Source organism: Pseudomonas sp. GW821-FHT07B01, from assembly GCF_059419065.1.
This window is the reverse complement of the sequence record NZ_JBWKRA010000003.1, coordinates 115,344-222,097: the sequence shown is the minus strand read 5'-3', so window position 1 is coordinate 222,097 and position 106,754 is coordinate 115,344. Positions and strand designations below refer to the sequence as shown.

Here is a 106,754-nt window from a genome sequence, read left to right as displayed (position 1 = left end):
CTGACTTCGATGACCCGCTGATTGGCGAGGCGCTGGCCGGCAGTCGGGTTCCAGTGGTGGCGGTGGGCGGGTCTTATGAGGATGTGGGCAAGTACCCGAAGGGCATTCCCTATGTGGCCACCGATAACCATGCCCTGATGAAGCTGGCCTACGAGCATCTGGTGGAGGCGGGGTTGACGCGGTTTGCCTGTTTCAGCCTGCCCGAAGCCCAGGCCAATCGGTGGGCCCAGGAGCGTGAGAAAGCTTTTCGCCGCTTGATGCAGCGCGATGGCTTGCAGGTAGAGGTGTATCGCGGCCTGGGCACCAGTGCGCCGTTGTGGGACAGCGCGGTGGAGCAGCAGATTGCCTGGCTGCACAGCCTGCCCAAGCCTATCGGCATTATCGCGGTGACCGATGCCCGTGCTCGGCAATTGCTGCAAGCCTGCCTGACGGCGGGTATTGCGGTGCCGGAGGAGGTGGCGTTGATCGGCATCGACAACGACCCGCTGACCCGCACCCTCACGCGGGTGCCGCTCAGTTCGGTGATCCAGGGCACGGAGACCATGGGCCGTACCGCTGCGGCATTGTTGCATCAGATGCTGCACGGCAAACCCTGCACGGGCACGCAGGTGCTGGTGCCGCCGGACGCCATCAACGTGCAGGCCTCCAGCCTGCATCAACCCCTGGGCAACCCTTACGTGATGCAGGCCTTGTTGTTTATCCGCCAGTACGCCTGCCAGGGTATCAAGACCGATCAGGTCGCGGCTTATGTCGGTGTTTCCCGCTCGTCCCTGGAAGCGCATTTTCGCAAGGCGCGTGGCTGCAGCGTGCATGATGAGATTTTGCGCTTCAAACTCGCCGCTGCCGCCAAAGGTTTGGAAAACCACAGCCTTGCTATCGCCGACATTGCCGCACGCTGCGGCTTCACCTCTGCGCAGTACCTGCATACGGTGTTTCGCCGCGAATTTGGCTGTACGCCGCGTCAGTATCAACAGGGCGCGAGCTAGAACACCGCTTTGACTTGCAAACCCAGCACCAGCGCATTGTCGATGCTCTCACCGGAAAACGCCCCCGGCTCGATGATGTATTGCACATCCGGGCGCAAGGTCAGCCAAGGCGTGGCCTGGTAGCCATAACTGAGTTCGATCAATTGTTCGGCGCTGTCGATTGAGGGGTAGGACGCCCCGGCATTGAACGCAGCCAACTCTTGCACATCACGGCTGCGCGGGTTCGGCACCGCGCGGCCATAGCCCAGGGCGAAGGTATCGCGCGGGCGACCTTCGAACGGCTTGTACAGCACCACGCCTGCGCCATACCACTTGGTGAACGGCGAGGCCGCTTGGCTGGCGGCAGAGTACTGGCCGAAGGCGTGCAGGCTACGGCCTTGGGATGATTGTGAGGCCCACACAGTCTGGTCGATCAAGAGGTAGTGACCGCCGCGCCCGCTGACGTCCTTGTTGCTGCCAATGCGTTTTACATCGGAACTGTCGTAGTAATACCCGAGCTTGTATTCCCCGGGCAGTGCGCCCGCATGCTTGTAGATAAGCTCGATGGGCACCACGGTGCCGGTGGTGTGCTTGGGTCCCAGGTGCCAGGCACGGCTGGAATTGCCGTTGCTGGACGGGTCGACATTGAAGGCCGCCACGCGCAGTTGCCAGTTGGGCGAAAAGTCGTACTTCACCCGGGCACCGAGGTGCGCATTCGGGTAGTTGGCCCAGCCACTGCCGCCGGACATGTTCAGCGGATGCCCGCAGAACCCGGCGTTCATGAAGTTGCACAGGATGCCGCTGTCCAGGCCACCGAGATCATTGCCCATGGCCATATAGCCCAGCTTGAGGTTCAGCGCCGGGGTGAACAGCGTGCGCTCGTAGCTCAGCTCGGTGAGGCGCGTGTAGAGGCCGCCGTAGTTTTCCTGGATCGGCAGGCGGTTGCCCACCAGGTCCTCGGAGGCGCTGTTGCCGCGTCGGTCGTTGATGGTCAGCTGGATGCGGTCGCCGTTGGTGAAACCGTAGAGCTTGCCCAGGTCGAATTGCACGCCGAGTTTGATGTTTTGCGAGTAGCGCGCCGAACGATGCTGGCCGCCGTGGGCGTTGTAGGCGGTCTCGCCGCTGTAGTCACCGGTAAAGCGCACACCTTGCGCGTCGAGTTCGCGGCGCAGGCCGTCCCAGTCGCCGGTCAGGGTGGTGTCGTCGGCTTGAACGGGCAGGGCGGCCGCAAAGGCCAGGCCCAGCGCCAGGCGCCAGGCGGTATGAGGAGTAGGGGTCATGAGGGATCTTTCCAAACACAAAGCGCGGTGCCGGAGCACCGCGCGAACAAAGGGCGGTTACGGCAGGGCGTAGGCGATCACGTAGTCGCCACGGTCGGTGGACTGGCGTGCGCCGCCGGCGGTGACGACGATGTATTGCTTGCCGGTTTTCGGCGACACGTAGGTCATCGGCCCACCCTGGCTGCCGACGGGCAGGCGGGCTTTCCAGATTTCATCGCCATTGCCGCTGTTGAAGGCGCGCAGGTAGAAGTCCTGGGTGCCGGCAATAAAGATCAGGCCGCCTTGGGTGGACAGCGTACCGCCCAGGGTCGGCAGGCCTACCTTGATTGGCAGGTGCATGCGGATACCCAGGGGGCCGGTGTCTTCAACGGTGCCCACCGGTACTTGCCAGGCGACCTTTTGCGTCTTCATGTCGATGGCGGTCAAGGTGCCGAATGGCGGTGCCTGGCACGGAATGCCGGCCACCGACAGGAAGCGGTTTTTGTTCACCGCGTACGGCGTGCCCTTGAGCGGCACGGCGCCCATGCCGGTGTTCAGCGCTTCCCCACCGGAAGAGGTCTGGGCCTTGTTCTGCGAGGGTACCATCTGGATCCACAGGCCCAGGCGCATGTCGTTGACGAAGATAAAACCGTGCACCGGGTCGGTGGAGATGCTGCCCCAGTTCATGCCGCCCAGGGAACCGGGGAAGCTCAGGGATTTATCGGTGCCCGGCGCGGTGTACAGGCCGTCGTAGCGCATGCCCTTGAAGTCGATGCGGCACAACAACTGGTCATACGGCGTCGCGCCCCACATGTCCGACTCGGTGAGGGTTTGCGCGCCGATCTGCGGCATGCCCACGGATTTCGGCTGGGTCAGGGAATACGGCTCGTTGGGAATGTTCGCGGCTTTGACCGGCACTTCCTGCACGTCTGTCAGCGGCTTGCCGGTGGCGCGGTCGAGCACATAGATCTGCCCGGCCTTGGTGCCGATGACCACGGCCGGTACAGCCTTGTCGCTGCCGGGCGGGGTGAAGTCGATCAGGCTGGGCTGCATTGGCAGGTCGAAGTCCCAGAGGTCGTTGTGAACCGTCTGGTAGACCCACTTCTCGGCGCCGGTGGAGGCGTCGAGTGCCAGCACCGAAGCGCCGTATTTGTGGTTGAGCTGGGTGCGCTCCACACCGTAGATATCGGTGGACGAGCTGCCCATCGGCAGGAAGACCGTGTTCATCAGCGGGTCGTAAGACATCGGCGCCCAACTGTTCGGGGTGCTGCGCACGTAGGTGGCGTCGCCCGTCGGGGCCTGCTTGTCTTCAGGGTTGCCTGGGTCGAACGCCCAGCGCATTTGACCCGTGATCACGTCAAAGCCACGGATCACGCCACCGGGCATATCGGTCTGCACGTTGTCTGCCACGCGACCGCCGACTACGACGGTGGTACCGGCCATCAGCGGCGCCGAGGACAGTTGGTAGTAGCTGTCCGGCACATTGCCGAGGCCGGCCTTGAGGTCCACCTGACCGTGGGTGCCGAAGTCTTCGCAGAACTTGCCGTTGTCGGCGTCTACGGCGATCAGGCGTGCATCAATGGTGTTGGTCAGCAGGCGACGCTGGCACTGCGCACCGGCGGGCACGCTGGCGGCCAGGACCGGCGAGCTGTCGGGCTGGGTCGGCTGGGCAATCGGCGCGCTGGCGTCGAAATACGCCATGCCCCGGCAACGCTGCCACACTGCCGATTTGGCGTTGACTTCGTTTTTCCACAGTTCTTTGCCGGTGTCGGCATCCAGCGGGATCAGGTTGTTGTGCGGGGTGCAGATAAACACTTTGTTGCCGATCTGCAGGGGCGTCAGTTGGTCCTCGGCACCGTTGCCGTCGCTGATGGCCACGTCGCCGGTGTGGTAGGTCCAGGCGACCTTGAGCTTGTCGATGTTGTCGCGGTTGATCTGGTCCAGCGCGGCGAAACGGCTGCCACCTTCGGTATTACCGTAGTGGGCCCAATCTTTCTGCGCATCGGCCGCAGCCACCGGGGTGACGCCCGGGCCTGCACCGGTGGGCGCAACGCTTGGGTGCGCGACAAACATATTGCCCGCCGCCACCGCCACGCCCAGCGCCAATACGGCGGCGACGCCATAGGCACCCCGCGCCGATTTGCCGGCCAGCAACGGATACACCAGCGCGACCACCACGCCAATCACCGCAAACATGAACAGTCGCGAGAACAGCGGCCAGTATTCCACGCCCACGTCGGCCACCGCCCACACGGCAGTAGCCACTAGAAACGCGGCGAACAACCAGGCGCCGGCAGGCTTGCAGCGGGCAATCAACAGCCCGGAGATGGCCATGGCCACGCCGCCGAGCAGGAAGTACCAGGAGCCTCCCAGGCTGACCAGTTTGGCGCCGCCGACGGCAAGCGCAAGGCCGAGCAGGGCGATGACGACGCCCAGGCCCAGGAGTAAGAATCTAGAGACGCCAGCGGCGCGCGATGCTCGTTTCATGTCGAATGGACTCGAGTGAGAGAGGGCAAAGACGCGATTTTAGCAAGATAAGTAACCGGTTAGTACATTTGAGTCCTGCAATAGACTGTTGCAGGTACTGCGATGATGGGCAGGGCCGCGTCTGAGGCGGCATAGATGGACCCGGCGACGCGTACCCTGTGGCGAGGGAGCTTGCTCCCGCTGGGGCGCGAAGCGGCCCCGCTCTTAATTTAAAAGACTGGGACTGCTACGCAGTCCAGCGGGAGCAAGCTCCCTCGCCACGGTACAGCGCTGCCTTTATTGGGCGGGCATCAGAACTTGAAGCGCCCCACCAGCCCATTGAGCTGGCCGGAAATATCAGTCAGCCGCCCTGAACCGGTCTGCGCCGAATGCGCAAAGCCTTCCACCAACTGCGCGTCAGCGTGGATCTGCGCGATATGCCGGTTGATCTCTTCGGCCACCTGGTGCTGCTCTTCGGCGGCGGTGGCGATCTGAGTGTTCTGGTCGCGAATCGAATCCACCGAGCCGCGGATCTTGTCAAAGCTGTCACGGGCCTGCTGGATGCGCTCCACGCTGGTGTTGGACACCAGCAAGCTGCCTTGCATCTGCTGGGTGACTTCCTGGGTGCGGCGGGCGAGGTTGCCCAGCAGGCTGTCGATTTCGCCGGTGGAGTCGGCGGTGCGACGCGCCAGTGCACGCACTTCATCGGCGACCACCGCAAAGCCGCGGCCCTGGTCGCCAGCGCGGGCAGCTTCGATCGCGGCGTTGAGCGCCAGCAGGTTGGTCTGTTCGGCAATCGAACGGATGGTATCGAGGATGGTGTTGATGTTCTGGCTGTCTTGCTCGAGCAACTGCATGGTCTGTGTGGATTTTTGCAGGTCTTCGCTGAGCTTGAGCACGCTGCCGGTGGCTTCGCCGATGTGCTGCTGGCCGGTGTGCACGTCGCGATAGCCCTCATCGGCACTCGTGGCGGCGGCGCTGCATGAACGCGCGACTTCGTTGGCGGTGGCAACCATCTCGTTGAACGCAGTGCTCACCAGTTCCACGGCTTCGCGCTGGCGGCCGGCGGCCTGGTTCATATTGTTGGCCACGGCGCTGGTGTCGGCGGCGGCGGTTTGCAGGTCTGAGGAGGCGTTGCCGATGCGCTGCACCAATTGCGCGATCATGCTCAGGAACTGGTTGAACCAGCCGGCCAGGCTGGCGGTTTCGTCCTTGCCTTGCACTTTGAGCTGGCGCGTGAGGTCGCCTTCACCTTCGGCGATTTCCTGCAGGCCGTCGGCCACACCGCGAATCGGACGCACGATCACACGGGCGAAACTGGCACCGACGATTGCGAACACCACGGCCAGTACGGCGGCGATCGCAGCGATCAACCACGTCAGGCGGGTGGCGCCCGCCATCACTTCGTCACGCTTGATCAGGCCGATAAAGCGCCAGCCCAAGTCTTTGGAACTGACCACGTTAGCCATGTAGGCCACGCCATCGATGCTCACTTCGGTCACGCCATCGCCGTGCTTGGCCAGTTCGGCGTAGTTCGCGCCCAGGCCCGCCAGGGGCTTGAAGTTGTGCGTGGCATCGCTGGGGTCCACCAGCACGTTGCCGTCGGCTTCCACCAGCATCAGGTAGCCGCTGTCGCCCAGCTTGATGGTGCGCACCAGCTCGGTGAGTTGCTTGAGCGACACGTCAAGGCCAACCACCCCAAGGACGTTACCCGTGGCATCCGCGACGGTGCGCACGGTGCCGATCAGCACCACATCGTCCGGGGCCCAGTAGTAGGCGCCTGTGCGCACGGTCTTGCCTGGCGCTGCGATGGCGGCCTGGTACCAGGGGCGGGTGCGCGGGTCGTATTGCGTCAGTTTGGCGTCGTCCGGCCAACTGGCGTAGCCGCCATCGCTCAGTCCCAGGGACAGGTAGGCGGTGCTGGGGTGGCTTTTGGCGAACTGATCAAAAATCGCCAGCAGCTCTGTGTTGGTCGGCGTCAGCGGAATTTGCGCCGCATCGGCGCCGGCGTAGTTCTTGAGGTGCTTGGCCGCGATCACGCGCGGGTCCTTGGCGACGAAGTCGACATTCTGGCTGATGCCATCGAAAAACTGCTGCATGCCATTGTCGATCTGGCGGATCTCGCGGCCGCTGCTGTCGAGGAAGTTGGCCAGCGCACCCTCGCGCAGGTTCAGCACCACGATAATGGCGACCAGGATGACCGGCACGCACGCGATGGCCGCAAACGCCCATGTCAGCTTCTGCTTGATATTCATGACTTCACCCGCGGGTATTTATAGTTTTGGCAAGGGGAGAAAAATTTGGTGCTGCGTGTCGCAGGCGTTTTTGTGAGAGGCGAGGCCATGCGTACCCTCGGTATATCGGCCGAGGGAGTTGGCACTTGAGCAGGGGGAATCAGGCGATCGGGTCACCGACCAGGGCATCGCGGCGCATCGACTGCAGGTTCTTCTCGATGGTTTCGCAGATGCTTTCCATCTGGATCTGGTGTTCGCTGGAATTGAACGGGCTTTGCAGGTCGGTGCCGATGCGTTCGATGGCCAGCAGCATGAAGCCCACGACCGTGGAGGCCAACGGCGTGAACCAACCGAGCGATTCCACCAGGCCCACCGGCACGATCAGGCAGAATAACGAAATGAATAGCCGCGGGAAGTACACGTAAGGGTAGGGCAGTGGCGTGTTGGCAATCCGCTCCATGCCGCCCTGGGCGTTGGAGAGGTCCACCAGGGTCGACTCCAACCGCGCCAGGCGGATGCTGTCCAGGCGCCCGGCCTGGTATTCGCGCGCCAGCAACGAGGCCGAGCCGGTGAGGATGTCATTGGCGAAGTTATTGGTGGCGCCGTTGCGGGCAAATTCTTCGGCGGGGATAAAGGCGCGCACTTCCTCCGGGCACGGCTGGCCCTTGAGGTGCGCAGCCAGGCAATTGACGTAAGCCACGTGACGGCGCAACAGCGTCGACTTCACCGGGTTCACCTCACCGGGGGCGTCATCGAGCAGGGTCAGTACTTGTCGGGCAAAACTGCGCGAGTTGTTGACCATCGCACCCCACAGCGTGCGTGCTTCCCACCAGCGGTTATAGGCGCTGCTGTTGCGAAAACTGATCAGCACCACCAGTGCCGAGCCGAGCAAGGTCAGGGGCATCAGCGGCAAATTGATCTTGGCGGTGAGAAACAGCATGAAATCCACCGTCACCGCCACATCCCACAACAACAGCCAGAACAACGCCCAGCCCACATAGCCCATGGTCTTGATGATCAGGCGGTATTTCTTCAGAAGGGCAGCTTTCAAACGAGAACCTCGCGGCGGGCGGTTGGCAACAATCCCCTGTTACGACGCCGTCGAGGAAGGAAGGTTCGCAGTGTGCTGAATCGATTAGTCCTCTAACCGCCAGGCGGAGAGAATGTAACCAAAGGTTGCGCGTAAGTGTGTGCCACGGGGCATTTGACGGTGGAACAACTTTGGTACTGATGACGTCTTGTCCGGCAATCGCTGTACATTGCGTTCGAGGCAAAAAGCCATTAATGGCAGGAATTTTGAAGTGATTTGTTTTGGGGCCGGGCTGCAGGGATTTCGTAGCTGAGATCAGTGGCATCAAGTTGGATGATCAGGGCTCTTTCATGCGTGTCAGTTCGTTGAAGTTGGCTATGTGTAATACCGCGCAAGCGCTCGAACGTCATAAGGATTTTGAATCGTGCATGAGAGCGCATTACCACGTGCTGCTCGTGCCCTATTCGAGACGACCGTTTTTCTACAAGAGTGCCCTTAAATACAGCCGCTTGATGGTGTCGTTTGCATTATTGAGCCAATACTTTTCCACACCGCTGCCGTTGTTGGCAGAAGTTAAAGCCTTGTGCGTAACGCGCAAATATTGTTCGAAAAACAGCCTGGAATCGATTTTTTTGCTATTCCGGGCTCTGGGTTTCATGGAGGTTGCGCCGCACCCCGAAGACAGTCGCTTCAGGGTGTATGCACCCTCGGATGAAGCCTGCCGCGAAGCGCGGTTGATGCTCACCGCCCTCACGGAGTCGTTGGCGCTGCTCTACCCCGAACGGGAAGTGTTCCGGCAGATGCGTGACTTGGATGACCGTGAGTTCCTGGCGCTCTATTTCAAGGGTTTTGCCATGATTCTCGCGGCCGAGTTGACGGTGGATGTCTTGCTGCCCGAATGTTATTGGCTGGTGAAACGCGATGCCGGCCATCTGTTGATGCTGGCGATCTACAACGATGCCTTTGCCCCTGAGAACGACCGCGCCACCTTCCGGTCGTCTTCCTACCTGGCCTTGGCCAAGCAACTTTCCGTGTCCAAGACCCACATTATCCGTATGGTGCAGGAGGGGGTCGAAAAGGGTTATTTCAAAGCCCACTCCAAAACCCGGCTGGAAGTTCTGCCACCCTTTGCCAGCCTGGTAAAGCGGTTCATGGCCTTTTCATTTGCGATGGGCCTGCATGCTATTGAGATGGGAGCGTAAGGATGCCTGCTAACTTGAAGTTGCGGCCCAGAATGCGCAGTTTGTTGTCACCTGCGGTGACCCAAGCCGAATGGGTCGGGATTATTGCCTGGGTCGGCATGCTCCTGATTCCTGCGGCCCTGAAGTTGGATTTTTATATGTTGGCCGTCACGATGGGCCTGCTGATTGTTTGCCGGGTACATGCCACCACCACGAACTTTCTGCTCTGGCGAGTGCTGGGAGTCACCTATATGGTGTTGTTGTCCGTCGGCTTCGCTTATCTGATTCATATGCACGCAGAGTTGCGTATCTATGGCTTGCCGTTGGCGGTGACCCTGGTGGTGGGCAGTGCGATCTTGTTTATCAGTGTCCAGGATTATCTGGCCGATGCGCTATTGATCTGGCTGATCCTGTGGCCACCCATGCAGGCGGATATATACGCTGGCACCGAGGTGTATTTGCTGCTGTTCTGCGCGGCGTCGGTGTCCATCGGGTTTATCTTGAGTTATTCCTACTTGAAGAACCTGCGTTCGGTATTGCTGGTGGAAAGCGAGTTTCGCGCTTTGGCCGAGACCGACTACCTGACGTCCATTCTCAACCGGCGCGCTTTTATGCAGAGCTTCGAGAAGTTGCTCGGTGGGGAGCAGGGCGGCTACTTCATCATGTTGGATATCGACAGTTTCAAAGAAAAAAACGACCTGTATGGCCACGACGTGGGGGACAAGATTCTGCGCGCCATGGCCCTGTGCCTGAAAAACGCCAAAGGCAGCCACAGCTTTGGACGGATCGGCGGGGAAGAGTTCGGCGTGTTACTGCAGGGCGACGATGTGGAGGTGGCCTGTGATTATGCCCTGGACTTGTTGCAGGCGATCCGCAGCAGCGTGCCTGCGCCCCACCATTACACCTGCAGCGCGGGGATGGCGCGTTTTTCGCCAGGCGACGAGTTGTCGGCCGTACTCAAGATGGCGGACAAGAACCTGTACGGCGCCAAGCGCAATGGCAAGGACTGTGTGCACCTGGACGGCGCGCTGTTAAAGGCGGTCTTGTCCTGAGGCTTGGCGTCTAGTGCATAGGTATCTACACAACTTCGAGGCGACGCTGGACCTGTGGCGAGGGAGCTTGCTCCCGTGACGGCCTGACAGCCGATGCCAATCTACCCTGACACCCTGCGATCAACCTGTGGGAGCGGGCTTGCTCGCGAAGACGGCCTCACAGTCGACACCGTTATACCGAGTACATATCCATTCCTCCGGTAACGGCCACCTAGGGTTCCGCCCTGACGGCGGCTCACTTTTGAAAAGCGCAAAAGTAAGCAAAACGCTCATGCCCCACCACTCGGCACCTCGCTTGGGCTCGGTGTGCCCGTAATCCGCCAGTGATTTGGGGGGCCGCCGCCACGCGCCATCCATGGCGCGGGGCGGCTAAACCGGCATCCCTGCCGGTTTACCCCCCAAATCCCTGTCGAATTCCGGCCAGCGTGGTTTAACGGGGCGCCTAAGATCAAAAGCAGATCAAGAGCGACTCGCTTCGCATCGTGCTTACCGTCTGCTGTTACAACCCACAAAGTTGTGTAGATACCTATGGTCATCGCAGGCAAGCCAGCTCCCACATGTAGACCGCGGGGTGTCAGGTAGATTGGCGCCGGCTGGCAGGCCGTCACGGGAGCAAGCTCCCTCGCCACAGGCCCGGCGTCGCGTCGAAGTTATGCGCCTAGCGCTGTGACAACACGCTCGCCAGCAACCCAGGGAAGCGGCTTTCCAGCTCGTCACGGCGCAACGAGTTCATATGGGTGGTGCCCACATTGCGGGTGTGCACCAGGCCGGCATCGCGCAATACCCGGAAGTGATGGGACATGCTGGACTTGGGCCGCCCCCCGTCCAGTTCGCCACAGGTGGCCTCTGGCACGTTGGCCAGGTAGCGCACGATGTCCAGGCGCACGGGGTCGCTCAAGGCGTACAGCACACGCTCAAGCGTCAATTCTTGCGGGGTAGGGTGTTTGAAGGCTCGCATGGGGCGGATGATAACAGGGGGGTAGCGTTCAATACCATAGTTCGATTACCATCGAACTATCGAATCACCCACCCCTTCCTGGAGTTCTCAATGTCGGCTTTGTTCGAACCGTTCAAACTCAAAGATGTGACCTTGCGCAATCGCATTGCTATCCCCCCGATGTGCCAATACATGGCCGACGACGGCATGGTCAACGACTGGCACCACGTCCACCTGGCCGGCATGGCCCGTGGCGGTGCCGGCCTGCTGGTGGTCGAGGCCACCGCGGTCGCCCCTGAAGGACGCATCACCCCAGGCTGCGCCGGGATCTGGAGCGACGCCCACGCCCAGGCATTCGTGCCCATGGTCAAAGCCATCAAGGCCGCAGGTTCGGTGCCGGGCATCCAGATCGCCCACGCCGGTCGCAAAGCCAGTGCCAATCGCCCCTGGGAAGGTGATGACCACATCCCGGCCTCTGATGCCCGTAGCTGGGAAACCATCGCCCCCTCTGCCATCGCGTTCGGTGCCAACCTGCCCAACGTACCGCGTGCCATGACCCTGGAAGACATCGCCCGCGTGCAGCAGGACTTCGTCGACGCCGCCCGCCGCGCTCGCGATGCCGGCTTTGAATGGATCGAACTGCACTTCGCCCACGGGTACCTGGGTCAGAGCTTTTTCTCCGAGCATTCCAACCAGCGTACCGATGCCTACGGTGGCAGCTTCGACAACCGCAGCCGCTTCCTCCTCGAAACCCTGGCTGCGGTGCGTGAAGTCTGGCCGGAAAACCTGCCGCTCACCGCCCGGTTCGGCGTGATCGAATACGACGGCCGTGATGAGCAGACCCTCACCGAGTCCATTGAACTGGCGCGCCGTTTCAAGGACGGTGGCCTGGACCTGCTGAGCGTCAGCGTCGGCTTTACCATTCCTGACACCAACATCCCATGGGGCCCGGCCTTCATGGGCCCGATTGCTGAGCGGGTACGCCGTGAAGCCGGTATTCCGGTGACCTCGGCCTGGGGCTTCGGCACACCGCAACTGGCCCAAGGCGCTTTGCAGGCCGGGCACCTGGACCTGGTTTCGGTAGGGCGTGCGCATCTGGCCGACCCGCATTGGGCCTACTTTGCTGCCAAGGAGCTGGGCGTGGACAAGTCCTCCTGGACCTTGCCGGCGCCTTACGCGCATTGGCTGGAACGCTATCGCTGAGGTACGCCTGCGCGTTGCATGAGCCACTCGATTGAGTGGCTTTTTTTCGCCTGTCGCTTTTGGCGACCTACGCGGTGAAAAATAACAAATGAGAATCGATGTCAAACGAGAATCCGCTGATATATGATGCGCCGCGAATTCTTGGCAGGTTTGCCGTCCCATCTGGCTCATTCACTAGGTTCTACACCCATGCGTCGTACTCTGATTTCCATCTGTGTGCTCCAGGCGTTTTCCCCCTTCGCGTGGGCAGAGCAGGCACCTGCCGAGAACGCCAGTATCGAGCTGCAAGCGACCAATGTCACCGCCACCGCTGACCTTGAGTCGGCCCAAGGCCCCGTGCAGGGCTACCACGCCACACGTTCAGCCAGTGCGACGCGCACCGACACCGCCATTCATGAAACTCCACAGTCCATCAGCGTAGTGTCCAAGGACGTGGTCGAAGACCTCGGTGCAACGCGCCTGCAGGATGCCCTCGATTACGCGGGCGGCGTGGGCCGCGCCAACAATTTCGGCGGCCAGGGCCTGACCACCTTTACCGTGCGCGGCTTCACCACCGGTGAGTTCTACCGCAACGGTTTCCCGATCAACCGCGGTTACCCGAACATGCCGGACGCCAACACCATCGAGCGTCTGGAAGTGCTGCGCGGCCCCGCGACCATGCTCTACGGCCGTGGCGACCCAGGCGGTACCTTCAACGTGGTGTCCAAGCAGCCGCTGGCTGAACGCACCGTCACCCTGGGCAGCCAGCTCAATGACCAGGGCATGAAGCGCGGCACCCTGGATGCCTCCGGCCCGCTGGACGAGGAAGGCCGCCTGGCCTATCGCCTGAACGTGGTGGGCGAGGGCGGCGACACCTTCCGCGATCACGTCGAGACGGAACGCTACGGCGTGACGCCGGTGATCACCTGGCAGGCCACCGATGACACCAAGGTGACCTTCGAAGGCGATTTCATGCGCAACAACCACCCGCTGGACCGCGGCCTGACGCGCTTCCCCAACCAGCGCGGCGCGCCCTCGCGTGATACGTTCTGGGGCGACAAGGACGCCGGCAAGCTGCACAACGACAACAACATGGCGCAGTTGCGTTTCGAGCATGCACTGAGCGACAACTGGACCCTGGGCGGCGGTTTCCAGTGGTTGGACGGCAGTTTGAAAGGCAATGCCATCGAAGCCAACGGGCCGGGCAGCCTGGGCGCTGATGGCCGCACCCTGCAACGCAACTTCAACTACCGCAAGCTGGAATGGACCGACAAGGACTATCAGCTCAACTTGACCGGGCACTTCTCCACCGGCGGGTTCGATCACACCTTGCTCACCGGTATCGAGTACGAGGACTACGACTACAAGTCGATTATCCAGCGTTCCAGCGCCGCGGCGGGTACCTATCCCATTGACATCTTTGACCCGGTGTACGGTCAACCCCGTCCGGCACTGACCCGTACGCCGACCCACGACAAAGAAAACCTCAAGACCTACGCCGCTTTTGTACAGGACCAGGTTGCTCTCACTGAACGTCTGAAAGTACTGGCCGGTGCCCGCTTCGAGCGTTTCGAGCATGATTACCAGAACTATGTAGGTAAAAGCTGGCAGGCCGCCGACAACGCCGTCACCCCACGCGTGGGTGTGATCTACGACCTCACCGACACCGTCGCGGTCTATGCCGATGCTGCGCGTTCGTTCAAGCCCAACACTGGCGCCAGCCGCGAAGGCGGTGGTTTTGCACCGGAGAAAGGCAAGTCCTACGAGATGGGTATCAAGTGGGAGGCGCTGGACCGGCAGTTGAGCGTGGATGCGGCGATCTATCAGATCGAGAAGAAGAACGTGCTGACCACCGATCCCGTGGACAATACCTTCAGTGTCGCGGCCGGCCAGGTGCGCAGTCGGGGCTTCGACCTCAATGTGGCAGGCAACCTCACGCCCGAATGGCGCGTGATCGGCGGCTACGCGTACGTAGATGCGGAAGTTACCCGTGATAACACGTTGCGCTCCGGCACGCGCTTGATGAACATCCCGCGCAACAGTTTCAGCCTGCTCAACGTCTACGAGTTCCAGGACGGCGCGCTCAAAGGCCTGGGCCTGGGCGCCGGCGGCAAGTACGTCGACCAACGCGCCGGCCAGACCGCCAATACGGCATTCTCCATGGACGCCTATACCGTGGTCGCCCTGCTCGGTTACTACAAGGTCAATGAGCGTGTGCGCTTGAACCTCGATGTGAAGAACCTGTTCAACCGCGAATATGAAGAAGGCGCGTTCGGCAATATCTACGCCTACCCCGGCGCACCGCGTACCGTGCAGGTGGGCATCGCCTACACCCTGTGATGAACAGCTGCGGTACCACGCAGGGCCTGTGGCGAGGGAGCTTGCTCCCGCCACGGCGCCTATCTACCTGACGCCCCGCGTTCCAATTGTGGGAGCTGGCTTGCCTGCGAAGACGGCCTGCCAGCCGACACATTTCTACCTGACACGTCGCGTTCCAACTGTGGGAGCTGGCTTGCCTGCGATGACGGCCTGCCAGCCGACACATTTCTACCTGACACGCCGCGTTCCAACTGTGGGAGCTGGCTTGCCTGCGATGACGGCCTGACAGCCGACACTTCTCTACCTGACACCCCACATTTGGAATGCGGCGCGTCAGGTGGATATGCGTCGGCTGGCAGGCCGTCGCGGGAGCAAGCTCCCTCGCCACAGGGGCCTGCATCAGCTTCCCTGTCAGGTTTGACAGTAGACACTGGCGGGCGATCGAGGGATGTTTGCTCGTAACGTGCCAGCGCAGCGGTCGGCGCTCATTGCTTTTCGAAGCCACGCTTAATAGGGATATTAAAAATGGAACGGGAACTGATCGAGAAAGCTGAAGACCTGATCAAAAAGACCAACGATGCCGAGCGTCTGTTCACCCGATACGCCACCAAGTGCCACACGTCAGCCTTGCAAAAATATGCCAAGGAGATCAGCGAAACCTCCTATACCTATCTGCTGGCCGAGCTGGCCGAAAGTTCGCTGAGTTCGGAAATTCTAGGCCGTCCAGGCGCCAATATCAGCCTGATCAGGATCGAGATAGAGGAGGTCATGCTCGAAGCCGATGTGATCAAGAAATTGAAGCGGGCCGAAACCCATTACCTGGAAACCCTGGAATCGGTGCGCAAGTTCGAAGACCTTAAACGCTTCGAGAAAATGCAGGACACGTCCGATATCGTCCGCTCGATAAAACTCGGCGTGTCACGTTTCAATATCCTGTTTGTCATCTTGCTGATCGGTGGGTTGACCTGGGCGGCGATCAATCTGCCTAAAGAAGCCTTGGCGTTGATTTCCGCTGCGATCGGCGGCGCCATCACTCACTTGTTGTCCGAGCGCCAGGCCGTGCTGGCGCTGAAAAAAGAGGGCGATAACACCTGCCCAAGGGCCAACAATAACAGTCAGGAATGACGCGGGCTCACAACGGCGTCAACACGTTCATCACCGTATCCAGCGCCACTCGGGTGTCGTCCAGTTGCACCAGCGACGCATGCCGCGCACCCAGGGCATCGCGGTTCTGGATCGCCGTGAGGATCGCCTTGTGCCGAGGCAGACTCAGGCCCTGGATATCCGGGCGGCGGTTGGTGATGTTGATCGACTCGCGCAACGGCAGCGAGAGCATGTTGCACATATAGGCGAGCAGGTCGTTGCGGGTGGCGTCGGCAATCGCGCGGTGGAAGTCCAGGTCGGCCTGTAACAGGTCCTCGTGGGTCTTGGCGGTTTCCATGCCTTGGTAGGCTTGTTCGATGGTGGCGATGTCTTCATCGGTGGCGGTGGTCGCGGCCATGGCGGCGATTTCCGGTTCGAGAATGCGGCGCACCCCGGCCAGGGTGTTGAAGAACTCGCTGTGGGGCGTGGACTGCATCAACCAGGACAGCACGTCCGGGTCGAGCAGGTGCCATTTCAAGCGTGGCCGTACCACCGCGCCCACCCGTGGCTTGGAGTACACCAGGCCCTTGGCGCTGAGCACCCGCGTGGCTTCGCGCAATACCGAGCGGCTGACCTGGTATTCCTCGCACAGCGTGGCTTCCATGGGCAAGCGTTCTTCAGGCTTGAAGCGACCGGAAACGATGTGCATGCCCAAGTCCTGAACGATCTGGGCATGCTGGCTCTTGCGCGGCTTGGGCGGCTGGTGATCCATAACGACGGGGAGGCTCTGGCTTAGATTCGCCGCATCATAGCATCCCAATTAGTGGGAATGCCGTGGGACTTCTGCCCCGCGACAGCCCACCAGGAAGTCAAAGTCACAGCCTTGGTCGGCCTGCAACACATGGTCGATGTACAGCTGGCGATAGCCGCCGACAATGAGGTTCTGCGCGGGGGGCAGGTCGGCCATGCGCGCTGCCAGCTCGGCATCTGGAATGTCCAGGTGCAGGCGGCCATTGGCGCAATCGAGTTCGATCCAGTCACCTTCCTTCACTGTCGCCAACGGCCCGCCGGCGGCGGCTTCCGGTGCCACGTGCAACACCACGGTGCCGTAGGCGGTGCCGCTCATGCGCGCATCGGAAATGCGCACCATGTCCGTCACACCCTGGGCCAGCAGCTTGGCAGGCAGGCCCATGTTGCCGACTTCGGCCATGCCGGGGTAACCCTTGGGGCCGCAGTTTTTCATGACCAAAATCGAGTTGGCATCCACGTCCAGCTCCGGGTCGTTGATGCGTGCCTTGTACATGTCGAAGTTCTCGAACACCACGGCGCGGCCACGGTGTTGCATCAGTTCGGGGCTCGCTGCCGAAGGCTTGAGCACCGCGCCCAGGGGCGCGAGGTTGCCACGCAGCACGCAGATGCCGCCGTCGGCGCGGATCGGGTTGTCCAGGGTGCGGATCACTTCGTCCTGGCCGTAGATCGGCGAATCCTGGGTGTTCTCGCCCAGGGACTTGCCGTTGACCGTCAAGGCGTTCGGGTGGGGGATCAGATTGGCCTCACCCAGGCGACGCAGCACCGCGGGCAGCCCGCCGGCGTAGTAGAACTCTTCCATCAGAAAGCGTCCGGAGGGCTGCAGGTCGACGATGGTCGGCATACCGCGGCCGATGCGGGTCCAGTCATCCAGGTCGAGTTCGACGCCGATGCGCCCAGCGATGGCTTTCAAGTGGATCACGGCGTTGGTCGAGCCGCCGATGGCCGCGTTCACGCGGATAGCGTTTTCAAACGCCTCCTTGGTGAGGATTTTCGACAGTTTCAAGTCTTCACGCACCATCTCCACGGCGCGCATGCCCGACATGTGCGCCAGTACATAGCGGCGCGCATCCACGGCCGGAATCGCCGCGTTGTGGGGCAGGGAAGTGCCCAGCGCCTCGGCCATGCAGGCCATGGTCGAGGCCGTGCCCATGGTGTTGCAGGTGCCCGCCGAACGCGACATGCCGCCCTCGGCCGCGAGGAAATCATCCAGGGTGATGGTGCCGGCCTTGACCTGTTCGCTGAGCTGCCACACCACCGTCCCCGAGCCGATGTCCTGGCCCTTGTGCTTGCCGTTGAGCATCGGCCCGCCAGTGACCACGATGGCCGGCACATCACAACTGGCGGCGCCCATCAGCAGCGCGGGGGTGGTCTTGTCGCAGCCGGTGAGCAGTACCACGCCATCAATCGGATTACCGCGAATCGCTTCTTCCACATCCATGCTCGCCAGGTTGCGAGTGAGCATGGCGGTAGGGCGCAGGTTGGATTCGCCATTGGAAAACACCGGGAACTCCACCGGGAAGCCTCCGGCCTCGATCACGCCACGCTTGACGTGTTCGGCTATCTGACGGAAGTGCGCGTTGCACGGGGTCAGCTCCGACCAGGTGTTACAGATGCCGATGATCGGCTTGCCATGGAACTGATGGTCGGCAATGCCTTGGTTCTTCATCCAGCTGCGGTACATGAAGCCGTTCTTGTCGGCAGTACCGAACCACTGGGCAGAGCGTAGGCCGGGCTTTTTGTCAGGCATGATCGATTCTCTTATTGTATGACTATATGTTCTATGCGTGCTTAAACATAAGCGCAAAATCGCCGCTTTGGAAGTGTTGTTTTGTAAATAGTCATACTATATAGTCGGTCTTAACTGAGGTATGGCCCTGGCGGATTTCGCCAGAGGCGTCCCCCGAGCTTCTATAAAAACAACAATCGGAGATCGACCCCATGAGCCAGGAACTGCGGCTTATTCGGCGCATCACGCTGAAACTGATTCCCTTCCTGATCCTGCTGTACCTGATCGCCTACGTGGACCGTTCCGCCGTAGGGTTCGCCAAGCTGCACATGGGCGCTGACGTGGGCATCGGCGACGCCGCCTATGGCCTCGGTGCCGGGTTGTTCTTCATTGGCTATTTCCTGTTCGAGATTCCCAGCAACCTGATGCTCGACCGCTTCGGCGCGCGGCGCTGGTTTGCGCGCATCATGATCACCTGGGGCGCCATCACCATCGGCATGGCGTTCGTGCAAGGGCCGCACAGCTTCTATGTGATGCGCTTTTTGCTGGGCGCGGCGGAGGCGGGGTTCTTTCCCGGCGTGCTGTACTACATCACCCAATGGTTCCCGGTGCGCCACCGCGGCAAGATCCTCGGGCTGTTCATCCTCTCCCAACCGATTGCAATGATGATCACAGGTCCAGTGTCCGGCGGTCTGCTCGGCATGGACGGCATTCTCGGCCTGCATGGCTGGCAGTGGCTGTTTATCGTGATCGGTACCCCGGCGATCCTGCTGACCTGGCCGGTGCTGCGTTACCTGCCGGACGGCCCCCAGAAGGTCAACTGGATGAGCGAGGAAGAAAAAGCCTGGCTCACCGGCGAGCTGCACAAAGACCTGCAAGCCTACGGCCAGACACGCCATGGCAACCCCTTGCATGCGCTCAAGGACAAGCGCGTGTTGTTGCTGGCGCTGTTCTACCTGCCGGTGACCCTGAGCATCTACGGCCTCGGCCTGTGGCTGCCGACCCTGATCAAGCAGTTTGGCGGCAGCGACCTTACCACCGGCTTCATCTCCGCCGTGCCCTATATCTTCGGCATCATCGGCCTGTTGATCATCCCGCGCAGTTCCGACCGTTTGAACGACCGTTACGGCCATCTCGCCGTGCTCTATGTGCTGGGCGCCATCGGCCTGTTCTGCAGCGCCTGGCTCACGGTGCCAGTGCTGCAAATGGCCGCGCTGTGCCTGGCGGCGTTTGCAATGTTTTCCTGCACCGCCGTGTTCTGGACCCTGCCGGGGCGCTTCTTTGCCGGCGCCAGTGCGGCGGCCGGTATTGCCTTGATCAACTCGGTGGGCAACCTCGGCGGCTATATCGGCCCGTTCGTGATCGGTGCGCTCAAGGAGTACACCGGCAACCTGGCCTCAGGCTTGTATTTCTTATCCGGTGTGATGGTGTTCGGGTTGCTGCTGACCCTCGTGGTCTACCGCTTGTTGGAACGCAAGCACGTGCTGCCCGTCGACCAATTCGCTGCCAGCGCCCGTGGCGCCACACGCACTTAAATCCAGGAGAACCTGCATGCGTTTAGTTCAGTTCGAGTTGAGCAACGGTGAGCGCCGCGTCGGCGTGGTAGAAGGCAACCAGGTACGCGAAGTGCGCGGCGCCCACAGCGTGCGTGAACTCGCGCTGGCCGCCATCGAAGCCGGCGGCAAGTTGCATCAACAGGTAGAAGCCCTCGGCCTGGGCGCCAGCCATGACTACACCGCTTTGTTGGCGGACCACAAAATCCTGCCCCCGCTGGACCACCCGGACCCGGCCCACATGCTGATCAGCGGCACCGGCCTCACCCACCTGGGCAGTGCTTCGGCCCGCGACAAGATGCACCAGCAGGCCGGTGACGACAGCGCGATGACCGACACCATGCGCATCTTCAAATGGGGCGTGGAGGGCGGCAAACCAGGCGCCGGCCAGGCCGGTGTGCAACCGGAGTGGTTCTACAAAGGCGATGGCAGCATCGTCGTGCGCCCGGGCCAGGCGTTCCCGGTGCCGCCGTTCGCCGAAGACGCCGGCGAAGAACCGGAAATCGGCGGCCTCTATGTGGTCGGGCATGACCGTAAACCCTATCGCCTGGGCTTTGCGGTGGGCAACGAGTTCTCCGACCATGTGATGGAGCGCAAGAACTACCTGTACCTGGCCCATTCCAAGCTGCGCAGTTGCAGCTATGGCCCGGAGTTGCGCGTGGGTGAACTGCCCGAGCATCTGGCGGGCACCAGCCGCATCCTGCGCAACGGCGAGGTCATCTGGCAGAACGAATTCCTCAGTGGCGAGGCCAATATGTGCCACAGCCTGGAAAACCTCGAATACCACCACTTCAAATACAGCCAGTTCCTCAAGCCGGGTGATGTGCACATTCACTTCTTCGGCACCGCCACCTTGTCATTCGCCGACGGTATACGTACCCAGCCGGGCGATGTGTTCGAGATCAGCCAGGCTGAATTCGGCGCGCCGTTGATCAACGGTATCGGCAGCAGCGATGCGGCATTTGAACCCGGCCAAGTCACCCCCCTTTAAGGAGATCAACATGACCCCGTTCCTCGGCCACAACTACATCGGCGGCCAGCGCAGCGCCAACGGCAGCATCAAGCTGCAAAGCATCGACGCCACCACCGGCGAAGCCTTGCCCCAGGATTTCTACCGGGCCACCGCCCAGGAAGTCGACGCCGCCGCCCAGGCCGCGGCCCAGGCGTACCCGGCCTATCGCGCCTTGAGCGCCGCACGACGTGCGCAGTTTCTGGATGCGGTGGCCGATGAGCTGGACGCCTTGGGCGATGACTTCGTCGAACTGGTCTGCCGCGAAACCGCCTTGCCGGTCGCACGCATCAAAGGCGAACGCGGGCGCACCAGCGGCCAGATGCGTTTGTTCGCCACCGTGCTGCGCCGTGGTGACTTCTACGGCGCGCGTATCGACAAGGCCCTGCCAGAGCGCCAGCCGCTGCCGCGCCCAGACCTGCGCCAATACCGCATCGGCCTCGGCCCGGTGGCGGTCTTTGGTGCCAGTAACTTCCCCCTGGCATTCTCCACAGCCGGCGGCGACACCGCTGCCGCGTTGGCCGCCGGTTGCCCGGTGGTGTTCAAGGCCCACAGCGGCCACATGGCGACCGCCGAGCGCGTGGCCGATGCGATCATTCGCGCCGCCGAGGCCACCGAGATGCCGGCCGGCGTGTTCAATATGATCTTTGGCGGCGGCGTCGGTGAGGCGCTGGTCAAGCATCCGGCGATCCAGGCGGTAGGCTTTACCGGCTCGCTCAAAGGCGGCCGCGCCCTCTGCGACATGGCCGCGGCGCGCCCGCAACCGATCCCGGTGTTTGCCGAAATGTCGAGCATTAACCCGGTGATCGTGCTGCCCCAGGCGCTGCACGCCCGCGCCGAGAGCATCGCCCGCGACCTGACCGCCTCGGTGGTGCAAGGCTGCGGCCAGTTCTGCACCAACCCAGGCCTGGTGATCGGTATCGCTTCGCCTGCGTTCACCGCGTTCACTCAGCAGGTCGCGCAATTGATCGGCGAGCAACCGGCGCAAACCATGCTGAATGCCGGCACCCTGGGCAGCTACGGCAAGGGCCTGGAAAAACTCCGGTCTCACCCGGGCATCCAGCATCTGGCGGGCAGTGCGCAATCGGGCAACCAGGCGCAACCGCAACTGTTCAAGGCGGATGTACGTCTGTTGATTGACGGCGACGAAGTGCTGCAAGAGGAAGTGTTCGGCCCCACCACGGTGTTCGTCGAAGTGGCCGATCAGGCCCAACTCAGCGCCGCCCTGCAGGGGCTGCACGGGCAATTGACCGCCACGCTAATCGGCGAACCGACCGACCTGCACCAGTTCGCCGAACTCACGCCGCTGCTGGAACAGAAAGTCGGGCGCATCCTGCTCAACGGTTACCCCACTGGCGTGGAGGTGTGCGATTCCATGGTTCACGGCGGGCCGTACCCGGCGACTTCCGACGCCCGTGGCACCTCGGTCGGCACGCTGGCCATCGACCGTTTCCTGCGCCCGGTGTGCTTCCAGAACTACCCTGATAGCCTGCTGCCCGACGCGTTGAAAAACGCTAACCCCTTGCGTATTCAGCGCCTGGTAAATGGCACGCCATCGCGCGAATCGCTGTAACTGATCAGGAGGCTTCATGTCGTTGAGCGCAGTCACCCCGCACCGTGCCCGGTTGGGCGAAGGGCCGTTCTGGGATGTACCGACCCAGGCCCTGTATTGGGTGGATATCGCCGCCCGCCAGGCGCTGCGTCTGATGGGTGGGCAGTTGCAGGTGTGGCAATTGCCTGAGCACGTCTCGGCGTTCATCCCCTGTCAACGCGGTGATGCGCTGGTGACCTTGAGCAGCGGCGTATATCGCCTGGACCTGGCCACCGAAGCCTTGACCCTGCTGTGCGTAGTCGACCCGCAAACGGGCAACCGCGGCAATGAAGCACGCTGCGATGCCCAGGGCCGGCTGTGGTTGGGCACCATGCAGAACAACATCGGCGAGCAGGGCGAAGACCTGCCGATTACCCGGCGTTCCGGTGGTTTGTTTCGGATTGATGCGGATGCGCGGGTCACGCCGTTGCTGACTGGGCTGGGCATTCCCAACACCTTGCTCTGGAACGAGGCGGGCAGCCAGGTGCATTTCGGCGACAGCATGGACGGTACGCTCTATCAGCATTCGATCCAGGCTGACGGCCAACTCGGTGCCGCCCAGGCCTGGTTCGGGCCGCACACACGCGGCGGGCCGGATGGCTCGGCCATGGACGCCGACGGCTACATCTGGAATGCGCGCTGGGACGGCAGTTGCCTGCTGCGTCTGACGCCTTCAGGTGAGGTGGATCGCATCATCGAACTGCCGGTCAGCCGTCCCACCAGTTGCGTGTTCGGTGGGCCCGAGCTCACCACGCTGTACATCACCAGCGCGGCGAGTCCCTTGGATCACCCCCTTGATGGTGCGGTATTGGCCATTGAGGTCGACGTGCCAGGCAAGCCCTGTCACCGCTTCGCCGGATAAACCAAACGCGCTGTTGTGGCGAGGGAGCTTGCTCCCGTTCGACAGCGCAGCTGGAGCCGGCTTTTTTTGGGGGGGCGCTGCGCACCCCAGCGGGAGCAAGCTCCCTCGCCACAACAGTACCCGTACACAAAACGAACATTGAAAAAAACAACAACAAGGAGTCACCCCTATGAATCGTCGTCGTGGTTTGCGTTCCCTGTGCTGCGCCGCTGTGGCGGTCTCGGCCATGAGCTTGAGCGGCCTGTTGCTGGCCGCTGAAGAAGTGAAAATCGGTTTTCTGGTCAAGCAGGCCGAAGAGCCGTGGTTCCAGACGGAGTGGGCGTTTGCGGAAAAAGCCGCCCAGGACAAAGGCTTCAAACTCATCAAGATCGCGGTGCCGGACGGCGAGAAAACCCTCTCGGCCATCGACAGCCTGGCCGCCAACGGCGCCAAAGGCTTCGTGATCTGCCCGCCGGACGTGTCCCTGGGCCCGGCCATCGTTGCCAAGGCCAAGGTCAACGGTTTGAAAGTGATGGCCGTGGATGATCGCTTTGTCGATGCCAAGGGCAACTTCATGGAAGACGTGCCGTACCTGGGCATGGCCGCGTTTGAAGTCGGCCAGAAGCAAGGCGCCGCCATGGCCGCCGAAGCGAAAAAACGCGGTTGGGACTGGAAGGACACCTACGCGGTGATCAATACCTTCAACGAACTCGACACCGGCAAGAAGCGCACCGACGGCTCGATCAAGTCGCTGGAGGAAGCTGGCGTTCCTAAAGATCACATCCTCACAGCCCCGCTGAAAACCCTCGACGTGCCAGGCAGCATGGACGCCACCAACTCGGCACTGGTCAAGCTGCCGGGTAGCGCGAAGAACCTGATCATCGGCGGCATGAACGACAACACCGTGCTCGGCGGCGTGCGCGCCACCGAAAGTGCTGGTTTCGCCGCAGCCAACGTGATCGGTATCGGCATCAATGGCACCGACGCCATCGGCGAATTGAAGAAAGCCAACAGCGGCTTCTTCGGCTCAATGCTGCCCAGCCCGCACATTGAAGGCTACAAAACCGCTGAGATGATGTACGAGTGGGTCACCCAGGGCACCGAGCCGCCGAAGTACACGGCCATGGACGAAGTGACGCTGATCACCCGTGAAAACTTCCAGGCGGAACTGACCAAGATCGGGCTGTGGAAATGACCGCTGCGGCCCTGCGGTTTGACGGCATCGGCAAGACCTTTCCCGGGGTCAAGGCGCTGGACGGCATTTGCTTCACCGCCCACCCCGGGCAGGTGCACGCGCTGATGGGCGAGAACGGCGCAGGCAAGTCGACCCTGCTGAAGATCCTCGGCGGCGCCTACATTCCATCCAGCGGCACGGTGCAGATCGGCGCGCAGACCATGGCCTTCAAATGCGCCGCCGACAGCATCGCCAGCGGTGTGGCGGTGATTCACCAAGAGCTGCACCTGGTGCCGGAAATGAGCGTGGCCGAGAACCTGTTCCTCGGGCATTTGCCCACGCGCTTTGGCGTGGTCAACCGGAGCCTGCTGCGTAAGCAGGCCCTGGCGTGTCTCAAGGGGCTGGCCGATGAAATCGACCCCGACGAGAAACTCGGGCGCCTGTCCCTGGGCCAGCGCCAACTGGTGGAAATCGCCAAGGCGCTGTCTCGCGGCGCCAACGTGATCGCCTTTGATGAACCCACCAGCAGTTTATCGGCGCGGGAAATCGACCGCTTGATGGCGATCATCACGCGCCTGCGCGACGAGGGCAAAGTGGTGCTCTACGTGTCGCACCGTATGGAAGAAGTGTTCCGTATCTGTGACGCAGTGACGGTGTTCAAGGACGGTCGCTACGTGCGCACCTTCGAGGACATGAGCACGCTGACCCACGACCAGTTGGTGACCTGCATGGTCGGTCGCGATATCCAGGACATCTACGATTACCGCCCGCGCGAGCAAGGCGAAGTGGCGCTCAAGGTGGACGGCTTGCTCGGCCCGGGCCTGCGTGAGCCGATCAGTTTCCAGGTGCGCAAGGGCGAGATCCTGGGCCTGTTCGGGCTGGTGGGCGCGGGGCGTACCGAGCTGTTTCGCTTGCTCAGTGGGTTAGAGCGCGCCAGTGCCGGCAGCCTGGAACTGTGCGGGCAAGCGCTGCAACTGCGCTCACCCCGGGACGCCATCGCCGCCGGGGTATTGCTGTGTCCGGAGGATCGCAAGAAAGAGGGCATCATCCCGCTGGGCAGCGTCGCTGAAAACATCAACATCAGCGCGCGTGGCGCCCATTCCACCTTTGGCTGGCTGTTGCGCGAAGGCTGGGAAAAAGGCAACGCCGACCGACAGATCCAGGCGATGCGGGTCAAAACGCCGAACGCGGCGCAGAAGATCCTGTACCTGTCCGGCGGTAATCAGCAGAAAGCCATTCTTGGCCGCTGGCTGTCGATGCCGATGAAGGTGTTGCTGCTGGACGAACCCACTCGCGGTATCGACATCGGCGCCAAGTCGGAGATCTACCAGATCATCCATAACCTGGCGGCCAGTGGCATTGCGGTGATCGTGGTGTCCAGCGACCTGATGGAGGTGATGGGCATCTCTGACCGCATCCTGGTGCTGTGCGAAGGCGCCCTGCGCGGCGAACAACTGCGCGAGCACGCGACTGAATCCAACCTGCTGCAACTGGCCTTGCCACGCGGCCTGGCGAACTGAGAGACGACCATGACCATTCAAAACAACGCGTTGCCCTCGGCACGCAAACCCCTCGATATGCGTGCATTGCTCGATAACTGGGCGATGCTCTTGGCGGCGGTGGGCATCTTCGTACTGTGCGCGCTGCTGATCGATAACTTCCTCTCTCCGCTCAACATGCGCGGCTTGGGCCTGGCGATTTCGACTGTCGGTATTGCCGCGTGCACCATGCTGTTCTGCCTGGCCTCGGGGCACTTCGACCTGTCGGTAGGCTCGGTGATCGCCTGCGCCGGGGTAGTTGCGGCGATTGTAATGCGCGATACCGACAGCGTGATGCTGGGCATTGGTGCAGCGCTGCTGATGGGCCTGATGGTGGGGCTGATCAACGGCATCGTGATCGCCAAGCTGCGGGTCAACGCCTTGATCACTACCCTGGCGACCATGCAGATCGTGCGCGGCCTGGCTTACATCTTTGCCGACGGCAAGGCGGTAGGCGTGTCCCAAGAGCAATTTTTCGTGTTCGGCAACGGCCAATTGTTGGGTGTGCCGGTGCCGATCCTGATCACCATTGTCTGCTTCCTGTTCTTCGGCTGGCTGCTCAACTACACCACCTATGGGCGCAACACCATGGCCATCGGCGGTAACCCGGAGGCGGCGCTGCTGGCGGGCGTGAACGTTGACCGCACCAAGATCCTGATCTTCGCCATCCATGGCCTGATCGGCGCCTTGGCCGGGGTGATCCTGGCTTCGCGCATGACCTCTGGCCAACCGATGATCGGCCAGGGTTTCGAGCTGACGGTGATCTCGGCCTGCGTGCTGGGTGGGGTGTCGCTGAGCGGCGGCATCGGCATGATCCGCCATGTGATCGCCGGGGTGTTGATTCTGGCGATCATCGAGAATGCGATGAACCTGAAGAACATCGATACCTTTTACCAGTATGTGATCCGCGGTTCGATCCTGCTGTTGGCCGTGGTCATCGACCGCATGAAACAACGCTGAACCCAGGCGCTGTGAAAAACCAATGTGGGAGCTGGCTTGCCAGCGATAGCGTTGGTTCAGGCAATAATTGAGTAGCCTGTGCCACCGCCATCGCAGGCAAGCCAGCTCCCACAATTTAATCAGCGGTGAACTTGAAAATAGTGTGTTGGGTGTAAATCTGCCCTGGATTCAAACGCGTTGAGGCAAAGCTCGGCTGGTTAGGCGCATCCGGAAAATGCTGGGTCTCCAAGGTAAACCCACTCCAGTGCTGGTACGTCTTGCCGCCTTTGCCCTTCACCGAACCGTCCAGGAAGTTGCTGGTATAGAACTGCACGCCAGGCTCTGTGGTGTAGAGCTGCAAACGTCGGCCTGATTCAGGATCATGCACCTCGGCGGCCAGTTGCTTGACGTCCCCTTTGGTATCCAGCGCCCAGTTGAAGTCGAAGCCACCTTGTTTGGGCTCGGCGAATTTGAGCTGCGGATGGTCGTCCTTGATGTGCTGGCCGATGGCGGTAGGCTTCAGGAAGTCCATGGGCGTGCCCTTGACCGGCGCCAGTTCGCCGGTGGGAATCAAGGTGGCATTCACCGGTGTGTAGTGGCTGGCGTGCAAGGTGGCGACCTGCTTGAGAATGTCGCCGTTGCCCGCGCCGGCCAGGTTGAAGTAGCTGTGGTTGGTGAGGTTGAGCACCGTCGGTTTGTCGGTGGTGGCGGTGTAGTCGATGTGCAGTTCGTTGTGGTCGTTGAGGCGGTAGGTGACCTCGGTTTTCAAGTTGCCCGGAAAGCCCATTTCCCCATCTTTGGACAGGTAGGTGAGGGTGACGCCCACCGAGTCTTTGTCCTTGACCGATTTGGCTTGCCACACCTGCTTGTCGAAGCCCTGGGCGCCGCCATGCAATGAGTTTGGGCCGTCGTTGAGCGGTACCTGGTAGCGTTTGCCGTCGAGTTCGAAGGCGCCGCCGGCCAGTCGATTGCCGAAGCGGCCAATGGTCGCGCCGAAAAACGCGGTACCGCCTTGATAGCCTTGCACGTCATCGAAGCCCAGCACCACGTCGTCGAGCTTGCCGTGTTTGTCTGGCACTTTTAGCGACTGCAGCACGCCGCCGTAGGTGATCACCGTGGCTTGCATGCCATGGCTGTTGCGCAACACGTACTGTTCGACGGCGGTGCCATCGTTGGTTTTGCCGAAGGGTTTGTGTTCGCTGCTAAGGCCGGCGGCGTGCGCGCCACCGCTGGCGATCAGCATGGACAGCGCGAGGCCGGACAGCAGGTATCGAGGGTGCTTCATGGTCGAACTTCCTTTTGTTGTTTTGCTGGAATAGTTCTACTAATTTGAGATATTTTGTCGATATGACAGCAGATTTATAGCCTTTAACGTCGTTCTTGCAAAATAAAATAAGACTAATTAAGCGGAGCACTGATTGTTATGACTACCCAGCAAGCGATTTATCCCGACCTCAAGGACAAAACCGTGCTGGTTTCCGGCGGCGCTTCGGGGATTGGCGAGTTCATGGTGCGGGCCTTCGCCGCGCAGGGTGCCAAGGTGGCGTTTGTGGACCGTGCACAGAGCCAGGGTGAACGCTTGGCGGCGCTGCTCAACTCCAAAGGGCACAGTGTCGAGTTCGAGTGCTGCGATATCACCGACGAGATCGGCTACCGTGCGGCGATCGGGCGCTTCGAGCATTCCCTGGGGCCGATCACGGTACTGGTCAACAACGCAGCGAACGATGTGCGCCACAGCCTGGAAGAAATCGACTCGCACATGTTCGATCAACTGATTGCGGTCAACCTCAAGCACGCCTTCTTTGCCGCCAAGGCGGTGGTGCCCATGATGAAGGAGGCCGGTAGCGGCTCGATCATCAACCTGGGCTCGGTGGGCTGGATGATGGCCTCGGCCGGCTACCCCGTATACGCCGCCAGCAAGGCCGCCGCCCACGGCATGACCCGAGCCCTGGCGCGTGAGCTGGGGCCCAACCGTATTCGCGTCAACACCTTGGTGCCGGGTTGGGTGATGACCGAAAAACAACTGGCCATGTGGGTCGACGACGCCGCCAAGGAGCTCATCGCCCGCAGCCAGTGCCTGCCCGGCAGCGTGATGCCGGAACACATCGCCAACATGGCGCTGTTTTTGGCCTCGGATGCCTCGGCGATGTGCTCGGCGCAGAACTTTATCGTCGACGGCGGTTGGGTATAAAACGCGATTTTCAGAATGATGCACATCGAGTGTGGGAGCGAGCAAGCCCGCTCCCACAGTTAAATTGTGGTGCTTACTCGATGGGGTAACGCTTGAACGCCGGGTGCTGCTCCAGGCGTTCAGCATGGCGCTTGAGGTTGGGGAACGCGTCGGCCTTCACCACCGAGGCCACGGTGAACTGGCTGAACGACCAGGCGACCGCTGCGGTAATCGACGCCTGGGTCAGCGCTTCATTGCCTGCCAGCTGCTTGTCCAGCAACGCATAAGCCGCCAGCAGTTGCCCCGTAACGCGCTCAAGCCACGGCGCATGCAATTTTTCAGCGGGGCGAAGGTTGTGTTCATAGACGATCTGCACGCTTTTCTCGCATGCCGCCAGCGCGAGCCCAAGCAGTTGCAGGTCACGGGCACGTGCCGCCGGTTGTTGGGGCAGCAGCTTCTTGTCAGCCGGCGCCAGCGCTTCCAGGTAATCGAGGATCAGGCTCGAATCCATCAGCACCGTCCCATCGTCCAGCACCAGGGTAGGGGCCTTGACTACCGGGTTGATCTGGGCAAATTCAGCGTAAGTGCTGAACACCGACAGCGGTTCATGCACAAAGCCCAACCCGTATAACTCCAGGGAAACAGCCACGCGGCGTACGTAGGGCGAGTCCAGCATTCCGACCAGTTTCATGCAGCCTCCATTGCTTACAGGGTGTTGGGCTCAAGAGATTACGGGCGCGGGCCTGGATTGCGCAACGGCGTTGTGCAGCAGCCGATACGCCTGCACCAATTGATCGAGGCTGAACGCCAGGTTGCGCCCGCTGGGGTTGGGCAACACCCAGACCGAGGCGTCGCCCAGTGGCTGCGCTTGCAAACCCCAGGCGACCTCGCGCTGGCCACTCAGCGCGCTATAGCCGGGCTTGCCGAGGAACGCCACGAAACGCGGGGCATGGCGGCGGATTTTGTGTTCGAACGCCGCCGCCGCGTCCTGGAATTCATGCCGCGCCAACTCGCCTGCACTGGCCGTTGGCCGTGCCACCAAGGTGGTCAATCCGCAACCGTAGTGCAGCAAGGTGGCGCCGTCTTGCGGGCGAATTTCATGGGGCGTGAAACCGGCCAGATGCACGGTGCGCCAGAAGCGGTTGCTGCGATTGGCAAAATGCAGGCCGAGGGCTGCCGAGCCCTTGCCAGGGTTGATGCCGCAGAACAGTACGTGCAAGTGGTCGGCGAGGAGGTCGTCGAGTCGCTCGTTCATGCCGGATCTTCCATGCTGATAGGTGTGACGAGTCATCAACCTTTGGTTTAGTCTGGAACGCTTAGTGGATCACAAGCGCCTCTGGAGCATTGATTATGACCGAGTACGTACCTGCCAAAGTCTGGACCTGGGACACCGAAAGCGGCGGCACCTTCGCCAGCATCAACCGGCCTATCGCCGGCGCCACCCACGAAAAGCCGCTGCCGGTGGGCAAGCACCCGCTGCAGTTATACTCCCTGGCCACGCCCAATGGGCAGAAGGTCACGATCCTGCTGGAAGAACTGCTGGCCCTGGGGCACAGCGGCGCCGAATACGACGCCTGGCTGATCAAGATCGGCGACGGCGACCAGTTCGGCAGTGGCTTTGTGGCGGTGAACCCGAACTCGAAGATTCCTGCGCTGATGGACCACAGCGGCGCCACACCGATTCGCGTGTTCGAATCGGGCGCGATTCTGCAGTACCTGGCCGAGAAGTTCGGTGCGTTCCTGCCCACGGAGCCTGCGGCCCGGGCTGAATGCCTGTCGTGGCTGTTCTGGCAGATGGGCAGCGCGCCTTACCTGGGGGGTGGCTTCGGGCATTTCTATGCCTATGCGCCGAGCAAGATGGAATACCCGATCAACCGCTTCGCCATGGAGACCAAGCGCCAACTGGATGTGCTGGATAAGCGCCTGGCGGTCAGCCAATACATCGCCGGGGATGAATACACCATTGCCGACATCGCGATATGGCCTTGGTACGGTGGGTTGGTCAAAGGCCGCTTGTATGGCGACTCGGCGGAGTTTCTCTCTGTGCATGAATACAAGCACGTGCTGCGCTGGGCCGACGCAATTGACGCCCGGCCGGCGGTGCAGCGCGGGCGGCGGGTGAACCGGGTGTCGGGTGAAGAGCAGTTGCCCGAGCGGCATAGCGCCAGCGATTTGGATTAAGTCCTGGCACCGTAAAAAATGTGGGAGCGGGCTTGCTCGCGAATGCGGTGGGTCAGTAAAGAATAGGTTAACTGACCCACCGCATTCGCGAGCAAGCCCGCTCCCACACTTTTGATCGTCATTAATCAGGTGACATGTTTTCCGGGGTCACTATCTGCGGCGGTATATGCACGCGGTGCCTCAATGGGTCAAACCCCTCATCACTCTGCAAGCGCACCAGCAACTCCACCAGCGCCACGGCCGTCTGCCGTGGCTGCGAGTCCATCACCACGTCAATCAAGCCGTTGCTTAATGCCTGACGCGACAACGGCGTGGACTCTTGCAGGATGCAGCACAGCGGCGGGCGCTTGGGCAGTTGCGCCAGGGCGTTGATCACGCCGTCGCCACCACCGCCGACCACACATAACCCACGCAAATCGGTATGGCGGCTGAGCAGGTCGAGGGTGGCTTCTTCGGTGATGTCGCAGTTGTCCAGGTTGATCAGCGGCTCCAACGGTTTTAGCCCCGGCGCGTGTTCGGCCAGGTAGCTGTGCAAGCCCTCGACCCGTGCCTGATGGCCGAGGAAACGATGGCCGCCCAACAGGATGCCCACGCTGCCTTTGCGTGCGCCGCAGGTGCGCGCCAGCAGCCAGCCCATGGTGCGCCCGACTACGTGGTTGTCCTGGCCTACATAGGGTTCGGCAGCGTGTTCATGGATATCCGAAAGCAGGGCAACCACCGGCACGCCTGCTTCACGGATCTGCGCCAGGCAGGCGTTGATCAACGGATGGGCGAAGCTGACCACCGCGAGGGCGTCGCACTGCACGGCCAGTTGTTCGATTTGCGCGACGATGACGCCGGGCGTGCGGTCGTTGATGTAGTCGAACTGGCAGCTCAGGTTGGCGGTGGCGTGATGCTGCGCTGCCTCGCTGATGGCGTGGGCCAACTGCGCATAGAAGGCTTGGGCGGTCCCCAGCAACAGCACGCCGAAACGGTAGGTGGGCCGACGTTCGCGAATGCGCTGGCCGATCAGCCGTGCGGCGAAATAGCCCACCGCTTCGGCGGCCTGGAACACCTGTTCGGCGGTGCCGGGGTTGACCGGCGCGCGGGCGTTCAACACGCGGTCGACGGTGGCTACGCTGAGCCCCGCATGGGCGGCGACGGTGGCGATGGTTGGGCGTTTGTTGTTGTGCATGGCAGGCCCCTTGAGCGTCTTGATAGAAAACTATCAAGCCCCGCTGGGCCTGGATGATAGCTTGATAGGGAATGGATTCAAGGCCTTGAGGGTGATTTAGCCGCACTCTATCGTTGGTTTCGCAAAGCCCCTGAAACCCACGCTTGCGGAGAACAATAACAATGCCTGGACACACCGCTCACCGCGCTCGGCGCGATTACAGCCTCACCGGCCCCGAAGCCGCCCGGGCCGCCGACAAGGGCCTGGTCTCGGCCCGTTGGTACCAGTCGCCCATCCCGCGCAATCGCATGAAAGCCCTGATGCAACGCCGCGACGCTCCGGCGTTGCTCGACACCGCCCTGTGGTTCTCAGCGTTGTTGGCCACCGGTGTCGGCGGCTACTGGTTCTGGGGCAGTTGGGCCTGCGTGCCATTCTTCATCGCCTACGGTGTGCTCTATGGCACGGCCTCCAACCCGCGCTGGCACGAAACCGGCCACGGCACGGCGTTCAAGACCCGCTGGATGAACGATGCGCTGTATCAGGTGGCGAGCTTCATGTGCCTCTTCGAACCCCACGTGTGGCGCTGGAGCCATGCCCGCCATCACACCGACACCATCGTCGTCGGTCGCGACCCGGAGATCGTTGAACCGCGCCCGCCGAGCTTATGGATGATGGCCCTCAGTCTGTTCAACCTACCCCTGGCCTGGAAGACCTTCAGCGGCGTGGCCCGCCATACGTTCGGGCGAATGAGTGCCCAGGAGCAGAACTTCATCCCCGAATCCGAGTGGCCCAAGGTGTACCGAGATGCGCGTATCTGGGTCGGCATCTACGCCCTGATCATCGGCACCGCGCTGTACCTGCACAGCGCGTTGCCGCTGATGCTGGTGGGCCTGCCCAGCCTCTACGGCGCCTGGCTCGGTTACCTGTTTGGAATCAGCCAACACGTGGGCCTGGCCGAAGATGTGCTCGACCACCGTAGCAATTGCCGCACCATCTACATGAACCGCGTGTTGCGCTTTATCTACATGAACATGAACTACCACCTCGAACACCACATGTACCCGATGGTGCCTTACCACGCGCTCAGTCAACTGCACGAAGAGATCCGCAGCGACTGCCCGCCGCCGTATGCCAACTTGTGGCAGGCCTACCAGGAAATCATTCCGACGATCTGGCGCCAGCGCAGCGACCCCAGCTATTTCGTCCAACGCCCCACCCGTGGCGAGGGAGCTTGCTCCCGCTGGGCTGCGCAGCAGCCCCAATAACCCTTCAGACCTACACCGTACAGACGAATCTAGGGCCGCTTCGCAGCCCAGCGCGAGCAAGCTCGCTCGCCACAGAGTAAGAGCCAGTCATTGGAGATAAATGTATGAACGATCAATGGATCGACGTCTGCGCCGTGGGCGAAATAGAAGCAGAAGACGTGCTGCGCTTCGACCACGGCGCGCAGACCTATGCGGTGTTCCGTTCTGCCGATAACGAATTCTTCGCCACCGCCGGCTTGTGCACTCACGAGAAAATCCACTTGGCGGACGGCCTGGTGATGGACCATGTGATCGAATGCCCCAAGCACAACGGACGCTTTGATTACCGCACCGGCAAGGCCCTGGGCGCGCCGGTGTGCGTCAACCTCAAGACCTACCCCGTGCGGGTAGATGCGGGGCGGGTACTGCTCGCCGTCACGGCCGAAGAATGAACGCTCCCCTGATCATCGTCGGCGCCGGCCATGCTGGTGGCCGTGCGGCACTGACCCTGCGTGACGAAGGTTACAGCGGGCGCCTGATCCTGATTGGCGATGAAGCGCACTTGCCCTACGAGCGGCCACCGTTGTCCAAGGGCTTGTTGCAAGGCTCGACCGACTTGGCGCAATGCAGCCTGTGCGACAGCCAGCAGTTGGCGGCGCTCGAGGTAGAGCATATCGCCGCCAACCCGGTCAGCCGCCTGGAGCCCCAGCACCACCGGTTGCAACTGGCCAGCGGCCAATGGTTGACCTATGCCGGCCTGCTGCTGGCCACCGGAGGCCGGGCGCGACGCTTGCCCCAGGAGCAGGCCAACGTGTTTTACCTGCGCACCCATGATGACGCGTTGGCCCTGCGCGACCGCCTGCGCCCTGGCGCTCGGCTGGTGGTGGTCGGCGGGGGTTTTATCGGTTTGGAAGTGGCGGCGACCGCACGGGGCCTTGGCTGCGATGTCACGCTACTGGAAGCCGGGCCACGGCTGGCAGGGCGGGTGTTGCCGCCGGTGATCAGTGACGCGTTGCTGGCATTGCACCGTGAGCAGGGTGTGGACGTGCGTTTGAACGTCGCCCTGGAGTGCATCCACGCCGACGCCGTGCAACTGGTCGACGGGCAACGGCTGCCCTGCGACCTGGTGGTGGTCGGCATTGGCATGCAGCCCAACATCGAGTTGGCCGCGGCGGCGGGCTTGGACGTCGGGCAGGGCATTCGTGTCGACGCGCAGTTGCGCACCAGTGTGGCGGATATCTACGCGGCGGGGGACGTATGCGAGTTTCGCCTGGCGGGCCTTTATCAGCGCCAGGAAACCTGGCGCAACGCCGAAGCCCAGGGCCGTCTCGCGGCGTTGAACCTGCTGGGGCAGGCGTTGGCGTTCGAGACGATCCCGGGTTTCTGGTCCGATCAATACGCGTGGGGCTTGCACACCGTCGGGGTGATGACTGCGCTGATGGTTCGCCGGGAATTGCCCGACGGTGGCCTGCTGCTGTTCTACCTTGACGACCATCACCGTTTGCAGGGCGCCTGCAGTTGGGCCTTGGGTAACCGCGCAGCCAAGGACGTCAAGCTGTGCGAGCACTTGATTACTGCCCGCATCCCGCTCAACCCGGCCAGCCTGGCCGACCCTGAGGTATCCCTGAAGCTGTTATTGCGAGGCTGACCATGCGCCAGTTGTTAGTATTCCAATCGATGTGGGCCATGCAAACCGAGCCCGGCAGCCTCGAAGCACAACTGGACCGCATCGCCGCCGCCGGTTATGACGGCATCACCGACCATTACTGGGCACCGGCATCGGTGCAGCGCCTGCACGCGGCGGCCACGGCCAGGGGTTTGCAGATTGAAGGGCAACTGTTCCCGCAATCGGTGGATGAGCTGGCCAGGGCATTGGAGGTGATCAGCCGCTACGGTTGTCACCACCTCACCTTGCAAGCCGACGTGCGCCCACGTACCCAGGCCGAGGCGGTCAGGCTGATCGACGGCTGGCAACGCCTGGCCGAACAGGTGGACTTCCCGATCCTGCTGGAAACCCACCGTTATCGGCTCACCAACGACCTGTTGTTCACCCTCGACCTGCTGGCACAGATGCCCGATCTGAAACTGCTCGCTGACCTTTCCCACTACGTGGTTGGCCGCGAGTTGCCCGAGCCCGGCAGTGTGGAAGACGACGAACAGATACGCACCATCCTGCGTCACAGCTGGGGCTTTCATGGCCGCATTGCTAGCAGCGAACAGGTGCAGGTTGGCCTGGGTTTTCCCCAGCACCAACCGTGGGTCGAGCGGTTTACCGGCTGGTGGCGCTACGGGATCGAACACTGGCTGGGCCGCGCTGACAGTCCGCAGAGCTTGTCCTTCACTTGCGAGTTGGGCCCGCCACCCTATGCGATTACCGACGCACAGGGCCGCGAACTCACCGATCGCTGGGCCGAGGCGCTCAAGCTCAAAGCCCTGATTCGCCAGGTGTGGGCCAGTTGCCCTCGATGATCTGCTAATCTGCGCGGGTTCACCGCCCTCAGCCTGTGGAATGCCCATGAAAACCTGCCCCGTCCGTCCCCCGCTCGAACCACAATCGGTGTGCCACCCGATCACCAGCAGCGCGATCTTCATGGTCGCCACCCTGGCGCCCGATGCGGTTGAAAACGTGCGGGCCTGGTGCGCCGACATCGCAGGCCTGGTGCGCTCGGTAGGCAAGCGCGTGCCCTCGGGCAACCTGACTTGCGTTTGCGGGTTTGGCTCGGATGCCTGGGACCGCCTGTTCGGCGCGCCGCGCCCGGCGGCCTTGCATCCATTTCGCGAGTTCGGTGTGGAGGGGCGCAAGGCAGTGTCGACCCCAGGTGACATCCTGCTGCACATCCGTGCCGAACAGATGGACCTGTGTTTCGAGCTGGCGACCCAGCTGATGGCGGCCCTGGGTGATAGCGTGAAGGTGGTGGATGAGGTCCAGGGCTTTCGCTACTTCGATATGCGCAGCATCATCGGTTTCGTCGACGGCACCGAGAACCCGGTGGGGCGCAAGGCCGAGGCGTTTACCCTGGTGGGCGATGAAGACCCTGAGTTCGAAGGCGGCAGCTATGTGCTGGTGCAGAAATACCTGCACAACATGACCGCGTGGAATGGCTTGACGGTGGAGGCTCAAGAGAAGGTGATCGGGCGCACCAAATTGTCGGACATCGAACTGGACGACGACGCCAAGCCGAGCAACTCCCACAGCGCCCTGACAGTGATCACTGACGAGGACGGCGAGGAGGTGAAGATCCTGCGCGACAACATGCCCTTCGGCCGCCCTGGTGCCGGGGAGTTCGGCACCTACTTCATCGGCTATGCACGCTCGCCGCAGCCGTTGGAGCAGATGCTGGAGAACATGTTCATCGGCCGCCCGGCCGGCAACTACGACCGCTTGCTCGACTTCAGCACGGCCGTGACCGGCGGCCTGTTCTTCGTGCCCTCGGCCGACTTGCTCGAAGCGCTGGCCGACCGCGAACCGGTGGCTTAACTCAACAGCCCGGTGCTGACCGCCACAATCAGGAAGATCCCCAGCAGCGCACGGTAGATCACGAACGGCCAGGTGGAGAAACGCTCCAGAAACTTCATCAGGCCCCAGATGGCAAAGAACGCCGAGACGCTGGCCACCACCAGGCCAAAGATCAAGTGCGGCCAGGCGTGGGCGGGCAGGTCGGCGCGCAGCAGCACCCATAACTCTTTCAAACCGGCCAGGGCGATGGCCGGCAAGCCTAACAGGAAAGAAAACCGCGCCGCTTCTTCGCGTTTGAAATTCAGGAACAGCGCCGCGGTCAACGTGGAGCCCGAACGCGATACGCCCGGTATCAACGCGCCAATCTGTGCAACCCCCACGATCAGGGCATCGCGCAGGCGCATTTGGCTCACGTCGCGTGTATGCCGGGCACGCAGTTCGGCCACTGCCAGCAGCACCGCCATCACCACGCAGGAAATGCCGATCACCATCAGCCCGCGCAATGGCGAGTTGCAGGCATTCAAGGTCGACGACAACGCCAGCCCCGCAATGCCAATCGGGACGGTTGCCAGCACAATTGCCACGGCGAGCTTGAACCAGCGGTCGTTGTAGTCGCCCCGGCGCACCGCACTGATGCTGCCCGTGGTGACCTGGCGCACATCGCGCCAGAAGTAACTGACCACTGCTGCCAACGCTGCCAATTGCATGGCTGCGGAAAACGCCGAGCCAGGGTCTTGCCAGCCGAGCAGGGCGGGTACCACGCGCATATGGGCGGTGGATGACACCGGCAGCAATTCAGTAATGCCCTGGATCACGCCCAGGATGAAGATCTGCAGGTAATCCAGGGAGGCAAAGCCCACATCCAGGCCGGCGGTACAGACGTTGGTCAAAATACGTGTCCTTGAGCAATAGAGGGAAACCGGCGAAGTTTATTCTAAATGTTTCAGGATTTCGGCCAGGGCAACCGCTATTTGCAATCGATTCAGCCAATAGAAAGGATTCGCCAGGCCATTGGCGTGGGCAGCACTTTTGTGAACAATGGCGCCCTGCGTTTTTCCACCGAGAGCCCCATGCCTGAAACCACCGTCGAATTGATCCAGACCGGCCCCGAAGAAGCCGAACTGATCCGCAATCTTTACCAGTACTACGCCTATGAGTCTTCGGACTGGGAACAGGAAGATGTCGAGGCCGATGGGCGTTTCTACATCCACGACGAACACTTGGCCCGCTACTGGAGCGACCCGCAATGGAGCGCCAACCTGCTGCTGGTAGACGGCTACATCGCCGGCTTCCTGTTGATCGAAGGCAGCGAACTGCCGGGCATCGACGCCCTGGAACTGGCCGACCTGTTCATCCTCAAGCGCTACCGCCGTAAAGGCATTGGCCGCGCAATTGCCAGCCAGGTGCTGTGCAGCGGCGCGGCCAATTGGTTGGTGCGTTTCTATGATCAGGACGAGGTGTCCCAGGCGTTCTGGCGCACCGTGCTGGATAACCTGCCGCGTCCGGTGCAGATGATTGAACTGGAGGATGATCCGCAGTTGGTGAGCTACCTGATTACCCGGGCTTCGTTGCATTGAGGGGCTGGGGCTTTCTCTCGATGAGCATAGATATTAGAACAACGCTGTAGCGATCAACCCGTAACCACGATGCGAAGCGAGCTGCTCGTGATCTTGCTCTTGATCTGCTGTTGATCTGCTTTTGATCTTGATCTTAAGCGCCCCGTCAAACCACGCTGGCCGAACGCAGGCTTGAATTCGTGGGTAACCCGGCAGGACGCCGGGTTAGCCGCCCCGCGCCATGGATGGCGCGTGGCGGCGGCCCACGGATTCAAGCCTGTGTTCGGGCACACCGAGCCTAGGCGAGGTGCCGAGTGGTGGGGCAAGAGCCCTTTTGGTTACTTTTGGCTGGGCCGGCATTCCGGGCTCTTTTCCAAAAGTGACCCGCTGTAAAAGCGGAACCATAAGCAGCCGTTACCCAAATAACGGATATGTACACGGTCTGATCCAAGATTCTGGTCGGCTGTCAGGCCGCCTTCGCGAGCAAGCCCGCTCCCACAGTTTGATCGCGGGGTGTCAGGTAGGTAAGTGTCGGCTGGTAGGCCGCCATCGCAGGCAAGCCAGCTCCCACATTTGGATCATGGCACTTCAGGTAGATAGGCGTCGGCTGTCAGGCCGTCACGGGTCTAGCCCGGGTTGAACAGCACCTGCTGCATCGCCTGGGGCGGCTGCCCGAAGGCCCTGAGGAACGCCTGGCGCATGCGTTCGCGGTCTCCAAACCCGGTTTCGCGGGCCACCACCTCTACCGGGTGACGGCTGATTTCCATCATCGCCCGCGCAGCTTCCACCCGCAGGGCTTCGATGGCTTTGGCTGGGGTTTGACCGGTTTCTTCGCGAAACACCCGGCTGAACTGGCGGGGGCTGAGCCGGGCAACGTCGGCCAGGGCGTCCACCGACAAATCATGGGTGAGGTTTTCACGGGCATAGGCCAGGGCCAACTGCACGCGGTCGGACTTTGGGTCCAGTTCCAGCAAGGCCGACAGTTGCGACTGCTCGCTGCCGCGGCGCTGGGCAATCACCAGCTTGCGTGCAATGCGCCGGGCCAGGCCGCTGCCCAGGTCGTCCTCCACCATCGCCAGCGCCAGGTCGACCCCGGCGCTCATGCCCGCACCGGTCCACACCTGGCCGTCGACAATGAACAACTTGTCTTCTTCCAGGTGGATATCCGGGTAGCGTTTGCGAAATGCCGGCGCATGGATCCAGTGGGTGGTGGTGCGCTTGCCCGCCAGCAGGCCCGCCTCGGCCAGTACAAAGATGCCCATGCATAAGGACGCCACCCGGCGCGACTGCGCGGACGCGGCCTTGACCAGCTCCAGCAGGTTGGCTTCGGGCAGGCGAAACTCCAGGTAGCCGCTGACAATCAAGGTGTCATAGCCTTCTGGGCGCAGCGCGCTGGTGTTCACCGAAAAGCCCTGGGAGGTCATCACGGCGCCGCCGCTTTCCGACACCAGGTGAAACTCATAGGCCGGCTCGCCGCGCAGCAGGTTGGCGCACTCGAACACCGAGCCCAGGCTGAGGCTCAACGACTGGAAATTCGGGTAAACCATCAGCGCAACGCTGTGCATTGCATCTCTCCAAGGGGCGGGGGAGAGGCGATTGTCGGCGCGTGCCCGGCAAACGGCAACCGACTTTGGTGCATGTCCGCAATCCTTGCGGATATGACATTGTGAGCCACTGCCTCGCTGCCTAACATGAGACAACTGTTATTCACACCGACCGAGGCACTGGAAAATGAAAGTATTAATGGTACTGACCTCTCACGACCAGCTTGGCGATACCGGGCGCAAGACCGGCTTCTGGCTCGAAGAATTCGCCGCACCTTATTACGCGTTCAAGGACGCTGGCGCCGAAGTGGTGTTGGCTTCCCCGGCCGGCGGCCAGCCGCCGCTGGACCCCAAGAGCGATGAACCGGATGCGCAAACCGAGCAGACCGAGCGCTTCGGTAAAGACTCGGCTGCGCAGCAAGCCTTGGCGACCACCGTGAAGCTGGACTCGGTCAACGCCGCCGACTTCGACACCGTGTTCTACCCAGGCGGCCACGGCCCGCTGTGGGACCTGGCGGAGTCGCCGGTGTCCATCGCGCTGATCGAAGCCTTCGAGCGGGCCGGCAAGCCCATCGGCTTTGTCTGCCATGCACCGGGTGCCTTGCGTCACGTCAAGGCGGTTAACGGTGAGCCGTTGATCAAGGGCCGCCGCGTCACCGGGTTCTCCAACTCGGAAGAGGCCGCTGTGCAGTTGACCGAGGTCGTGCCGTTCCTGATTGAAGATGAATTCAAAAAACTGGGCGGCCAGTATGAGAAGGGCGCTGACTGGCAATCCTTCGTCCTCGTCGATGGCTTGCTGGTGACTGGGCAAAACCCAGGCAGCTCCAGCGAAGTGGCCAAGGCCCTGCTGACACTCTGCGCTTAAGTTAATCAACCGATCTACACGGTGGCGACTCCCAGGAGTTGCCACGGTTTTCGTTCGTCCTGAATTTGGAATATCGCCGTGCCTGACTGCATCCTGAACACCCCGATCAAGCTGGGGCATCACCGCTTGAACAACCGTGTCGTACTGCCGCCGCTGACCCGCCAGCGCAGCGCCCAGCCTGGTAATATCGCCACCGACCTGATGGCCGAGTACTACCGTCAGCGGGCCAGTGCCGGGTTCATGGTCAGCGAGGGTACGCAGATCGAACCCCGGGGCCAGGGCTACGCGTGGACGCCGGGCATTCATACACCGGCGCAAATCGAGGGTTGGCGCAAAGTCACTGCAGCGGTGCATGCCGAGGGCGGGGTGATCTTCGCCCAGCTATGGCACGTAGGGCGGGTGTCCCATCACGCGCTGCAACCTGACGGTGGAGCCCCGGTGGGCCCGTCTGCGCTGCCAGCGTTGCAAGCCAAAGCCTTCATTGAAACCGGGCCGGGTGTGGGTGAACTGGTGCAGCCACCGGTACCCCGCGCCTTGACCACGCTGGAAATCGACGAGCTGGTGGGGCACTAGTACGGCGGCTCGCTGGACAATCGCCTGCGCTTGCTGCGCGAGATTGTCGAAGCGGTTTGCAAGGTGGTGGGGCCGGAGCGCCTGGGCGTGCGCTTTTCGCCGCTGTTCAGTGGCACCGATCAGGACCGGGTCTACATCGGCCTGGTGGAAGAGGACCCGCACCTTACCTATATCGAAGCGATCAAGGTGCTGGAGGCGTCGGGCATCGCCTATGTGTCCATTGCCGAAGCCGATTGGGACAACGCGCCCGACCTGCCCGAGACTTTCCGCCAGGCCGTGCGCCGCACCTTCAGCGGTAGGATCATCTACGCCGGCCGCTACACCGCCGAGCGCGGCGCACGGCTGGTAGAGGCCGGGTTGGCGGACCTGATCGCCTTTGGACGGCCCTTCATTGCCAACCCGGACTTGCCCCAGCGGCTGTTCAATGGCTGGCCGTTGAATGCGTTGAAGGCCGAAGGCTTGTATGGCGGGACAGAGGCGGGGTATGTGGATTATCCGGTATATGCCCAACAGCCGTGATAGCCCATGATGGCCTGTGTTTTATCCAGTGTGGGAGGAGGCTTGCCCTAACGCCGGTCAGTTAAACGAACGCTATGCTCGAAGCAATGAAGATCAAATGTGGGAGCTGGCTTGCCTGCGAAAGCGGTCGTGCAGTAACAGATACAGTGACTGACACACCACCTTCGCGGGCAAGTCGAATCGCCTCACTCCACCCGCAACACAATCTTGCCGATATGATCCCCACCTTCCATCCGCGCATGGGCCTGGGCGGCGTCGGTGTAGGCGTAGACCTGGTCGATAATCGGCAGGCAGCGCCCGGCACTGAGTACCGGCCACACGTGTTCGCGCAGTTGCTGGGCAATCTTGGCCTTTTCTTCCCGGGTGCGGGCGCGCAGCAGTGAGCCGGTAATCACCGCGCGTTTGCCGAGGATGGTCAGCAGGTCGACGTCGTTGGCCTTGCCGCCACCGAGGAAGCCGAGGATCACCAGGTGGCCGTCCATGCCCAGGGCCTTGAGGTTATTGTTCAGGTACGAGGCGCCCATGATGTCGAGGATCACGTTGACGCCTTTGCCGTCGGTCTGTTTGGCGATGACCTCGGCAAAGTCCTGTTCGCGGTAGTTGATCGGCTCGGCACCGAGCTTGGCAATCGCCGCGCATTTGTCGGCACTGCCCGCCGTGGCGAATGCCTGGATGCCGAATTCCTGGCAGAGCATCAGCGCCGTGGTGCCGATGCCGCTGGTGCCGCCGTGGATCAAGGCGCGCTGGCCTTTGCGGGCACCGCCGAGGCCGAACAGGTTGGCCCAGACCGTGAAGAACGTTTCCGGCACGGCAGCGGCCTGAATCCAGTCCATGCCCGCAGGGATCGGCAGCGCCTGGCTGGCCGGCACTGCGCAATACTGCGCGTAGCCACCGCCATTGGTCAGGGCACAGACCTTGTCGCCCACGCTGTATTCGTTCACGCCAGTGCCCAGCGCCACCACTTCACCGGCCACTTCCAACCCCGGAATCGGACTCATGCCGGGCTTCATCGGGTATTTGCCCGCGCGCTGCAAGGCGTCTGGGCGGTTGACCCCGGCGGCGTGCACGCGAATCAGAATCTCGCCTGGCCCGGCCACTGGCACGTCGGCGCTGCGCGGCTGCAAGACCTCGGGCCCGCCAGGGGTGGTGATTTCGATCAGGGTCATTTCTTGGGGAAGCGTCATGGAAAAATTCCTGTAGCGATGAGCGTATGGGTTGGGACCGTGTGGCGGCGCAAGCAGTTCAGCACGATGAGGCCGGGTTCGCGTAGCAATGCAGTCATTGCTCTCTCCATCAACATCCCTCCCGTACGCTAGACCGTACCCTTGGCGGCAAACAATTTCTGGGCTTGCGCAAAACACTTTTCGGCGATGGCCGAGCGGGGTTCGGTTTTGCGCATCACCATGCCCAGCGGCGCGAGTACGCTGGCGTCCGGGAGGTTGATAAAGGCCAGGTTTTCGATCGGGCTTTCCAAGCCGCTGTCCAGAGGCATAATCGCGCAGCAAAAACCGTTGTGGATCGCCTGGAACAGCTGATACGTCGAATCGCTCTCGAGTATGGGTTGGGGGTCGAGGCCGCGGCTGCGAAAGCTCAGGTCAATGGACTTTCGATAGTGCATGCCATTGCTGATCATGCCTAGGGGCAGTTCGGCGGCGTCTTCCCAGCTCATTTCGGTGCCTTCGAAATGGAAGTGGCGCGTGTCGTACAGCAGGCCGACGCGGGTTTCGCCCAGTTCGAAAAACTCTAGGTAATTGGCGTTTACGTGGTCCAGGTAACACACCCCCAGGTCCAGTTGGTTAGTGCCCAGCGCTTCGATGATCTTGTCCGAGCTCATCGAGGTCAGGTTGAACTTGAGTTCCGGGAAGGTATGGGATAGGCCCTGAATGTAGCTGATCGGATTGAAGCCGCTGAGCGGCACCAGACCCAGACGCAAATTACCGACCAGTTGGCCGCGACAGGCTGCAGCTTCGGCGAACAACCCGTCATGGGCGGCGAGCAAGGTCCTGGCCCAGGCGAGCACGCGTTCACCGGCCTGTGTAAAGCCTTCGAAACGCTGGCCCCGGGTAACCAATTCCAGGCCCAGCTCATCCTCCAGATTACGTAAACGCATCGACAAGGTCGGCTGGGTGATGTGGCAACGCGCAGCCGCCTGGCCGAAGTGCCGGGTCTGCTCCAGCGCGATGAGGAATTTAAGCTGCTTGATATCCACTAAGGCACCTGTTGCGGAATAAATGAGGGGTAATTATTAACGCTGGTGGCCAGAACTCGCGGATTATTTTAGCGATTCTGTTTCTGCCCTTTTAATTAATGTGCCGTCGACTTCTTCGGTGCACGCTAATGATTGCCCAGCCAGCCATTCAGGGGTATTGAAATTGCTCAGGCGCAGATCGTCGCTTACGCAGGTCAATGCCACCAGCTCATGCTTGAGCAGCGCGCGCAGCAGGCTGCGTTCGCCTTCATCCCAGGCCTGGTTCAACTGCGGCAACAACGCCGTTGGGATCAGGCTGAACATGGGCTGCCATTGCCCGGCCTGCTGGATCATTAGCGCGGCGCCGGTCGTGGGACGCGCCTCGAGCATTGTTCTGATCAGTGCGGCATCAATATTCGGAGCATCACAGGCAAGCACCAGCAGCCAGGGATGGTGCGCAACGGAAACTCCGGCCAAAACACCGGCCAAGGGGCCCGGGAAATCCTTTTGTGAGTCTTCGACCAATTGATCGGCATACGCGCGATAACGCGCTGCATTGCGGTTGCAGGAAATAATCAAGTCGTCGGTGAACGGACGGACGATGGCCTGTACATGGGCAATCAGCGGCTTATCTTTCCACACCAGTAATCCTTTGTCCCGCCCGCCCATACGTGCCCCGCGCCCGCCCGCCAGCAGGAGTATCGAACAGGGGCTGGATGCAGCTTCAGGAGAGCAGCGCGATGGCATGACAGGAGTACCGCGAATTGAGATGAGCAGACGATCTCATTCTCGCGCCTGTACGTCCAATCATGACTATTGAAGGATTGATCGACTCACTCGATCACCGGTGAATGTCGTCCGGAAATATCAGTGATAGAAGCGCTCGATAATCCGGTCGACTGTAACGATTAGACAGTGGCTGTATGGGCGCTTTAGCCTCTGGTGATCGTTTCAATAATGGCTTGTAGGAGAGTGACATGAGCGTGAAGTCGGATGCATTATTTGTTCCGCTGAATATGGCCGTGTTGACCGTCAGTGATACCCGTGAATATGCCAACGATACCTCCGGGCAACTGCTGGTCAGCCGGCTGCTGGAGGCGGGTCACCGTTTGAGCGAGCGCAACCTGCTAAAGGATGACCTGTATAAAATCCGCGCGCAGGTCGCGACCTGGATCGCCGACGAGCAGATTCAGGTGGTACTGATTACCGGGGGCACAGGCTTCACCGGGCGCGACAGTACGCCTGAAGCGGTCCACTGTTTGCTGGACAAGCAGATTGACGGTTTTGGTGAGTTGTTCCGTGCGATATCCATCCTCGATATCGGTACCTCCACGGTACAGAGTCGTGCCTTGGCCGGTTTGGCCAACGGTACGCTGGTGTGCTGCCTGCCGGGCTCGACGGGCGCTTGCCGCACGGCGTGGGAGGGTATCCTCGCCGAGCAGCTGGATGCGCGCCACAGGCCGTGCAATTTTGTGCCGCACCTCAAATCGGTGGCCTTGTGCGAGTCCCGGGGATGAGCCCGTCACAGCTCATGTCAGTGGAGGAGGCTATCGCTTCACTGTTGGCCATGGCGCAGGCGCGACGCCTGCAAGGCAGTGAGTCGATAGCACTGAGCGACGCACGGCAACGGGTGCTGGCCAATGACTTGATCGCGACCCTGGATCTGCCGCCGTGGCCGAACAGTGCCATGGACGGATACGCCTTGAACGTCGACGACGGGAAAGGCCAGCCGCTGACCGTGTCGCAACAGATTTTCGCCGGGCATACACCTGAGGCATTGCTGCCGGGCACCTGCGCTCGAATCTTCACCGGCGCACCGGTACCCCTTGGGGCCAATTGCGTCGAGATGCAAGAGAACGCCGAGCAACTGGAGGACGGACGGGTACGTTTCAAGCAGGCGCTTAGCGCGGGCCAGAATATCCGTGCGCAAGGCCAGGAAAACCGTGCCGGGCAGGTATTGCTCGCTGCCGGCAAGCGACTCGGGCCTTTCGCGCTGGCCATCGCGGCCGCGCAAGGCTGTACCCATGTATCGGTGGTACTCCGCCCACGGGTGGCATTGCTGTCCACGGGGGACGAACTGGCTGAGCCGGGCACGACGCTGAAGCCCGGCTGTATCTACAATAGCAATCGCGTTTTGCTTAGCCATTGGCTGAGTGCATTGGGTTGTGACGTCATTGATGGCGGTATTCTTCCTGACCAGCCGCAGCACACGCGGCTCAAGCTGGAACAGTTGCAACCTGTCGCCGACTTGATCCTGACCACCGGTGGGGTGTCAGCCGGAGACGCCGACTGCCTTGGCCAGGTGCTGCGCGATAGCGGTAAGCCGTTATTCTGGAAACTCGCGATCAAACCGGGAAAGCCTTTGACCGTGGGCTATTACGGTAACGTGCCTGTCATCGGCTTGCCAGGCAATCCGGCCTCGGCACTGGTGACGTTCGGCCTGCTGGCAAGGGCATACCTGTTGCGTATCCAGGGTGTTGATGACGTCACGCCCCTGAGCTTCCCGGTTAACGTCGGGTTTGACTGGCCGAAAGCAGGCAGCCGTCGCGAATACCTGCGGGCCAAGCTGGAGGAGGGCCGGGCGATTCTGTATCCGAACCAGAGTTCAGGCGTACTGTTGGGAGCTTCGTGGGCGGACGGCCTGCTTGAAATCCCCGAGGGCTGCACCTTGCAGCGCGGTGACACGGCGCGGTTCATTCCTTTCTGCGACTTGTTCTGACGCGGCATGCACTGTCCTCAAATATCGCCACCGCCACTGTAGGAGCAAGCTCGCCCCTACCGCGGGGGCGTCATGCAGTCCAGCGGTTTACCGCCAGTTGGGCACTTTCTCTCCCCTCTACCCAGCGTTCTCCGGACGGCGTGTGTTCACGCTTCCAGAAAGGTGCCTGAGTCTTCAGGTAGTCCATCAAAAAATTGCAGGCATCGAAGGCTTCCTGGCGATGTTCGCTGGCAACACCGACGAACACGATGGGTTCACCGACCTTCAATGCCCCCACGCGGTGGACGATGCTCGCCCGTTGCAGGGGCCAGCGTTGATGGGCTCTATCGATGATCTGATGCAGCGAGCGTTCGGTCATTCCCGGGTAATGTTCAAGGAACAATTCGCTGACCTGATCCCCCTGATTGAGATCGCGCACATAGCCGACAAAGGTGGCTATGGCGCCGACGCCCGGTTCTTCGGCGTGTAGGCTGCGGGTCAGTTCACCCAGATCAAACAGCTCGGTCTGAACCTGAACAGGCATTGATCAACCTCCGGTCACTTGGGGGAAGAAGGCGATTTCATCGAAATCTTCTATCGGCGCGTCGGGTGTGCACAGCTCCTGGTTCAATGCGCACATGAGGCTGGTCTCACCGAGCACTTGCTGCCAGGTTTCACCTCGGGCGCACAGGTGCTGCCTGAGGTCGGCAATGGTGCGCAGCGACCCGTCCAGGGCGATTTTTTCGCCGCCGATGCCCAGCTGTTCCCGATAGCGCGCAAAGTAATTGACCAGGATCATTGCGCGTCACCCGCGACAAAGGTGCCCGACTTGCCACCCTGTTTTTTGAGCAACTGGATCCGGTCGATGATCATCCCGCGGTCCACGGCTTTGCACATGTCATAGATCGTCAAGGCCGCTACGCTGGCGGCGGTCAGGGCTTCGAGCTCGACGCCGGTCTGGCCGTTGAGCCGGCAGGTGCTGATGATCTGCACGCTGTCGGGCTCGACAGCACGCAGTTCAAGGTGAATCGAACTGAGCATCAGCGGGTGGCAGAGCGGGATCAGTTCATGGGTTTTCTTCGCCGCCATGATCCCGGCGATACGGGCCACCGCAAACACGTCGCCCTTGGGGTGCCCGTTAGCCTGGATCAGTTGCAGCGTGGACGGCTGCATGCGCACCCAGGCCTGGGCCTGGGCCTCACGGGTGGTTGCTGCTTTATCCGTGACGTCGACCATGCTGGCCCGGCCTGCGGCGTCCAGATGGGTCAGTGTGTGGGAGCGTTCGTTCATGGGGGCCTCGGGTCAGTTCAGTACACAATCAATGGGTTGGAGCACGGGCGGCAGTTGTGTCGCGCCGTTGGCGTGCAGCACTTCGCGTTCAATCGTGCGCACGATGGCATTGGTCGGCAGGTCGTTTTCGTCGTAGCCGAAGGGGTCTTCCAGCTCATCGCCAATCGCGTCCAGGCCAAAAAACGTGTAGCTCACGATGGCGGTGAAGACCGGCGTCAGCCAACCCAGGGGTTCGGCCATGGCGAAGGGCAGCAAGATGCAGAACATGTAGCTGGTGCGGTGCAACAAGAGGGTGTACGGGAAGGGCAGCGGCGTACTTTTGATGCGCTCGCAAATCGTCTGTGTACGGGTCAGGTTGCTCAAGTGCCTGGCCATCAGTTGGTAGCGCCATTCACTGAAACCCCCCGACTCGGCCAGCGCCGAACACTGCTGGGTCACGCGGCCGATAATGCTTTCCGGGAGATTCGGGGTGCTGGCCGACGGCAGCTTGTCGAGCCAGGGCGCTGCCGCGATGGACTCATTTTCATTGCGCAGCCTGGCGTTCAGTGCGTGGGCGAACCCGCAGAGGTTGCGCAGGATCTCTTTGCGTTGGCGAGCATCCTTGATCACTTGGGTTTCGCGAATCATGACGCGCACATCCATCACCATGGCGCCGAGGGCTTTGCGCCCTTCGTACCAGCGGTCATAGCAGGCGTTGTTGCGAAAACTCATGAAGATTGAAAGTGACAAGCCCAGCAGCGTGAATGGCGTGGCGTTGACCTTGGAGAAGTACGCCGGGTGAAGGGTCTCCACCAGCACAATCACCGAGGCCAGCAGTGTCACCAGCAGGCTACGCAGTGCGATACGCCGGGCCACGGAGCCCTTGAGCGAAGTCAATACACCGATCAGGTTGGGTTTGGCTCTGACGATCATGGGCGATGGCCTTAATGCGAAGGGGTAAAACCGGATGGGTTAACCACCGGTCATGTTCATGAAGCGGACAACCTGCACGTCATCATTGAGCTCGAAGTTGTGCCGATACGGCTTGAGTTTCATCGACTCAACGATGGCACTCTCCAGGCGTTTTGGTTCACCCGGATAGCGCCGCAGCACCTCCTTGAGGTCGACCGAATGCTCGTTGCCCAGGCACAGCAACAACCGGCCTTCAACCGTCAGGCGCACGCGGTTGCAGGTGCCGCAGAAGTTGTGGCTGTGGGGTGAAATAAAGCCCAGGCGAATATGCGGCGCCTCGGCCAGGCGCCAGTAACGCGAAGGCCCCTGGGTCGATTCTGCCGAGTCGATCAGGGTGTAGCGCTCGGCAATACGCTCGCGCACCTGCGCGCTGGAATAGAACGCCTCGGCACGGCTGTGTTCGCTGATGACCCCCAGGGGCATCTCTTCAATGAAGGAAATATCCAGGCCGCGGTCAATGGCGAACGCCACGAGGTCGTTGATTTCGTGGTCGTTGCGGCCCTTCATTACCACGCAGTTGAGCTTGGTGCGTTGGAAGCCCGCCGCATTCGCCGCATCGATACCGGCGATGACCTTGGCCAGGTCACCGGTGCGCGTCAGTTCACGAAAGCGCTTGGGGTCAAGGCTATCGAGGCTGATGTTGAGGCGCTTGAGCCCGGCATCGAACAGCGGCGCGGCCAGCTTGCCCAGTTGCGAGCCGTTGGTGGTCATGCACAACTCGCGCAGGCCGGGCAGCGTCGCGATGCGCTTGCACAGCTCGACCACGCCCGGACGAATCAAGGGTTCACCGCCTGTCAGGCGGATTTTGCGCGTGCCCAGTGCGACGAAACTTTGCGCCAGTTGATACAGCTCTTCCAGCGTCAGGATTTTCTGGCGAGGCAGGAATTCCATGTCTTCGGCCATGCAATAGACACAACGGAAATCGCAGCGGTCGGTCACCGACATCCTGAGGTAGTCGACCCGGCGAGAAAAACTATCCATCAAGACTTGATCGGTCATTAAAACCTCGGCAGCGACGCTGAGCGTGTAACTACGGTGTTTGGACGCTCGATGTAGGTAAGCGCGTTATTTAAAGCAAGGCTAGAGTTGTTTTAATGCCGCGTCTAATCACTATTAGCAACCGAGTGATCGACGAAATCTATGGGCTTTTGACTGGGGTTTTTATTCGACTTTTATTATTTTATCTTTTTGATTTTTAAAACAATTTATCGTGATAGAGCATGTCGATGAAGTGGTCATTATTTGTGATTAGACAGGCTGTTTATGCACGGCATAGGCTAAATGCGTAACTCGATGTTGGACCCTTAAAACCGGTCGACGTGAACCCGGTTTAGTGGGCTTTAAACCGATTTGCGTTTTGCAGTGCCTGAAAAATAATCATCAATAAGGGCTTTAGTTAGGCCCGCGCCTACGTGTGAAGTCTTGGAGAATTACCATGAGCGAAGTTGAACGTTATAAACCGTACAAGGGGGCGGCCGCAGGTTGGGGCGCGCTGATTGCGGTGACGCAAAGCTGGCTGGGCAGTGAAAACGCGTTCAAGAACATCCGCGCGATGCTCAAGACCAACCAGAATGGCGGTTTTGACTGCCCGGGTTGTGCATGGGGCGAATCGCCGGAAGGCGGCATGGTCAAGTTCTGCGAGAACGGCGCCAAGGCGGTGAACTGGGAAGCCACCGGGCGCCTGGTCAACCCGGCGTTCTTCAACAAATACACGGTGTCGTCGCTGGCGGCGCAAAGTGACTATTGGCTCGAATACCAGGGGCGCCTGACCCATCCGATGCGCTACGACGCCTCGCTGGATCGTTATGTCGAAACCAGTTGGGACGACGCCTTTGCCCTGATCGCCAAGCACCTGAAGGAACTGGAGTCGCCGGACCAGGCGGAGTTCTATACCTCGGGCCGGGCCAGTAACGAAGCGGCGTATCTGTACCAGCTGTTCGTGCGCGCCTACGGCACCAACAACTTCCCCGACTGTTCGAACATGTGCCACGAAGCGAGCGGCCTGGGCATGGACGACAGTGTCGGCGTGGGCAAAGGCACGGTGACGTTTGATGACCTGGGGGAAGCCGACGCGATTTTCGTTATCGGCCAGAACCCCGGTACCAACCACCCACGCATGCTTGAGCCACTGCGCGAGGCGGTGAAGCGCGGCGCCCAGGTGATCTGTTTCAACCCACTCAAAGAGCGTGGGCTGGAACGTTTCCAACACCCGCAGCATCCGCTGGAGATGCTCACCAACGGTTCCGAACCCACCTCGTCGGCGTACTTTCGTCCGGCGCTGGGCGGCGACATGGCGGCCTTTCGAGGCATCGCCAAGTTCCTGCTGGAATGGGAGCGTGATGCCCTGGAAAACAATGGCGAGGCGGTGTTCGACCGCACATTCATTGCCGAACACACCTCGGGTCTCGAACAGTACCTGGCACAGGTCGACGCCACCTCGTGGGAGCATATCGTCGAGCAATCGGGCCTTAGCCTTGCCGACATCGAGCTGGCGGCGCGCATGTACCGCCGCGCCAACCGGGTGATCATGTGCTGGGCGATGGGCGTGACCCAGCATGTGCACTCGGTGGTGACCGTACAGGAAATCATCAACGTGCAACTGTTGCGCGGCAATATCGGCCGGCCAGGCGCAGGGCTGTCGCCGGTGCGTGGGCACAGTAACGTGCAGGGCGACCGCACCATGGGCATCAACGAGCTGGCGCCACCGGAGCTGATCGATGCGCTGGAAGCGCGCTTTGACTTTAAGGTACCGCGCCGCCATGGTCACAACACTGTGATGGCGATTGCCGCCATGGAACAGGGGCTCGCCAAAGTCTTCATCGGCCTGGGTGGCAATTTTGCCCAAGCGACGCCGGACACCCCACGCACCCATGCGGCATTGCGCAAGTGCGACCTGACCGTGCATATCGCTACCAAGCTCAATCGCAGCCACCTGGTGACCGGCCGCGAAGCCTTGATCCTGCCGTGCCTGGGCCGTACCGATATCGACATTCAGGCCGAGGGCCCGCAAGGCGTGACCGTGGAAGACACCTTCAGCATGGTGCACATCTCCCACGGCCAACTGAAACCCAAGTCGCCTTTGATGCGCTCTGAACCGGCCATCATCGCCGGGATCGCCAATGCGACCCTGGGCAAGCACCCCATTGACTGGCTGTGGACGGTGGCCGACTACGGCCGCATCCGTGACTTGATCGCCGACACCATTCCCGGCTTCAAGGACTTCAACACAAAACTGCTGCACCCGGGCGGCTTCCACCTGCGCAACAACGCCTCGCACCGCATCTGGCATACCAACAGCGGTAAAGCGCAGTTTGCTCCGAGCGAGTTGCCCGCCCACCTGGTCAGCGAAGGCGTACGCAACCTCGACGTCAAGCCGGACCTGATTCTGCAGACCATGCGTTCCCACGACCAGTACAACACCACGTTGTACGGGCTCGATGACCGCTATCGCGGCGTGTATGGCATGCGCGACGTGGTGTTCGTCAATGAGCAGGACATTCGCAAACTGGGTTACGAGCCTGGGCAGAAGGTCGACATGGTGTCGTTGTGGGGCGACGGGCGCGAGCGTCGGGTCAGCGGCTTTACGTTGATCGCCTACGACATTCCGCCTGGCCAGGCTGCCGCCTATTACCCGGAAACCAACCCTCTGGTGCCCCTGGAAAGCTATGGCGACCGCACCTTCACACCCACGTCGAAGTTCATCGCCATTCGCCTTGAACCTGCGCCGGCCAGCAACCTGATTCAGTCACTCGGCGCTTGAGCCGGGCGGGGCGGCCGGCAGGTCGCCCTGGGTTTTGCTGATCACTGGACACTATGAGGGTACCGTCATGCTAAATCTCGAGGCGCTCGACCTGGCGCGAATTCAGTTCGCGTTCACGGTCTCGTTTCACATCATCTTTCCCGCCATCACCATCGGCCTGGCCAGTTTCCTGGCTGTGCTGGAAGGCTTGTGGCTGAAAACCGACAATCCGGTCTACAAGGATCTGTATCACTTCTGGTCGAAAATCTTCGCCGTCAACTTCGGTATGGGCGTTGTTTCGGGCCTGGTCATGGCGTACGAATTCGGCACCAACTGGAGCCGCTTCTCGGACTTCGCCGGGAGTATCACCGGGCCCTTGCTCACCTATGAAGTGCTGACGGCATTCTTCCTGGAAGCGGGCTTCTTGGGGGTCATGCTGTTTGGCTGGAACCGGGTCGGGCGTGGGTTGCACTTCTTTGCCACCGTGATGGTCGCCATCGGTACGTTGATCTCGACGTTCTGGATTCTGGCCTCCAACAGCTGGATGCAAACTCCCCAGGGCTTTTCCATCGTCGATGGCCGGGTGATGCCGCTGGACTGGTTCGCCATCGTCTTCAACCCGTCGTTCCCGTTCCGCCTGACGCACATGGCAATCGCTGCGTTTGTCGCCACGGCGTTCTTCGTCGGTTCCTCGGCGGCCTGGCACCTGCTGCGTAAAAACGACACCCCGGCAGTGCGCAAGATGCTCTCGATGGCGTTGTGGATGGCATTGATCGTGGCACCGATCCAGGCGGTCGTCGGTGATGCCCATGGCCTGAACACCCTGGAGCATCAACCGGCAAAAATCGCCGCGATTGAAGGGCATTGGGAAAACGTCGGTGACGGCGCGACGCCGCTGGTGTTGTTCGGGATCCCTGACATGGAGGCCGAAAAGACCCGCTACGCGATCGAGGTCCCGTACCTGGGCAGCCTGATCCTGACCCACAGCCTGGACAAACAGATCCCGGCGCTCAAGAGCTTCCCTAAAGAGGACCGACCGAACTCGACCATCATTTTCTTCAGTTTCCGGATCATGGCCGGGCTGGGGATGTTGATGATCCTCACCGGGATACTGGGCTTGGCATTGCGCCGTAATGGCGCGCTGTATCGCAATCGCCTGTTCCTGCGCCTGGTGTTGTTCATGGGGCCGACCGGCCTGATCGCGATGCTCGCCGGCTGGATCACCACCGAAGTCGGACGCCAGCCATGGGTGGTCTACGGGCTGATGCGCACCGCCGACGCGGCGTCCAACCATACCGTCACGCAGCTGAGCATCTCTCTGGCGTTGTTCGTGGTGATCTACTTCTCGGTGTTTGCCGTGGGGATCGGCTACATGATGAAGCTGGTACGCAAGGGCCCGCAGCCCCATCACGACCATCCGCCCCAAGGCGGCCCCGGCCAGGACCGTACGCCACGTCGTCCCCTGTCCGCCGTTACCGAGACGCTCGCGTCCGGCGACCACACCAACTGATCGAGGGGATTGCACATGGGCATTCAAGGTATAGACCTGTCGTTGATATGGGGCGTGATCATTGCCTTCGGGGTGATGATGTACGTAATCATGGACGGCTTCGACCTGGGGTTGGGCATCCTGTTTCCGTTGATCCCGGACGAGCAGGAGCGCGACGTGATGATGAACACCGTGGCGCCGGTATGGGACGGCAACGAGACGTGGCTGATTCTGGGCGGCGCGGCGTTGTATGGCGCGTTTCCGCTGGCGTACTCAGTGATCCTGGAAGCGTTGTACCTGCCGCTGATCTTCATGCTGGCCGGGCTGATCTTTCGCGGCGTGGCGTTTGAATTCCGCTTCAAGGCCAGCCCGCAGAAGCGGCACATTTGGGACATGGCGTTTATCGGCGGCTCGTTCCTGGCGACCTTTTGCCAGGGCGTGGTGATCGGCACCTACATTGCCGGCATACCGGTGGTAAATCGCCAGTTTGCCGGCGGCACCCTGGACTGGTTGTCTCCGTTCCCGCTGTTCTGCGGCGTAGGGCTGGTGGTGGCGTACGCCCTGCTGGGCAGCACCTGGTTGCTGGTCAAGACCGAAGGCATGCTGGAATCGCGGATGCGCCTGTTCAGCCATTACCTGGCCTTCGCCCTGATGGCCGTGGTGGCCGTACTGTGTGTGTGGACCCCCTGGCTGCACCCGGAAATCGCCACGCGCTGGTTCACCCACGCACACATAGTGGTGTTCGGCGGGCTGTTGCTGCTCGGCGTACTGGCCCTGGTCGGGCTATTGAAGACCTTGCGTCAACACCATTCCCACTGGCCGTTCGTGTTCACCCTGATGCTGGTCTTCCTCGGCTATATCGGTCTGGCGTTCAGCATCTGGCCGAACATCGTACCGCCGTCCATCAGCCTGTGGGACGCCGCATCACCACCGTCCAGCCAGCTGTTTATCCTGATCGGCACCCTGTTCATCCTGCCGATCATCCTGATGTACACCTGCTGGAGCTACTACGTCTTCCGTGGAAAAGTGAGGATTGGCGATGGTTACCACTAACGCTGAAAAACCGATGCCGTTTTACAAACAGGTGGCGCAGTTAAGCCTGCTGTTTTGCACGGCACTGATCATGCTGGCCGCCGCGACGGCCCTGACAATGGAAATGGCCCATGGAACGCTATGAAGTGTCACAGGCTCAAAATCAGGCAGGCCCCTGGTACAAACGGGTGTGTTGGCTGATCGCTATTTGGCTCGCCAGTGTGGTTGCACTCGGCATTGTGGCCAGTGGTATTCGAGGGATCATGCACATGGCCGGCATGAGTAGCCATTGACGGGGTATTTTACCTAACAAACGTCCGGCGCTGAACGTGGCGCCGGATCAAGGAGAGACGTATGTCAGAACGTATTGATAGAGACCATCCTGTTGAATATGTGACAAAAAGTGGTGTCACCGTGATGATTGGCTTCAGCTGGGGCCAGGCACTGGATATTCCTGTGGGTGCCCGGTTGACCTTGCCAGGCGAGGATGCCCGACCTGCCTTTGTGGAGGGAGACCATTGGGAGAGTTATGAGCAGGCGGTTGAAGGGGCGCAAGAAGCGGCAGAGCGGTGGGTGAGATCTCCGCTTCGATGAAAGGGCTTATGGGGCTGGCGTGGTGGTGGGGTGAACTGCGCCTGGCCTTGTAAGCGTCACTGGATTTCAGGCACAAAAAAAAGACGTCTTTGGACGTCTTTTTTTATGGATGCTTACTATTTTTGCGTTTGCGTACCCGCCGTGAATACCAAAGTCTCCAGCAACCACTCACCCTCAGGGCTTTCCCGGCCAAACAGGGAGAGGATGTTTCAAGTGGTTCAGCGGTTCAGGAACCCCAGCAGGTCTTCATTGAGCTGTTGAGCGTGGGTCACGGCAAACCCGTGCGGCGCATCCTTGTACACTTTCAGTTGTGCGCCCTCGATCATCTGCGCCGCGACTTTGCCGGTGGTGTCGAACGGCACGATCTGGTCGCCGTCGCCATGGATCACCAGGGTCGGTACGTCGATCTTGGCCATGTCCGGGCGGAAGTCGGTTTGCGAGAACGCGGTGACGCAATCCACGGTCGACTTGAGCGAGGCAAGCATGGCGATCTGCAGGGTCTGGCTGAGCACACCCTCTGAAACGTGCTGGCCTTTATTGAGACCGAAGAACGGCGTGTTGAAGTCGCTGATGAACTGCGCACGATCCTTCAACAGGCCGGCCTTGATGCCATCGAACACCTCACCAGGCACGCCTTGGGGGTAGTCGGCTTGCTGGCCGAAGATCGGCGTGACCGCGCCCAACAACACCAGGCCGGCGACACGGGCACTGCCGTGGCGGGCGATGTAGCGCGCCACGTCACCGCCACCCATGGAGAAGCCCACCAGGGTCACGTCCTGCAGGTCCAGGTGTTCGATCAACTGGGCGATATCGTCAGCGAAGGTGTCGTAGTCGTTACCGGTCCAGGGCTGGTCCGAGCGGCCAAAACCACGACGGTCAAAGGCAATGGTGCGAAAGCCACGGCTGCTCAGGTATTCCATCTGGTATTCCCACATGTCCGCATCCAGCGGCCAGCCGTGGCTGAACAGCACGGGCTTACCGCTGCCCCAGTCCTTGAAGTAGATCTGGGTACCGTCTTTGGCAACGAATGTGCTCATCTGAAACTCCTTGCAGGGCTGAAAAAGGGCGGTGAAAAAACCGCATCACTATTGCCGTAAACCTGAGCTCAGGCTTGTATGGGTGTGCTTGTCTCACCAACTGAACTTGAGCTCCATGCCCAGGTAATTGCTGTCGTGCCCACCGGCATCGCGCAGGGTCTGGCCGATCGCGTAGTGCACGGCCTCGACCGCACCGCTGAGGTTGGGCGTAAAGGCGTAGTCGGTGCGCAGTTGGCCGTAGGCGCCGGTCCAGCGCTCACCTTGGCCCGCCGTGCCAGCCACGGGCAGGTTGGGCTGGGTGTAGACGGCGTCTGCGGTGGTCTGCCGCCACAGCAGGCCGACAGCGGTTTGCACGCTGAGCTTGGCGAGGGGCTTGACGGTAATCGACGGCTTGACGTGGATCAGGTTGCTGTAGCCGGTATAGCCCGCCAGGGAAAAGTAATAGCCATTGGGGAACAGCGGGTTGAAGGTGCCGACCCGGCCGTCACCGGCCTGGCGGTCACCGGAAGCGATATCCAGTTGCAGGCCGATACGCGGCTTCCAGGCCAGCGTGTCAAAGGTGTAGCCGGTGCGGCTGCCACCGGCCCAGGCGCGAATCGTCTTGCTGCCCACCGAGCCGCGTTGCAGCATGGCTTCGACGTCCCAGTCGAAACCCTGGGCTGCGCCACCGAGGCGGGCGTCCAGCAACTGGCGCGTCTCTTCGCCATCGGCGTCCAGGTAATGGGCGGCACTGCGCTCGTACACGCCGTAATAGGCCGACAGCTCATTGGTGCCGCCCACCAGTCGCTCGACCCGTAGCATGTGGAAGCGCGCATCGCTGTTGGACTTATCGTCGAAATGCCGGCCATCCTGGTACTGCACCGGTTGGCTGGCGATCCCGATGAAGCGCCATTGCGGCGTTTCCCAGTCCGCCCACAACGCATCGAAGGACTGCCGCACATTCGGGCCGTCCCGTGACGAGATGAAACGCTGCAAGTCGAAGGCGAAATCCTGACGGCCAGCCCGTGCCTTGAAGGTGCCAGCGTTGAAGGACTTCACGTATTCGGCAAAGGCCAGGCGCAGGTCGACGCGGTTCTGGTCGGCACCGCCAATCGTGGTCTTGTCATAGGCCCGCACATCTTCCAACTGGGTGAACAGCCGCCAGTGTTCGTTCAGGTGCAAGTCGGCGTGCACCTGAAAGCGCTGGATCAGGTAGCGGTCACGCGGTACATCCCGCACGCCGAACCCGCTGGCGTCGTTCATCTCGAAGCGTTCACGCAAGGTGGCGCCCAACGATAAGTAGGTGAACGGGTTGGCGGCGGACAGTGGGATGTACTTGAGGTTGTCCAGCGGTTGCGTGCGCAATGCCGGGTCCTTGAGCACAGACCAGTCTTCCTGCCAGCGGTTGGCCTTGATCGCCGGGCGTACCGGCTGGTCGTCGGCCTGCACGCTGCCGGTAAGCAACGGCCACAGCACAGCCAGGCTCCAGCCTGCGTGACGAATCATTTTGCCGCGCTGAGTTGGTGGATTTCTGCGACATAACCACCCGGGAACTCCACCAACGCACTGCGCCGACCTTTGCTGTCGAATGCCGGCACCAGTACTTTGGCGCCAGACCCGCTGGCCTTGCCCAGAGTGGCGGCAAGGTCGTTGACCTGATAACCGGTGGTGTCGTGGCCGAACGGGTAGGGCAGTTGGCCATTGGTGACCAGCACCGCCATGCGCCCGAACGGCGATTCGATATCAACGCGGCGGTAGTGGCCGCCGGCTTGGCCGACATCAACCCCTGGGGCGTGCTTGTCGTCGCTCACTACCTTGCCGTGGGAGAAACCTAGGAACGCCTTGATAAACCGCTCGGCGCTGTCGTTGGACACATACACACGGTTTTCCGGCACGGTTTCGAAGGCGGTGTAATCCGGGGTCTTGGTGTGCCAGTAGAGCTGCATGTTCACACCGCCCGGCCATTGCACCACGGCGTCACGGCCGATGGGGTCGGGGAAATCGCTGACGATCACATCGGCGCCATTGTCCCGCGCGGCCTTGAGGGCTACGTCCATGTCCTTGACCAGATAGCCGTTGCGTTCCTGGCCGAACGGGTGAGGCACGGGGGTGGTAAAACCGAACAACGACACGGTGCCCGCCGGGGTCTGGAGCAATTGCGAGGTGGTGCTGCTCGGCACCGGCAGCACGTTGACCACGACCTGGGGCGTGCTTTTGCCGCCGAAGGTGGCGAGGAAACTCTGGGTAAAACGGTCCACATCGGCCGGTGCCACATACACATGGCTGGTGTCGTACTGCGGCGCCACGGCCACGTTCGGGGTGGCGGCAAACGCGCTGTTCATCATCGTACTTGCCAGCAGCGTCAATGCCAGCGATACCTTGGTTGCTGTGTTACCCATGCCCGTTCTCCAGCGCTTCTGAGGGTTCGAAAGCCGTGAGGTTAGGGGGGGCAGGGCGGTGGGGAATTGTATGGACGTGCTCGGTTGAACGTTTCAGCTACGCGGCCCAGACAGCCGATGCCTATCTGCCTGACGCCCCGCAATCCAAATGTGAGAGTTAACTTGCCTCTACCTGATACCCCACGATCCAATTGTGGGAGCTGGCTTGCCTGCGAAGAGGCCATTATTCCACCCGAGTTTCCCCGGTGAACACCAAGGTTTGCCGACACCGCCGACACAAATACCGCCGCCCTTGGTTGACCAACCCATGGCGCTGCGGTGAAAACGGAAAATCACTGTCCGCACACGGGCAGCGGTAGATATAACGAGTCACTTGTCGGCGCTTGACCTCGTAGGTGTGGCAACGGTCGGGCGGCAGTTCGTAAACCCCGCGCATGATCAGTTGCCATTCCTCGCCATGGGGCTGAATACGCTCGCCAAACAATTGGTGGGCAATCAGGTGCGCCACTTCGTGCGCCACGGTCTGCTTGAGAAAGTGTTGGCTGTTTTCACGGTACAACTGAGGGTTGAAGCGCAGCAGGTTCTCGTGCAAATGCGCGACACCGGCTTTCTGCCCCCGCAGCTTGAGGCTGACCTGGGGGCGTTTGAAGCTTCGTTTGAAAAAGGATTCGGCTTGCAGGAAACAATCTTCGACGCGGGTATTGAGTTGCTCGGGCATGCTGTACATATCTCCAGAGACGCCCAGTATGCCGCAAAGCTGGGTGTTTCCGAATCTGTCAGGCGCCGAATGGTCATGCATAATGCACAAAGCCACCTTGCGGTGGCCTTGCCTGCGGGTTTTTTCGTTCAACTGGTGTAGATCGGCCCGACGCCCAGGCCCCAGACGATCACGGTAAAGGCCATGATCGCCACCAGCACCACCAGGCCCACGGCCAATACCGAACTGGAAAACAGGAAGCCTTCATCCGGGTCGATACTCATGAAGGTCGGCAGCCCCACATACAGCAGGTAGACCGTGTAGCAAATCGCCGCCGTGCCCACGACCATGCCCAGCCACATATGCGGGTAGAGCGCCGCCAGCCCGCCGATAAACAAGGGTGTGGCAGTGTAAGTGGCAAACGCCACGCAGCGGGCCATGCTTGGGCTGGCGTCGTAGGTGCGGGCCATCCAGTGAATGAATGCGCCCATCACCGCCACGCCGCACAGCATGGCCGCGTAGGACATGAGGGTCATCCACAGCGCGCTTTCCTGGGTCAGCATCACCGGGGCACGGTTGCCGATGACCCAGCCGACCTGAGTGGTGCCAATAAAGGCGGAAATGGCGGGGATCGCCGCGAGAATCAGGGTATGAGTGAGGTACATGTGGCTGATGCTTTCTTCTTTATCGCCACGGATTTCCCGCCATTCCTGGTCGGGATGGGTAAACAGCCCCACGACGTGATGGATCATGCCAGTCACTCCTGTCGTTATTACCATCGCCCCCCATCGGAGCGCCCACGGGCCAAATGGCCTGAAAGGTCTGGATAGATGTGCGACCTCAAGTCGCAGTATAGAAAGGGATGACCGGAATAACCGTAGGGCCTTTAGAGCAAATTGCGCTGTAAACAATCACGCTAATCGCGGTGCGGTCTGTCAGGATTCATGGGATCCAGTGTGGGAGCTGGCTTGCCTGCGATGGCGGCCTGTCCGGACCAGAGATGTTGACTGGCACACCGCTATCGCAGGCAAGCCAGCTCCCACATTGGAACTCGGCGAGTCTTACCGGTAAAATGCTGCGCTTTTCGTCACACACCTTTGCGGATCCAAGCGCCATGGGCACTCTTACAGTCAACCAGAACAAACTGCAAAAACGCCTGCGTCGCCTGGCCGGTGAAGCGGTCGCCGATTTCAACATGATCGAGGATGGCGACAAGGTCATGGTCTGCCTCTCCGGCGGCAAAGACAGCTACACCATGCTCGACGTGTTGCTGCACCTGCAAAAGGTCGCGCCGATCAAGTTCGAGATCGTGGCGGTCAACATGGACCAGAAACAACCCGGTTTCCCTGAGCATGTGCTGCCGGCCTATCTGAAAGAACTGGGCGTCGAGTACCACATCGTCGAGAAAGACACCTACTCGGTGGTCAAGGAATTGATCCCGGAAGGCAAGACCACCTGCTCGCTGTGCTCGCGCCTGCGCCGCGGCACGCTCTATACCTTTGCCGATGAGATCGGCGCGACCAAGATGGCCCTGGGTCATCACCGCGATGACATCGTCGAAACCTTCTTCCTCAATATGTTCTTCAACGGCTCGCTCAAGGCCATGCCGCCCAAGCTGCGTGCCGATGATGGGCGCAACGTGGTGATCCGCCCGCTGGCGTATTGCAACGAGAAGGACATCCAGGCTTACTCCGATTTCAAGCAATTCCCGATCATCCCGTGCAACCTGTGCGGCTCCCAGGAAAACCTGCAGCGCCAGGTGGTCAAGGAGATGCTGGTGGACTGGGAGCGCAAGACCCCTGGGCGTACCGAAAGTATCTTCCGCAGCCTGCAAAACGTGATCCCGTCGCAATTGGCCGACCGCAACCTGTTCGACTTCACCAGCTTGAAAATCGATGAGACCGCCGCATCGCGTTTCGTCAATGTAGTGAACCTCTGAGTCTTCCCGAGGCTCTAGTACACGGCGCTTGCGGGCGCCGTTTTCAATTCGACTGACAGGAGAGGGCATGCGCGATTACAAGTGGCTGCACGAATATTGTCTGAACCGCTTCGGTTCGGCGGCCCAGTTGGAAGCCCATCTGCCGGTGCCCAAGACCCCGGCGCAATTGCGCAAGATCACCGATGACCGTTACCTGTCGACCTTGGCGCTGCGGGTGTTCCGCGCCGGTTTGAAGCACAGCGTGGTCGATGCCAAATGGCCGGCGTTCGAGCAGGTGTTCTTCGGCTTCGACCCGGAAAAAGTCGTGTTGATGGGCGCCGAGCACCTGGAACGGTTGATGCAGGACGCCCGCATCATCCGCCACCTGGGCAAGCTCAAGAGTGTGCCGCGCAATGCGCAGATGATCCTGGATATCGAGCAGGAAAAAGGCAGCTTCGGCGCGTTTATCGCTGATTGGCCGGTGACCGATATCGTCGGGCTCTGGAAGTACTTGAGCAAGCACGGCCACCAACTGGGCGGGCTGTCGGCGCCGCGCTTTCTGCGCATGGTCGGCAAGGACACCTTTGTGCCGAGCGATGACGTGGTAGCAGCGTTGAATGCGCAGAAGATCGTCGACAAGGCCCCGACTAGCCTGCGCGATTTGGCGACGGTGCAGGGCGCCTTCAACCAGTGGCATGCCGAGAGTGGGCGGCCGATGTGTCAGTTGTCGATGATGTTGGCTTACACGGTGAATCATTGATCACCTGATCGTTCCCACGCTCCGTGTGGGATGCATCCTGTGACGCTCCGCGTCACCCTTGCACTAGGCCCGGGACGCAGAGCGTCCTGGGCAGCATTCCCACGCGGAGCGTGGGAACGATCAGTCAATCGGCCAGTCGACGGTTCAACTGATGCCGCCAGCGCACATACAGCAACGCCGTGCAAAACACCGCCAGGCTCGCCAGCATCTCCAGCACCCCAAACCACTGGCGGTTCGGGTCATACGCCGCCAGCGCGCCCTTGATGAAATACAGGTTCACCACAAAGCACATCCACGAATGCCCGCGTGCGCTGCCCATCAGCATGCCTGGCGCAAGTATCAGCAGCGGCACCAGCTCGATCAGCAGGATGACCCACGGGCGCGCCCCATGCAGGTCGGCGACCAACAGGTAATACGCGCACAACAAGCCCACCAGGCCTAAAAACGCCAGCAGGCTCAGCGTGCGTGTCACCTTGACCCGCGGCGCCAGCCATTCCCGCGTTGGCAGAACCTTAGGCTTCCTGGCCACGGCCGTTCTCCAACAGCGTGGCGGTCTTGGCCAGGCGCAGGCCCAAGGCCCGGCACAGGGTGATTTCATGTTGATCGAGCATACGCTTGCCGTCTGGCCCGGAATGGTGGCTGGCGCCATACGGCGTGCCGCCTCCCTGGGTGTCGAGCAGTGCCTGCTCGCTGTAGGGCAGGCCGGTGATCAGCATGCCGTGGTGCAGCAGCGGCAGCAGCATCGACATCAGCGTGGTTTCCTGGCCGCCATGCAGGCTGGCGGTGGAGGTGAACACGCCGGCCGGCTTGCCGACCAAAGCGCCGGTGAGCCACAGGTTGCTGGTGCCATCGAGGAAGTACTTGAGCGGCGCGGCCATGTTGCCAAACCGGGTCGGGCTGCCCAGGGCCAGGCCCGAGCAGTGCTTCAGGTCGTCCAGGCTGGCATACAGCGCGCCTTCGTCGGGAATGCTCGGCGCCACGGCTTCGCACTCGGTGGAGATCGCCGGCACGGTGCGCAACCGCGCTTCCATGCCGCCTTGCTCGATACCGCGGGCAATCTGCCGGGCCATCTCGCTCACCGAGCCGTTGCGGCTGTAATACAACACCAGCACATAGGGCGTAGTCACGGCAGGATCTCCAGCACGTTCTCGGGCGGGCGGCCAATGATGGCTTTATCGGCGGTTGCCAGGATCGGGCGTTCCATCAGCTTGGGATGGGCTGCGATGGCGGCGATCAGTTGGGTGTCGCTGAGGCTGGCGTCTGCCAGGTTCAGGGTTTTGTATTCGTCTTCGCCGGTGCGCAGCAGTTGGCGTGCGCTGATCCCCAGTTTTTTCAGCAGGGCCTCGATTTGCGCGGCATCCAGAGGGGTTTCCAGGTAGCGCACGACGGTCGGGGTGAGGCCGCGGGCTTCCAGCAGTTCCAGCGCACCGCGGGATTTCGAGCAGCGCGGGTTGTGATAAAGCGTCAGATCGGTCATGTGCGGGTCGCATCTTGCGTAAGGTGGCGGGTATTCTACCTGCGCTGGCGCCTGTCCTTAAACCGTAAGAGGCGATAGGCCGCAGTCAACGTTCATTTTTGCGAAGGAATACCCCATGACAAGGCGACTGATCGGTGCATTGGCGATCATCACAACCCTGCTGCTCAGCGGCTGCGGTAACGATTACGGCGTTGACCAATATGGCCAGAAAGTGGCGGCCGAACGCCTGGACAAACAGTGGCTGGTGGTCAACTACTGGGCCGAATGGTGTGGCCCGTGCCGCACGGAAATCCCCGAGCTCAATGCCCTGGCAGAACAGTTGAAAGGCCAGAATGTCGGGGTGTTCGGCGTCAACTTCGACAATGTGCAGGGTGAAGAACTGAAGGCCGCCAGCGACAAGCTGGGGATCAAGTTCACGGTACTGGCCCAGAACCCGGACGGGATCTTCGAGATTCCGCGCAGCGAGGCATTGCCGGTGACCTACATCATCGACGACAAGGGCAAGGTGCGTGAGCAGTTGATGGGTGAGCAGACAGCGGAAGGGGTGTTGGCCAAGCTCAAGGCGCTGAAAGGCTAGAACTATGGGAGCTGGCTTGCCTGCGATGGCATCGCTGCGGTGTACCTGATACACCGCGTCGTCCGCATCGCAGGCAATCCAACTCCCACAGAGCCAGAGGACACCGCGTTAGTACAGGAGAGTGCGCCTAGGTCAGCCTTCTTCGAGCCACAAACGGATCGGCTTGCCTTCGGCCGGCCAGAACCGCGTCTGCTCGAGCGGCGATATGTCCCAGCGCTGCACGCCTTGCAGGGCCTGGAAGAAGCGATGCTCTTGCTCCATCAGGGCCTCGGCGCACATTTTTCGGGTGCTGCCGACCGGGCCGAAGCTGAGCTTGTCGCCTTCGACCGTGTACGGCGCAAACCAGTGGTTACAGCCACCATTGCCATAGGCGCGGCCATCGGCGCCCAGGGTGACGGTAAGGTGCGCATAGTCCATCAGCGGCCGCTCACCGATCCATTCCACCACGTAGCTGTGGTCGCGCTCGAGCTTGGCGCCATCGGCAGCGCAGCCTGCCAGGCCCATGCCGATGGCGGCGAGCAGCAGCCGACCTTTCATTGCGCGGCCTGCTGGCATTTCGGGCAACGGTGCTTGTCGCCTTCGCTGGCCCAGCCCAGTTCTTTGATACGCGCGTTGGCGGCCGGTTGCAGCGGTGCCTTGGTCAGCTTGGTTTCTACCGCGAATTCAAACTCCAGCACGGCGTCGCAGCTGTCGCAATTGACCTTCCAGGTGTGGATCTCGAGTTCGCCGAACTTCGGCCCTTGGGCCATGGCGACCCACTGGCCCGCCGGGCGGATGGAGTAGCGTGCGTCACCTTCGACGGTGAGTCGCATCGACAGGGTTTTACTGCCGCGCAGGCTGACGATCAGGACGTCGCCATGTTTGATCGAACCACCGTTGCCGGTGACCTGGTAACGGCCCGGCACCAGGGCACGGCATTCGATCAGGGTGTGTTGCGGGCTCAGCAAGCTGAAGCGGAAATCGTGTTCGGCCATGGATCCTCCAAATAGGCGCGGCATCCTATCACGGCTGCCGGCCTATCATGAGCCTGGTATGTGACCGCTGATCATCCCTCGACCAGGTTCTGGGCGCGGCCATCGGCCCACGCGGCAATGTTGGCCAATGTGGTGCCGGCAATCGCCGCCAGGGCTTCACGGGTGAGGAAGGCCTGGTGCGCGGTGATGATCACGTTGGGGAAGGTCAGCAGGCGGGCAAGCACGTCATCCTGCAGGGGCAGGTCCGAGCGGTCCTCGAAAAACAATTGGGCTTCTTCTTCGTAGACGTCCAGCCCCAGATAGCCCAACTGGCCCAGCTTGAGCGCTTCGATCAGTGCCGGCGTATCGACCAGGCCACCGCGCCCGGTGTTGATCAGCATCGCACCGGTTTGCATCTGCGCGAGCGAGCGGGCGTTGATCAGGTGTTTGCTGTCGGCGGTGAGCGGGCAGTGCAGGCTGATGATTTGCGCCTCGGCCAACAGTTCAGGCAGGCTCACGTAGCGGGCCCCGAGGTCCTGCACCTGTGGGTTGGGGAAGGGATCGTAGGCCAGCAACTGGCAGCCGAAGCCGGCCATGATCTTGGCGAAGGTCGCGCCGATCTGACCGGTGCCGACCACGCCGACCGTTTTGCCGACCAGATCAAAACCGGTCAGCCCGTGCAGGCTGAAATCACCGTCGCGGGTACGGTTGTAGGCACGGTGCAGGCGACGGTTGAGGGCCAGGATCAGGGCGACGGCATGCTCGGCCACTGCGTGGGGCGAATAGGCGGGCACGCGCACGATGGTCAGGCCCAGGCGCTGGGCGGCGGGTAAGTCGACGTGGTTGTAGCCCGCCGAGCGCAGGGCAATCAGGCGTGTGCCGCCCTTGGCCAGTTGCTCCAGCACGGGGGCGCTGAGGTCGTCGTTGATGAAGGCGCAGACCACCTCGTGGTGTTCGGCCAGGGCCACGGTATCGAGGTTGAGCCGGGCGGGTTGGAATTGCAGTTCCAGGCCAGCCGGCAGCGGTTCGCCGAGGAAACTCTCGCGGTCGTAGGTTTGGCTGCTGAAGAGAATGACGCGCATTGAGAAGGCTCCCTGCAATTTACACATTGTTGATTCGTTGCCCATGAAAACAGGGTCAGGCGCTGACTCTGGCTTCACTGGCCAGCCGCGCAATCGCCATGTCCAGTTCGTCCAGCGCGGCCATGGCCTTGGCGTCATCCTGCTTGAGCAGGGTTTCGGCGCGTTGGCAGGCTGCGCGTAATTGCGGCACGCCACAGTAGCGGGTGGCGCCGTGCAAACGGTGCACGCGCTCGATCAAGGCATGGTTGTCATTGGCTTCGCGGGCGTGGGTAATTGCCAGGCGATCAGCCTCCAGGGAGGCCAGCAGCATGGCGAGCATATCGGCGGCCAGGTCGGCCTTGTTGGCGGCCAGGCGCAGGCCTTCTTCGTGGTCGAGTACCAAGAGCTGCACGCCCTGGGCCGCACCTTCATGGGTGCGCTCCGGGCCTTGGTTACGCAGCGCCAGGCCGGTCCATTTCAATACCACCTGGGCCAATTGCCGCTCGCTGATGGGTTTGGTCAGGTAGTCGTCCATACCGCTTTGCAGCAGGGCGCGTTTTTCGTTGGCCATGGCGTGAGCCGTGAGGGCTACCACCGGCAGCGGTGTGCCGTGGCGTTCGCTTTCCCACTGGCGGATCGCCTCGGTGCTCTGATGGCCATCCATGCCGGGCATTTGCACGTCCATCAGCACCAAATCGAACGTTTCCTGCTTCACGGCGTCGACCGCCGCGTAACCGCTTTCCACCGCCTGCACCTTGGCGCCCATGTCTTCCAACAGGGTTTGCACCAGCAACAGGTTGGCCGGGTTGTCGTCCACGCACAGCACCCGTGGCGCACGGCTGGACAACGGCTCACCGGGTTCGCTGCGCGAAGGGCGCGGGCTGATCAGGTCGGCCAGGGAGCGGCGCAACTTGCGCGTACAGGCGGGCTTGGCCTGCAGTTGGCTGTTGGGGTTGGGCACCGATTGGTTGAACAGCATCTGCTCGGTGGTCGGGCACAGCACCAGCACCTTGCAGCCCAGGTGTTCAAGGTCCCACAGGTGTTGGTTGAGGCGCTCGGGCGGAATGTCGTTGGCCGTGACGCCGAGCACCGCCAGGCTGATGGCCTGTTCGGTCTGGTGCGCACTGGTGATGCCGTTGGTCAGGCTTTCCAGGGTATTGAACGGCGTGACTTCCAGGCCGCAGTCTTCCAACTGATGTTGCAGGGCCTGGCGCGCCAGTTCGTGGTTTTCCAGCACGGCCACACGACGCCCCAATAGCGGCGCGGCGGGCAGGTCTTCGACGTCGTCACGGGTCTTGGGCAGGTTCAGGCTGATCCAGAATTCCGAACCTTCACCCGGCGTGCTGTCGACGCCGATTTCGCCGCCCATCTGCTCGATCAACCGCTTGGAAATCACCAAGCCCAAACCGGTGCCGCCGGGCTGGCGCGACAGCGAGTTGTCGGCCTGGCTGAATGCCTGGAACAGGGCGCGCACATCCTGGTTCGACAGGCCAATGCCGGTGTCTTGCACACTGATGCGCAATTGCACGCTGTCTTCCTGCTCGTCCTCGATCATGGCCCGGGCCACAATGGTGCCTTCGCGGGTGAACTTGATCGCATTGCTGATCAGGTTGGTCAGGATCTGCTTGAGCCGCAGCGGGTCGCCCACCAACGCCAGGGGCGTGTCGCGGTACACCAGGCTCACCAGTTCGAGCTGCTTGGCATGGGCGGCGGGGGCGAGGATGGTCAAGGTGTCTTGCAGCAAGTCGCGCAGGTTGAAAGGCACGCTGTCGAGCACCAGTTTGCCGGCTTCAATCTTCGAGAAATCGAGGATTTCGTTGATGATGCCCAGCAGGTTATCCGCAGATTTTTCGATAGTGCCCAGGTAATCCAGCTGGCGCGGCGACAATTCGCTTTTTTGCAGCAAGTGAGTAAAGCCGAGGATGCCGTTGAGCGGTGTGCGGATCTCATGGCTCATGTTGGCCAGGAACTCCGATTTGATACGGCTGGCTTCCAGGGCTTCCTTGCGTGCCAGGTCCAGCTCGATGTTCTGGATCTCGATGGTTTCCAGGTTCTGGCGCACGTCTTCGGTGGCCTGGTCGATGCTGTGTTGCAGCTCTTCCTGAGCATTTTGCAGAGTTTCGGCCATGCGGTTGATGCCAGACGCGAGCTGGTCCAATTCCTGGCTGCCCAAGGGTGGCAAGCGTGTTTCCAGGTTGCCGTCCTTGAGCTGCGCCACCGCTTGCTTGATCTGGCCAATCGGCGAATTGATGGTACGGCTGATACGCAGGGCGAGGGCGGCGGTACACATCAGGCCGATGGCGATCAGCAGAAGGCTGGCGAACAGGCTGCGATAGCCGCGCAACAGCATGCCATTGTGGGACAGCTCGACTTCCACCCACCCCAGCAGGCGGTCGGCCTCATCGGGAATCAACTCGCCCGCCAGGTTGCGATGGCGGCCAAACACCGGCAGTAGATAGCGGGTGGCGTCGTTGCCGGAACGCTGTAACAGTTGCGAGCTGTTGCCGGTGGGTGGCTGGTTGAGCATGGTCGGGCCGGCATGGGCCAGGGACGAGCGGTCTGGCGCCAGGAACGACACGGCGCGCACATCCGGCTGTTCCAGGGACTGGGTGGCGATACGCTCCAGCAGGTCGGTGTCCTTGTGGCCCATGGCTGGGGCCACCAGCGGTGCCAGTTGCTCGGCGATCATTTCGCCGCGTTGCAATAGCTGGGTCTGCAACTCCGACAGCTGCATCCAGGTGAAATAGCCGCCCAACAACAGCGCCATCAGGCTGGTCGGTAATAAGGTCAGCAACAGTACGCGGCCTTTTATCCCCATTCTTCTAAGCACGCCACTCTCCTGCTACCACGTTGTTATCAATCATCCACGCCGGCATCCGGCCAGCGCCACCTGCGCAGTGTAGCCATTTGCGCGGCCTGGAATCTTGCAAATTAATGACATGCGGCAATCTTCGGGCCATTCGGCGCCGGGTGGCGATTGCCTGTGAACGTTTAATCTTGAATAATCAGTGATTGAGAATGACTTGCAGACGCTAATGACTCCCGCAGCAGTTGGCCTACCCAGTATCCTGACCATCGAAGATGACCCTGTGTTGGGTGCCTACGTGCACGAGCAACTCGGCCGCAGTGGTTTCCAGGTGACCTGGTGCCAGAACGGCCAGCAGGGCCTGCAACTGGCCCGCGCCCAGGCCTTCGACCTGGTGCTGATGGATATTCTGCTGCCGGGGCTGGACGGTTTGTCGATCCTCACTCATTTGCGCCAGAGCCACGCCATGCCCGTGATCCTGATGTCAGCCCTGGGCGCTGAAGCCGACCGTATCAGCGGTTTTCGCCTGGGTGCGGACGACTATCTACCCAAGCCGTTCAGCATGGTTGAACTGTGCGTGCGTATTGAAGCGATCCTGCGCCGCGTTGCCCTGGATCGCCGGCCCGAGCCGCCGCGCGCCTCGGTACCTGAACATGCCCGGGTGCTGCACTTTGATGATGAACGCTGCGATGTGTCCTGCCAGGACCAGTGGGCCGCGCTCACGCGCAGCGAATACCGCCTGCTGGAAACCCTGCACCGCAATGCCGAAGAAGTCCTCAGCAAAGCCTTCCTGTATCAGCAGGTGTTGCAGCGCGGTTATGCGCCCCATGACCGCAGTCTCGACATGCATGTCAGCCAGATCCGCCGCAAGCTCAAGGCCATCGGTTACATCGAGCGTGAAGTACGTACCGTATGGGGCAAGGGCTACGTGCTGAGCGGTCACGATGAAGGGCTTTGAACGACTGCCCGGCAGGCACTCGTTGTTCTGGAAGCTGGCCTGCCTGTTAATCGCCTTCTGTTTGCTGATGATCTGGCTCAGTTGGTCGTGGGGCCGCTATATGGAACAGCAGAGCGCGTATCTGTCCGACAAGTCGCGGGAGATTCTCACTGGCTATGCCGCGGGTGCCGAACTGGCGTGGAGCACACAAGGCAGCGCGGGCGTAGATGCCTGGCTGCAGCGGATGGCCGAGCGCGAAAGCACTTGGGTAGGGGTGATCGGTAACGACCTGCAGTCCCTGGGCAGCACGCCCTTGAGTGACAAGGAAAGCCAGCGCCTGACGTTTTTGCGTGGATTGGATTGGCCGGTCAGCCGGCATGTCATTGGTTTGCCCTGGATGAAAGTACCGTTTCCGGTCGACCCTGGCGCTGGGTCGCTGGTGATCGAGCTGCCGCAGCGCTTTATGCCTGGGCGCTATCAACTGTTCTGGCGGGTGGTCACCAATGGTGTGATTCCAGGTCTGTTTACCCTGTTGCTGTGCATCGGCCTTTACCGGCTGCTGATCATGCCCCTCAACCAATTGCGCGAGCAGGCCAATGCCTGGCGTGCGGACCAACTCAATACGCGGATGTCCCGTGATGCCACCAGCCGCCAGGATGAACTGGGCGAGCTGGGCCGCGCCTTTGACCATATGTCCGAACGCTTGCAGGGCACGGTGCGTTTGCAGCAGCAGCTGCTGCGCGATATGTCCCATGAACTGCGCACACCGTTGAGCCGCCTGCGGGTAGCCTGCGACAGCGAGCAAGACCTGGCCAAGCTGCGCGAGCGCCTGGGCCGAGAAATCGACGCCATGCAGCGCCTGGTGGAAGACAGCCTGCAACTGGCCTGGCTCGACAGCGAAACAACGCCGTTGCCCCAGGAAGACATTCAGCTCCAGGCCTTGTGGGACATATTGCGCGAGAATGCTTGTTTTGAAAGCGGTTGGTCCGCATCGCGCTTGCCGTGCCTGTTACCCGCGGACAGTTGGGTGCGTGGCAACCTCAATGCACTGGCCCAGGCCTTGGAAAATGTCCTGCGCAACGCCATACGCCACTCGCCACACGACGGCTGCGTGCAACTCGACGGCTGTCGGCAGGGGGAGTATTGGCATATCTGGCTGCAGGATCAGGGGGCCGGGATTGCTGAGGATGATCTGGAGCGCATCTTCGCGCCCTTCACCCGGCTGGACGGCTCGCGGCCCGGCGATGGCGGTTTCGGCCTGGGGCTGAGCATTGCCCGCAACGCCGTGCAGCGCCAGGGCGGTCGCTTATGGGCTGAAAATACCGGGCAGGGTCTGCGGGTGCATTTGCGTTTGCTGGCCCGTTAGCGCTCAGCGCCGGCGCAGTTTGCGTTTTTTCCACTGGTGCGCCACCCACCAGCGCCAGTACGCCATGGTCAGGCAATAAGCCAAGGCGCCCAATACCACCCCCAATACCACCGAACCCAGCAGGAATGGCTGCCAAAGAGTGCTCAACTGGCCGCTGATCCATTCCCACGTAAGGTTGTCGGGCAAGCTGCGTGGCGGCACATTCATCAGCCAGGCGCCGGTCATATAGGTACAGATGAACACCACCGGCATGGTGATGGGGTTGGTCAACCACACCAGGCTGATGGCGATAGGCATATTGCCGCGCACCGAAATCGCCAGGACCGCGGCAAGCAACATCTGCAATGGAATCGGGATAAACGCCGCAAATAAACCCACCGCCATGGCACGAGCCACTGAGTGCCGGTTCAGGTGCCAGAGGTTGGGGTCATGCAGCAGCGTGCCAAGAAACTGTAATGACTTGTGTTCCCTGATACTGCTGGGATCAGGCATGTACCGTTTGAATAAGCGCCGGGGCATAAGGGGTCCAGGTCAATTCGAGGGGCAAGTATGCCCGGATTCTATAAACAGAAAATTCAGACTTTGTGACAAAACATCATAGGCGCTGTCGTTCAGCCGGCTAAGACTGAGTGGATCACTGGAAAAGGATGATCCATGAAGACAGGGATGTTGGCGTTGGCGCTGGGGTTGCTGGCGTTGCGGTGGTTACCGGTGTTGCCGCCTGGCGCCGGGTTGTTGGCCATGCTGGTGCTGGCCTTGATGCTGTTGCCTTTTCGGTCCTATCCCGTGGCGTTCTTTCTGGTGGGCTTGAGTTGGGCCTGTTTCAGCGCGCAGCGGGCGCTGGATGATCGCCTGCAGCCGGCCCTGGAGGGGCAGACTCGCTGGGTGGAGGGACGTGTGGTGGGCTTGCCCCAGCAGACAGGTACGGGCGTGCGCTTTGAACTGGCCGACGGCCGGGCGCGCAAGGTTCGGCTGCCCAAACGTATCCGCGTGTCCTGGCACGGCGGGCCAGTGGTGAACAGCGGCGAACGCTGGCGTTTGGCGTTGACACTCAAGCGGCCTGCGGGCCTGCTCAATTTCCATGGGGTCGACCACGAAGCCTGGCTGCTGGCCCAGCGTATCGGTGCCACCGCAACGGTAAAAGACGGAGAGCGTCTTGCACCGGCCCGCAATGCCTGGCGCGATGCTGTTCGCCAGCGCCTGATGGCGGTGGATGCCCAAGGCCGTGAGGCGGGCTTGGCGGCGCTGGTATTGGGCGACGGTTCCGGCCTGGCGCCTGAGGATTGGCAGGTGTTGCAGGACACGGGCACGGTGCATCTGCTGGTGATTTCCGGGCAGCACATCGGCTTGCTGGCGGGGTTGATCTACGGCTTGGTCGCGATGCTGGCGCGCTATGGTTGCTGGCCCCGAACCTGGCCGTGGCTGCCGTGGGCGTGCGGTCTGGCATTTGGCGCGGCATTGGGTTACGGGCTGCTGGCCGGGTTCGGCGTGCCGGTGCAACGGGCCTGCATGATGGTTGGCCTGGTGCTGCTGTGGCGTCTGCGTTTCCGCCATTTGGGCGTGTGGTGGCCGTTGCTGCTGGCACTGAACGGCGTGCTGGTGCTGGAGCCCTTGGCCAGCCTGCAGGTAGGGTTCTGGTTGTCGTTTGCGGCGGTCGCGGTGTTGCTGTTGGCGTTCGGCGGGCGCCTGGGGCCCTGGAGCGCCTGGCAGGTGTGGACCCGACCCCAGTGGCTGATTGCCATTGGTTTGTTTCCAGTGTTGTTGGTGCTGGGTTTGCCCATCAGCCTCAGCGCACCTGTGGCCAATCTCCTTGCCGTGCCTTGGATCAGCCTGGTAGTGCTGCCTTTGGCGCTGCTGGGCACGGCGTTGCTGTGGGTGCCGCTGGCTGGGGAGGGGTTGCTGTGGCTGGCCGGCGGTGCGCTGGACGGATTGTTTAAAGGCCTGGGGTTGCTGGCCGCGCAATTGCCGGCCTGGGTACCCGCCGAGGTACCTTTGGGGTATTGGTTGGTTAGCCTGGCTGGCGCGGTGATTTTGTTGCTGCCCAAGGGGTTGCCGTTCCGGGTGCTGGGCTGGCCCATGCTGTTGATGGCTGTATTTGCGCCCAGGGAGTGGGTGCCCCACGGGCAGGTAGATGTGGTGCAACTGGACGTCGGCCAGGGGCAGGCACTGATCCTGCGCACCCGTCATCATACGTTGCTCTACGATGCCGGGCCGCGCTCGGGGCCTGTCGACCTGGGCGCGCGCGTCGTGTTGCCGTCGTTGAAAAAGCTCGGGATAGGCCAGTTGGACATGATGCTGCTCAGCCATGCCGATGCCGATCACGCGGGGGGGGCGTCGGCGGTGGCTCGGGGGTTGCCCGTCAAGCGTGTGGTGGGCGGTGAAACCGAAGGTTTGCCAGACTTTCTTGCCACCCAACCCTGTACCAGCGGCGAACGATGGGAATGGGAGGGTGTGTCATTTCAATTGTGGCAGTGGGCTGATGGGCTTGATGGCAATCCGAGGTCTTGTGTGTTGCAGGTTGAGGCCAATGGAGAACGCCTGCTGCTCACCGGTGACATTGATCGCGCCGCCGAACAGGCTTTTCTGGCCTCTTCGCTGGCGGTCCAGACCGACTGGCTGCAAGCCCCGCACCATGGCAGCCGCAGTTCGTCATCCTGGCCGTTCCTGCAGCGGCTGGCGCCCACATCGGTATTGATTTCCCGCGGGCGCAGCAATACGTTCGGTCATCCTCATCCGCAGGTCCTGGAACGCTACCACTTGCTGGGCAGCCGGGTGTACGACAGTGCCGAGCAGGGTGCCGTACGCCTGCGCCTGGGGGCGTTTCTGCCACCGATGGTTGCGCGCAGTCAACGCCGTTTCTGGCGCGAACCGTTACCGTAATCGCGTGTTACCAAAGACCCGAGCGGCAACAGGCGGGTGTGTAGCCGACGAACCCCGCTGTCGCACCTATATGATAAAGTGGCGCACTTTTTCGAGGGGGCATTCACTGTGTGGGAATTGGTCAAATCCGGCGGCTGGATGATGTTGCCGATCATTCTGAGTTCCATCGCTGCACTCGGCATCGTTGCCGAACGCCTGTGGACCCTGCGCGCCAGTCGCGTCACCCCCGAGCATCTGCTGGGGCAAGTCTGGGGCTGGATCAAGAACAAGCAGCTCGACAAGCAAAAACTCAAGGAGCTGCGCGCCAATTCGCCGCTGGGTGAAATCCTGGCCGCCGGTCTGGCCAATTCCAAGCATGGTCGCGAGATCATGAAGGAGTGCATCGAAGAGGCGGCCGCCCGGGTCATCCATGAACTGGAACGCTACATCAACGCCCTTGGCACCATCGCCGCCATGGCGCCGTTGCTCGGTTTGCTCGGCACAGTACTCGGCATGATCGATATCTTCAGCTCGTTCACTGGCTCGGGCATGACCACTAACGCAGCGGTCCTGGCCGGGGGGATCTCCAAGGCGTTGATCACCACCGCAGCCGGCCTGATGGTAGGTATTCCTTCGGTGTTCTTCCACCGTTTCCTGCTGCGTCGCATTGATGAGCTGGTGGTCGGTATGGAGCAGGAAGCCATCAAGCTGGTGGAGGTGGTGCAGGGCGATCGTGATGTAGACCTGGTCGAGGGCAAAGCGTGAAATTTCGCCGCAAGCAACGGGAAAATGTTGATATCAACCTCGCGTCGTTGATCGATGTGGTGTTCATCCTGCTGCTGTTTTTTGTCGTGACCACCACCTTCACCCGCGAAACCCAGTTGCGTGTCGACCTGCCTGAAGCGGTGAGTGGCTCGCCTGCCGAAGACCAGCAAGTCAAGCAACTGGACATCGCTATCAGCGCCGAAGGGGTGTTTTCGGTGAATAACCAGTTGCTGGAGAAAAATGACCTTCCCAGCCTGATGGAGGCGTTGCAGAAGGAGTCTGGTGGCGACACCCAGTTGCCGCTGTCCATCAGCGCCGATGGCAAAACCCCGCACCAGGCCGTGATCACCGCAATGGACGCTGCCGGCAAGCTCGGTTTCAGCCATTTGCGCATGACCACCGTCGAGGCGGCGAGCCCGCCCTGATGGCCATCTCCGACCGTTTACTCAAGGCATGGTACGAAGGTCATCCAGCACTAATGTTGCTGCGACCGCTGGAATCGTTGTATCGCCGTGTGGTTCAACGCAAGCATGCGCGCTTCGTGGCGGGCGAGGGCGAGATTTATCAGTCGTCTGTGCCAGTGATCGTGGTGGGCAATATCACGGTGGGAGGCACCGGTAAGACACCGTTGATCCTGTGGTTGATCGAGCACTGCCGACGCAATGGCTTGCGCGTAGGAGTGGTCAGTCGAGGCTACGGTGCCAAGCCGCCGCAGTTGCCGTGGCGGGTCGAGGCGGGCCACAGTGCCGAGGTGGCCGGTGACGAACCCTTGCTGATCGTGCAGCGCAGCGGTGTACCGCTGATGATCGATCCTGATCGCAGTCGTGCGGTAAAGGCCCTGCTGGCCTGCGAGCCCCTGGACCTGATCCTCTCCGATGATGGCCTGCAGCACTACCGCCTGGCCCGCGATCTTGAACTGGTGCTGATCGATGCCGCCCGTGGCCTCGGTAACCGCCGGTGCCTGCCTGCCGGGCCGTTGCGCGAACCGGTGGAGCGCCTGCAGAGTGTGGACGGGGTGCTTTATAACGGTGCCCTTTCAGACCGTGAAGATGGCTTTGCCTTCCGCCTGCAGCCCACAGCGCTGGTCAACCTGCACAGCGGCGAGCGCCAGCCGGTCACCTATTTTCCGCAGGGCCAGCAGGTGCATGCGGTGGCCGGAATAGGCAATCCGCAACGTTTCTTCAATACCCTTGAAACGCTACACTGGCAGGCGTTACCCCATGCTTTTGCCGATCACGCGCTCTACAGCGAAGAGGTCTTGAATTTTACCCCGTCATTGCCGCTGGTCATGACCGAAAAGGACGCGGTGAAGTGCCGCGCCTTTGCCCAGCCCGACTGGTGGTACCTTGCGGTGGATGCGGTACCGTCGCCGGCGTTCGTCGCCTGGTTCGACATGCAGCTGATGCGTCTGCTGCCCAACCGTCTTTTGCCTTAAAACGTTTTTTTCCAGGAAACACTCATGGACACCAAACTGCTCGATATCCTCGCTTGCCCGATCTGCAAAGGCCCGCTCAAGCTCAGCGCCGACAAAACCGAGCTGATCAGCAAAGGTGCCGGCCTGGCTTACCCTATCCGCGATGGCATCCCGGTCATGCTCGAAAGCGAAGCCCGCACCCTGACCACCGATGAGCGCCTGGATAAATGACCACCGCCTTTACCGTTGTCATTCCCTCGCGCTATGCCTCGACCCGTCTGCCGGGCAAACCGTTGCAAATGATCGGCACCAAGCCGATGATCCAGCTGGTGTGGGAGCAAGCGTGCAAGAGCAGCGCCGAACGGGTGGTGGTGGCTACCGATGACCCGCGTATCATCGAGGCGTGCAAAGGCTTTGGTGCCGAAGCGGTCCTGACCCGCGAAGACCATAACTCCGGTACTGATCGCCTGGCCGAAGTCGCCACTCAGCTGGGTCTGGCACCCGACGCGATTGTAGTGAACGTGCAAGGCGACGAGCCATTGATACCGCCGGGTGTCATCGATCAGGTCGCTGCCAACCTCGCGGCCCATGGCGAGGCGCGTATGGCGACCCTGGCCGAACCGATCGAAGACATCGAGACGCTGTTCAACCCGAACGTGGTGAAAGTGGTCAGCGACATCAACGGCCTGGCACTGACGTTCAGTCGCTCCACTTTGCCGTGGGCGCGGGATGCCTTTGCCAAGAATCGCGACGTGTTGCCGGAGGGCGTGCCATATCGCCGCCATATCGGCATCTATGCCTACCGCGCCGGTTTCCTGCACGACTTCGTCAGTTGGGGCCCGTGCTGGCTCGAGAATACCGAGTCCCTGGAACAACTGCGTGCCCTCTGGCACGGCGTGCGTATCCACGTGGGCGATGCGTTGGAAGCACCGCCAGCGGGTGTCGATACCCAGGAAGACCTCGAACGCGTCCGTCGCCTGCTGGGCGCCTGATGGAAGTTCTGTTTGTATGCCTGGGCAATATCTGCCGCTCGCCAACCGCTGAAGGCATCTTGCGCCATAAGTTGCGTGAAGCAGGCTTGGCTGGCCAGGTTGAGGTGGCGTCTGCTGGCACCGGAGAATGGCATATTGGCAACCCGCCGGACCAGCGCAGCCAGCGTGCGGCGCTGGCGCGCGGCTATGACTTGTCGGGCCAGCGTGCCCAGCAGGTTTCCCGCGCTGACTTTGCCCGCTATGACCTGATCCTGGCCATGGACCACAGTAACCTGCGCAACCTCAAGGCCATGCAGCCGGGGCAGGGCAAGGCGGAACTGGATTTGTTCCTGCGTCGCTTTGATGGCGAAGTGGACGAGGTGCCAGACCCTTACTATGAAGGTGAGCAAGGTTTCGAACGGGTCCTTGACCTGATCGAACGCGCCTGTGACTTATTGGTGATCGAATTGAAGGGGCGGTTATGACCTTGCAAGTGCGTGCGCAGGTATCGCTCAAGCCATTCAACAGCTTTGCCATTGATGTGAGCGCGCAATTATTTGCCGAGGCCCACAGTGATGCTGACGTGCGCGAGGCCATCGGCTATGCCGCCGCACACGCGGTGCCGTTGCTGGTGATCGGTGGCGGCAGCAATTTGCTGTTGACCCAAAATGTTCCGGCGCTGGTGTTGCGTATGGCGACCCAAGGCATTCGTGTGCTGAGCGATGATGGCATGCGCGTGGTGGTCGAAGCCGAAGCGGGCGAAGCCTGGCATCCGTTTGTGCTGTGGACCCTTGAACACGGCTTCTGCGGCCTGGAAAACCTCAGCCTCATCCCCGGCACTGTCGGCGCCGCGCCGATGCAGAACATCGGCGCCTATGGTGTAGAGATCAAGGATGTCTTCGCCGGCCTCACCGCCCTGGATCGCCAGACGGGCGAACTGCGGGACTTCAGCCTCGACGAATGCAAGTTCGCCTACCGTGACAGCCTGTTCAAGCACGAAGTCGGGCGTTGGCTGATCTTGCGGGTACGCTTTTCCCTCAGCCGCGCCAGTCACCTGAAACTCGACTACGGCCCGGTGCAACAGCGTCTGGTCGCGCAGGGCATCACCCACGCCACGCCAAGCGATGTGAGCCGTGCGATCTGCAGCATTCGCCGCGAGAAACTGCCAGACCCGGCAGAGCTGGGCAATGCGGGCAGCTTCTTCAAGAACCCACTGGTGTCCCATGCCCTGGCGGTTGAACTGCAAAGCCAGTATCCGGACCTGGTGGCCTACCCTCAGGCAGACGGCCAAATGAAACTCGCCGCCGGCTGGCTGATCGACAAGGCCGGTTGGAAGGGGTTCCGGGAGGGCGATGCGGGCGTGCACAAGATGCAAGCGCTGGTACTGGTCAACTACGGCACCGCCACCGGGCAAGAGATTGCCCAACTTGCGCTACGCATCCAGCAAGATATCTTCAAGCGCTTCAAGGTCGAGCTGGAAATGGAACCCAATCAGTACTGAGCTTTATCTGCTCTGAAAATGAAAATGCCCCGTATCTCGCGATACGGGGCATTTTTATTGCTGCGATTGATCAGTCATCGCGGCTCATGATGCCGAAGATCTGCAACAGGCTGATGAACAGGTTGTAGATCGACACATACAGGCTGATGGTCGCCATGATGTAGTTACGCTCACCGCCGTGGATGATGGCGCTGGTCTGGAACAGGATGCACACCGAGGAAAACAGCACAAAACCCGCGCTGATCGCCAGTTGCAGGCCGCTGATCTGGAAGAACATGCTGGCCACCACCGCCGCCAGCAACACGAAGAAACCTGCGGTGATGAAGCCACCCAGGAAGCTCATGTCCTTACGGCTGATCAGCACGTAGGCCGACAGACCACCAAACACCAGGGCCGTCATGGCAAACGCCGAACTGACCACTTCCGCGCCGCCGGCCATGCCCAGGTAGCGGTTGAGGATCGGGCCGAGGATAAAACCCATGAAACCGGTCAAGGCAAACGCCGACACCAGGCCCCAGGCCGAGTCACGCAGCTTGTTGGTCAGGAAGAACAGACCATAGAAGCCGATCAACACGACAAAGATATTCGGGTAGCCGACGCGCATCTGCTGGGCCACGTAAGCCATCACGCCGCTGAATGCGAGGGTAAGGGCGAGCAAGCCGTAGGTGTTGCGCAACACGCGGCTGACTTCAAGCTGCTCAGCCTGCGCGTTGCCATTCACTGCGTAATTCTGTTCGCGCATGGCGACACTCCTTCAGTTTTGAAACGTTCAGTCGCAAAGATCATAACAGACGCCTTGTAACAAGCGATGCAGAGAGTTTGACAGTGTGTTTCATTCGGGTATTATGGCGCCCGCTGACACGGGATGGGCTACTATAATCCCGTGATGCACAAGGGAAATTGGCAGAGTGGTTGAATGCACCGGTCTTGAAAACCGGCGGACGTTAATAGCGTCTCCAGGGTTCGAATCCCTGGTTTCCCGCCAAGATTTACACGAAAGCCCCGCGAAAGCGGGGCTTTTGCGTTTCTGGGGTTTGTCTCAGAAAAATCTCTACAGACTGATCGTTTCCGCATCATTTCCGGCAGTTTCCGCAACCTAGCGCTGATCGCGGTCAGCGCGTCGGCTTCACGATCTCCCCGACACGACGGTAAACCGTCTCGGTTATCCGCTTGTCCGTATGTCCCAGCAGGCGGCTTGCGTCGCCCAGATCCAGAATCTCACTGGCAGCTTTCGGGCGGATATCACGGAACTGAAACTGTCGAATACTGGATGCAAGAACACCGTCGCCTGCCTCTCTGGCGATGGCGATTGCTTTGTCGCGAGCGTCATCAAAGCGTAGGCGAAGCATGTGCTTAGTCACCTGCCTGCCGTCTTCGGTGATTATCAGGTAAGGGTTTCGTACTCCCCGTGAGCGTCTTTGCTCTATCAGCCTTGCAACCAAGGCGCCCAGGTCATTGAGTGCGCCGGCAGCGGTCAGGCGAATGCGCAGCTTCTTCGATGTCTTGCCCTGGGACACCTGCAGGAATTCGTTTACGGCGTCCGCCTCACGCATGGACAGCGTATCCGCCGGGCGCTGGGCAGTCAGGTAGGCCAGGTCCATCGCGTCACGCAGTTCCGAGGCTGCGACGGCATACACGGCGCTCCAGATTTCCTCGGTGGCGTAGAAGTCACGCGGCACCTCTTTGTTCTTGCGCACGCCGGCGGCGGGGTTGTTCTCTGTGAGCCCCCACTCCCGCGCAATGTTGTAGATGTGGGACAGTAGGGATATCTCCCTATTGGCCCGGACTTTGGCGGTTCGGCTGTCCCGGTACTGCGCGATGATCTGCGGCGAAACTGCGTCAATGGGGGCGTCATTGAAGGCCTTGCGCAGCTGTTTGAGGCTCAGCAGATTGTCGCTCTGCGTCTTTGGTTTCTTGCCAGGGATTATTTCCCGCTCATACCGGTCAAACACCTGGGCCAGCAGGGCGTTCTTCTTCGGCACGGGCTTGCAATCAAGCTTTGCCCATTCAGCCTTTGCGATATCCAAATCACCCCCGAGCGGGATTTCCACCCGCTTCCCGTCTTCATTCCTCCCGTCGTAGTAATAGCCAACCCACTCTTTGCCACCCATCAGCGTGCGTACGCGCCGAATCATTCGCGGCGGCAGGTCCCTGTTTGCCGCCTTTTTCGCTCGCATCTTTTTATCCTACTCGTGACAAGTCCAACGACCAGGCTTCGGCCGCAACGTTTTCTGCTGAGGGCTTTACGCCTGCCAGCTTCATCCGAGCGTATACCCGGCCCACAACTGGCCGGCGCGCCCGGGTCAGCACGTACTTCCATCCATTCAGGTTGAGCCACGCGATCTGGCGCGAGGGGATCATATAGCCAGTAATTGCCGCGATTTCTTCTTCGGCAAGGGTTTCGCTTTGCATTTCCATGGTGTGCACCTCTATGCCTCTGGTTTGTCGAGTGAGCCCGCAGGCCCCGCTGTCTTGATGATTTGGATTGCCAGGCCGAAGCTGATCAGCAGCCAGGCGCAGGTCCCGGCGAAGGCGTAGAGCAGTGCCTCGGTGGTGCCGGTGTCCAGCAGGTCGAGCCCGACCCAGAAGAACCAGCCGAGTGTTCCGACCAGGTACAGCAAAGCGCCCAGCAGTATCAGAGTGAGTTTCATTGCGAACATGGGGTGTCCTTGCCGCGCTGGGCGGCAGAGGTGGTTAAGGGCTGGATGCGTGATATAATTTAGTATTTGTGATTGTAAGTTGAGGCTAAGGTTTTTGGTTGGTCTTACTTATAGTATGTATTAAGTTTGAGATGTGGGCTCACAGGAGTATTTTCAGTGAAAGCTATGTACCTTCCAAAGGTCAAAACTAAATTAGGGTCTCGTGAGTTGGTTTGCACGAATACCGTCCATCTAAGTGGTATGGATTCGTTTGAGATTTTTTTAGACGATTGGTCATGTGAGGTGGTTTTTTCAAAGGACTCCGAGGCGAGCAGGTATGAAGTTGGAGTTCGAGATGATGGAAAATTAGTTGTTCGCTTGTTTAATCATACCAATATGGTGGGTGAGTCAATTTTTGATCCTATTATATTGGCTAAGGCAGGAAGTACAATCATATCGATGACGTATTGGACTCAGCTTGTAGTTGAGGAGTCAAAGATTAGGAGGTTTGAGTATACGCTTTGGGCGGAGGCATCTTGATGATAGATAACGGAGAGTCTCAAAGTGGAAGTTTAAATCAGAAAATAAAAACTTCCGTCATCGAAAATCCCAGGTCGCAAGTTGGTCGCCCGGTCGAAGGTGTTATAACGAAGCAGATAGGTTCTGGGGAATACGCAAAAGATACTTTTATTTATATTACTATTAGGTGGAGTTTTAGTATTGGTTGTGCGATGTCAGTTGCTTTGTATGTAAGGTCATATTTTGGTGGTAGTGATGTAATGGAGGATATGAAGAGTGTCTGGTCGATATTTATGCCGGTTATAACTCTTGCTCTAGGATACTCTTTTGGTAAAGGGCGCTAATTTATTGGACGACTCACCGGCAGGCATATAGGGGGATTGGGGTTAGGGAAGCGTGGAGCCGATTTGCGCCGCTACGACAGTGATCGCCTGGCAGAGAGCTCCACCTCGATCTGCATCCTCGGTCCAGCCGATGTTCCCACCGAAGCCGCGCCGCTCGACCATCACGTATTGCAGATTGGTGAACCAGAGGATGCTGAGCTGAAGCTGCACCGCAATGCGGACAGCCTGGCCTTCATCGCTGAGTGGGTTCCATTGCTCCCGGCCAGATTCTGGATCGTCGTAGTAGAAGGCATCGCTCCCGCGCCGGTACTCCAGCTCGAAGCCCATAGCCTTGGCTGACAGCTTTAACAGTTCATGGTCTGTCATGGCCTGCCCGCCTTGTAGATGAAGACGTAGGCGAACCAGAGGGTGGCGATCATGGCGTCACCTCGACCAGTTTCCATTTGGTGTTGTTGCTCTGGCTGTGGTCCGACTCAACGAGGCCATCGCGCTTCATCAGCTCCAGCTCCCGTCGGATCTGCTTGGTGGTGAACGGCTCAATGTGAAACCGAAACCACCAGGTGCAGAACCAACCGCCAGCGCCTAGTACGCCGCTCATGTAGGTGATGATTCGTTGGCGGAGGCTCATGGCGTCACCCGCTTGAAGTCGACCACCCAGACCCACGGGTTGGAGTTCCACGACTCGGCGCCGTTGATCCCCACCCACAGTTCTCGCCAGGCGTCGAAAGGGTCAGTCCAGTTGCCTGGGCCTGGCTCGGACTTGAAAGGGTGGAAAGCATAATCGCCGTCGCCCTGATGGATTCGGTTAATGCCCTCGGCGATGTAACGGCTTTCGTAGGCCGTCTCACCTTCGCCGTCCTGCAACCGCTCGACGCGCACGTCGGTAATCTCCAACAGGATGCGGCTGACCCAGCGAGGCATATGAATTGAAGGCCGAATTTTCCCTGGCTTGATCATCGCGCAACCGGTTTGCCGGAAGTCCCAATCTGCCGGGTACCGGATAGGTTCGCCATTGCTCAGCTCTCGCGGAGCGATAGCATCCACCTGAGCGTCAGCTTGCCAAGCTTCCCGCACCCACAGCCGGTCGCCGCGTCGGCCATATGGGCAAGGTGCGTACTCTTCCAGCTCCTTGGCGCACTCTGCTTCGGTAGATCCGAATACGCAGAAGCCATAGCGTGGGTCTCGCTGGCCTATAGCGCTCCAGAGCTGACGATCGCCAATCGGTATGGCGGTGTCCTCGGTAGGGATTTGGAAACCTTTCACTGCCCGGCGCGTGGCCGTCTTCCGGTCTTCCAGAATGGCGCGCACCATCGGGGCCGAGAATAGAATGGGGCGTTCCTTTATTTCAGACATGGCTTCACCATCAGGCGCCTAGAGCGGGCTGTGTTTAAAAAGGATTAGTGGCAAGATAATGGCCCGACGATTTGTCGGATTGCCTAGGATTTCCATGAAAAAAGTAGTTCTGATGCTCTCGTTAGCTGCACTGGCAGCCTGCAGTTCAAATAAATCGGTTGTTACATCCACAGATCCAAATTGGCTGCGTATAGGCGACGAACCCGAAGGCTATCCCAGGACTTTTGTCGAGAAACTAAACGGCAACTGCTCACTGGTTAGTGAGTCTTGGACGAAAGGGTCTATCAAAGGCCAGAATATGTGGACGAAAGAGCAGTCTCGAAAGCCGATCGCCTGCCCTTGATATAACCTATAGCAGCTGACTTTGAAGGGGGAGGGGTTACAGGTTTTGCGGGTGGAGTACATCCGTACTCTTCAAGATTTTACGCCCAGCATCTTGTCGATTGCGGCGTTGTGGCCGGTGACGTACTCGTAGGTGTGCAGGCCGTCGGTCATAACCAGGGGCTCAGGGATTCGAACCGTGGCGGTCAGGCGAGCTACTTCGTCGAGGCAGGCGTTCCAGCCCCATTCCGAATCGCTTTGAGGCGAGAAGTCTCTACGCTTAGGCAGCACCACCGATACCGGCGCGGGCTGCTCTGCGTAGAGCTTGGATAGGCGATCGACCTCCCGCTTATAAAGCTCGATGTGTTTAACGTGGTCCTCATACTCTACGTAAGGCCCGGCATCGTGCCATTGGTGGTACTTATCGCCATACGATCCGCAAGAAACATTACAACGATCTATAGGCCCCAACATATCGAGCTGATATTCGAAGGTTTCACAATCGTCCACCGGCTCGCCCTGGGGCTGGGCGGCAACGCGATACGATTCGACAAGCTCGGCTCGCAAGCTGGCGATCAAGTTGTTCTGCTGCTCGATAACGATCTCTGCGTGTGCAAGACGTTTCGGGGTCAGGTCAATCTCTCCAAGCACTGCAGTGGCATCCAGCAGGGCGCGCAGTATCCAGACAACACCGCGAGCGCTTTCCGCGTCCGCTCCATCGCCGCCATCATCGAACACTGCGGCCAGCTTCAGCGCTTGCTCAAGAGACTTAGCTGGGACCATCCGGGCATTCGCTGGTGGGCTTGCAGGTCGCTTTCAGATTGGGGATTTCGTATGCTCGGCTCGCACCCAGGATTAGGAGCTCGCTGCCGTGTCGGATTGGAAAATGTTGAAGGATGGCTGGACCTGGCTTTGGTCTTTGGGACCGAGGGAAAAATCTGCGTCAACTGCGTTTGATAAGTTACATATGAGCATGCGTACTACGGTGAAATGTCGCTTCGCTGCTGCTGACAGGCTCAAGAACTATGCTCGATTTTCTTTTTTTACTACGACTGTCTTATCGCTTGGCCTGATTCTAATCCCGCTCATTCAAAACTCTCAGGTCACGCTTTCCGTAGCTCCATCTGTTCTAAATATGATGCAAATCTTCTTGGCTGTAGCTGTATTGGTGTTTTCGGTTGTCATCGGTACTGCAAAGTACGAGCTGCGATCAGAGCTCTTAACGGAGTGCGGAAATCGACTCAAGGAGCTGATTCGGGAGATGAACCGCTTGAAGGGCACAGTGGAGGGGAACGACCCCGCTGAGCTAGAGCGGCTCGAAAGGGAATATTCGCGCATCACGACTGATGTAGAAAATCACGCTCGTGTCGATTACAGACGCACATGGCTTGACATGCGCAATGACTATTTTTTAACCGGCATTCCGCGTCTTAGATTTTTGACGGCGACTTATTGGTACTCTTTTTATCCATACCTAATGCCCTTGATACTGATGGCGATGGAAATCATGTTCGTTACTGACATGCTTGGAGTTACAACACTTTTGCCAAAAGCATTTCGGATCGCAGAAGCGTAGTCAGTCTCCACAGAAACAGTCGATGTCTTCGGCGAGGTATTCGAAATCGAAGTCGGTCTGCCGGGATCGCTGCTCAGCAGACCAACCCATCGTTTTATAGTCGGCTCGATCCTGCCGGAATACCTGGCCGAAGCGCTCTTCGGTGCCCGACCACCAGATCACCCGGGACGGGTCTTCGATGATGGTCCTGATCAGCTTTCCTTCGTTTTTCTTCCAGCACAGGTCGCAGTTACCGAAGTCCGAGTCCATTCCTAGATCGAACGGCTGGGCCTTCCAGAACTCTGCAACGTCCTCCTTCGTAATGCCGGCGGTGTAAGAAGGGCAAAGGTTGTCCCAACGGGTGCCCCCGCGGTCATTGGCAGCCATCATGCGGTGATAACGCTTCGGCTCGTCGTAGCGAATGCCGACTACGCAATCCCATTCGTCGTAGCCCAGGGCGCGCATGTGCTTCTCACCGATCTTCACCTTGAGATAGGCGGTGCACATGTTGTTCGAGAAGTTTGGCAGCACCGGTGGCAGGTTTTTCACGTCTTTTCGGTATGCCGCGTAATATTCGAGCATCATCGTGAATGGCTCGCCGTTGCGGCTGGCGGTCTCAAAATCCACGAGCTTGTACCACGGTGCGTCATCCGGCTGACCGTACACACGGCACCACTCCATCCATACGATGCCAACGTTCCATCGCTTGTCGATCTTATCGATGAACACTAACGTTTCTTCGCGCTCCTTGCCGGTATTCTGGAAGAAGGCGTGAACATCAGCAGGGAGTTTTCCGCCGTGGGCGTCGAGGATCTTGCGTAGCATCTGCCCGCTGGTTCGGCCTCCGGAGACGCCGATCTGGGCCGGGCCGGTGATCAGGAAGGGATTCATAATTGCTCCAGGCAGCCGATTGCCTCGCCGGCTGGCGTGATTCGTTGATATGGGGTATGAGGTAGGGAGATTTTTGAAGCTAATTAGGGACAAGTCATGCAGGCGCCAACGGATAATCTGTATAAGTTTCTTTCGATTGTAGGGATGATATGTTTTGTTTTTTTCTTTTTTGATCTTAATAAACGATCAGATGATCTTGAATTGAAAATTGATAGTTTGACCATTCAGCAGGTCGAGTTCTTAGCGACTCTGGACGCGATTAAGACAGATTCAAATCGCCTTTCCAAGGTAATTGCTGACCTGAATTCTGGAGCGAAAACACTTAAGGAACTAATGGAAGCTATGCCCAGCCTGAAGGCAGCTAGAGATAAAATCCAGTCAAGATTTGATGAGGCGAAATTAGTAAATGCAAAACTGAACGCTAATTTGGAATTAGTCAAAAGCTACTTTGAGAAGCTTAAGCAGCTGGCTAATCTATACGGCTGGCTGCAGTTCGTTTCATTAATAGTCGCATTTGTTGGTATGCTTTTGTGGTATTACAGAACGCAAAGATATCTAGACTTAAAGGACAAGCAGTCTGTCGGTTGATTGAGTGTCATCGCGAAAGTAATGATCATATTCTCATACTAATTTATATCGGGTGACCGGCATGGAGCCGGATCAAGGAGCGGATATGCCAAGCGTTGAAACATTCAGTGATGAAAGCCAAGGCCATCAGTTCGACATTGAGGTGCGACACCACACGAACGGGTTCACTTATCAGCTCAGCATTCCAGGCCTGCCGCCAATCCGACCTGGCGACCAACTGTTTGCCTCGCTGGATAAGGCCAGGCAGCACGCGCGCGAGCAAGCCTGGGGCCTTATTGACCAGCTAGTGAAATCTCAGCGGTAAGCAATGTCTCAGGACGAGGCGCGCTTGAGCTGTTCGGTAAGTTGAGTTGGAAGGCCGCGTAGCGTCAGCGTGCCGCCGGCTTCGTCAAACTCGATCTTGTCGCCCAGCAGGTGCGCTTCGAAGCTGATCGACATGCCCTCAGCGCGCCCGGTGAAGCGCCTGAATTTGTTCAGTGTCTTCTTGTCCGGCGGCAGGGCCTCGGAAAGGCCGTAGTCCTTCGCTTTGATGAAGTCATAGAAGTTCTTCGGGCGGTCTTCGTCGATTAGGCCCGACAGCTCGTCGAGCGTGATCGGCTCGCCCTGCTTGGCCTGGACCATTGAGTAGCTGACAAGCGTATGTGTCTTCTCGCGGGCTGACTCTTCTGGCAGATCCTCGCTTTCAACAAAGTCGCTGAACGCCTTGAGCAGCGTGCGTGTTTCGCTCGGGCCGTCAATCCCTTCCTGGCAGCCGATGAAGTCTCGGAAGTAATCATTGAGCCTGCGGCCCTGCTTGCCTTTGAGGTACGAGATGTACTGCTTCGACTGCGGGTTGCTTTTCCATTCACTGAGGTTGATGCGCGCCGCCAGGCGGATGTGGTCCAAGTCGAGGCGCTTGATCGTCAGCAGGCTGAGTTCCTCGGTCATGGTCACCGCTTCGGTTTCCTGCACCAGGGCGATAACCAGGTAGTCGGTCATGCCTTGCTGATAGTGGCAGAAGAGGGCGTGCCCACCCGTGGTGAGGTTCGATTCTTCCATGAGCCTGGTCAGGTGCTCGACGGCTGTGGTGCTGAACGCCAGGAAGTCGGTTACGCCGGCCATGTACTTGCCGAGCCAGCCGCTGAATGGGAAAGCGCCTGACTCGTGATGGAAGAACCCCCAGCCCTTACCAGCGGTGGCGTTGTAGCTTTCGTTAAGTTGGCTCATCAGGTCGTCGCGGGCCTGGCTTTCGACCTGTTCGGATGAGCCCAGGAACAGCACAGCTGGGCTACCGTCGGGCTTCTTGTCGATCTTGTGGATGACACTGTGGCGAATGGGCATTTCGTTTACCTCAGGTAGGCGCCGTCCTCCGATGAGTCGGTGGTGGCAATTTGGTGGCGATATGTGTAAGTATTCGGCTCCCTACGACATAGACATGGAGCGTTATTTTGAACATTGCAAAACTTCAAGAGGACATCGGGAGCGGTTACACCAACGAAGTTGTAAGGCGGCTGAATGCATTTGCATACACGCCAATACCAGTACTTAATGCCCTTGCAGAAGAAGCCTTGTCGGAGAACTGGGGGAACGATAACCACGTCTTAAAAAAATATCTTGGTGCCACTATTGCTTGGAGCATAGAGCAAGGTGCTGTGACATTTTCTGATGACCAATTTTATATAACGGCAGGACACCTTCAAACCAGATACGGTACGCCACTCTATTTGGTTTTTACGGCAGGCGATCGAGGTGCCCCTTGGAAGCTGATCAAGGCCGGGTCGCATATTAGCGCTCCATCCCTTCCGCCTCCACCAGTCATACCTCATGGAGATGAGATCCCTCGTGGCGTTGAGATCGTAATGCAGCATGACCACATGCTACGTGAGAACGCAGACCGCGTTGCCTTTTTGAAAGACGCGCCGCCAGTTGCTCAAATGTGCGCTATATCCGGTGCTATTCAGTGGTCCATGAATAGGCAGTTGCACTTACCATATTGGTACTATGGTAAAATGAATTACTTGGTGCCGCTTTATTTAAAAGATAGGGAGAACATTACCGCTGCTCCTGATCTTGTTGCACCAATCCAAATTTCAAATGATCAAATTTTGGTTCGCACAGTACTAGAGCCACATATGCCATACGCGAACGCACGCATCGGTGTTAGACGTCACGACCAACTCCCACATTGGATGCTTAGCACTTGGAACGCGCATTCTGCAGATATCAGAGCAGAGGATGAATAGGAGGCGGGCTGATTATCTCGTCCTCTGAATTAGTCATGATCTGACGTCGTGACGTCCGTTCAAAAATCCGCGCCACGCTTTCGCTAATAACGATTTCGTGGCGGGGATACCGCAAGAACTCGATCAGCTCGTTGTCGCCCATCAAGTCCATCTTCATGATGGCGATCTGCAGGACCTCGCTGATGATCGGCGTCTTGCCTCTGGCGCAGATCCGCTCCATGGCCTGCTCTATGCCCGGCCTGACCTTGTCCGCAATTCCTTCTCGGCGACCGCCAGACGCTTCTGCGCTGCCTTGGCCGACCGTTCCTGTACTGATTTGGCCATGGCCTACCTCTTCTATTCCGCTGGCCGGCAGTGCGAGCCAGGTTTGACGTTTGCGTTGCGGGGGGGGCGGGCTATGCGGCGCATGAATCGACCTTCACCTGATGCCACGCGCCGAACGTTTCGAAGATCCACGCGGCGTGTGCCTCGTCGAGCGATATCGCTTCAGGTATGGCGATCCAGCCCGAGGCCACCATCTGGCTTTGGTTTGCCTCGTCGCGCAGCTTCTTGTAGCAATGCTCGATCACGTCTTCCAGATGGTCGGAGAGGTAGACGCCATCGGGCGCCACCTCCACCGACTTACTGTAGCGGTCGCCGCGGGCGTCGATGCAAAGCGTGCTCAGGTAGATCGTCCAGCGGTGGGGGATACCACAAACGGCCTGGCCGATTTTTCCGGGCGCGATGTTCTTCAGCGCCTTGTAATTGATCATGCCCTGGTGGCCGCTGGGGTCGATGTTGACCACCGCGACATGGTTGGAGGCCAGTAGCGAGCGGCACGACCTGGCGATGCGTGCCTGCAGGTTATGCGGTTTGCGCTTGCTCATAAGCCCTCCGCAAGTTTGCGCAGTGCCTTACGTTCTGTCGCTGTGATAGGCGGCTTGCGGCGCTTGAGGATGGTTTCGGGATCGATCTTGGTGGAGCGGGGCGGTGGCAGCGGTTTGCGTGGCGGGCTTGGCAACTGCGCGACTGTCCCGCCAGCGGCCAAGAACTCCGCCGTGCGTTCCGATATCGAGTAAGCGTCCTGGCGGTGCTGCTCGACCAGGCTGAGGTGGTTGCTGATCATGTCGGCCTCACTTGATGCGGATTGAGCTGTCGCCGCGCTCGAGGTGAGCCCATTTCGGCTCTTCGAGAAGTTCGTGTTCGACGTCCTCGCCGGTGGCCATGCGCTTGCGCACTTCAGCATTGTGGTCGCGGATTGCTTTGAGCTTGGTGGCGATAGCGCGCTTGTCAGGTGAGAACACGGTTTTGGTATCGATGAAGTCGTCCGGGATGTCATCTTCTTTATCGACAATGACCTTTTCGGGCGCCAGAGCCAGAGTGATCGTGAACAAGGGCCGTCTGATCGTCTTGATGTCGGCGGCCTCCATGTTGTTGCGCAGGTATTCATCGAGCTTGCCAACGGTATTCTTTCGGATGCGCTTGAGCTCATTCAGCCGGTCGACCTCTTTGTCTATTGCATCGATATCGCCCTGGATATTCCGACTCAGCATTACGACACTTTCTGCCTTATCGTTGAACTCGCCCTGTATCTCGTCCATGGCATGCTGCAAGGCCTCTTTCAGGCCTTCATCATCCGTGTCGGCCATGGACTGGAGCTCGGCGAGCTTGCCGGTCAATGTGTATAACTGGGTCATGCTGCGTTCTCCTTCTCGGCATCAGTGATTCGTTTCCATTCCAGCGAGATACGCTCGGCGCCCTTGGTGTCCTTGCGCAGAGTGAGTTTGCGTACCGCAACGTCATGGATCTTTTTCAGCTCTTGGGGGGACTGGGCTCCGGCCATCGTGTCGATAACCGATTTGATGTAGTCCAGGCGCTCCTTCTGCTGGCGAGCCTTCTCGGCCTCCTTGTCTTCGGCGTGTTCAATTAGCTCTTCATCCTTCAGTTGATTGACGTACTCCGCGTCGTCAAACATTCCCAGGAACACGTCGGCGCTGAAGCCGAGCATCGATAGCGATTTCTTGATGGCATCGGTCAGCGACTTCTTCGGCGCCTCGCCATCGGTTGTCGTACCGAACTTCGATTTGTAGAGGTAGCGAGTGCATCCGTACTGCTCAATCTCGCGGCGTTTTCCGTCCAGCTCGAACCAGAAGCGAATTTTGATGGTGTGGTTGAGTTCACGACCCAGCACCAGGCGTTTGTCGCCTTCGCCGCTGGCCATTTCTGAGCCTTCGTCGAAGCGCTCCTCCATGACCGTCCAACCAAACCCAATTCCGACCGGGCCGAACACTTCGGTGGCCTTCATGATCATCGCCGTACCGTTCAGGCTGGTGATCTTCTGACCGCCAACCTCGGCAGCTTTGGTGTAGCGGGTATCGGTCGTGCTGACCTTTTCCCAGATCTGCATGTTCGTCGACATGGGGATTCCTTGCCGCGATGCTCGCAGCGATAAAAGGGGAAGGGGAAATAAGAGTTGATAAACGTTCTTATTCGTATTTAAGATACGTAATAACATTTCAAATCAACGCAAGGAGCCTCACCTATGAAAGTGCTGTCCTCACTCAAAGAAGCTAAAAACCGTCACCGTGACTGCCAGATCGTTATGCGCCGGGGCCGGATCTACGTGATCTGCAAATCCAATCCAAAATTCAAAGCGCGGCAGGGCAGTGCGAAAAACAAGAACAAGGGCAAAGGCTGATCAGCAGTGTTGTTGATCTTGCTGCTGAACACGGTATCGCAGGACCTGGAGCACTCGACCGCCATAGCCAGGTTCTGCGTATTGCTCAACCGGTGCGCCGAAGAAGCCGCGCCGTTCGGCAAGGCTGTAGGCCTCTCGAAGGTTATGAGCGCTGATATCTTCGAGCTGCTCGTCGATGAGTGATTTAACCGGTGCGGTACTCATTGAATCTCCTTACGCCGCCGGCTGACATCCAGTAGACGGGCGCTATACCAGTGGAATTCTTCTGCGTTGATGGCGCCCGAAGTAAAGTGTCGGACGATCAGACCCTCGGCTAGGATCTCGTCGAGCGCTGGCTTGTCCGGTTCCTCAAGCGTGAAAAGCGCTTTATCGATCTCAACATAGGGGCTCACAGTTCGTTGTCCTCGGCCTGGGCTATAAGAGCGTCATCAGCCAAAGGTTGAAGGAGGCGTTCGGCAATCTCGCCGAGCTTCCCAAGTTGGTGGTCACTCCGGCCAAGCAGCTCCAGTGCTTCCGATTTCACCCTCGAACCCGCCATCCCTGCGATCAGTAAGTAGCCCAGGGCTGGAGTGTCGACGCCGCAGTCAGCAAGTAGGTTGTTGGCGTACTCATCGACAGCCAGTGCAAACTGGTAGGCCGTAACGCCTTGCTGCGGGTGCAGGTGGCGCTTGAACACCACGCTGCCACCTCTGGCCAGCTCTTCGGCTGCGTTGTACAGCCATTCGTTGCGAGCCAATTGCTGAGAGGTTTCGCTCACCGGAGGCGGCAGTTGTTCGTCGTGCTCAAACTGAGCCTTGCGTAGTGCTGACATGGTCGCCTCCAGAGTGGCAGGTTTATCACCTGTATTCGTCAACACTCATGCCTCCCGCTGGTTGCCGATGGGCGCGGGGGAGGAGTGCTGACGGGTAGAGGCGAGGTGTTTAAAGCCCCAGTTAAGGGGCTTGAGGTGGGCGAGGTCAGACTTTGTAATGTCCGATGAACTCGGCGTGATCCGGCAATGAGGAAGAGTGGCCCCAGTCATCCGGGTTCTTTGGACCGAAGTCGCGGCAGTTCAGGCCGTGTCCCGAGGAGACCAGGACCTTTCCGCAAGGCAAGACAGCGTAGTGATTTTCGGTAGTTCTGTTCTCGTCGTTGGTGTAGGTGAGGAAACCTTTTGCCAGATCCTGTTTCATTTCGTCTTACTCCGGTGTTCGGTTGTTTTCCAAATGCCCACCGCTCTGGATGGGCATCAGTGAAAAGGTCCGTCACGCCAAAACGTTGTTGTCGTACTGCCGGGCGCCTATGTCGCAATGGCTATGGCCTTGGGCAATGGCGTCGTAGTGGTAGAACAGCGAACCAGTAGCGCGGCACTCTCCGCTTTCTTCATCAGCGATCACTACCGCTGTGATCCGAGTGTTGCGTGCGCTGCTGGTGAAGTGAGCGCTGTATTCACCCAGACGGGCGATGGTCTTTCCGTTTTCTTGAGTGCTGGTGAAGTTGAACATTGCATTTCCCTCCAGGGCTCGGTTGTCATCCCAAGCAGCCCTCGCAAGAAGGCTGCTCAGTGATGCTTTCCGCCGTGACCCGCATAACACCTGGCGTCGGTCACCGGCTTGAATCAAATGTCACTCCAGCCGCGGGCCTTTCGGCTTGTTCTCCCGCTGGATAACTGTTCTTGGCGCTTTACGCTGCACGCCCGGGTCAGTTGCCAACCCTCTGAACCGTTGAGGCCGGTTCATCGCTGCCTTTGAATTTGGGCCGGTGGTGATCCGGCAATGGGTATCGCTAAAGAACGGCGCAGCTTTCGCTGCTGGCCGGCGGTGTTCGTTGCTGGCTTGAGGTAAATTTACCATTTGGAAATTGCCTGTCAATGCATATTGGTAAATAAATTGGTAAATAAATCTTGGGTGCAAGGTAAATCTATGATGCGTATTGGTTTTCTAAGGGCGTAAAAAAGCCCGCTCAAGAGCGGGCTCATTTACATGTCGCTGTATTTTCTCCACTCGATCCTAACGGCCCCGGATTCCAAATGGTCGACGCGGATACCTGCAGTGTCGCCAATGTCTTGGATCACCTGTCGCCAAGCCTCCGGGCTTTCGTCGTCCAATCTGAACACTTCAACTGCTTGGATCTCCTGCACATTCGGTGAGGCGATGATCCGCTGGAGTCGGTGACCGACAAGTTCATATGAGTTTCTCGGCTTGGCAGTGGAGTAAGGTGATGGGTTCATGCTTCGCTCCTTGCGAATACTGTATGAATAAACAGTATTTCGGTCGTCGCACATTGGCAAGTGAAAATTCTTCCATTGGAGCAGAAACCGGCTGTGAGCCTGCGTCGGGCTCCTGAATGACATTAGGGCAACTGGTACACTGGGACGATTGGACCAAGGAGAAGGGAATGCGCGGATTAGCAATTACAGCCCTAGCGCTAGCGGCAACCGGATGCGGCGGAGATATAGACCGAGCTCGAACGTCAGTCGCTAGCCACCTAAAAGATCCTGACTCTGCAAAATTTAGGAATGAGCGGCAAGTTTCAGACGTGGCTGTATGTGGCGAGGTGAACGGGAAAAATATGTTCGGAGCTTATTCCGGATTCTCTCAATTTCTTGCCATGAAAAGACCTGGTGGATTTGACGTGACAATCGACCCAGATATGACGGACCGGTTCGCAGGGAGCGTATGCGGCTATGCAAAGGCCGGGGCGGAAGCAAAAACTGAAGTCAAGGCGTCGCAGCCTGTGGTAGAAATTCCAGGAGTCAGGTGGTCCGTTCAATTAGCGTCTGTCAGCAGCGAGGATAAGGCGGAGGCGATCAGTAGAGATCTTGCGGGCTCCGGCTGGAAACCCTACACAACAAGGCGAGATGGAAAAAGTCGTGTTTTTGTAGGGCCATTCTCCACGCGGGCTGAGGCCAATGCTCAGATGGATGACCTAGCGGGCAAGAAGGCCCTAAACGGATTCGTGCTGCGTTTCCAAGAGCCAGCGGAATCGAGCAAATAGTAGATGCGTGAATAAAGATGGGAGAAGCAAGAAGCCCGGCGCTGGGCCGGGCTCTGTGGTTGGCTGCCTCTACTCAGTGCAACCGAGCGACACCGGCAGCGTCTTCCATCTGTTGGATGTATGCGATTTTATCTCTGGCGCTGTTGAGGTTGTAGATAAAATCTGATCCCTCGTTAAGAAGGTCAATAGCTTCTGACTTGTCCTTCTCATCGGAGGAGTTCGCTGAGTAAACCGCATAACATCTGGTTTCATTTCCTAGCTCAAGCTTCGCTTTAGCAAGAATGAAGGATTTTAACCCTGCCTCCTTAAACTTCATTGATGAATCTCTTGCTGCAAGATCAATTGTTTCCGTGATGTGATACACGCCGTTCTTCATTGCGAAATCCGCATGAAGATTTGCGCGCTCAGAAATAGGAAATTTCTCAACCACTCGATGGTTCAGAATATCTTCCACACTAGTACTGAAAAGATTATGTTGCTGAAACAGCTTGCGAAGATTTGTGATGATCCTCGTGCCAGATGCTCGCGTAGCTCGCGGCTTCGGCGGTATTACCAAGTCCTCCATCAGCTTCGCTATCTTGAGATTGGCTTGCTCGGTTGATTCACATTTGAAATAGCCCAGCGAAGTAAGCTGGTATGAGCTAGGCAACATACTACGAAGAAAATCGAATTCACGCTGAAAACTATCAGAGCAAGAGTCAATAGAGCTAAAGATTTTCCTGATGCGCGCTTCGGCTATTTTTAGTTCATTGGCGGTGGTGATGCCATCGACAGCGCGAATCTTTCTAATCGACTCACACATGTGAATAGATATCTCTTCTTGTAGAAATACCAGAAGACCAATATTGACGGTCTCGTTGCGTTTTCTGTCGGGAGTGAACTGAATCAAGCTGTACCTAACAATGTTCATTTTAACACTCCTCTAAGTTGTTCGCAGCGATCCAGTCTTTCTTGGCTCTCCCACCACTCAACAGCCAAATCAATTTCATTCCCTAGCTTCCATTGCTCAGGTATAGCCTCTGCACACGGTACTATCCAGCCCGCAGGCAGCCCAGCAATAGAATCTATCATCCTGAGAGCTGTCGGTGCGTCAAAACCGTACTCTCTTTCCAAAAAACGATGGGCCATCATCGTATTTGAGTCGGCTGAAGGGAAGCCGCGCAGCTGAGGCCCATGAGCGAGCCAAGCCAGACTGAAATCGAATGCGAGCAAAACGACCCTGTCGAGACTTGTACGGAACAGATAGTTTTTCCCGTGGCGGTCGACGTTGTTCAAAAACAGATCGAGCGCATAAATGGAAGAGAGCCGCTCTTTCAGATTAGAAATCTTGCCGCTCATCTCGCCAGCCTGGAGCGCCAAAATACAATCGTCCTCGTCGAGCTTGCCGCCCTCAATGCGAGACCCAAACCAAGGCTCCCCACTCTCAGACAAAATTATTTCAAATGGCGGGGTAGCTACTCTGCAAGCTTGAGCGACACTGGTGCATAGCCATTCTGCGGCGGGCACGTACCTGTGGTCAGGGTGACTGATCTTATAGGCGTAATCCATACCGTCGTCACACCGACAAAACCCACCCGCGTGCGCAGTGTCCGTTTTCTGAGGATAAACCTCCTCAACATTTATTCTGACAAGGCTTTGCTGGATCAAAAACACTACTCCAATGTGTATTTATCACTGATCATCCGTGGCCATTTTCTACAGCTACCCGACGGCTCCAACCTTACCCCGAACAATCCTTCCCGCCTTCACCTCATCCGCCCGGGCCATAGAAGCAGTTCAGCACGATTAGCTCAACCACTGCCACGAACACACAGAGCACAACAAAGCCAGGGCTGAACACTCGCTTGCCATTGGGTGAGCCCTCGCCCGGCCAACCAGCGTCGGAAGTGAAAGGAGGCACCATGAGCAATACCAGCCAGGCCCAAACCCAAAACTTGCTCCAGAAACTTTGCTCTCGCCATGCAGTCATTGGTTCACCTAAGGCAGCAGCATCAGGAAAACCAGCCATACCCAGGGCACTTCATGGCTCTGAGGCGACGTAAAAGCGCTAAGCTCTCTGTAAATCCATATTCCGAGGGGCTGAGATTAGGTTCCCCTCCGACTCGCAAAAAGTCGTCAATCTTTTGATCTTCAGCGACTCGTTTGAAGTTGCGACATTGCTCTAGGCGATCAGCCTCTGTAACGGGCATTGGTACTGCGTCGATCTTTTTTTCGTACTCAGTTTTTTCTTTTGGCATGCTATAGCAGCCGCCGAAAAGAAGCGGCGCAGCTATGAGCGCGGCTATCCGTAAGGCATTCATCACTACATTCCCTTGCGCAAACGAGCCCTGCTCAGCTCGCGGTGGTTCGATTTAGGTTGTCGCGCCCGACCAGGTGTCTATTCGGGCTTGCTCCGATTTACCTGCCCCGCCTTCACCTCATCCGCATACCCCACCAGCCTGTCAGCTTCCTCATAAAGCGTACCCACCAACCCCATCAGGGCTATAGCGTCGTCATCACTGAGCTTTTCGGCGAGCTTGATTAGGTCGATACAGGACTGCTCAAGGTTGAAGGCTATAGCCTTGAGATCGCGGCGCAGCTGCTGGTTGGGTTTGGTGAGAGACATAGGAACTCCTTGAGTTACCTGGCGTACATGCCCCACCAGAAGACGTGCCCCAGGATGCCGATCTGCTCATCCTGCATCTGCTGGAAGGTGTAATCCTCATCGGGGTGCTCTTCACGATTGAAGCTTCGCAGTCGAATCCCTGACGGCAAACGGTACAGCTGCTTAACTCGCAGCTGGCCATTGTGGTTGATGGCGTAAAGATCGCCATCAGCAATGTCGCCAAGCCCGGTTTTTCCGGTATTGACTCCAACGGTTGCGCCGTCCCGGAGAACTGGGATCATGCTGTTGCCGCGAACGGTTACGCACTTAGCATTGCTGAACTGGACACCGTTTTCGCGCAGGTTTTTTTTGCCGAATCGCAAAAACTCTGCGTCCTGCTCTTCGATAGAGAATCGTCCGGAGCCGGCAGCCAGTTCTACCTCCCTCAAAAATGGAACGCAGACCTCGTCATCGTTGACTGGTGTCTGATCGTCCCAGACGCTGATCTGCTTTAGGGGCACATCTACCTGGATCCTCGGCTGCGCCGCATCTGAAACGGTACCTGAAGATAATTCAGCTTCGCTCAAAGGCTGATCCAGAGACCCTGGCTCAAGCCCGCACTTCTGCTCGAAGTCGCGCGCCATCTTCTCCCCGATATTCCTCAGGTGTTCGGCCTTGTCCGTAAACAGCCGTGAAATGTATGACGGCTGCTTGTCGACCTTGGCGGCGAAGTCAGCGTCTTTGCCCCCGAAGTCGCGATCAATGATCTGGCGTACTCGGGCTCTGCGTATGTCTTTGATTTCCATCCCTCAATTAAAACCTTTATTTCCCTTAAGGGAAATTACCTTTACTTGGTAAACATATATGGTAAATTCATGCACAAATGAACCAGAAGGTAAATCCATATGGACTTCCCCACGTACGCAAAGCAGCTTCCGCGCGGCGGAAGAAAACGCCTCGCTTTAAGCCTTGGTATCCCAGCGAGCTACCTGTCTCGACTCATCTCTGGTGACCGGTCGATTACTGCCGAGCGCGCCATCGATATTGAACACGCCACGGGCGGGAAGGTGACGCGCCAGGAATGCTTACCAGAAATCCAGTGGAAGCACGCCAGCTAAGCGACATCCCTGTCCGCCGTTTCATTGAAGCCAGATTAGAAGAGAGCAGTCCCCATGCAAACGTCCAGTTCCAGACACACCGTACAAACCCGTGATCAGGTGCTGGTCGCCCACGCTGCAAACCAGATCGCACGCACCAGCCTGAGCCAGGACGACTTCGCCCAGGCGCTGAGCCGCGAACTGCACCTCTCGATCCCGGAGCGCGCCAAGAAGAAAGACGTTCCTGACTTCAACTCTGCGGAACTGACCGCCGACGTAAATGAATTTGTGAAGGCAACCGGCCGCTGGCTCAAGCGTGTTCAGCGCTGGCTTAACGGCGATCAGGAAATGCCGTCCTGGCTTGAAGAGTCTTGGGTCAACGCCCTTGAGCCTGAATTCCGCGACCACTGCCTGAACGAGCTGGCGAGCCGACACGGCTTGACCGGTGCCCGCCAGATGACCAGCGACCAATGCGCCAACAAGAGCTTTGGTGCGCTGATCCGTGCGTTGGGCGATGTGATCGACACCGGTAGCGAAGTGTTTGACGACCAGGTGATGTGCGAACTGGATTTGCCGCACTTGCCAGCATTCGCCAAGCAGTGCCGCCAGGTTGAAGCGAAGGCGGGGGAGCTGGGGCGCAAGGCTGAACAGTTGATGAGGGACGCCCGGCCGAATTTGAAATCCATCGCCTGAATTACAGGCACAAAAAAGCCGACGGTCGAGGTCGGCTAATTCGATAACACGTTGTGAGGCCGATTATATGCAAACCCAGCCACATATCAATGGCACTACTAATCTCGCGCCACGTTTTTCGCAATCTGAAAACGTGGCGCGTAATTCATCAGTAATCCCGTTCGACTTCGACGGCTCCGCAATCAGGGTCATCACCGACAAGCTCGGAGATCCGTGGTTTGTTGCCCGCGATGTCGCTGACGCCCTCGGCTACTCCAAGCCTGAGAACGCCGTGGCTCGTCACTGCAAGGCCGCGACCACTACCCCGAAACAGGGTGGTGGTTTCATGACCATCATTCCTGAGCGCGATCTGTACCGGCTGGTAATGAAGTCCAAGCTCCCGGCCGCCGAGAGGTTCGAGGAGTGGGTGGTGGGGCAGGTGCTGCCGAGCATTCGCAAGACCGGCACCTTTTCCGCCCAGGGCCCGAACAACTCCAAGATCGTCGGCGAGCTGGCAATCCTGGAATGCTTCGACCGCCTGCTGAAGCCTGCGAACTCCAGCAAGATGATGATGCTGATCAAGATCGCCGCCAACAATGGGCTGGATGCAAAGTTCCTACCGGGCTACGCCGTGGACGCCGCGCCTGATGCCGCTGGCGGTTCTTCGATGCCTACCAAGGCAATCACCGCCCTGATCAAAGATCACGCCATCGCTAGCACAGCTCGCGCCTTCAACCTTGCTTTGGAGGCCCGCGGCTTCCTCAAGGTCCTCCAGCGCAAAAACTCCAAGCAGGAAACTGTGGACTTCTGGTCCGTGACCGAGAAGGGCCTGGCCTACGGCAAGAACCTCACCAGCCCTCAATGCCCCCGCGAGACGCAACCTCATTGGTACGTGGATCGCTTCCTTGAATTGGCCGCTAAGGTCGGGAAGGCCTGACATGCAATACACCGTCACGATTAACCAGGTGAAGGCGCTGGAGTGGGGGCTGAATTCTCAGCAGGCGCTGCTGTTCGCCTTCGTCTACGGCTGCCCGAGCTGGACCAAGCCAATCAAGACCGATGACGGGATCTTCTTCGCGCTGAGCAAAGCCAAGATCATCGAGGAGCTACCTTTGCTCACCGATAAACCGGACACCGCTTACCGCATGCTGAAGGCCCTGGAAGAGGCCGGTTTGATTGAGCTTTCCAGCACTTCGAACATCACGCTTTTTCGCCTAACCGAGAAGGCCGTCGAGTGGAACCAGAAGCTGGATGGGTCGGAAAAATATCCGACCCCGCCAAACAATAAGGGTCGGAAAAAAATCCGATCTACCTCGGATAAATCTCCGAGCAAGGTCGGAAAAAAATCCGGGCAAGGGTCGGAAAAATCTCCGACAAATCAGGATACCAATCATCAGGGTACCAATCAGGGTACCAATCAGGACACCAGTCAGGACTTGCAGGACGCCACCGGCACGCCGGCTCAGTCCCGCGGCTTGGTTCTGGTGGTTGATCGTACCGATACCCCACGGGTCGAGATCCCCGCCGATATGCCCGGCCCCAAAGATCGGGCCTGCAAGACCTTCAAAGTCTGGGCTAACTACGCCATGGCCTACCGCAAGCGCTACAGCGCCTGGCCGGTGTGGAATGCCAAGGTCGGCGGCCAGCTCGGTCAACTTGTCGACCGCCTCGGTGCCGATGTCGCCCATCACGTTGCGGCCCACTTCCTGAAAACCAGCGATGCAGCTGTTCTTCGCAAGTGCCACAGCCTCAACGAGCTACTGGCCAACGCCGAGAGCTACCACACCCAGTGGGTAACCGGACAACGTGTTAACGGCACAACCGCCCGCCAGATGGAACGGACTGAGGCAAACCACTCCGCAGCGGAGCAAGCCGCCCAGATGGTTCTGGCCAAACGCCAAGCAGGTGACCGCAATGAATACCTCTGAAATGAACGACCAGCAGGTTGCCGGGCTGGCCGCCGCCATCTGCGCCACAGCCGAGGCCATGGGGCAGGAAATGAATCCAGGCACTGCCGCGATGATGGCTGAAGACCTCTGCGCGTATCCGGTGCCCATCGTCAAAGCCGCGTTGAAGGCCTGCCGCTTCGAGGTGAAGGGCAAGCTGGCAATGGCTGACATCCTGCAACGCGTCCAGTCCTCAGACGGCCGCCCTGGAAAGGACGAGGCTTGGGCTATCGCCATGACCACCAACGACGAATTCGAAACCGTGGTGCTGACCGATGAGATCCAGCTGGCCCTGGCAGCCGCGAAACCCATCTTGGATGGCGGCGACAAAATCGGTGCGCGCATGGCGTTCATCGACGCCTACCAGCGGTTCGTGGGCCAGGCCCGCGAGGATGCGAAACCGGTCAACTGGCACGTGTCCGTGGGTTTCGATGCCAATCGCCGTATCCAGGCTGTGACCAAGGCGATGGAGTTGAAGCGAATCCCGCGCGAACACGCTCAGAAGTACCTGGAGGACCTGTGTGTCGAGCCAATCAACGAGGATGGTCGGGCTATCGCGGGTTTGCTAACCGGCACCGTTACGCGGCCAGCGCCCGCGCTTCGCCAGAAGCTCGAACTGGTGAAGAACTCCATGCTGGAGATGCGTAAGGCCAGTGCCGAGCGGAAAACCGAAATGCGGATTGATGCAGCGAATGGATTGGCTGATCGTCGAGCGCTGCTGATCAAGCAGGCCCGAGAGCTGGAAGCGAAGAGGGCGGGGCAGTGACCGACAAGATCAGCGTCAACTGCCAGGCCAAGCTCTCCGAGGCCATCACCAGCCTGACTGCCATGTATCGCGACAAGAAGTTTGTGGTGGTCACCCTGCGCCCTGGCAAGGATCGCACCCTGGACCAGAACGCCTTGTGGTTTGCGATGTACAAGCGCATCGCAGAGATGACCCAGATCGGCGATGCGGCCGACGCCCGCCGTTACTGCAAGCTGCACTTTGGCGTGCAGATCCTGCTGAACGAGGACGCTGGGTTCCAAGCCGATTGGTACCGAGTCATGCGTCACCTGGCATATGAAACGAAGCTGGCCATGATGGGGGAGTGTCATTTGTTCGGCCCTGATGGCTTCCCGGTTACCAGCCTGTTTAATCGCGCCCAGGGCATCAATTACACCGACCGCATCGCCACCTATTTCACAGGCCAAGGTGTGGTTTTCACCGATCTGCTCAGCAAGGAGGCTGCATGATCACCAAGCAACCAAAACCGAGTCGCCCGAAGAAGTGCAGTGTCTCTTCTTGTAAGGCATCTTTTATCCCGCGCGAGAGCTTTCAAACCTGGTGCTCTCCTGACTGCGCTGTAACTATTGCCCGCGATAGGCAGCAGAGGAAACGTAAGGCACTGGCGCAGGTCGAGCGCCGCGAGATCAAGGTACGCAAGGAGAAGCTGAAGAGTAGGGCGGGCCACCTCAAAGATACCCAGCACGCATTCAACGCCTGGGTTCGCGCCCGTGATGCGGCACTGCCATGCGTGAGTTGCGGCCGCCACCACGAAGGCCAGTATCACGCGGGCCATTACCGCACTGTAGGAGCGAACCCAGAGCTGAGGTTTGAACCGCTCAACGCCTGGAAGCAGTGCGCCCCGTGCAATAACCACCTCTCGGGAAACCTCATCAATTACCGAATCTCGCTCCTACAGAGAATTGGCGAGGAAAAGGTGGCATGGCTTGAAGGCCCTCATGAGGCCAAGAAATACACCGTGGAAGAGCTGAAGGCGATGACCGCCGAATACCGGGCAAAGACCAGAGAGCTGAAAAAAGGGGAAGCCGCATGACCTATCGCAACGTTGTTTCAGCAGTAGTTCGAGCCCTTGCGGCCGAAACCATCAGTTCCGCCGGCGGCTGCGACTTTGAACCCAAGGTGCAGTGCGCCAAGCAGAAGGGAGAGATCGTCGGCAAGGACGCGGCGTTTCTTCAAGATTGCTGGGTATTCGGCCGACTGCACAAAGCGCTCACCCCTGCACACTGGCGCGCCCTGGTAGCGAAGTACTCCACTCACGAAGAGCGTAAGCACGGCGCCATTCTGGAGCTGCTTAATTCGGTAAAGACTCCAGCGCCGAAGCGCTTTCGGGAATGCGCCGTGCTGACCTGGGCTATTCCTCAGGTAGCAGGCGCCGAGGGTAAACGCTCCGCCGCGGTGCTGCCAGCGGCATGGTACGACATCACCAATTGGGACAATGACGGAAAGCCAGAGTCGACCCGATATCGGTGGCGTTCGTCGATACGCAAGACACTGGATGACCAGGTGAATGAGGCGCTGACTTCCGCTCAAGAGCTGCTCGATGCCGAGGGATTGATAGAAAGTTGCGCGGCATAGTAAATAGCCATTGCGTTGAGTGAGAAAGTGAGAGAGTATTTACCCATCCTGTCGATCTTGCGCGTTAGGGATTGACACTAGAAAGCCTCGTCACTGCACGGGGCTTTTTTTCGTCCGCTCGTCGAGGCAGAAGCACTTTCTGTCTAGTCAGTCCCTCCCAGTTATATGCGCAACCCCGCGCTACAGACAGGAGGTGATTTATGGTGGATGACAATAACGGTCCTGCAGCGCCATATCCTGGACCAAAAGAGGATATGCCCGAGACGGGCGAGGGTCATGACTCTGGTCTTGAGCAAGCTGAGTCGGAGCCCAAGCAGGGTGGCGGTGAGAAGCCAGAGGATTGGAATCCTCCACCTGGCAACCCTGGATCTGACCAAGATGCTCAGACTGATCGCGACAACGGCGGCGCGAAGTAGAATTCAGCGAGAGCAAGTTACATTACAGAGCCCGGTCAAGCGCCGGGCTTTTTATTGCCCAATGGACGGGTAATTCAGCAAAAGGAATTTGCAGATGTTGAAAGATTTCAGGTGTGGTAACTGCAAAAGACTTCTCGCCCGTACGGGTGGGTTTATAGAGCTCCAGATCAAATGTTCCCGATGCGGAACGTTGAATCATGTGAAGGCCACGAGCCTCGAGCAATCGCCTTTGAGCGACAAGAATGCGGAATCCTCCGCACAAAATGTTCAACACAAAGGTGAATTATATGTCTAGTAGTGGTTTTCGAATCGTCCCTTTTACCCAAAACGGCAGCTCGGTGCTGCCTCCACGCAACTTCATGCTCGTAGGGCAGTACCTGGAGTCCCCAAGCAAGCAGTACAAGCTTATTCTGGAGGCTGATGGGAACCTGCGGCTCTACGATAACGGCGTCCCAATCTGGGTAGCAGATAGCACCGTTCCTTATACTTATGTGGACAACCGCCCGAACACAGATTTGGTCACCTGCTTCTACATGCAAGCCGCAGCAGTCTTGGTTGATCGCGTGAATAGCCGTACATGGATCGCACTGAACGGCCTTGAAGGCCATCCCGAAAAGCAGAAAGGAGCGGCAGATCGTATTTATCTGCAACTTCAGGATGACGGCAACATCGTGACTGTAGATGACGTTCCATTGTGGGGGCGCTTCGGTTATACGCCGGCTGCTGCGCCGAAACGTGGTGTGTTCTATCCAGATCACAGTACGGGCCCACTTCCTTCGTTCCCAGTATGGAGCTGGACTTTCTAACGCTCGCCATCGTGTGGCCGAGGAAAATAAACTTTGGCTCAAGGCAAAAGCGGCGATCATGCCGCGTGCCTTATGGCCCCTGCACATGCAGGGGCCTTTTAGTTTTCGGCTCCACCACACCCATTGCTCCGAGCTGGGAGTGCTGTGTGAGCCGATTCAATTCCGCAGGTCACAACCTGCCGTATTCCTAACTCCCTGACGGGGAGGAACTGAGATGTCCAACATGCCAGACAAACCAGATACCTGGGCGCTTGTACTTGCGTGGCTGAGCCAGCATGCGCCGCTGCTGTATGCCGCAGCACTGTCATTCGCTATATCTGCTTTGCGAATCATCTACGGCGGCGGGACACGAAGACAGGCGGCTCTTGAAGCGCTGCTGTGCACGCTGTTCACGGCCGGAGCGTTTCCACTCCTCGAGTACTTCGGGCTACCTCAGAACCTTGCCGCTGCCCTCGGGGGCGGTATTGGATTCATCGGAGTGAAGAAGATCAGCGACCTTGCGGACCGGTTCGCAGACTTCAAGCTGCCGACCCGCAACGGCTGACCGATTAAACCAAAGGCGCCCGGTACTGCCGGCGCCAATCTATCGAGGGCAGCGCGGATGGATTACTTCCTGGGTAACCATACGTACTCAGCCAGCTACCAAGACCTCCGCGAAGAGCACGCCCGATACGTCCAGATGACTGACAAGCGCTTCCTGAAAGAACTGCCTGGGGCTCTGCACTTCGCTGTGTTCGTGTGCTGGTTCAAGGAGCTACCGACAAGCCAGGTGCTTTCGGATGAGGGGATTGCCCACCAGCTGACCCACCTTATCCATTTGAAGGGTGAGCCGGTTGTGATGCGGCGTATTGGAGAGATTCGCGAGCTATTCGATCAGCAGTTGCGGCTCGCACCGTAATCCGCGCCACGTTTTCGAATGCGCCAAATCGTGGCGCGACACGCGGTAGTCACAGACCAAAAAAGCGGGTGTATGGTGTTTAGGACAGCCCCAGATTATCTCTAGAAAAGGAGGTGATTATGAGTGTTCCTATCCTGACCAAGATGAATATCAATGGTTACGACGTCCTAAGCGTAAACCACGGTCCTTGGAGGGTGTGTACGAATGCTGACCGATTCGGCTCGTTCCGCACACGTGAAGAGGCTTTTGCCTTTGCAGCGACGCTGCCTATGAGGGTGGTGC

The 106,754-nt window shown here is 59.8% G+C and carries 123 protein-coding genes, 1 tRNA gene and 3 pseudogenes (2 of these 127 cut by a window edge); 66 read left to right on the top strand and 61 right to left on the bottom strand.

Annotation, left to right across the window (positions count from 1 at the left end; translation table 11 throughout):
* A protein-coding gene (locus AC07S6_RS05215; RefSeq protein WP_198861901.1) for a XylR family transcriptional regulator crosses the window boundary here: on the top strand, nt 1–986 show its 3' portion. It extends 190 nt beyond the left edge of the window; 986 of the gene's 1,176 nt are visible here — the last part of the coding sequence; the start codon falls outside the window, past its left edge; the stop codon is at nt 984–986.
* Here the strand turns inward: AC07S6_RS05215 and AC07S6_RS05210 are convergent.
* The 5 genes and pseudogenes from AC07S6_RS05210 to AC07S6_RS05190 all read right to left on the bottom strand — a co-directional run bounded on the left by AC07S6_RS05210 (nt 983) and on the right by AC07S6_RS05190 (nt 7,975).
* Nucleotides 983–2,245, bottom strand: coding sequence for a carbohydrate porin (locus AC07S6_RS05210; protein ID WP_495111857.1), 1,263 nt, complete (start codon nt 2,243–2,245; stop codon nt 983–985). The two genes, AC07S6_RS05215 and AC07S6_RS05210, sit on opposite strands and share 4 nt — an antisense overlap.
* Nucleotides 2,246–2,302: 57 nt before the next feature.
* Nucleotides 2,303–4,711 (bottom strand): glucose/quinate/shikimate family membrane-bound PQQ-dependent dehydrogenase, encoded by a 2,409-nt coding sequence (locus tag AC07S6_RS05205; RefSeq protein WP_495111856.1) that lies wholly within the window; start codon nt 4,709–4,711, stop codon nt 2,303–2,305.
* A gap of 290 nt (nt 4,712–5,001) precedes the next feature.
* Nucleotides 5,002–5,538, bottom strand: a pseudogene (locus tag AC07S6_RS05200) (methyl-accepting chemotaxis protein); the annotation flags it as partial.
* Between the two features lie 327 nt (nt 5,539–5,865).
* Nucleotides 5,866–6,945, bottom strand: a pseudogene (locus AC07S6_RS05195) (HAMP domain-containing protein); the annotation flags it as partial.
* Nucleotides 6,946–7,084: 139 nt separating this feature from the next.
* Nucleotides 7,085–7,975 (bottom strand): bestrophin family protein, encoded by an 891-nt coding sequence (locus AC07S6_RS05190; RefSeq protein WP_003190542.1) that lies wholly within the window; start codon nt 7,973–7,975, stop codon nt 7,085–7,087.
* 329 nt (nt 7,976–8,304) lie between these two features.
* Here AC07S6_RS05190 and AC07S6_RS05185 point away from each other — a divergent pair, with 329 nt between their 5' ends.
* On the top strand, nt 8,305–9,156 hold the full coding sequence (locus tag AC07S6_RS05185; protein WP_169922168.1) for a hypothetical protein: 852 nt from the start codon (nt 8,305–8,307) through the stop codon (nt 9,154–9,156).
* Between the two features lie 2 nt (nt 9,157–9,158).
* Nucleotides 9,159–10,187 (top strand): GGDEF domain-containing protein, encoded by a 1,029-nt coding sequence (locus AC07S6_RS05180; protein ID WP_495111855.1) that lies wholly within the window; start codon nt 9,159–9,161, stop codon nt 10,185–10,187.
* A gap of 658 nt (nt 10,188–10,845) precedes the next feature.
* On the opposite strand, the gene AC07S6_RS05175 is transcribed toward AC07S6_RS05180, so the two are convergent.
* On the bottom strand, nt 10,846–11,145 hold the full coding sequence (locus tag AC07S6_RS05175) for an ArsR/SmtB family transcription factor (protein WP_320747603.1): 300 nt from the start codon (nt 11,143–11,145) through the stop codon (nt 10,846–10,848).
* A gap of 90 nt (nt 11,146–11,235) precedes the next feature.
* Between AC07S6_RS05175 and AC07S6_RS05170 the strand changes: the two genes are divergently transcribed.
* From AC07S6_RS05170 to AC07S6_RS05160, 3 genes are all read left to right on the top strand, one after another.
* Nucleotides 11,236–12,327, top strand: coding sequence for an NADH:flavin oxidoreductase/NADH oxidase (locus tag AC07S6_RS05170; protein ID WP_054895667.1), 1,092 nt, complete (start codon nt 11,236–11,238; stop codon nt 12,325–12,327).
* Nucleotides 12,328–12,516: 189 nt separating this feature from the next.
* Entirely contained in the window at nt 12,517–14,646 is a 2,130-nt protein-coding gene (locus tag AC07S6_RS05165; RefSeq protein ID WP_495111854.1) for a TonB-dependent siderophore receptor, read from the top strand.
* A gap of 504 nt (nt 14,647–15,150) precedes the next feature.
* Nucleotides 15,151–15,750, top strand: coding sequence for a hypothetical protein (locus tag AC07S6_RS05160; protein WP_495111853.1), 600 nt, complete (start codon nt 15,151–15,153; stop codon nt 15,748–15,750).
* A gap of 7 nt (nt 15,751–15,757) precedes the next feature.
* Here AC07S6_RS05160 and AC07S6_RS05155 read toward each other — a convergent pair whose 3' ends face one another.
* Together AC07S6_RS05155 and AC07S6_RS05150 are read right to left on the bottom strand one after the other, a co-directional pair.
* On the bottom strand, nt 15,758–16,480 hold the full coding sequence (locus AC07S6_RS05155; protein ID WP_034126739.1) for a FadR/GntR family transcriptional regulator: 723 nt from the start codon (nt 16,478–16,480) through the stop codon (nt 15,758–15,760).
* Between the two features lie 48 nt (nt 16,481–16,528).
* Complete coding sequence (locus tag AC07S6_RS05150; RefSeq protein WP_019817288.1) at nt 16,529–18,265, bottom strand: IlvD/Edd family dehydratase; 1,737 nt, start codon at nt 18,263–18,265, stop codon at nt 16,529–16,531.
* 191 nt (nt 18,266–18,456) lie between these two features.
* Here AC07S6_RS05150 and AC07S6_RS05145 point away from each other — a divergent pair, with 191 nt between their 5' ends.
* The 7 genes from AC07S6_RS05145 (at nt 18,457) to araH (ending at nt 26,910) form a co-directional block, all read left to right on the top strand.
* Nucleotides 18,457–19,779, top strand: a complete 1,323-nt coding sequence (locus tag AC07S6_RS05145; RefSeq protein ID WP_003190554.1) for an MFS transporter — start codon at nt 18,457–18,459, stop codon at nt 19,777–19,779.
* Between the two features lie 16 nt (nt 19,780–19,795).
* On the top strand, nt 19,796–20,788 hold the full coding sequence (gene araD1, locus AC07S6_RS05140; protein WP_495111852.1) for an AraD1 family protein: 993 nt from the start codon (nt 19,796–19,798) through the stop codon (nt 20,786–20,788).
* 10 nt (nt 20,789–20,798) lie between these two features.
* The gene (locus AC07S6_RS05135; RefSeq protein ID WP_495111851.1) at nt 20,799–22,379 is read left to right on the top strand and encodes an aldehyde dehydrogenase (NADP(+)); all 1,581 of its coding nucleotides are present in this window, start codon (nt 20,799–20,801) and stop codon (nt 22,377–22,379) included.
* Nucleotides 22,380–22,395: 16 nt separating this feature from the next.
* Entirely contained in the window at nt 22,396–23,259 is an 864-nt protein-coding gene (locus AC07S6_RS05130; RefSeq protein WP_495111850.1) for an SMP-30/gluconolactonase/LRE family protein, read from the top strand.
* A 169-nt stretch (nt 23,260–23,428) separates the two neighbouring features.
* On the top strand, nt 23,429–24,433 hold the full coding sequence (locus AC07S6_RS05125; protein WP_294363130.1) for a substrate-binding domain-containing protein: 1,005 nt from the start codon (nt 23,429–23,431) through the stop codon (nt 24,431–24,433).
* Nucleotides 24,430–25,932, top strand: coding sequence for an L-arabinose ABC transporter ATP-binding protein AraG (araG, locus tag AC07S6_RS05120; protein WP_200600130.1), 1,503 nt, complete (start codon nt 24,430–24,432; stop codon nt 25,930–25,932). Before AC07S6_RS05125 ends, araG begins: the two co-directional genes overlap by 4 nt.
* 9 nt (nt 25,933–25,941) lie before the next feature.
* The gene (gene araH / locus AC07S6_RS05115) at nt 25,942–26,910 is read left to right on the top strand and encodes an L-arabinose ABC transporter permease AraH (RefSeq protein ID WP_038449814.1); all 969 of its coding nucleotides are present in this window, start codon (nt 25,942–25,944) and stop codon (nt 26,908–26,910) included.
* A 115-nt stretch (nt 26,911–27,025) separates the two neighbouring features.
* Here araH and AC07S6_RS05110 read toward each other — a convergent pair whose 3' ends face one another.
* A complete protein-coding gene (locus tag AC07S6_RS05110; RefSeq protein ID WP_495111849.1) occupies nt 27,026–28,174 on the bottom strand; it encodes an aldose epimerase family protein in 1,149 nt (382 codons plus the stop codon).
* Nucleotides 28,175–28,312: 138 nt separating this feature from the next.
* On the opposite strand from AC07S6_RS05110, the gene AC07S6_RS05105 reads away from it, so the two are divergent.
* Complete coding sequence (locus AC07S6_RS05105; RefSeq protein WP_014718077.1) at nt 28,313–29,080, top strand: SDR family NAD(P)-dependent oxidoreductase; 768 nt, start codon at nt 28,313–28,315, stop codon at nt 29,078–29,080.
* A 73-nt stretch (nt 29,081–29,153) separates the two neighbouring features.
* On the opposite strand, the gene AC07S6_RS05100 is transcribed toward AC07S6_RS05105, so the two are convergent.
* Both AC07S6_RS05100 and mug read right to left on the bottom strand, forming a co-directional pair.
* Nucleotides 29,154–29,750 carry a glutathione S-transferase family protein gene (locus tag AC07S6_RS05100; RefSeq protein ID WP_495111848.1) on the bottom strand — a complete coding sequence of 199 codons (597 nt, stop codon included), beginning with the start codon at nt 29,748–29,750 and terminating at the stop codon, nt 29,154–29,156.
* A gap of 30 nt (nt 29,751–29,780) precedes the next feature.
* Nucleotides 29,781–30,314, bottom strand: a complete 534-nt coding sequence (gene mug / locus AC07S6_RS05095; protein ID WP_495111847.1) for a G/U mismatch-specific DNA glycosylase — start codon at nt 30,312–30,314, stop codon at nt 29,781–29,783.
* A gap of 95 nt (nt 30,315–30,409) precedes the next feature.
* Here mug and yghU point away from each other — a divergent pair, with 95 nt between their 5' ends.
* Nucleotides 30,410–31,240, top strand: a complete 831-nt coding sequence (gene yghU / locus AC07S6_RS05090; RefSeq protein WP_161906963.1) for a glutathione-dependent disulfide-bond oxidoreductase — start codon at nt 30,410–30,412, stop codon at nt 31,238–31,240.
* A 121-nt stretch (nt 31,241–31,361) separates the two neighbouring features.
* Here yghU and AC07S6_RS05085 read toward each other — a convergent pair whose 3' ends face one another.
* A complete protein-coding gene (locus AC07S6_RS05085) occupies nt 31,362–32,414 on the bottom strand; it encodes a LacI family DNA-binding transcriptional regulator (RefSeq protein ID WP_495111846.1) in 1,053 nt (350 codons plus the stop codon).
* Between the two features lie 161 nt (nt 32,415–32,575).
* Here AC07S6_RS05085 and AC07S6_RS05080 point away from each other — a divergent pair, with 161 nt between their 5' ends.
* The 5 genes from AC07S6_RS05080 to AC07S6_RS05060 all read left to right on the top strand — a co-directional run bounded on the left by AC07S6_RS05080 (nt 32,576) and on the right by AC07S6_RS05060 (nt 37,115).
* Nucleotides 32,576–33,658 carry a fatty acid desaturase family protein gene (locus AC07S6_RS05080; RefSeq protein WP_495111845.1) on the top strand — a complete coding sequence of 361 codons (1,083 nt, stop codon included), beginning with the start codon at nt 32,576–32,578 and terminating at the stop codon, nt 33,656–33,658.
* 104 nt (nt 33,659–33,762) lie between these two features.
* Nucleotides 33,763–34,089 carry a MocE family 2Fe-2S type ferredoxin gene (locus AC07S6_RS05075; protein ID WP_019817317.1) on the top strand — a complete coding sequence of 109 codons (327 nt, stop codon included), beginning with the start codon at nt 33,763–33,765 and terminating at the stop codon, nt 34,087–34,089.
* Nucleotides 34,086–35,285 (top strand): NAD(P)/FAD-dependent oxidoreductase, encoded by a 1,200-nt coding sequence (locus tag AC07S6_RS05070; RefSeq protein WP_495111844.1) that lies wholly within the window; start codon nt 34,086–34,088, stop codon nt 35,283–35,285. The genes AC07S6_RS05075 and AC07S6_RS05070 overlap by 4 nt, the downstream gene beginning before the upstream one ends.
* Nucleotides 35,286–35,287: 2 nt before the next feature.
* The gene (locus AC07S6_RS05065; protein ID WP_495111843.1) at nt 35,288–36,106 is read left to right on the top strand and encodes a sugar phosphate isomerase/epimerase family protein; all 819 of its coding nucleotides are present in this window, start codon (nt 35,288–35,290) and stop codon (nt 36,104–36,106) included.
* A 46-nt stretch (nt 36,107–36,152) separates the two neighbouring features.
* A complete protein-coding gene (locus tag AC07S6_RS05060) occupies nt 36,153–37,115 on the top strand; it encodes a Dyp-type peroxidase (RefSeq protein ID WP_197884076.1) in 963 nt (320 codons plus the stop codon).
* Here the strand turns inward: AC07S6_RS05060 and AC07S6_RS05055 are convergent.
* Nucleotides 37,112–37,984, bottom strand: coding sequence for an undecaprenyl-diphosphate phosphatase (locus AC07S6_RS05055; protein ID WP_014718091.1), 873 nt, complete (start codon nt 37,982–37,984; stop codon nt 37,112–37,114). The two genes, AC07S6_RS05060 and AC07S6_RS05055, sit on opposite strands and share 4 nt — an antisense overlap.
* A 48-nt stretch (nt 37,985–38,032) precedes the next feature.
* Here AC07S6_RS05055 and AC07S6_RS05050 point away from each other — a divergent pair, with 48 nt between their 5' ends.
* Nucleotides 38,033–38,671, top strand: coding sequence for a GNAT family N-acetyltransferase (locus tag AC07S6_RS05050; protein ID WP_495111842.1), 639 nt, complete (start codon nt 38,033–38,035; stop codon nt 38,669–38,671).
* A 605-nt stretch (nt 38,672–39,276) separates the two neighbouring features.
* Here AC07S6_RS05050 and AC07S6_RS05045 read toward each other — a convergent pair.
* Nucleotides 39,277–40,215, bottom strand: a complete 939-nt coding sequence (locus AC07S6_RS05045) for a GlxA family transcriptional regulator (protein ID WP_014718093.1) — start codon at nt 40,213–40,215, stop codon at nt 39,277–39,279.
* A gap of 166 nt (nt 40,216–40,381) precedes the next feature.
* Between AC07S6_RS05045 and AC07S6_RS05040 the strand changes: the two genes are divergently transcribed.
* On the top strand, nt 40,382–41,059 hold the full coding sequence (locus AC07S6_RS05040) for a type 1 glutamine amidotransferase domain-containing protein (RefSeq protein WP_019817311.1): 678 nt from the start codon (nt 40,382–40,384) through the stop codon (nt 41,057–41,059).
* 78 nt (nt 41,060–41,137) lie between these two features.
* Nucleotides 41,138–42,151: pseudogene (locus AC07S6_RS05035) on the top strand (alkene reductase).
* Nucleotides 42,152–42,336: 185 nt separating this feature from the next.
* On the opposite strand, the gene AC07S6_RS05030 reads toward AC07S6_RS05035, so the two are convergent.
* From AC07S6_RS05030 to mobA, 3 genes are all read right to left on the bottom strand, one after another.
* On the bottom strand, nt 42,337–43,335 hold the full coding sequence (locus AC07S6_RS05030) for an NAD(P)H-quinone oxidoreductase (RefSeq protein ID WP_495111841.1): 999 nt from the start codon (nt 43,333–43,335) through the stop codon (nt 42,337–42,339).
* Between the two features lie 128 nt (nt 43,336–43,463).
* The gene (locus AC07S6_RS05025) at nt 43,464–44,360 is read right to left on the bottom strand and encodes a LysR family transcriptional regulator (protein ID WP_072435720.1); all 897 of its coding nucleotides are present in this window, start codon (nt 44,358–44,360) and stop codon (nt 43,464–43,466) included.
* A 63-nt stretch (nt 44,361–44,423) separates the two neighbouring features.
* Nucleotides 44,424–45,086, bottom strand: coding sequence for a molybdenum cofactor guanylyltransferase MobA (gene mobA, locus AC07S6_RS05020; RefSeq protein ID WP_495111840.1), 663 nt, complete (start codon nt 45,084–45,086; stop codon nt 44,424–44,426).
* Between the two features lie 230 nt (nt 45,087–45,316).
* On the opposite strand from mobA, the gene moaB reads away from it, so the two are divergent.
* Nucleotides 45,317–45,856, top strand: a complete 540-nt coding sequence (gene moaB, locus AC07S6_RS05015; RefSeq protein WP_072435721.1) for a molybdenum cofactor biosynthesis protein B — start codon at nt 45,317–45,319, stop codon at nt 45,854–45,856.
* On the top strand, nt 45,853–47,058 hold the full coding sequence (locus tag AC07S6_RS05010; protein ID WP_495111839.1) for a molybdopterin molybdotransferase MoeA: 1,206 nt from the start codon (nt 45,853–45,855) through the stop codon (nt 47,056–47,058). The genes moaB and AC07S6_RS05010 overlap by 4 nt, the downstream gene beginning before the upstream one ends.
* A gap of 70 nt (nt 47,059–47,128) precedes the next feature.
* On the opposite strand, the gene moaE is transcribed toward AC07S6_RS05010, so the two are convergent.
* The 5 genes from moaE to moaA are packed head-to-tail and all read right to left on the bottom strand — an operon-like array spanning nt 47,129 to nt 50,277.
* Nucleotides 47,129–47,581, bottom strand: coding sequence for a molybdopterin synthase catalytic subunit MoaE (moaE, locus tag AC07S6_RS05005; protein WP_495111838.1), 453 nt, complete (start codon nt 47,579–47,581; stop codon nt 47,129–47,131).
* A 3-nt stretch (nt 47,582–47,584) separates the two neighbouring features.
* A complete protein-coding gene (moaD, locus tag AC07S6_RS05000; protein WP_072435724.1) occupies nt 47,585–47,836 on the bottom strand; it encodes a molybdopterin converting factor subunit 1 in 252 nt (83 codons plus the stop codon).
* A complete protein-coding gene (gene moaC / locus AC07S6_RS04995) occupies nt 47,833–48,327 on the bottom strand; it encodes a cyclic pyranopterin monophosphate synthase MoaC (RefSeq protein WP_200649418.1) in 495 nt (164 codons plus the stop codon). The genes moaD and moaC overlap by 4 nt, the downstream gene beginning before the upstream one ends.
* A 12-nt stretch (nt 48,328–48,339) precedes the next feature.
* Complete coding sequence (locus tag AC07S6_RS04990) at nt 48,340–49,239, bottom strand: bestrophin family protein (protein ID WP_105226547.1); 900 nt, start codon at nt 49,237–49,239, stop codon at nt 48,340–48,342.
* Nucleotides 49,240–49,278: 39 nt separating this feature from the next.
* Nucleotides 49,279–50,277: a GTP 3',8-cyclase MoaA gene (moaA, locus tag AC07S6_RS04985; protein WP_072435727.1), complete on the bottom strand. Its 999-nt coding sequence runs from the start codon at nt 50,275–50,277 to the stop codon at nt 49,279–49,281.
* 436 nt (nt 50,278–50,713) lie between these two features.
* Between moaA and AC07S6_RS04980 the strand changes: the two genes are divergently transcribed.
* The 6 genes from AC07S6_RS04980 (at nt 50,714) to AC07S6_RS04955 (ending at nt 56,132) form a co-directional block, all read left to right on the top strand.
* Nucleotides 50,714–53,038, top strand: a complete 2,325-nt coding sequence (locus AC07S6_RS04980) for an FdhF/YdeP family oxidoreductase (protein ID WP_495111837.1) — start codon at nt 50,714–50,716, stop codon at nt 53,036–53,038.
* Between the two features lie 67 nt (nt 53,039–53,105).
* Nucleotides 53,106–54,527, top strand: coding sequence for a cytochrome ubiquinol oxidase subunit I (locus AC07S6_RS04975; RefSeq protein ID WP_072435729.1), 1,422 nt, complete (start codon nt 53,106–53,108; stop codon nt 54,525–54,527).
* A 15-nt stretch (nt 54,528–54,542) separates the two neighbouring features.
* On the top strand, nt 54,543–55,559 hold the full coding sequence (gene cydB / locus AC07S6_RS04970) for a cytochrome d ubiquinol oxidase subunit II (RefSeq protein WP_105226550.1): 1,017 nt from the start codon (nt 54,543–54,545) through the stop codon (nt 55,557–55,559).
* Nucleotides 55,546–55,683 (top strand): hypothetical protein, encoded by a 138-nt coding sequence (locus AC07S6_RS04965; protein WP_165861625.1) that lies wholly within the window; start codon nt 55,546–55,548, stop codon nt 55,681–55,683. The genes cydB and AC07S6_RS04965 overlap by 14 nt, the downstream gene beginning before the upstream one ends.
* The gene (locus tag AC07S6_RS04960) at nt 55,670–55,831 is read left to right on the top strand and encodes a DUF2474 domain-containing protein (protein WP_072435731.1); all 162 of its coding nucleotides are present in this window, start codon (nt 55,670–55,672) and stop codon (nt 55,829–55,831) included. Before AC07S6_RS04965 ends, AC07S6_RS04960 begins: the two co-directional genes overlap by 14 nt.
* Nucleotides 55,832–55,892: 61 nt before the next feature.
* Entirely contained in the window at nt 55,893–56,132 is a 240-nt protein-coding gene (locus AC07S6_RS04955; RefSeq protein ID WP_072435732.1) for a hypothetical protein, read from the top strand.
* A 218-nt stretch (nt 56,133–56,350) separates the two neighbouring features.
* Here the strand turns inward: AC07S6_RS04955 and AC07S6_RS04950 are convergent, their stop codons facing one another.
* The 5 genes from AC07S6_RS04950 to AC07S6_RS04930 form a co-directional block, all read right to left on the bottom strand.
* The gene (locus AC07S6_RS04950) at nt 56,351–57,169 is read right to left on the bottom strand and encodes an alpha/beta fold hydrolase (protein ID WP_014718098.1); all 819 of its coding nucleotides are present in this window, start codon (nt 57,167–57,169) and stop codon (nt 56,351–56,353) included.
* Between the two features lie 93 nt (nt 57,170–57,262).
* Nucleotides 57,263–58,654, bottom strand: coding sequence for an alginate export family protein (locus tag AC07S6_RS04945; protein ID WP_495111836.1), 1,392 nt, complete (start codon nt 58,652–58,654; stop codon nt 57,263–57,265).
* Nucleotides 58,651–59,547 (bottom strand): VOC family protein, encoded by an 897-nt coding sequence (locus tag AC07S6_RS04940; RefSeq protein ID WP_197884135.1) that lies wholly within the window; start codon nt 59,545–59,547, stop codon nt 58,651–58,653. The genes AC07S6_RS04945 and AC07S6_RS04940 overlap by 4 nt, the downstream gene beginning before the upstream one ends.
* A 223-nt stretch (nt 59,548–59,770) precedes the next feature.
* The gene (locus AC07S6_RS04935) at nt 59,771–60,265 is read right to left on the bottom strand and encodes a SprT family zinc-dependent metalloprotease (RefSeq protein WP_003192067.1); all 495 of its coding nucleotides are present in this window, start codon (nt 60,263–60,265) and stop codon (nt 59,771–59,773) included.
* Between the two features lie 128 nt (nt 60,266–60,393).
* Entirely contained in the window at nt 60,394–60,996 is a 603-nt protein-coding gene (locus tag AC07S6_RS04930; RefSeq protein WP_014718889.1) for a Yip1 family protein, read from the bottom strand.
* A 362-nt stretch (nt 60,997–61,358) separates the two neighbouring features.
* Here AC07S6_RS04930 and ttcA point away from each other — a divergent pair, with 362 nt between their 5' ends.
* Nucleotides 61,359–62,183, top strand: coding sequence for a tRNA 2-thiocytidine(32) synthetase TtcA (gene ttcA / locus AC07S6_RS04925; protein WP_014718888.1), 825 nt, complete (start codon nt 61,359–61,361; stop codon nt 62,181–62,183).
* 67 nt (nt 62,184–62,250) lie between these two features.
* Nucleotides 62,251–62,922 carry a DNA-3-methyladenine glycosylase I gene (locus AC07S6_RS04920; RefSeq protein ID WP_495111835.1) on the top strand — a complete coding sequence of 224 codons (672 nt, stop codon included), beginning with the start codon at nt 62,251–62,253 and terminating at the stop codon, nt 62,920–62,922.
* Between the two features lie 124 nt (nt 62,923–63,046).
* Here the strand turns inward: AC07S6_RS04920 and AC07S6_RS04915 are convergent, their stop codons facing one another.
* From AC07S6_RS04915 to arsC, 3 genes are read right to left on the bottom strand one after another with little or no spacing between them, the layout of a single operon-like run.
* Nucleotides 63,047–63,451, bottom strand: a complete 405-nt coding sequence (locus AC07S6_RS04915) for a DUF2069 domain-containing protein (protein ID WP_495111834.1) — start codon at nt 63,449–63,451, stop codon at nt 63,047–63,049.
* Nucleotides 63,435–64,049, bottom strand: a complete 615-nt coding sequence (wrbA, locus tag AC07S6_RS04910) for an NAD(P)H:quinone oxidoreductase (RefSeq protein ID WP_014718885.1) — start codon at nt 64,047–64,049, stop codon at nt 63,435–63,437. Before wrbA ends, AC07S6_RS04915 begins: the two co-directional genes overlap by 17 nt.
* On the bottom strand, nt 64,046–64,399 hold the full coding sequence (arsC, locus tag AC07S6_RS04905; protein WP_197881733.1) for an arsenate reductase (glutaredoxin): 354 nt from the start codon (nt 64,397–64,399) through the stop codon (nt 64,046–64,048). The genes wrbA and arsC overlap by 4 nt, the downstream gene beginning before the upstream one ends.
* A 115-nt stretch (nt 64,400–64,514) precedes the next feature.
* Here arsC and AC07S6_RS04900 point away from each other — a divergent pair, with 115 nt between their 5' ends.
* Entirely contained in the window at nt 64,515–64,976 is a 462-nt protein-coding gene (locus tag AC07S6_RS04900; RefSeq protein ID WP_003192057.1) for a TlpA disulfide reductase family protein, read from the top strand.
* A gap of 132 nt (nt 64,977–65,108) precedes the next feature.
* Here the strand turns inward: AC07S6_RS04900 and AC07S6_RS04895 are convergent, their stop codons facing one another.
* The 4 genes from AC07S6_RS04895 to AC07S6_RS04880 form a co-directional block, all read right to left on the bottom strand.
* Entirely contained in the window at nt 65,109–65,513 is a 405-nt protein-coding gene (locus tag AC07S6_RS04895; RefSeq protein ID WP_034127863.1) for an META domain-containing protein, read from the bottom strand.
* Nucleotides 65,510–65,950: a hypothetical protein gene (locus AC07S6_RS04890; RefSeq protein WP_003192054.1), complete on the bottom strand. Its 441-nt coding sequence runs from the start codon at nt 65,948–65,950 to the stop codon at nt 65,510–65,512. The genes AC07S6_RS04895 and AC07S6_RS04890 overlap by 4 nt, the downstream gene beginning before the upstream one ends.
* Before the next feature lie 71 nt (nt 65,951–66,021).
* On the bottom strand, nt 66,022–67,011 hold the full coding sequence (locus AC07S6_RS04885; protein ID WP_200648388.1) for a 2-hydroxyacid dehydrogenase: 990 nt from the start codon (nt 67,009–67,011) through the stop codon (nt 66,022–66,024).
* 55 nt (nt 67,012–67,066) lie between these two features.
* Nucleotides 67,067–69,820, bottom strand: a complete 2,754-nt coding sequence (locus AC07S6_RS04880) for a response regulator (protein WP_495111833.1) — start codon at nt 69,818–69,820, stop codon at nt 67,067–67,069.
* A 205-nt stretch (nt 69,821–70,025) separates the two neighbouring features.
* Here AC07S6_RS04880 and AC07S6_RS04875 point away from each other — a divergent pair, with 205 nt between their 5' ends.
* Both AC07S6_RS04875 and AC07S6_RS04870 read left to right on the top strand, forming a co-directional pair.
* A complete protein-coding gene (locus tag AC07S6_RS04875; RefSeq protein WP_127880692.1) occupies nt 70,026–70,754 on the top strand; it encodes a response regulator transcription factor in 729 nt (242 codons plus the stop codon).
* Nucleotides 70,741–72,099 (top strand): sensor histidine kinase, encoded by a 1,359-nt coding sequence (locus AC07S6_RS04870; RefSeq protein WP_495111832.1) that lies wholly within the window; start codon nt 70,741–70,743, stop codon nt 72,097–72,099. The genes AC07S6_RS04875 and AC07S6_RS04870 overlap by 14 nt, the downstream gene beginning before the upstream one ends.
* Before the next feature lie 3 nt (nt 72,100–72,102).
* On the opposite strand, the gene AC07S6_RS04865 is transcribed toward AC07S6_RS04870, so the two are convergent.
* The gene (locus AC07S6_RS04865; protein WP_003192045.1) at nt 72,103–72,618 is read right to left on the bottom strand and encodes a DUF2062 domain-containing protein; all 516 of its coding nucleotides are present in this window, start codon (nt 72,616–72,618) and stop codon (nt 72,103–72,105) included.
* 135 nt (nt 72,619–72,753) lie between these two features.
* On the opposite strand from AC07S6_RS04865, the gene AC07S6_RS04860 reads away from it, so the two are divergent.
* The 8 genes from AC07S6_RS04860 (at nt 72,754) to murB (ending at nt 79,609) form a co-directional block, all read left to right on the top strand.
* Complete coding sequence (locus AC07S6_RS04860) at nt 72,754–74,979, top strand: DNA internalization-related competence protein ComEC/Rec2 (RefSeq protein ID WP_495111831.1); 2,226 nt, start codon at nt 72,754–72,756, stop codon at nt 74,977–74,979.
* A 108-nt stretch (nt 74,980–75,087) separates the two neighbouring features.
* Complete coding sequence (locus tag AC07S6_RS04855) at nt 75,088–75,723, top strand: MotA/TolQ/ExbB proton channel family protein (protein WP_034128146.1); 636 nt, start codon at nt 75,088–75,090, stop codon at nt 75,721–75,723.
* Nucleotides 75,720–76,148 (top strand): ExbD/TolR family protein, encoded by a 429-nt coding sequence (locus AC07S6_RS04850; RefSeq protein ID WP_495111830.1) that lies wholly within the window; start codon nt 75,720–75,722, stop codon nt 76,146–76,148. The genes AC07S6_RS04855 and AC07S6_RS04850 overlap by 4 nt, the downstream gene beginning before the upstream one ends.
* Complete coding sequence (lpxK, locus tag AC07S6_RS04845) at nt 76,148–77,158, top strand: tetraacyldisaccharide 4'-kinase (protein ID WP_495111829.1); 1,011 nt, start codon at nt 76,148–76,150, stop codon at nt 77,156–77,158. The genes AC07S6_RS04850 and lpxK overlap by 1 nt, the downstream gene beginning before the upstream one ends.
* Nucleotides 77,159–77,182: 24 nt before the next feature.
* Nucleotides 77,183–77,368, top strand: a complete 186-nt coding sequence (locus AC07S6_RS04840; RefSeq protein WP_003174668.1) for a Trm112 family protein — start codon at nt 77,183–77,185, stop codon at nt 77,366–77,368.
* Nucleotides 77,365–78,129, top strand: a complete 765-nt coding sequence (gene kdsB / locus AC07S6_RS04835) for a 3-deoxy-manno-octulosonate cytidylyltransferase (protein ID WP_054898278.1) — start codon at nt 77,365–77,367, stop codon at nt 78,127–78,129. Before AC07S6_RS04840 ends, kdsB begins: the two co-directional genes overlap by 4 nt.
* A complete protein-coding gene (locus AC07S6_RS04830; protein ID WP_197881722.1) occupies nt 78,129–78,593 on the top strand; it encodes a low molecular weight protein-tyrosine-phosphatase in 465 nt (154 codons plus the stop codon). Before kdsB ends, AC07S6_RS04830 begins: the two co-directional genes overlap by 1 nt.
* Entirely contained in the window at nt 78,590–79,609 is a 1,020-nt protein-coding gene (murB, locus tag AC07S6_RS04825; protein WP_495111828.1) for a UDP-N-acetylmuramate dehydrogenase, read from the top strand. The genes AC07S6_RS04830 and murB overlap by 4 nt, the downstream gene beginning before the upstream one ends.
* A 70-nt stretch (nt 79,610–79,679) precedes the next feature.
* Here the strand turns inward: murB and AC07S6_RS04820 are convergent, their stop codons facing one another.
* The gene (locus AC07S6_RS04820) at nt 79,680–80,351 is read right to left on the bottom strand and encodes a Bax inhibitor-1/YccA family protein (protein ID WP_003192030.1); all 672 of its coding nucleotides are present in this window, start codon (nt 80,349–80,351) and stop codon (nt 79,680–79,682) included.
* 152 nt (nt 80,352–80,503) lie between these two features.
* Between AC07S6_RS04820 and AC07S6_RS04815 the strand changes: the two genes are divergently transcribed.
* Nucleotides 80,504–80,594, top strand: a tRNA-Ser gene (locus tag AC07S6_RS04815).
* A gap of 127 nt (nt 80,595–80,721) precedes the next feature.
* Here the strand turns inward: AC07S6_RS04815 and AC07S6_RS04810 are convergent.
* From AC07S6_RS04810 to AC07S6_RS04800, 3 genes are read right to left on the bottom strand one after another with little or no spacing between them, the layout of a single operon-like run.
* The gene (locus AC07S6_RS04810; RefSeq protein WP_495111827.1) at nt 80,722–81,786 is read right to left on the bottom strand and encodes a tyrosine-type recombinase/integrase; all 1,065 of its coding nucleotides are present in this window, start codon (nt 81,784–81,786) and stop codon (nt 80,722–80,724) included.
* Between the two features lie 4 nt (nt 81,787–81,790).
* Nucleotides 81,791–82,027 (bottom strand): DUF4224 domain-containing protein, encoded by a 237-nt coding sequence (locus tag AC07S6_RS04805; RefSeq protein ID WP_032872120.1) that lies wholly within the window; start codon nt 82,025–82,027, stop codon nt 81,791–81,793.
* Between the two features lie 11 nt (nt 82,028–82,038).
* On the bottom strand, nt 82,039–82,269 hold the full coding sequence (locus tag AC07S6_RS04800) for a hypothetical protein (protein WP_495111826.1): 231 nt from the start codon (nt 82,267–82,269) through the stop codon (nt 82,039–82,041).
* Nucleotides 82,270–82,434: 165 nt separating this feature from the next.
* Here AC07S6_RS04800 and AC07S6_RS04795 point away from each other — a divergent pair, with 165 nt between their 5' ends.
* A complete protein-coding gene (locus AC07S6_RS04795; protein WP_495111905.1) occupies nt 82,435–82,788 on the top strand; it encodes a DUF6864 domain-containing function in 354 nt (117 codons plus the stop codon).
* A complete protein-coding gene (locus AC07S6_RS04790; RefSeq protein ID WP_495111825.1) occupies nt 82,788–83,111 on the top strand; it encodes a hypothetical protein in 324 nt (107 codons plus the stop codon). Before AC07S6_RS04795 ends, AC07S6_RS04790 begins: the two co-directional genes overlap by 1 nt.
* A 42-nt stretch (nt 83,112–83,153) precedes the next feature.
* On the opposite strand, the gene AC07S6_RS04785 is transcribed toward AC07S6_RS04790, so the two are convergent.
* From AC07S6_RS04785 to AC07S6_RS04770, 4 genes are all read right to left on the bottom strand, one after another.
* The gene (locus tag AC07S6_RS04785) at nt 83,154–83,477 is read right to left on the bottom strand and encodes a hypothetical protein (protein ID WP_495111824.1); all 324 of its coding nucleotides are present in this window, start codon (nt 83,475–83,477) and stop codon (nt 83,154–83,156) included.
* Between the two features lie 49 nt (nt 83,478–83,526).
* Entirely contained in the window at nt 83,527–83,739 is a 213-nt protein-coding gene (locus AC07S6_RS04780) for a hypothetical protein (protein ID WP_495111823.1), read from the bottom strand.
* Nucleotides 83,736–84,464 carry a hypothetical protein gene (locus AC07S6_RS04775; RefSeq protein WP_495111822.1) on the bottom strand — a complete coding sequence of 243 codons (729 nt, stop codon included), beginning with the start codon at nt 84,462–84,464 and terminating at the stop codon, nt 83,736–83,738. The genes AC07S6_RS04780 and AC07S6_RS04775 overlap by 4 nt, the downstream gene beginning before the upstream one ends.
* A gap of 414 nt (nt 84,465–84,878) precedes the next feature.
* Entirely contained in the window at nt 84,879–85,568 is a 690-nt protein-coding gene (locus tag AC07S6_RS04770; protein WP_495111821.1) for a hypothetical protein, read from the bottom strand.
* 88 nt (nt 85,569–85,656) lie between these two features.
* Between AC07S6_RS04770 and AC07S6_RS04765 the strand changes: the two genes are divergently transcribed.
* A complete protein-coding gene (locus tag AC07S6_RS04765) occupies nt 85,657–86,361 on the top strand; it encodes an SLATT domain-containing protein (RefSeq protein ID WP_495111820.1) in 705 nt (234 codons plus the stop codon).
* Here the strand turns inward: AC07S6_RS04765 and AC07S6_RS04760 are convergent, their stop codons facing one another.
* Complete coding sequence (locus AC07S6_RS04760; protein WP_495111819.1) at nt 86,362–87,231, bottom strand: adenine nucleotide alpha hydrolase family protein; 870 nt, start codon at nt 87,229–87,231, stop codon at nt 86,362–86,364.
* A 96-nt stretch (nt 87,232–87,327) separates the two neighbouring features.
* Between AC07S6_RS04760 and AC07S6_RS04755 the strand changes: the two genes are divergently transcribed.
* Nucleotides 87,328–87,819 (top strand): hypothetical protein, encoded by a 492-nt coding sequence (locus tag AC07S6_RS04755; protein WP_495111818.1) that lies wholly within the window; start codon nt 87,328–87,330, stop codon nt 87,817–87,819.
* 85 nt (nt 87,820–87,904) lie between these two features.
* Complete coding sequence (locus tag AC07S6_RS04750) at nt 87,905–88,123, top strand: hypothetical protein (RefSeq protein WP_313043077.1); 219 nt, start codon at nt 87,905–87,907, stop codon at nt 88,121–88,123.
* 8 nt (nt 88,124–88,131) lie between these two features.
* Here AC07S6_RS04750 and yejK read toward each other — a convergent pair whose 3' ends face one another.
* Nucleotides 88,132–89,139 carry a nucleoid-associated protein YejK gene (gene yejK, locus AC07S6_RS04745; protein ID WP_495111817.1) on the bottom strand — a complete coding sequence of 336 codons (1,008 nt, stop codon included), beginning with the start codon at nt 89,137–89,139 and terminating at the stop codon, nt 88,132–88,134.
* Nucleotides 89,140–89,246: 107 nt separating this feature from the next.
* Between yejK and AC07S6_RS04740 the strand changes: the two genes are divergently transcribed.
* On the top strand, nt 89,247–90,041 hold the full coding sequence (locus AC07S6_RS04740) for a DUF3825 domain-containing protein (protein ID WP_305438192.1): 795 nt from the start codon (nt 89,247–89,249) through the stop codon (nt 90,039–90,041).
* Here the strand turns inward: AC07S6_RS04740 and AC07S6_RS04735 are convergent.
* The 5 genes from AC07S6_RS04735 to AC07S6_RS04715 form a co-directional block, all read right to left on the bottom strand.
* Nucleotides 90,022–90,261 carry a hypothetical protein gene (locus AC07S6_RS04735; RefSeq protein WP_495111816.1) on the bottom strand — a complete coding sequence of 80 codons (240 nt, stop codon included), beginning with the start codon at nt 90,259–90,261 and terminating at the stop codon, nt 90,022–90,024. The genes AC07S6_RS04740 and AC07S6_RS04735 overlap by 20 nt on opposite strands.
* Nucleotides 90,262–90,436: 175 nt before the next feature.
* A complete protein-coding gene (locus tag AC07S6_RS04730; RefSeq protein WP_495111815.1) occupies nt 90,437–90,907 on the bottom strand; it encodes a hypothetical protein in 471 nt (156 codons plus the stop codon).
* Nucleotides 90,904–91,146 (bottom strand): hypothetical protein, encoded by a 243-nt coding sequence (locus AC07S6_RS04725; protein WP_120249020.1) that lies wholly within the window; start codon nt 91,144–91,146, stop codon nt 90,904–90,906. Before AC07S6_RS04725 ends, AC07S6_RS04730 begins: the two co-directional genes overlap by 4 nt.
* A gap of 7 nt (nt 91,147–91,153) precedes the next feature.
* Entirely contained in the window at nt 91,154–91,717 is a 564-nt protein-coding gene (locus tag AC07S6_RS04720; protein ID WP_120249021.1) for a siphovirus Gp157 family protein, read from the bottom strand.
* On the bottom strand, nt 91,714–92,439 hold the full coding sequence (locus AC07S6_RS04715; protein ID WP_495111814.1) for a hypothetical protein: 726 nt from the start codon (nt 92,437–92,439) through the stop codon (nt 91,714–91,716). The genes AC07S6_RS04720 and AC07S6_RS04715 overlap by 4 nt, the downstream gene beginning before the upstream one ends.
* 123 nt (nt 92,440–92,562) lie before the next feature.
* Between AC07S6_RS04715 and ykgO the strand changes: the two genes are divergently transcribed.
* Complete coding sequence (gene ykgO, locus AC07S6_RS04710) at nt 92,563–92,718, top strand: type B 50S ribosomal protein L36 (RefSeq protein WP_019816741.1); 156 nt, start codon at nt 92,563–92,565, stop codon at nt 92,716–92,718.
* Here the strand turns inward: ykgO and AC07S6_RS04705 are convergent, their stop codons facing one another.
* The 6 genes from AC07S6_RS04705 to AC07S6_RS04680 form a co-directional block, all read right to left on the bottom strand.
* Entirely contained in the window at nt 92,719–92,922 is a 204-nt protein-coding gene (locus tag AC07S6_RS04705) for a hypothetical protein (protein WP_197880597.1), read from the bottom strand. It lies immediately after the preceding gene.
* Entirely contained in the window at nt 92,919–93,110 is a 192-nt protein-coding gene (locus tag AC07S6_RS04700) for a hypothetical protein (protein ID WP_236264655.1), read from the bottom strand. Before AC07S6_RS04700 ends, AC07S6_RS04705 begins: the two co-directional genes overlap by 4 nt.
* Nucleotides 93,107–93,529, bottom strand: a complete 423-nt coding sequence (locus AC07S6_RS04695) for a hypothetical protein (protein WP_236264656.1) — start codon at nt 93,527–93,529, stop codon at nt 93,107–93,109. Before AC07S6_RS04695 ends, AC07S6_RS04700 begins: the two co-directional genes overlap by 4 nt.
* Before the next feature lie 145 nt (nt 93,530–93,674).
* The gene (locus AC07S6_RS04690; RefSeq protein WP_198834556.1) at nt 93,675–93,890 is read right to left on the bottom strand and encodes a hypothetical protein; all 216 of its coding nucleotides are present in this window, start codon (nt 93,888–93,890) and stop codon (nt 93,675–93,677) included.
* 72 nt (nt 93,891–93,962) lie between these two features.
* Nucleotides 93,963–94,202 (bottom strand): hypothetical protein, encoded by a 240-nt coding sequence (locus tag AC07S6_RS04685; RefSeq protein WP_069868619.1) that lies wholly within the window; start codon nt 94,200–94,202, stop codon nt 93,963–93,965.
* Between the two features lie 473 nt (nt 94,203–94,675).
* Entirely contained in the window at nt 94,676–94,927 is a 252-nt protein-coding gene (locus AC07S6_RS04680) for a DUF1654 domain-containing protein (RefSeq protein WP_236264657.1), read from the bottom strand.
* A 167-nt stretch (nt 94,928–95,094) separates the two neighbouring features.
* On the opposite strand from AC07S6_RS04680, the gene AC07S6_RS04675 reads away from it, so the two are divergent.
* Entirely contained in the window at nt 95,095–95,694 is a 600-nt protein-coding gene (locus tag AC07S6_RS04675) for an SPOR domain-containing protein (RefSeq protein ID WP_236264658.1), read from the top strand.
* A 73-nt stretch (nt 95,695–95,767) separates the two neighbouring features.
* Here the strand turns inward: AC07S6_RS04675 and AC07S6_RS04670 are convergent, their stop codons facing one another.
* The 5 genes from AC07S6_RS04670 to AC07S6_RS04650 all read right to left on the bottom strand — a co-directional run bounded on the left by AC07S6_RS04670 (nt 95,768) and on the right by AC07S6_RS04650 (nt 99,084).
* Nucleotides 95,768–96,604: a DUF3037 domain-containing protein gene (locus tag AC07S6_RS04670; protein ID WP_236264659.1), complete on the bottom strand. Its 837-nt coding sequence runs from the start codon at nt 96,602–96,604 to the stop codon at nt 95,768–95,770.
* The gene (locus AC07S6_RS04665) at nt 96,601–97,242 is read right to left on the bottom strand and encodes a hypothetical protein (protein WP_166405621.1); all 642 of its coding nucleotides are present in this window, start codon (nt 97,240–97,242) and stop codon (nt 96,601–96,603) included. The genes AC07S6_RS04670 and AC07S6_RS04665 overlap by 4 nt, the downstream gene beginning before the upstream one ends.
* 202 nt (nt 97,243–97,444) lie before the next feature.
* Nucleotides 97,445–97,663 carry a hypothetical protein gene (locus tag AC07S6_RS04660; RefSeq protein ID WP_236264663.1) on the bottom strand — a complete coding sequence of 73 codons (219 nt, stop codon included), beginning with the start codon at nt 97,661–97,663 and terminating at the stop codon, nt 97,445–97,447.
* Between the two features lie 408 nt (nt 97,664–98,071).
* Entirely contained in the window at nt 98,072–98,299 is a 228-nt protein-coding gene (locus tag AC07S6_RS04655) for a hypothetical protein (RefSeq protein WP_166405620.1), read from the bottom strand.
* A 14-nt stretch (nt 98,300–98,313) separates the two neighbouring features.
* A complete protein-coding gene (locus AC07S6_RS04650) occupies nt 98,314–99,084 on the bottom strand; it encodes a S24 family peptidase (RefSeq protein WP_236264660.1) in 771 nt (256 codons plus the stop codon).
* A 99-nt stretch (nt 99,085–99,183) separates the two neighbouring features.
* Between AC07S6_RS04650 and AC07S6_RS04645 the strand changes: the two genes are divergently transcribed.
* From AC07S6_RS04645 to AC07S6_RS04585, 13 genes are all read left to right on the top strand, one after another.
* Nucleotides 99,184–99,396 (top strand): transcriptional regulator, encoded by a 213-nt coding sequence (locus AC07S6_RS04645; protein WP_104503091.1) that lies wholly within the window; start codon nt 99,184–99,186, stop codon nt 99,394–99,396.
* Between the two features lie 54 nt (nt 99,397–99,450).
* Nucleotides 99,451–100,068, top strand: a complete 618-nt coding sequence (locus AC07S6_RS04640) for a DUF8585 domain-containing protein (protein WP_166405619.1) — start codon at nt 99,451–99,453, stop codon at nt 100,066–100,068.
* Between the two features lie 67 nt (nt 100,069–100,135).
* A complete protein-coding gene (locus tag AC07S6_RS04635) occupies nt 100,136–100,984 on the top strand; it encodes a BRO-N domain-containing protein (RefSeq protein WP_495111813.1) in 849 nt (282 codons plus the stop codon).
* Between the two features lies 1 nt (nt 100,985).
* The gene (locus AC07S6_RS04630; protein WP_495111812.1) at nt 100,986–101,975 is read left to right on the top strand and encodes a phage replication protein; all 990 of its coding nucleotides are present in this window, start codon (nt 100,986–100,988) and stop codon (nt 101,973–101,975) included.
* On the top strand, nt 101,962–102,759 hold the full coding sequence (locus AC07S6_RS04625; RefSeq protein ID WP_236265090.1) for a hypothetical protein: 798 nt from the start codon (nt 101,962–101,964) through the stop codon (nt 102,757–102,759). The genes AC07S6_RS04630 and AC07S6_RS04625 overlap by 14 nt, the downstream gene beginning before the upstream one ends.
* On the top strand, nt 102,756–103,226 hold the full coding sequence (locus tag AC07S6_RS04620; protein ID WP_236265092.1) for a NinB/YbcN family protein: 471 nt from the start codon (nt 102,756–102,758) through the stop codon (nt 103,224–103,226). The genes AC07S6_RS04625 and AC07S6_RS04620 overlap by 4 nt, the downstream gene beginning before the upstream one ends.
* Nucleotides 103,223–103,810 (top strand): recombination protein NinG, encoded by a 588-nt coding sequence (locus AC07S6_RS04615; protein ID WP_495111811.1) that lies wholly within the window; start codon nt 103,223–103,225, stop codon nt 103,808–103,810. Before AC07S6_RS04620 ends, AC07S6_RS04615 begins: the two co-directional genes overlap by 4 nt.
* Nucleotides 103,807–104,352 (top strand): hypothetical protein, encoded by a 546-nt coding sequence (locus AC07S6_RS04610; RefSeq protein ID WP_236265096.1) that lies wholly within the window; start codon nt 103,807–103,809, stop codon nt 104,350–104,352. The genes AC07S6_RS04615 and AC07S6_RS04610 overlap by 4 nt, the downstream gene beginning before the upstream one ends.
* A gap of 510 nt (nt 104,353–104,862) precedes the next feature.
* Nucleotides 104,863–105,063 (top strand): Com family DNA-binding transcriptional regulator, encoded by a 201-nt coding sequence (locus AC07S6_RS04605; protein ID WP_236265097.1) that lies wholly within the window; start codon nt 104,863–104,865, stop codon nt 105,061–105,063.
* Nucleotides 105,056–105,574, top strand: a complete 519-nt coding sequence (gene llpB / locus AC07S6_RS04600) for a lectin-like bacteriocin LlpB (RefSeq protein ID WP_236265098.1) — start codon at nt 105,056–105,058, stop codon at nt 105,572–105,574. Before AC07S6_RS04605 ends, llpB begins: the two co-directional genes overlap by 8 nt.
* A 214-nt stretch (nt 105,575–105,788) precedes the next feature.
* Entirely contained in the window at nt 105,789–106,118 is a 330-nt protein-coding gene (locus AC07S6_RS04595; RefSeq protein ID WP_014717899.1) for a phage holin, lambda family, read from the top strand.
* A 57-nt stretch (nt 106,119–106,175) separates the two neighbouring features.
* Nucleotides 106,176–106,472: a hypothetical protein gene (locus tag AC07S6_RS04590; RefSeq protein WP_236265100.1), complete on the top strand. Its 297-nt coding sequence runs from the start codon at nt 106,176–106,178 to the stop codon at nt 106,470–106,472.
* A gap of 119 nt (nt 106,473–106,591) precedes the next feature.
* Nucleotides 106,592–106,754, top strand: partial view of a DUF2188 domain-containing protein gene (locus AC07S6_RS04585; protein WP_236265102.1) — the 5' portion only. It continues 26 nt past the right edge of the window; only the first 163 of its 189 coding nucleotides appear in the window; its start codon is at nt 106,592–106,594; its stop codon lies off the right edge, out of view.

What these genes read in the sequence shown, in the direction of transcription:
- AC07S6_RS04950 (WP_014718098.1), bottom strand. Translation starts at nt 57,169, where the DNA reads ATGAGCACATTCGTTGCCAAAGACGGTACCCAGATCTACTTCAAGGAC.
- AC07S6_RS05065 (WP_495111843.1), top strand. Translation starts at nt 35,288, where the DNA reads ATGCGCCAGTTGTTAGTATTCCAATCGATGTGGGCCATGCAAACCGAG.
- AC07S6_RS04955 (WP_072435732.1), top strand. Translation starts at nt 55,893, where the DNA reads ATGTCAGAACGTATTGATAGAGACCATCCTGTTGAATATGTGACAAAA.
- AC07S6_RS04785 (WP_495111824.1), bottom strand. Translation starts at nt 83,477, where the DNA reads ATGACAGACCATGAACTGTTAAAGCTGTCAGCCAAGGCTATGGGCTTC.
- AC07S6_RS04645 (WP_104503091.1), top strand. Translation starts at nt 99,184, where the DNA reads ATGGACTTCCCCACGTACGCAAAGCAGCTTCCGCGCGGCGGAAGAAAA.
- AC07S6_RS04840 (WP_003174668.1), top strand. Translation starts at nt 77,183, where the DNA reads ATGGACACCAAACTGCTCGATATCCTCGCTTGCCCGATCTGCAAAGGC.
- AC07S6_RS04945 (WP_495111836.1), bottom strand. Translation starts at nt 58,654, where the DNA reads ATGATTCGTCACGCAGGCTGGAGCCTGGCTGTGCTGTGGCCGTTGCTT.
- AC07S6_RS04940 (WP_197884135.1), bottom strand. Translation starts at nt 59,547, where the DNA reads ATGGGTAACACAGCAACCAAGGTATCGCTGGCATTGACGCTGCTGGCA.
- AC07S6_RS05135 (WP_495111851.1), top strand. Translation starts at nt 20,799, where the DNA reads ATGACCCCGTTCCTCGGCCACAACTACATCGGCGGCCAGCGCAGCGCC.
- yejK (WP_495111817.1), bottom strand. Translation starts at nt 89,139, where the DNA reads ATGCCCATTCGCCACAGTGTCATCCACAAGATCGACAAGAAGCCCGAC.
- AC07S6_RS04615 (WP_495111811.1), top strand. Translation starts at nt 103,223, where the DNA reads ATGATCACCAAGCAACCAAAACCGAGTCGCCCGAAGAAGTGCAGTGTC.
- AC07S6_RS04650 (WP_236264660.1), bottom strand. Translation starts at nt 99,084, where the DNA reads ATGGAAATCAAAGACATACGCAGAGCCCGAGTACGCCAGATCATTGAT.
- cydB (WP_105226550.1), top strand. Translation starts at nt 54,543, where the DNA reads ATGGGCATTCAAGGTATAGACCTGTCGTTGATATGGGGCGTGATCATT.
- yghU (WP_161906963.1), top strand. Translation starts at nt 30,410, where the DNA reads ATGACCGAGTACGTACCTGCCAAAGTCTGGACCTGGGACACCGAAAGC.
- AC07S6_RS04900 (WP_003192057.1), top strand. Translation starts at nt 64,515, where the DNA reads ATGACAAGGCGACTGATCGGTGCATTGGCGATCATCACAACCCTGCTG.
- AC07S6_RS04895 (WP_034127863.1), bottom strand. Translation starts at nt 65,513, where the DNA reads ATGAAAGGTCGGCTGCTGCTCGCCGCCATCGGCATGGGCCTGGCAGGC.
- AC07S6_RS05100 (WP_495111848.1), bottom strand. Translation starts at nt 29,750, where the DNA reads ATGAAACTGGTCGGAATGCTGGACTCGCCCTACGTACGCCGCGTGGCT.
- AC07S6_RS04935 (WP_003192067.1), bottom strand. Translation starts at nt 60,265, where the DNA reads ATGCCCGAGCAACTCAATACCCGCGTCGAAGATTGTTTCCTGCAAGCC.
- moaA (WP_072435727.1), bottom strand. Translation starts at nt 50,277, where the DNA reads ATGACCGATCAAGTCTTGATGGATAGTTTTTCTCGCCGGGTCGACTAC.
- AC07S6_RS04695 (WP_236264656.1), bottom strand. Translation starts at nt 93,529, where the DNA reads ATGTCAGCACTACGCAAGGCTCAGTTTGAGCACGACGAACAACTGCCG.
- AC07S6_RS04830 (WP_197881722.1), top strand. Translation starts at nt 78,129, where the DNA reads ATGGAAGTTCTGTTTGTATGCCTGGGCAATATCTGCCGCTCGCCAACC.
- AC07S6_RS04590 (WP_236265100.1), top strand. Translation starts at nt 106,176, where the DNA reads ATGGATTACTTCCTGGGTAACCATACGTACTCAGCCAGCTACCAAGAC.
- ykgO (WP_019816741.1), top strand. Translation starts at nt 92,563, where the DNA reads ATGAAAGTGCTGTCCTCACTCAAAGAAGCTAAAAACCGTCACCGTGAC.
- AC07S6_RS04750 (WP_313043077.1), top strand. Translation starts at nt 87,905, where the DNA reads ATGCCAAGCGTTGAAACATTCAGTGATGAAAGCCAAGGCCATCAGTTC.
- AC07S6_RS04930 (WP_014718889.1), bottom strand. Translation starts at nt 60,996, where the DNA reads ATGATCCATCACGTCGTGGGGCTGTTTACCCATCCCGACCAGGAATGG.
- AC07S6_RS04690 (WP_198834556.1), bottom strand. Translation starts at nt 93,890, where the DNA reads ATGAAACAGGATCTGGCAAAAGGTTTCCTCACCTACACCAACGACGAG.
- AC07S6_RS05175 (WP_320747603.1), bottom strand. Translation starts at nt 11,145, where the DNA reads ATGCGAGCCTTCAAACACCCTACCCCGCAAGAATTGACGCTTGAGCGT.
- AC07S6_RS05145 (WP_003190554.1), top strand. Translation starts at nt 18,457, where the DNA reads ATGAGCCAGGAACTGCGGCTTATTCGGCGCATCACGCTGAAACTGATT.
- AC07S6_RS04705 (WP_197880597.1), bottom strand. Translation starts at nt 92,922, where the DNA reads ATGAGTACCGCACCGGTTAAATCACTCATCGACGAGCAGCTCGAAGAT.
- AC07S6_RS04990 (WP_105226547.1), bottom strand. Translation starts at nt 49,239, where the DNA reads ATGATCGTCAGAGCCAAACCCAACCTGATCGGTGTATTGACTTCGCTC.
- AC07S6_RS04665 (WP_166405621.1), bottom strand. Translation starts at nt 97,242, where the DNA reads ATGGATTACGCCTATAAGATCAGTCACCCTGACCACAGGTACGTGCCC.
- kdsB (WP_054898278.1), top strand. Translation starts at nt 77,365, where the DNA reads ATGACCACCGCCTTTACCGTTGTCATTCCCTCGCGCTATGCCTCGACC.
- AC07S6_RS05150 (WP_019817288.1), bottom strand. Translation starts at nt 18,265, where the DNA reads ATGCCTGACAAAAAGCCCGGCCTACGCTCTGCCCAGTGGTTCGGTACT.
- AC07S6_RS04865 (WP_003192045.1), bottom strand. Translation starts at nt 72,618, where the DNA reads ATGCCCCGGCGCTTATTCAAACGGTACATGCCTGATCCCAGCAGTATC.
- AC07S6_RS04795 (WP_495111905.1), top strand. Translation starts at nt 82,435, where the DNA reads ATGTACCTTCCAAAGGTCAAAACTAAATTAGGGTCTCGTGAGTTGGTT.
- AC07S6_RS04640 (WP_166405619.1), top strand. Translation starts at nt 99,451, where the DNA reads ATGCAAACGTCCAGTTCCAGACACACCGTACAAACCCGTGATCAGGTG.
- AC07S6_RS04790 (WP_495111825.1), top strand. Translation starts at nt 82,788, where the DNA reads ATGATAGATAACGGAGAGTCTCAAAGTGGAAGTTTAAATCAGAAAATA.
- AC07S6_RS04920 (WP_495111835.1), top strand. Translation starts at nt 62,251, where the DNA reads ATGCGCGATTACAAGTGGCTGCACGAATATTGTCTGAACCGCTTCGGT.
- AC07S6_RS04605 (WP_236265097.1), top strand. Translation starts at nt 104,863, where the DNA reads ATGTTGAAAGATTTCAGGTGTGGTAACTGCAAAAGACTTCTCGCCCGT.
- moaE (WP_495111838.1), bottom strand. Translation starts at nt 47,581, where the DNA reads ATGCCTGTTCAGGTTCAGACCGAGCTGTTTGATCTGGGTGAACTGACC.
- AC07S6_RS04735 (WP_495111816.1), bottom strand. Translation starts at nt 90,261, where the DNA reads ATGGAGCGGATCTGCGCCAGAGGCAAGACGCCGATCATCAGCGAGGTC.
- lpxK (WP_495111829.1), top strand. Translation starts at nt 76,148, where the DNA reads ATGGCCATCTCCGACCGTTTACTCAAGGCATGGTACGAAGGTCATCCA.
- AC07S6_RS04685 (WP_069868619.1), bottom strand. Translation starts at nt 94,202, where the DNA reads ATGTTCAACTTCACCAGCACTCAAGAAAACGGAAAGACCATCGCCCGT.
- AC07S6_RS04655 (WP_166405620.1), bottom strand. Translation starts at nt 98,299, where the DNA reads ATGTCTCTCACCAAACCCAACCAGCAGCTGCGCCGCGATCTCAAGGCT.
- AC07S6_RS04720 (WP_120249021.1), bottom strand. Translation starts at nt 91,717, where the DNA reads ATGACCCAGTTATACACATTGACCGGCAAGCTCGCCGAGCTCCAGTCC.
- AC07S6_RS04960 (WP_072435731.1), top strand. Translation starts at nt 55,670, where the DNA reads ATGGAACGCTATGAAGTGTCACAGGCTCAAAATCAGGCAGGCCCCTGG.
- AC07S6_RS05125 (WP_294363130.1), top strand. Translation starts at nt 23,429, where the DNA reads ATGAATCGTCGTCGTGGTTTGCGTTCCCTGTGCTGCGCCGCTGTGGCG.
- arsC (WP_197881733.1), bottom strand. Translation starts at nt 64,399, where the DNA reads ATGACCGATCTGACGCTTTATCACAACCCGCGCTGCTCGAAATCCCGC.
- moaC (WP_200649418.1), bottom strand. Translation starts at nt 48,327, where the DNA reads ATGAACGAACGCTCCCACACACTGACCCATCTGGACGCCGCAGGCCGG.
- AC07S6_RS04965 (WP_165861625.1), top strand. Translation starts at nt 55,546, where the DNA reads ATGGTTACCACTAACGCTGAAAAACCGATGCCGTTTTACAAACAGGTG.
- AC07S6_RS05185 (WP_169922168.1), top strand. Translation starts at nt 8,305, where the DNA reads ATGCGTGTCAGTTCGTTGAAGTTGGCTATGTGTAATACCGCGCAAGCG.
- ttcA (WP_014718888.1), top strand. Translation starts at nt 61,359, where the DNA reads ATGGGCACTCTTACAGTCAACCAGAACAAACTGCAAAAACGCCTGCGT.
- AC07S6_RS05170 (WP_054895667.1), top strand. Translation starts at nt 11,236, where the DNA reads ATGTCGGCTTTGTTCGAACCGTTCAAACTCAAAGATGTGACCTTGCGC.
- AC07S6_RS04975 (WP_072435729.1), top strand. Translation starts at nt 53,106, where the DNA reads ATGCTAAATCTCGAGGCGCTCGACCTGGCGCGAATTCAGTTCGCGTTC.
- mug (WP_495111847.1), bottom strand. Translation starts at nt 30,314, where the DNA reads ATGAACGAGCGACTCGACGACCTCCTCGCCGACCACTTGCACGTACTG.
- AC07S6_RS05075 (WP_019817317.1), top strand. Translation starts at nt 33,763, where the DNA reads ATGAACGATCAATGGATCGACGTCTGCGCCGTGGGCGAAATAGAAGCA.
- mobA (WP_495111840.1), bottom strand. Translation starts at nt 45,086, where the DNA reads ATGCCATCGCGCTGCTCTCCTGAAGCTGCATCCAGCCCCTGTTCGATA.
- AC07S6_RS04780 (WP_495111823.1), bottom strand. Translation starts at nt 83,739, where the DNA reads ATGAGCCTCCGCCAACGAATCATCACCTACATGAGCGGCGTACTAGGC.
- AC07S6_RS04890 (WP_003192054.1), bottom strand. Translation starts at nt 65,950, where the DNA reads ATGGCCGAACACGATTTCCGCTTCAGCTTGCTGAGCCCGCAACACACC.
- AC07S6_RS05210 (WP_495111857.1), bottom strand. Translation starts at nt 2,245, where the DNA reads ATGACCCCTACTCCTCATACCGCCTGGCGCCTGGCGCTGGGCCTGGCC.
- AC07S6_RS04635 (WP_495111813.1), top strand. Translation starts at nt 100,136, where the DNA reads ATGCAAACCCAGCCACATATCAATGGCACTACTAATCTCGCGCCACGT.
- moaD (WP_072435724.1), bottom strand. Translation starts at nt 47,836, where the DNA reads ATGATCCTGGTCAATTACTTTGCGCGCTATCGGGAACAGCTGGGCATC.
- AC07S6_RS05030 (WP_495111841.1), bottom strand. Translation starts at nt 43,335, where the DNA reads ATGACGCTTCCCCAAGAAATGACCCTGATCGAAATCACCACCCCTGGC.
- AC07S6_RS05070 (WP_495111844.1), top strand. Translation starts at nt 34,086, where the DNA reads ATGAACGCTCCCCTGATCATCGTCGGCGCCGGCCATGCTGGTGGCCGT.
- AC07S6_RS04820 (WP_003192030.1), bottom strand. Translation starts at nt 80,351, where the DNA reads ATGCGCGAACAGAATTACGCAGTGAATGGCAACGCGCAGGCTGAGCAG.
- AC07S6_RS05080 (WP_495111845.1), top strand. Translation starts at nt 32,576, where the DNA reads ATGCCTGGACACACCGCTCACCGCGCTCGGCGCGATTACAGCCTCACC.
- AC07S6_RS04675 (WP_236264658.1), top strand. Translation starts at nt 95,095, where the DNA reads ATGCGCGGATTAGCAATTACAGCCCTAGCGCTAGCGGCAACCGGATGC.
- araD1 (WP_495111852.1), top strand. Translation starts at nt 19,796, where the DNA reads ATGCGTTTAGTTCAGTTCGAGTTGAGCAACGGTGAGCGCCGCGTCGGC.
- AC07S6_RS04885 (WP_200648388.1), bottom strand. Translation starts at nt 67,011, where the DNA reads ATGCGCGTCATTCTCTTCAGCAGCCAAACCTACGACCGCGAGAGTTTC.
- AC07S6_RS05085 (WP_495111846.1), bottom strand. Translation starts at nt 32,414, where the DNA reads ATGCACAACAACAAACGCCCAACCATCGCCACCGTCGCCGCCCATGCG.
- AC07S6_RS04625 (WP_236265090.1), top strand. Translation starts at nt 101,962, where the DNA reads ATGAATACCTCTGAAATGAACGACCAGCAGGTTGCCGGGCTGGCCGCC.
- AC07S6_RS04670 (WP_236264659.1), bottom strand. Translation starts at nt 96,604, where the DNA reads ATGAACATTGTTAGGTACAGCTTGATTCAGTTCACTCCCGACAGAAAA.
- AC07S6_RS05205 (WP_495111856.1), bottom strand. Translation starts at nt 4,711, where the DNA reads ATGAAACGAGCATCGCGCGCCGCTGGCGTCTCTAGATTCTTACTCCTG.
- AC07S6_RS05110 (WP_495111849.1), bottom strand. Translation starts at nt 28,174, where the DNA reads ATGAAGCACCCTCGATACCTGCTGTCCGGCCTCGCGCTGTCCATGCTG.
- AC07S6_RS05165 (WP_495111854.1), top strand. Translation starts at nt 12,517, where the DNA reads ATGCGTCGTACTCTGATTTCCATCTGTGTGCTCCAGGCGTTTTCCCCC.
- AC07S6_RS04725 (WP_120249020.1), bottom strand. Translation starts at nt 91,146, where the DNA reads ATGATCAGCAACCACCTCAGCCTGGTCGAGCAGCACCGCCAGGACGCT.
- AC07S6_RS04980 (WP_495111837.1), top strand. Translation starts at nt 50,714, where the DNA reads ATGAGCGAAGTTGAACGTTATAAACCGTACAAGGGGGCGGCCGCAGGT.
- AC07S6_RS04760 (WP_495111819.1), bottom strand. Translation starts at nt 87,231, where the DNA reads ATGAATCCCTTCCTGATCACCGGCCCGGCCCAGATCGGCGTCTCCGGA.
- AC07S6_RS04775 (WP_495111822.1), bottom strand. Translation starts at nt 84,464, where the DNA reads ATGTCTGAAATAAAGGAACGCCCCATTCTATTCTCGGCCCCGATGGTG.
- AC07S6_RS04730 (WP_495111815.1), bottom strand. Translation starts at nt 90,907, where the DNA reads ATGAGCAAGCGCAAACCGCATAACCTGCAGGCACGCATCGCCAGGTCG.
- araH (WP_038449814.1), top strand. Translation starts at nt 25,942, where the DNA reads ATGACCATTCAAAACAACGCGTTGCCCTCGGCACGCAAACCCCTCGAT.
- murB (WP_495111828.1), top strand. Translation starts at nt 78,590, where the DNA reads ATGACCTTGCAAGTGCGTGCGCAGGTATCGCTCAAGCCATTCAACAGC.
- llpB (WP_236265098.1), top strand. Translation starts at nt 105,056, where the DNA reads ATGTCTAGTAGTGGTTTTCGAATCGTCCCTTTTACCCAAAACGGCAGC.
- AC07S6_RS04715 (WP_495111814.1), bottom strand. Translation starts at nt 92,439, where the DNA reads ATGTCGACGAACATGCAGATCTGGGAAAAGGTCAGCACGACCGATACC.
- AC07S6_RS05010 (WP_495111839.1), top strand. Translation starts at nt 45,853, where the DNA reads ATGAGCCCGTCACAGCTCATGTCAGTGGAGGAGGCTATCGCTTCACTG.
- AC07S6_RS04805 (WP_032872120.1), bottom strand. Translation starts at nt 82,027, where the DNA reads ATGGAAATGCAAAGCGAAACCCTTGCCGAAGAAGAAATCGCGGCAATT.
- AC07S6_RS04630 (WP_495111812.1), top strand. Translation starts at nt 100,986, where the DNA reads ATGCAATACACCGTCACGATTAACCAGGTGAAGGCGCTGGAGTGGGGG.
- AC07S6_RS05045 (WP_014718093.1), bottom strand. Translation starts at nt 40,215, where the DNA reads ATGCACAGCGTTGCGCTGATGGTTTACCCGAATTTCCAGTCGTTGAGC.
- AC07S6_RS05060 (WP_197884076.1), top strand. Translation starts at nt 36,153, where the DNA reads ATGAAAACCTGCCCCGTCCGTCCCCCGCTCGAACCACAATCGGTGTGC.
- AC07S6_RS05180 (WP_495111855.1), top strand. Translation starts at nt 9,159, where the DNA reads ATGCCTGCTAACTTGAAGTTGCGGCCCAGAATGCGCAGTTTGTTGTCA.
- AC07S6_RS05050 (WP_495111842.1), top strand. Translation starts at nt 38,033, where the DNA reads ATGTTTCAGGATTTCGGCCAGGGCAACCGCTATTTGCAATCGATTCAG.
- AC07S6_RS04800 (WP_495111826.1), bottom strand. Translation starts at nt 82,269, where the DNA reads ATGTTCGCAATGAAACTCACTCTGATACTGCTGGGCGCTTTGCTGTAC.
- AC07S6_RS04875 (WP_127880692.1), top strand. Translation starts at nt 70,026, where the DNA reads ATGACTCCCGCAGCAGTTGGCCTACCCAGTATCCTGACCATCGAAGAT.
- AC07S6_RS04660 (WP_236264663.1), bottom strand. Translation starts at nt 97,663, where the DNA reads ATGACTGCATGGCGAGAGCAAAGTTTCTGGAGCAAGTTTTGGGTTTGG.
- AC07S6_RS04595 (WP_014717899.1), top strand. Translation starts at nt 105,789, where the DNA reads ATGTCCAACATGCCAGACAAACCAGATACCTGGGCGCTTGTACTTGCG.
- AC07S6_RS04870 (WP_495111832.1), top strand. Translation starts at nt 70,741, where the DNA reads ATGAAGGGCTTTGAACGACTGCCCGGCAGGCACTCGTTGTTCTGGAAG.
- AC07S6_RS05160 (WP_495111853.1), top strand. Translation starts at nt 15,151, where the DNA reads ATGGAACGGGAACTGATCGAGAAAGCTGAAGACCTGATCAAAAAGACC.
- araG (WP_200600130.1), top strand. Translation starts at nt 24,430, where the DNA reads ATGACCGCTGCGGCCCTGCGGTTTGACGGCATCGGCAAGACCTTTCCC.
- AC07S6_RS04860 (WP_495111831.1), top strand. Translation starts at nt 72,754, where the DNA reads ATGAAGACAGGGATGTTGGCGTTGGCGCTGGGGTTGCTGGCGTTGCGG.
- AC07S6_RS04680 (WP_236264657.1), bottom strand. Translation starts at nt 94,927, where the DNA reads ATGAACCCATCACCTTACTCCACTGCCAAGCCGAGAAACTCATATGAA.
- AC07S6_RS05155 (WP_034126739.1), bottom strand. Translation starts at nt 16,480, where the DNA reads ATGGATCACCAGCCGCCCAAGCCGCGCAAGAGCCAGCATGCCCAGATC.
- AC07S6_RS05040 (WP_019817311.1), top strand. Translation starts at nt 40,382, where the DNA reads ATGAAAGTATTAATGGTACTGACCTCTCACGACCAGCTTGGCGATACC.
- AC07S6_RS05130 (WP_495111850.1), top strand. Translation starts at nt 22,396, where the DNA reads ATGTCGTTGAGCGCAGTCACCCCGCACCGTGCCCGGTTGGGCGAAGGG.
- AC07S6_RS04755 (WP_495111818.1), top strand. Translation starts at nt 87,328, where the DNA reads ATGCAGGCGCCAACGGATAATCTGTATAAGTTTCTTTCGATTGTAGGG.
- AC07S6_RS05105 (WP_014718077.1), top strand. Translation starts at nt 28,313, where the DNA reads ATGACTACCCAGCAAGCGATTTATCCCGACCTCAAGGACAAAACCGTG.
- AC07S6_RS04770 (WP_495111821.1), bottom strand. Translation starts at nt 85,568, where the DNA reads ATGGTCCCAGCTAAGTCTCTTGAGCAAGCGCTGAAGCTGGCCGCAGTG.
- AC07S6_RS04810 (WP_495111827.1), bottom strand. Translation starts at nt 81,786, where the DNA reads ATGCGAGCGAAAAAGGCGGCAAACAGGGACCTGCCGCCGCGAATGATT.
- moaB (WP_072435721.1), top strand. Translation starts at nt 45,317, where the DNA reads ATGAGCGTGAAGTCGGATGCATTATTTGTTCCGCTGAATATGGCCGTG.
- AC07S6_RS04610 (WP_236265096.1), top strand. Translation starts at nt 103,807, where the DNA reads ATGACCTATCGCAACGTTGTTTCAGCAGTAGTTCGAGCCCTTGCGGCC.